Source organism: Psychrobacter sp. PSi21 (assembly GCF_054960615.1).
In genome coordinates this window covers 1-115,343 of the sequence record NZ_JBHNYR010000008.1, presented here as the reverse complement: position 1 = coordinate 115,343, position 115,343 = coordinate 1, and the positions used below count along the sequence as shown (strand labels likewise).

Sequence of the window (115,343 nt, the reverse complement as noted above, 5' to 3'; positions counted from 1 at the left end):
GGCCTTCGCCCAGCGGATAAAGTCCATGACGATTAAAAAATAACCCGGAAAGCCCATCGACAAAATGATGCCCAGCTCATAATCCAAGCGTTCATCATACTTTTGGCGTACCGCAGCCCAGTCTTCACCTCTGGATTCTATAGGGTAAAGTTTGGCCAAGCGATCATCAAGACCGCGCTTGGACTCTGCGCGGAAAAAAGACTCAATGGTCTCGCCCTCAGGGACAGGAAATTCGGGCAGCACGTTGATACCCAGTGTCAGGGTGACGTTACAGCGCGTGGCCAGACGCAGTGTGTTATCAATCACCTGCGGAAGATCTGCAAACAGCTGCGCCATCTCTTCTTGCGTCTTTAGATATTGTTCATCTGAATATGTCTGCGGACGGTTGGGGTCGGCGAGCACATACGAACCAGCAATACAAACGCGGGCTTCGTGGGCATCAAAGTCGTCTTTTTCTAAAAAGCGCACGTCATTATGCGCCACGATCGGTATTTGATGCTTGGCTCCTGCATGGATCGCTGCTTGAATAAAAATGTCTTCGCCTGTGCGGTTGGTACGCTTGATGGCAAAGTAGAGGCGATCGTCAAACTTGTCTTGCCAATCGCGCAGCAAGTTATCGGCTTTTTCAGGCATGGAGCTGACCAGTGCCTGCCCAACGTCAGATTTTTCAGACAGTAGCACCATCACTCCTGCGGCATGATGCAAAATGTGCTCACGCTTAACGATAGGTACGCCGTGATTGGCAGGGTCAGCGCGCCCTTCGGTAAACCCAAGCGACACGATACGAGTGATATTTTGATAGCCTTCATTGTTCATTGCCAGCAAGGTCAAGCGCGAATCTTCATTGTCCATGATGACTTCGCTGCCGATGATGGGCTTGATACCCGCTCCAAGGCAGGCGCGATAAAACTTCACTGTGGCATAAAGGTTGGATAAATCCGTTAATGCCAGCGCCCGCTGCTGGTCGGCGGCTGCCGCTTTAATCAGCGGCTTAATACGCACGATAGAGTCGGTGATCGAATATTCGCTATGAATGCCAAGATGTACAAATGCCATAGGGGACTCTTACTGATGCCAATCGAAAAAGGGGAATAGTATACAGATACTGATGCCGATATGCTCTAAAACAATGAGATATCAATCATTTATAGTGTGGTATGAGCAAAAAAACAAGAGCAAATAGCCTTGTTATATGCGCTCAAAATAAGGGGGTAATCATAGCATTATTTGCCGCTTGCAACCACTGGTTTGGTCGGCAGAAGCGGCGTTGTAGCGAGGGGACAGTTAAGCGATATGCCTGATATTTAAAGCAAATTTAGCAGCCATGTACATTGACGAGCAATTATTGAAGTATCAGTTTAAGCAATAGACCGTGGATACGTTTGTGATGGTGTATCGTGGTTATTTAAAGTTGAGGATAGATCAAAAATCTTATTAATCCCTTTCCCGTTTTATTGGTAATCGCATTGCTTGGATTTAAGAATAAATAAAATAGGAATTGAAGGGTTATTTATTAACCAGTCGATGATTTTTGTCTCAACATGTGAATGGCAAATAGACCAAGCACCGTACCTGATACCCATCTTTGAATAAGCATTAAAGATGGCTTTTTGGCGATGGTATGTTTCATCGAAGCCGCACTTAAGACAATCAGGCCATTCACCGTAACGGCTATGACGATTTGGACCACACCTAACTGTATAAATTGAGCAAAAGTAGAGCCGTGGGATGGATCGATGAACTGTGGAATAAGGGCGGCATACATCAGTGCAATTTTAGGGTTTAGCAAGTTAGTGACAAACCCCATTGAAAACAGGTTGAGCGGTGAATGTGGTTTAAGATTGTCAGCGACGAATACCGATCTGCCCTTTGGCTTAACCATATTCCAAGCCAAGTAGCCCAGATACATGGCACCTGCGATTCTGATAATGTCATACATCATGGGGACGGCTTTGAATAAGGCGGCTAAGCCAACAGCCGAAGCAATCATATAGAATAAAAACCCTACCGCAATGCCTGCTAAAGAAATCAGACCTGCCATACGCCCCTGTGAGGTCGATCTTGACACCAGATACATCATATTGGGTCCAGGTGACAACACAATTCCCAATGCGATCAGCGATACCGCAAATATACTTGCACTCGTCACCATAGTGATTCCTTATTGTTTTAAGATCATGATTTGCCAAAATGCCATGATGTCAAGTATCTCACGTTTCTAGAACGATATCTGATTATGGTACTTTACCTTATCAATGCTTGTCTATGCTAAATATCAACCATGACAAATGATAAAGTACAGTCAACTCGTATGGCCATCTTGTTAAAAGCAACACTGTTAAGCACCAATCAGAAAAATGCAATTTTTAATAATTTTTTTGATAAAGTTGGTGGTAAGTTTTTTTAATGAGCATTATCTTGCATTTTAAGTTTTTAAAAGTCATATTCATACCTTATGTATGTCTCTTTACCTCAGGCCAATAATGACAAAAATAACGGAATCATTAATACAAGCAATAGCCAGTCAAGCACACCCACTTTTAAGAGCAACTTATACGACAACAGAGATATATCAGCACTGTGCCCATGAGCTTCAAGAAGATATAAAAAGACTGGGTAGCGATCACTTGGCATTATTATTCGCCGAATATACCGCCATTGCTGGCATAGACCCAGCAGAATATAAAAGCCGTTTGATAAACGATGACCATGGCAGTGTTGCCTTATGCGGTATTCGCTTTCGTGGTATGGATGTCTCCCAGCCATTTGTCGCGGTAACGGCTATGCTAAAACCACTCAGTATAAATCGTATCACTGTATTGGTAGATAAGATCTCAAAGGCATTTGAGGTCTTTAAACCTCAATATGTTCAATTCTATATCCCAAGCGATTTGGATATTCAACCTGTCAATTTTGTTTCAGCGCATTGGGACAATCGTATACTGGCAAATACCTTGGATACGCTCACTGAAAATGCCACACAGCATATAGCCTGTCTCTTTGATAGTAAATGTGAGCTATTATCCGCACACTCTCTTATGTTTTATAACCAATATGAGAGGGCCTATCACAAGTTGCTTGATGACTGTCCTCAACATGCGCTAATGATGGTATTCAAGCCAATAGCGGATATGAAAACTTGGGTAGCGCAGGGCTTTGTTCATCTGCTATATGTCAATGACGAATTGGCAGGTTTGATCATAGTAGAGCCTGATAATAGCTTAGGAATGACTGGCTTTTATATCATTGAAAACATGATATTTCCTGAGTATAGAGGGCAGGGTTTGGGAAAATGGATGCAGCAGACGATGATAGGTCAACTGGCCACCACTCAAAATAGCCAGTCAACAAAACAGCAAACAGAAATGTTATTTGGAACCATCCATTGTGATAACCTCTCGGCGATTGGCTGCGCGAAAAGCGTCGGACGTGATGATATTGAAGGGTATCTGTGGGTGGCAACGGGCTTGGCAAGGCAATCAGCCGCCGTGTTATCAACACATGATGATAAAGTGACATGAATGATAGCCAAGCAAACGTAATAGTGAATCATAAAATAACATGATTGGTGATTTGGCACTCGATATCAGCTTTATTGATGTATCAAAAATATTATCAATCAATGGGCATTTTATTGCCATGACCGTACTGATGTGATTATTATGACTGGTGCTTTAATGGTTTTTATTAACGGTTGAGCTCATTTTATGGGTGATATCGTTGTTAATATTTGAGAATAAATAAAAAGTTAAAGGTGTATTTATGAGTAATATAAAAAAGTTGCCTGCATTCGGCGATCTATTGAATGCAGGTATACAGACCATTAAGAATTTAAGTACAAGAAATACCATTGGTCGCACAGTTTTTTATCGTGAATTTGAAAAATTGGCAGGCATTGTGGCTGATCATAAGGAAATTAATTTTATGAGTCGTCATGACATTCGTCATGAGTGTCATGAAGGGTCGCCATGCTACGACGAGGTGGTTGATCTGGTGTTGCTCTGCTTGTCTGCGATGGGTTTAGTAAAAGAAAATACTTTCAGTTTGGTGCCCAATTTAAATCAGAATTTTGCCAACTTTATCACCTTTGATGAAAAAGTAACGCCAAAAAATATCATCCGCTTGGATCCATTTGGTAAGGTCTATTTTTGGCTGGCAGGTAGTAATTTTAGTCAGTATATTAATGATGGGGTATTAAATAATGATTATATTGCGAACTTAAAAAGGTTTGATGCTAAAGCATTTTCTGACTTACAAAAGGTAAATTTAGCGGCCTATGGAAAGAATGGCGATGTGCTCATTACTCATTTAATTGATGAGGCGCAGCGGCGTACTTCTATTTTTATGAACAATTATGCAGACGCTACCGTTGGCAGTGATTTTGTCAAAGTGACACCTGATATGATTATGGCGCAAATTGATAGTTTGTCTCCGCTACAGTTCGAATGGTTTTGTTTAAAATTGGTGGAGCGATCTTTAGAAATCGAAAGTCCAGAGAGTAATTTGACGGCGCGTCATACAGGTCGTACTAATGATAATGGTATTGATGGTTTGATTATTCAGGATTTTCCCGATGGAGAGGTGCATAACTACTATATTCAGGCAAAGCTATATAGTACAGGCAATAACATATCAAACGGCGATTTAAGAAACTTTATCGGTGCTTATCCGCCACAAAAAACCAATCATCATGGATTATTTATCACTACCACCAGTTTTACTAAACCTGCGCAAGACTATGCCAACGCGACGGATTCTCATAGCCTGATTTTAATTGACCAAATAAACCTGATAGAACTTATGATGCAGCATAAAGTTGGACTAAAAGAAGTGAATGCACGCCCAAAATTGTTATTAGATAATGACTTTTTTAACAAAATAAAACTGTACTAAATTTTTATAGTTTCTCTATTTTTTTTAGAAAAAAAGCCTATATGCGGCATGATGCAACATCAAATTTTAATAAGCGAACAAGCGCAATAGCTACTTACCCTTGCTCGCCAGTGGTCTCAATATTCAAAATGTGATTAATACCCAACCACTGCCGCGTCAACGATACGCGGGTCAGACGCGCCGTAGATGCCAGTGGGTGTCAGCATGATAGATTGGGTTGAGCCCATGGTGGCCTTGGGGCTGACTTTGTGACCCATTGATTCAAGCTTATTGATGGTGTCGATGTTCAGCGCCTTTTCAATGCGAATCTCATCTGGCAGCCACTGGTCATGAATACGCGGTGCGTGCGTGGCTTCAGCGATGTTCATATCATGGTCGATGACGTTAGAGATGATTTGGGTAACCGTGGTGATGATGCGGCTACCACCGGGGCTGCCTGTGACGATGTAAGGCTTACTGTCTTTAAACACGAGCGTTGGGCTCATTGAGGACAGCGGCCGCTTATTGGCAGCAACGGCATTGGCGTCACCGCCAAGCAGGCCGTAACCATTGGGTACACCGGGTTTGGCAGAAAAATCATCCATTTCATTGTTCAGTAGGATGCCTGTACCCTCAGCGACGAGGCCAGTGCCATACGAGAAGTTGAGGGTATAGGTGTTGGCCACCGCATTGCCTTCTTTATCCACGATAGAAAAATGCGTGGTTTGGTCGCTCTCGTAGGGGATCGGGTTGCCGGCTTTGATACTTGAGGCAGGCGTGGCTTTGCTTGGGTCAATGCGCATTTGCAATGCTTTGGCATAAGGTTTTGCAGTCAAGCCGCTGACAGGCACATCGACAAAATCGGTATCACCCAAATACTCTGCGCGATCGGCATAAGCTAACTGCATGGCCTCCGCCATCAGGTGGATGGTTTGGGCACTGTTTTGGCCATATTTATTTAGTGGGTAGTGCTCTAAGATATTGAGTATCTGAACGATATGAATACCGCCCGAGGAGGGCGGCGGCATCGAGACCACCTCATAACCACGGTAATTGCCTTTGATGGGCTTGCGGTTCACCGCTTCATAGTTGGCCAGATCTTGCAGGCTCATGCTGCCGCCTGCGCCTTTGATCGCGCTGACCAGTTTGCGCGCTGTTTCACCTTTATAAAATCCATCGGCACCTTTGTCAGCGATCAGTTGTAAGGAATGTGCCAGCTCAGGCTGTTTGAGACGTTCGCCTGGGGCGTAGTTGCTGTCGTCAGCCTTATAGAAAACTTTTTTAGTGCTGGGCCATTTTTGCAGCCGCTCGCTGAGGGCGCTGAGCGACTCAGACAGCCCTGGTGTGACCTCAATGCCATCTGCCGCCAGTTTAATGGCAGGTGCCATCACTTGCTGACGGCTCATGCTGCCATGCTCTTCCAAGGCTTTTAGTAGTCCTGCAACTGTACCGGGCACCCCAACGGCCAACCCATGATAACGGGACAAATCACTGACGGCGTTGCCTTGTTCATCCAAGTACATATCATCAAAAGCGGCGTTTGGTGCTTTTTCGCGGTAATCGAGTGCCACCGTTTTGTCCTGCTTGGCATCATAAATCATCATAAAGCCGCCACCGCCAATGTTACCCGCACGCGGCAGGGTTACGGCCAGTGCAAAACCCACTGCCACTGCTGCATCGACTGCATTACCGCCGTCTTTGAGGATCTGTAGACCAATGTCAGAGGCCAGCGCTTCTTGGGTGGCGACCATGCCGTTTTTTGCCCACAGTGGGTGCTCAATGGCATCGCTAGAGTAAATGGCTTGATCGGTGCTTGCCTTTGTGCTGCTGGCAGTGACGCGCTGAGTTTCAGACAACATGATGGGGGCTGGCGCGGCAAGGCTGTTGTCTGTCGTCTCGTCGGCATGGGCAGAGATGGACAACAGCAGAGCACCGCTGAGCATGAACACGGCAGAGCGAGAAGAGGTAGCAGAAAAATCAAGCATCGCAAAATCCTTTTTTACGGATAACGGTCAAGAGTAAGACAGGCAGCAATATCAGACACGTGATGAGGCAGACGTGAGCGTCCGTATCGAGCCAGTACGGACGTATCAAAACGCATCAGCAGTACGCATCAGCAGTTTGCTTGTCAAAAAGCTAAGGTAGCACAGTACAAAATCAAAAAGCGACCGCTTATCGCACTGTCACTACCGAAAATCGCTCACTTTCTCATTCGATCAGAGTAATGACGGTAAGGTAGACATACGATGGGTGCAATGAAGCGGCTTTAAAATCATTAAGATAGCGCCGCTATGGTTAGTTTTCCAAACAAAAGATAGCTTAAGGCTACTCATTTGTAACTTTTTGTGCTATAAGTAGTCTCATTTTATACACTATTGTTTCTATTGCCGCTTGTATTTATGAGGTCTTTTATGTCACTGCCCAGCGCCACTCATCGTCAGACTCAGGATGGGGCGAAGTCTGTCTCAAGCCAATCGGTCTCAACAGACCATAAGCATAAATGGCTATCGATAGCGAGTAGTGCACTGCTACTTAGCGGGGTTGGCTTGACGTTGGCTGGTTGTCAGTCCACACCTATGGCGACAACGTCGGCATCGCCCTCAGGAGCGCTGATTGATTTTAGCGTTGCAGATGTCCAGCAGCGCGCGGCGCAAAGCCAAGCCTTTGATCAGCGTATGCAGGCCGACCAGATGCATTATGCTCAAATTTTTGATCAAGATCGTTATCCCAGCGCAGAAAACAAAGCCAAAACCCAGCTGATAGCGGCGATTCGCCAGCATTTGGCGACCGAGCATGTCGCTGTCTCTAAGGCCAACTATCATACCCAGCCTAATACTGATGCCAGCAGTATTGATGCTGGCTCAAGCGGTTTACTGAGAACCGCGATCGAGACCTATTTGTATCAAGAAGCGCAGCGCGATGATAACGACTACGATAGTGATTATGATAGCGACTATGATGACGAGTACGATGATTATGAGTATGCAGATGATGTGGTTGTGGTAGAAGAACAAATTGAAGAAGCAGATGAAGAAGGGTATACCGCTGAAGATGACTACGACTACGAATATGATGAATACGACGAATACGACGAATATGATGAAGGGACGGGCAGCGACTCACTCCTCTCAAAACTAAAGCCGCGTGATTGGTTTAACAGCTACGAAGACATGCAGGCTGCAAAAGAAGCAGGAGAGTACACCTCACCATTATCTGGTTCTGAAATGGGCTTTATCGGCACACTGCTTGGTTCTATGCACAAAACGCCTGAGCAAGTAAAGGCGCTTAATGCCTATCAATATCAGTACTTATCAGTGAACAGTGTCAGTCATTACCAACCTGTACAAAAGAAATTTGAAAGCGTCTACAGCTATGATTATGTGGCGCCGACCGTTCAGTCGTCGATGCAAATTCCGCTTGGACTTGATTTTCAAAACAGTCAGCTGAGAGTAGACCCTTCTGCCGTCATGCCTATCGTGGCGATGTTTAGCCCTGAAACGACGGCGCTGCCTGACACCATGGCGACGCATACGGTCGATTTTGGCCTACCTGAGAGCATCACCTCACAAATCCCGCCAGATGTGCTCTATGATGCCTTTATGTCTGCGTTACAAGACAGTATGTCGGAGATTGCGCCAGAGCACTTCAGCACGGTTAATGTCAAAGAGGATGTTTTTGCCCAGCAAGTGGGTGCGAGTAAGGCGGTCAAGGTCTATTTTGGTAGTGCCCAAAGCGGCGAGATGGTTGGTAGAATGGTCAAATACATGAGTCAGTATTTGCGGCAGTATGTTGATACACACCCTGAGAAGTACGCTGATGAGACCTTATTGACCGTCGCGATTGATAAATTGCAGCAATACAACAAAGGTTACCAAAGCGCAGATATTGGCGCGATGCTGCAGCTGGTAGAGGCCATCAGCCCGTTCTCCTTTAACCATACCAACTACTATTACCTAGATCGTAACAATCATCTGGTTGCCAAGCAGCAGCGCACGAACATCGGTAGTGACTTTTTGGGTTCTAAAACCAGCGTCGTCAATCAAACCCGCTATGATGCACCAAGCTTCAAACAAAACCGCTTGACCCCGCTGTTGCAGCAAAGTTTTGGCGCAGATGCGCCAGCCGCCATTGATGGTAATCAGTGGCTAAAGGATAGACGTGCCAAACAATCGCTGCTCGATGAGGCGCGTTATGCTCGCTATGATTACGAATATGAATACGATGACAGTGATGCGCTCTATGACAATGATGAATACGACTACGATTACGATGAATACCAATCTGAAGATGATACCGCATTTATTGGTGAAGTCGATGAAGACCAAAAATTTTAGCCAATCATCGCACCAACATTGAATCGATCATCACGTTTTAGGATATTTGAATATGAACCTCTCCAAGCACACATCGTTCGCGATCAAGCCATTAGTTCTGAGTACTTGCGCCCTCAGTATGCTGGTGCTGGTCGGCTGCCAGTCTATGCCTGCCGCTCAGTCGGCAAATACCACATCAATAAGCGCTGTCCAAACCCCTGCCGCTGCCAAAGCCATGATAATAAAAGCGGCACAGCAGCAGCGCCGCACGTCATTTGCTTATCATAGCAATATTGAGATCAACAACCGTCAGAAATTTGTTGGCGTCAAAGCAGATAGCATTGTGGCTGATAGCGATTACGTTGGCAGTTATTGTGAAGACAAGCACGACCAAGACTATGCCGCTCTGATCGGCCAAGCACAAGAACAAGACAAGGACGTGGCTGCTGCTGCCTATTCCCAGCAGCGAGAAGCGATCAAAAACGAATACCTTGCTTGCTCTAAAAACTATCGCGCGTGGGATGATAATCAGTATAGCTACGATAATGAGTATAATGAACCATATGCGATTGATGAGCGCGAAAAAAGCCCGGTATCACCTTATTATCAAAAGCTGTTTGATGAGTATGATGAGCGTACCACCTCAATGGATATCAAAAAAGCGCAACTGCTAGATGCTTATCTGTTCAAGCCGTTATCTATCGATGCGCAAGGGGTCTATCAGCCGCTTGCTGGCAGGTTTACCATATTGCCAAGCGCTCAGTATCACGCACGCAACCACCATACCAGCATCAGCCAGCCCATTTATGTTGATGCCAAATCGGGCAGCATCTATCTGTGGGCTGATAACATTGCCATGATAAATGCAGCATGGATAGACGATGAGCTGGGTACCAAATGGAAGAATAAATGGTTGAAAATCACCATGAATGATGGCAGCTTACCCAAAGGCTTTGGCAAAGCATTGATCAAAAGTCATTTTAAAGCCATGGATGCGACCCTCGCTCAAGCAGACGCGCAAGAATTTGAGTTTATTACTGCAAAAAGCTTGAATATGATGTCGCCTAAGCTACCAGCACACCAGTTACAACCAATGTTACAAAGCAGCCAGATTGTCCGCCGCGTGCAAGACAATGACAGCCGCACGCAAGCTCTGACTCAATACTATAATGCGTTATACGCTTCTATCAGCGCGCAGTATCCTGAATTTATCGAAGAAATTGAGCATTCAGATGGCAATGATGACGACGATGCCAAGCAAAAATGGACCAGCAAAGTCATGGTGCAGCAAGGTTTGGCAATGATAAAAAGAATGATTGATGCAGAAGCGCACAATGACGACGAGACATCAGTCAATGCCATCACGCAGGACTTAAGTGGATTTGATCGTCAAGGTAATCTGTTGTGGCAGCACAACCGCATGCCCTTATCAACAGTGACGGATAAAGAACCGGCAATGGCGAAGCAAGTGATGATTGATACCCTGCAACAATATACCCCAATACGCGCTCAAGACAGTATGTTCCCCAATTTGCCGAGTGACATGCAAGTGCCCACTGCCCAAAACAGTGTCGATGCAAGAGAGTATGGTGAGCTACTGATGCAGCGATACCGTAATGGCGAAGGGGCTGCCATTGGTCAGCAGCTGTTTAATATGCTACCAATGCTGCAAAGCCGCCTAGACATGGTTGCGCCATAAGGGACGTGATCTGTGTTGCTGCCCCCAGTCATAGGCTTTGAACATCATCTGTGCTGAGTCACGATAGGGGTGCTGTTCTTAGTGGTTGACGGTGGCTGCAATACCGTCATCAGCATAATGATTAAAAAAGCGCATGAGCGATGGCTGATGCGCTTTTTGGCTTCTATACCTTAAGAAAAGTTGCATTGATGCAGCCCAATGATGATCTTGCAAGTCAGTTAAGCGGGCGCGATACCATGTAGGTCATCGGACAACGTTGAATAAGAAATGGCACCGCACGTACCAGAATAGCTGAACAGTCGCGGTCAGCGATGCGCGCGCACAATCGCCAAGACAAGGTACAGGATTTAACTTGTGGCCTAGGTGTCTCGCTTTTCTGCTTAAAGCAGTTTGACGTTTTTAAGTAAAGCGACTGCTTCGTCATAATGGGTCATATCAATAATCTGGCTAGGCTCTTTGCGTAAGATGATCCAGTCATCTTCCATACTTCTAGGCCCCAAGTTATATTGCACACTGATGTGTTTTTTATCGCATCTTACACAGCGGTATCGATTGCCTTTGATAGCGGCCGGAATGGCCAGACCGCCACAGCTACAAAGTACGGCGCAGCTTTGTAAAATATTGAGATTATGGCGAAGCTGCATGGGCACATCAGCATCTGTTGTTGACGTTTTGTCAACGTGAAATAGGATATTGATTATTTTAGGTAAGCGCATAAATTATTCCAATAAAGTCGAGAGTTTAAGGAAGTAACAATTTTCATTTTTTCAAGAACTTAATTGTAACGCTATTTACATAAGATAAACAGTCAGAGTGTCCGTTTATCACAAAATAAATGAAGATAATTTAAATAACCGTTAAGAGGATAGCACTAATAGCTATCATAAATCATCTACAAATGATTAAATATTAGTTAGAAGCCAAATTTTTTTAGTTTTAAACAATATTCTCAAGGTGCTGAGTCACAAAAAACAAGGTGTCTTGTTACAACCCTACTAACAATCCTTACAAAATAGTGAGAGGCAAATACTGACAGAATGTATAACTAGTGTAATAATGTTGGGTTTTCTAGGAGAATGGGGTTTGATGAATGAGCGGATTGACGACACTTGTATGGTGGGTATACAAGGAAAGTGTCCATATTGCTATCACGCATAATGAATGATAAAGGTACTGCCGCCAGCATCATTAGATGCATAACTCAGTTGCCAATCCAAGTGCGTCATGATGCGCTGTACAATGCTCAAGCCAAGGCCACTACCATCGATATGCTCTGCCATGCCGCGTTCAAACCGATCAAAGATTTGCGGTAGCATTTGCTTGGGAATGCCGTCGCCAGTATCGGCAATGATGATGTGCTGTGCGGTAATGGTGACGGTTACTTGGCCTATCTCAGTATATTGAAACGCATTTTTAAGCAGATTGCCAACCGCCATTTTGAGCAGTTCAGGCCGTACCATCGCAGAATAACGCTGCTCAGCGATAACGATGCAGTCTACCTTTTTATAGGTAATAAGATAGCGTAAGCGCTCAATCTCTGTACTGACGACAGTATTAATACAGGTGCTGGGTGCATCCAGCTTTTCAGGTGCGCGTGATAGCAGCAATAGGGCGCTGATAATTTTGGAGGTTTCAGTCGCGGTATGATGAATACGCTGAGTAAACTCGCGCTGGCGGCTGTCTTCAGGCAGCTGTGATTCGAGCACTTCTGCTGCACCCATAATGATGGTCAACGGGGTGCGCAGCTCATGACTGACATCGCCAGTAAACAGCTGCTCTCGCTGTAAGTACTTGGCCAGTTTTTGGTTTTTATCATCGATGGCGCGTGCCAGTACCCCAACCTCTGAGGGCAAATGCAACAGGGTGCTTAAGTTATCGCTATCGGTCTCGACCGCATGTTTAAGGCTTGATAGTGGCTTGGTGATTTGATGCGCCGACACGTAAGAAAAAATCGCCGCAATGATAAAGCTGAGCAGCACTGCGACCAGCAAGGTGTTTAAAAAGATATATTCAAAATGCTCAAAAATCGCCAATACGGGATAATCTTCGTCATCAAGCTGACGGTTATCGAGCAGATACGTTAAGACATATTGCTGACCATCTTGGGTATGGGTAAAAAAATGCAGCTCACCCTTTTGACCAGCCGCATCATTGACGTACATCTCCTGCACCTCTGATGTGGCTATACGCTGCAGCCTAGGTGGTGCAACCTCAAAGTGATAGATATCAATATTGGGCTTGGCTGAATAATGGGCCTGTATGCCGTCTTTTTCCATACTCAGTGCCAGCTGCTGGAGCAGGCGGCTTTTGACCAGCACTTGCTCCATATGAATGCCGGCATAAAAAAAGATACTCACAAACGCAAGGCACAAAATGGCGGTAAAAATAAAATAAGACAGCCTGAATTTTTGGGCAATAGAGTTCATAGATATCATGGGCAGCTCATTATGACTTGATAGCGATATTAGGCGGCACTGATTGAAAGCGATACTGAATGGCCGTATTCACTAAAGCCGCTACTTGGCGTGATCTGCTGCAATGAGTTGATAGCCCACACCTGCCACGGTGAGCAGCATAGGCGCTGCAAAGGGTTTGTCTAGTTGCTGGCGCAAAGTGTGCACATGGGTACGCAGGGCATCGCTGTCAGGAATATTGCGGCCCCAAACTTTATCTTCAATTTCGCTTTTACTCACCACACGCGGCGAGGCGGTCATCAATACCTGCAAAATTCTAAAGCCTGTCGGGGTCAGTTTCAGCGGCTGTTCGGCGCGCTTGACCACATGGCAATCGCTGTCTAATGACAACTTGCCGATCTGCAAAACATGCTGGACGTGGTCGTCTTGATGCCGCCGAATCAATGCTTTGATACGTGCGTCAAGCTCAACGAGCGAGAATGGCTTGACCACATAATCATCCGCGCCGCTTTCAAAGCCAATCACCTTGTCAGATACTGTATCACGCGCTGTCAGCATCAGTATGGGTGTCTTGAGATGATGCTCTGAGCGCAGTGTATGACACAGCGCTGTACCGTTCATCCCCGGCAGCATGACATCAAGCAAGATCACATCATAGCGGTTTTCAACGGCCAGCGCCAAACCGCTCATGCCATTATAGGCATTGTCTAACTCGTAGCCTTTTGGCTCAAAAAACGCATAAATATTGGCCACGATATCTGGATTGTCTTCGATGATGAGGATTTTATACATGTGCTGCGCCTGCTATTGTGAGCCTTGTTTATCCCTATAGAGGATAATGTCGATACGCTGATATTGCTACTGGTTTTCGCGATAATCGCGCTGATTACGAATGTGGTCATTATCTCTTATTTGTCAGGAAAAAGTGTGGGTTTATTGGCGATGTCTTGGGTTTGAATACCATAAAAATTCAGTAGCGATGGGGTAATGACATCGTGCGAGACGGGCTGGTTTTTCATTGCTGCTAAGCCAGCAGCGGGTACGCCATTATTGGTTGGCGACCAGACAATCAATGGGACGTGCTTTTGTGCCTCAGGGGCAATCTTGTAAGGCAAGCCGTGTAGATAAAGATTATTTTCACCCAAGCTTTCACCGTGATCACTCATATATACCATCACCACGTCGTAATCGTCTTGGTATTTTTTGAGGGTTTCAATCGTGGTGTTTAAGAAAAAATCGGTATAACGAATCGCGTTATCATAGCCATTGATCAAGCTTGCGGTGTCACACTGCGACAGCTCGTTGCTCATGCAAACCGGTTTAAAAAACTCAAATGCTTTAGGGTAGCGTTTGTAATAGGCAGGGCCGTGGTTGCCCATTTGATGCAGCACCATCAAGGTATCTTGTGCGGGTTTTTGACCATTCTTGTCCTTGGCAAGCAGTGCATCAAAATCGGTCAGCATCCCGACATCGCGGCACTCGGTATCACATACAGGGTTGTGCTCGGGTGTTTTAAAGTCCACATAGGTGACTCTATCAGCGACGCCTTTAGAGCTTGAGTTGTTATCGCGCCATATTACGTTGACCCCAAGGCGGCTTAACGTATCTAGGGCGTTTTCATGATACTTGGCGTCATCGACATTATAATCATCTTGGCCAGCGTAGCTGAACATACAGGGCACTGAATAGGCGGTGGATGTCCCGCATGAGGTGGCAGCAGAAAAACTGTAGAGATTGTCTTGCTTACTCAGTAGCGGCATGGTGTCACGTGGGTAGCCATTTAAGCTGATGTGATCGGCGCGCGCGGTTTCTCCAACCACAAACACCATCAGCTTAGGTTTGCCATCGGCGTGTGCGGCGGCGTTTATTTTGGCATCAGTGGCATGCTTGATGATCGAGGTCGGGCGTGTGGCATCATCATAATACACCTTACCCAGTTTAAAGGCTGAATACACAGGCGTGATGGGATTGGTGTAGTATCTGATCGGTTTGTGCTGGCGAAAAAAGCTGGCGTATTGATCGCCAAACGGCAGCAAACAAAGGGCAATCAACGCCAGCGCCATGATGATGCTCACCGCGCGGTATTGTACCGCCTTTTTCCAAGGCTGCTTGATCACTTTGGCCTTAAAAATCAACAAGGCGGGTAACAGACCAAGGAGCAACACTCGGATAAAAAATGCGCCGCTGATTAAGTCTCCTGCTTCAGCCTGATCGGTTTGCAAGCCATTCATCAGCATATTGCGATCAAATATCGTGCCGTATGTGTCGGTAAAGTAGGCGCACACGGCTGCGATAAGCACCATGACTATCAGTACAACACGGTAGCTGAATTGGTAACACAGCAGCTGCAACACCAACCACAGCAGACCCAACAATAACCCACCCAGCGAGAGTATAAAGCCAATATTGTGCTTGAGGTCATAAATGGCAAGCGTCTGCTGAAAAAAACTGACGTTTGCGGTGATGACCAAAAATAGCGCGGTCAAAAAAACCAGCCAGTTTAAGCCAATCTGATGGGTCGATAGCGAGTGCTTGTGCAGCCATGTATTCATTGTGTGATCGTGTCTGAGTGGGTGAGAGCGATCACAGTAGCAAAGGGGGTGTTAAGATTGCGTTAACATCAATACCAGCAATCAAGCCAGCTTCAACCAGTCATCACCCGCTGGCTCTTCACACGATATTAACAGACCCCTAGGTTATGATGACCGCTATCAGCGCCTGCTTGGGCGACAAGGCAGCAGGGATAATCAAGCTCATGAACCGCACACCATATCAGGATACTTTTCGGGATAATGCTCAGGACACTTTGGATAAGCAGTTAGCGATATTAAGTATGTTGACCATCCTATCGGCGCTCCTCTTTGAGCACAGTCAGATAGATCTGCATATCAGCGCGCTTTTTTATCAGCATGGGCACTGGCTACTAAAAAAAGGCGCGCAGCCTTATGCGTTTATTTTTTATGATTTACCAAAGGCGCTATTGATTGTCTTTGCGCTGTATTTGCTCTCTGTGCTGATGGTGCGTTATGTACGTCAGCGAGCGTTGGATCGACAAGTTGTTGTAAGGCCAGCGGCTATAGTAAAAGGTTGGTCACAAATGGGCTTGGCACATGATAAGCACAGACAGGCCAGCTTGTACCGATCATTGTACCAGTTGTCCAGTCGTGAGCTGAGTTGTTTGCTGCTGACGATTATTTTGGTGCCTGCCATTATCGCGACCTTAAAAAGCATTACCCATGTCAGTTGTCCCAGTCACTTGTCCTTTTTTAATGGCGAGTTGCCGTATTTGACCATGTGGCAAAACATGCTGGCCCACACGCCTGCGAAGTGCTTTCCCGCCGCCCATGCCAGCGCCGGATTTTCGCTCTATGGATTCGCCTATCTGCCCAGTCTGCGCCGCTATCGCTCACGTATACTCATGGGTGTAACGATGCTGGGCTGGATGATGGGTGGGTATAAAATGCTAATCGGCGATCATTTCTTTAGCCATAGCATCGTGTCAATGCTGCTATCATGGAGCATGGCGTGCGCGCTGGCCCTGTTGTTTTTTCACAATAAAACGAAGCAGCGAGTGCCGCCTGCTTATCAATGTGCAAAGCGCCACGCGGCGAGCAATCAACTGTAATGCGTAAATTTAATCGACATTTTTGCGCTATTATGTCCTTAACAGGCGTTATCCCTTATAGTCTAATCCAGATAAAACCGATACGATACTTATAACAAACTAATTTAACAGCATCAACCATGACCTATTCAATAGACTATCGCAAACAGGTACTTTCTAGCATCGCTAATGGCATGACCATTCGCGAGGCTTCTTTATTTTATGGACTTAGCACCAGTACTATTCACAGCTGGCAGCAGAATTTAGTTCCTAAAACAACCAGAAATAAAGCACCGACTAAAATACCTGATGACCTACTGATTGAAGATGTCAAAAGATACCCAGATGATTATAACTACGAAAGAGCTCGACGCTTAAATTGTAGTAAAACGGGTATCTTTCATGCCCTAAAACGCCTTGGGATCAGTCAAAAAAAAGACCTTGGAACATCCAAAAGCGTGTCCGATAAAGAGAGTGATATATCTAAGTAAGCTTGATAGCTTTATGCAGCAAGGCTACCCCATCGTCTATATAGATGAAAGTGGCTTTGAGAGCGAGACCATCAGACCTTACGGTTATGCACCAATAGGTAAGCCTTGTATTGATCGCTACAACTGGCAAGCAAAAAAGCGCACTAACGTTATTGGTGCGCTCTATGAAAAAATACTATTTGCGCTAGATTACTTTGAGCAAAATATCAACAGCAATGTATTTTATGACTGGTGCAAATACACGCTAATCCCCAGTCTTAAAACAAAATGCGTGATCGTGATGGATATGAGCGAGGATAAAGCAAAGCACTGCTTTGCCCGAGCGCAAGACGAAGGCTATGCCTGAGTGACTCGATTCCATAAGAATAAACTTATTCAAAAACTCCTTAACAGGCATGGCCATCGTATTCTTTGGCTGCTACCCTACAGCCCTGATTTAAATTCTATAGAGAGAAAATGGGCGCAAGCAAAGTTTCTACGCCAAGGATGGATGGAGAATAATCTACCTAAACTGTTTCATGATATGGGCTGTATCGATTTTATATTGAACTGACTATATACTGCCTGCAGGCGAATATCGCCATAAAATATAGTCAATACTCAATAAAAAGACACACCACGTCCAGTGCGCTTGATTTAATGGTATTTTTCTTGCTTGCTGTGACTGCGTCTCCAGAGGCTGCGAAAAATACCATTAAATCTCGCTGTGTCTTTTTGATAAAAAATCTACTATAAAAGGACAGTCCGTTATCAATTGGCTGTCTATAAGCGCTTATATAATACGATGATCTTTTGAGGAGGGTTATGCACCATTCTATTCATGATGAGGCGCATCTGAGCAACCGTAATCACTGGCTACGGGCTGCTGTGCTGGGAGCAAATGATGGGCTGATATCGACATCGAGCCTACTGGTCGGTGTTGCGGCTGCTAATACCAGCGCGCAGACACTACTACTGACAGGCGTTGCAGCACTGACCGCAGGAGCGCTGTCGATGGCGGCAGGCGAGTATATCTCAGTATCGTCACAAGCGGATACTGAAAAAGCCGATTTGGACAAAGAGCGGCACGAGCTGACGCACAATGCAGAACGTGAGCTGATGGAGCTGACCAAAATCTATGAGTCACGTGGCCTTGAGCACGAGTTGGCGCATCAAGTGGCAGTGGCGTTAACCGCCCATGACGATCTTGAGGCACATGCCCGTGATGAGATTGGACTGACCGATCTGAGTCAGGCCAAGCCCATCTCTGCTGCGTTGGCATCGGCGCTGGCGTTTGTGACTGGGGCGATTGTGCCGATTGTCGGTATCTTGCTGCTGCCAGTTCAAGGGTTGACGTGGTCGCTGGCAGCGTTGACGTTGGTGGGCTTGATGCTGCTTGGTGTGGTGTCTGCACGCTTGGGTGGCGCACCGATCTTGCCAGCCACAGGGCGCGTGGTGTTTTGGGGGATTTTGGCAATGCTTGCCACATCGCTCATTGGTCGTCTGTTTGGAGTATCAGTATAAATATCATCAAAAAAATGAATCATAACAAGGAGAAAATGATTGTGTGGTTATGCGTTTATCGCCATGATAAAGGCATGCCAACTATGAATAGATGAGTGCTACTCATGGCATATACGATTTAATACCACTTCTATTTACCGCATATAAATGACTACGGCATGGCCGATGAGCGTATCAGCAAAGGATTGTGAGTATGTATCAGATGGATAGGCAGGGACGCCGTATGTTGCCGCGACAAGTCCGCAAAAAATACTACCAAGTAGCGGGTGCGCTATTACTGATGCTGTTTATGCTGCTATTCGGAGCGCTGAGCAGTAGTCAGGCGGCGACCTATCGCCTAAACCCCGACCGCACCAGCGTGCGCTTTACTATTGATCATTTTAACACCTCGACCAATATGGGCGGTTTTTATAATTTTAATGGTCAGTTCGATTACGATCCTGCAGCCAAAACAGGCAATATCGCGCTAGTGATACCAATCAATACCATCAATACAGGCAATCAAGCCTTTGACATCGAACTGGCAGGGCCGGATTTTTTTGATGCCCAGCAATATCCTTTGGCGGCATTTGAGTCGACCAAATGGCACTTTAGTAACGATAGCAACAATCCCAAAGTCACGCGTGTCGATGGCAAGTTGACCTTGCGCGGTGAGACTCATCCTGTGCGTCTCACCGCGACCTCATTTCAATGCAATTTTAGTCATCTTCTCAAACAAGACGTTTGTAGCGGCCGTTTTACTGGCGTGATTGACCGTACTAAATGGCATTTAAACAAATATGTGATCCTTGGTATTGCAAAAAATTTGACGCTCAACATACAGATTGAAGCCATTAAGCAATAGATCCTAAATACCGCTGCATTATTGGCTTTAGGGCACCGCCAGCACCGCACAGTTGCACAAATCGCTGCTCTCAAACGCGGTCATATCACCAGCAGACAGCGTTGGCACAGGGAAAACGCGTACCGTTAGAGGTTTGTTTAAGCGAAAGGCCATGGTGCCTGTATCGCGCATTAAGGCGCACAACTTGTCGGTAGGCGTGTCGCCTGCGATGGGTACGGTATCGAGTCCTATGCCGCAAACTGCACTATTGGTCAACAGCGCGGGTATGTCAAAGTCGCCATCGATGGTGGCTTGTGCCAGTCCGCTATCTTCTGTTACCGCCAGCATCAAGCCTGAAAAGCCAACAATATCCACACCCATCACGTTTTTAAATACGCGTGTCAATAGCGCCGATGTCTCAACCGTCCCCGCCGCGCCAAAATAAGGCACGCCCAGCAGTTTATAAACATCGACCATCGAGGCACAGTCTTTGGACGGGGCAGGCGAGGTATCCATACCCAGATATTGCCAGTCGGTTGATTGGTTCTGCTGCTGGACACAGTCATTGATGCAGTCAATGTGATACTGAAGCGCCTGACTGAGTGCGCCGTATATCAGCTGCTGCCGCTGCTGATAACTGGTGTCTTTAAGTGCCTCACGCGCTTTTAACTCTTGCAAGGTGGCGACCAACAGATCAGGTGTTTCCAAACCGACCACAAAGCCTTGCTCCACGCGCCCGCTGTGATAGCTGGCAGGAAAATAGGGGATAAATTCGTCACAGTTGAAGTTAACAGTAAAGTTAAAATTGCCTTCGCCGCGCGGTGTCCGTGCCGCAATCTCCTGTACAGCTGCCGCGCAGTGCTTGATCAAGGCATTGTCCAAAATGCCCAGCGTATCGGCGCTGATATTGACGCAGGCGTTACACAAGTCGCCATAGGCTGCAATAAGCGCTGGCAGCAGCGCAATCTCATGCGCCGTTTTGGCTTCACCAATGGCAAAACGCACGCGCAAACTGTCCTTACCCGCATTGAGATCGGCCAAGATAGCACTGATGTGGCCGAGACCTGCGCCAGCGGTGCCGACATCGTGGGTATCCAAATACTCACCAAAAGGATTGGTGACGATACGTATGGACTGTACCAGATAGCCTTGCTGCGCGAGGGCCCCTGCGATCAGCTCGCAGTGGCCAATGGCACCGCTCAGCTGCGTCCGCCATGAGTCAGGGTCTGGGCGTAGGGTGATAAACGTGGTCACCGTTCTGACTTTGCAAAGCTGCTTGTCTGTTAAAAGATGCGGCATGCTTGTATCAGAGTTGGTGTTGTCTGTCGATACTGCTGATTGAATGGTCATAACACTCCATAGGTTAGTCGATAGTCGATAGCGCGTAGTGCCATCTGAATTTGGCGCGTGTTCTCATCTTTAACCCATGTAGAGGCTTTGGTTCAGAGTGACGACACGCGCTAATAACATAATAAAAATATCGCCGCCCATCAAGCGCAGCGTACGCTAAAGCGCACATAAGGCACGATCAGGTAATGACTGGTCTCACTACCCAGATAACCTGCGCGCTCATACCACGACAAATCTTGCTGATAAAACAGAGTAGTGGTAAACCCAGTCATGCTAAGCACGTCATTGCCTTTACCGCTCACTGCATAAGTTTTGGCAAAGTTTCTGGAAAACTGAGCGACCTGTTGCCCGCGGGTAGAATAAAAACCCTCCTTAAGGTGTTCTTGCTTCATGCAGCGCACGGTAAACAGTCCTGTAATACTGTGGCGTTGCTCGCTCCAACTGCTGGCGCAAAAGGTTTGGGTGACAAAAGCGCGCCCCTCATCGGTGACCAGTTCAGGCGGGGTAAGTACCATTTCATCAAGACGTAAAAAACGGTGAAACTGTAAGGAGTCAGGCACTGGGACGGTGGGCAGCTCTATACGTTCAGCACGGGCGGGCAAGATGGCGGCCAGTGCTTGGTGGTGGCGCTGATGCTGCTGCAATAGGGTTAAGCACTGTTTGGCGCGGGTCAAGGCCACATATAGCGGTCGATCACTGCCATGGTCGTTTTTGGCGGCGCTGCTTGTTTGCTCATCGATCACATAAACGTGGTCAAATTCCATACCTTTGGCACTGTGATAGGTGATCAAAATCACCTGCGTTTGGTCATCATACAGCACTGATTCGAGCGCTTGTAACACCTGCTCATGGGTGACCTGTGTCATACCGCGTGTGCGACTGATAATCGCAGGCCACGCTTGATCGAGATGATTCAGACCCTGCTCAACCCGCCAGCGCTCTAAAAACTCAGGTACAGGCTCAGTGATAACGGCCAGACGCTCGGTACTTAGATGATCAAACAGTGCCTGTCCAATCAAGCTGTGCATGGGAATCACCTGCTCGTTTTCATTATAGCGCTGACTGCTGATATCGCGCGCCTCAAGATAATGCTGCACCGCATCGAACTGCGCCCATGTGCTCGCCAAGATGGCAACACTTTTACTGGGCGTGTCATCAGTAGCGGACGCGGTTACAAGCTGAGCAATATCCGCTGCGATCCATGCGGCCATATCCACGCCTTGCGTCTGGCGATAATAGCCGTAACGAATGGGCTGATCAGGGTGGGCACTGGTGGCGCAAACTTGATGCGCTGCTTGTTTTAAACGCTGCTCATCGGGCAGGGCGGTACTGATAAAGTCGTTAGCCAGATGAACGATATTGTCGGCGCTGCGGTAATTGTCCAGCAGGTAATATTTTTGCTGGGTATCGACGTGATAGTTGTCCTCAAACTGCTGTAAGTACTTGATACTGGCACCGCGAAACGCATACAGGTTTTGGTCGTCATCACCCACCACCATCAAATAGCCGCGCTGCTCAAAGGGGTCGTCTATACTGTCGGCACGGTCGCTTTCTATAGGTTGCGCTATAGACTGATCCATAGGATGAGCGGTATCTGTGTCTACTATTTGTTCGGTTGTGGTATTCACCGCCTCGTCAGGCGTGTCTTCTTGCAACTGCAAATCCGCCAACAGGCCAATCATCTCGTATTGATACTCATCAATGTCTTGAAACTCATCGACCATGATGTATTGAAAATGCTGAGGCCGCTCATGCAGTTCACGAATCGCTTGTTCGATCATCCACTGATAGCGCGCATTGTCGCGGCGTTTTTGGAAGTCTTTTTCTTGGCTCAAATGGCTGACGCGTTGGGTAATCTCATCAAGCGCCGCATCAGGCGCTTCGCTTTCACTGAGGCCAGTGATTTGCCGTGCCAACCCATGAAAGGTATGAATGGTGACGTTGATGGCATGATAGCCGATCAAGGCCTGTAGTCGCGCGCGCAGCTCAGCCACTGCCAAGCGGTTATAGGCCAAGATCAAAATCTTTTCAGGTTTGATTTCTTGCATCATGAGCAAATAAGCAACCCGATGCACCACCACGGTGGTTTTGCCTGAGCCAGGCCCCGCCAGTACCATCGCCGCGCGGCTGGTTTCGGTGACGATTTGCCGCTGCACTGGACTAAAAAAGCTCGGCAAAATCTCTTTTTCGTAGTCTTTGATATAGGGCTTGGTCACATCAACATCGGCGCTGATATAGCGGCGGACAACCTCAGATAACGGCTGGGTAAAATAATCCTCAATCAAGGCTTGCTGCACCGCTGTATCTGACTGTAGCCAAAAATGCAGCATATGAATGCGCTCGCAGCGATCTTGGTAGTGCGCTTGCAAATATTGATAGGCGCTTTCGTGGTATTTGCTGGTGGGTTTGCGGTGGTTGCCAATAAAGAAAATAGCGTCTTGCGAATCATCCAAACGGCTCAGCTCAATCAGCTCTAGGCGCTGCAATTGCTCAAGCTGCGCCAGTACGGTATCAGGCGTACATTCTGCCTGCTGCGCCAGTACGTCCAGATTGAAGTTTTTGCCATCACCATCTTTTTGATCGGGCAGGGCGGGGAGCAGATGGATTTCAAACAGTGGCGTCAGGGCGGCGATTTTTTGTTTGGCATGACGTATCCAGCTGGGCCAGGTATCAGGCAGGTCATGATCAATTTGCCACATTTTGGTTTGCTCGGAGGAGGAGACAAATACTTGCGCGCTGCTATGCTGGCGAGTTTTTAGAATACCCAGCGCCCGAAACATGGGCAAAATATGCGTTTTGCAGTTTAAGTTGTGACGCTGATGGGCCAGCCATTGGTCTAGGGCTTTGGTGTTCAGCTGGGTACTGCCCTGCGTTTCCAATGCGTCGCTCGCGCCCAGTGTGCCGTAACTGCTCTCAAGGCAGGCCTCAAGTGCACTGATGATGCGGCTTAGACGATTGAACATGCCTTTTAGGTGACGGTGGGTGTATTTGAGGCGCACGCGTACCACCACTTGCCACTGAGCGTGGCCTTGGTTGACCAGCTCACGCAGCTGCTTTAACAAGGTTTTTACGGAGTAGCCCAGTACCATTGCCAGCTCAGGCAGGTGGTAGCGGGTCAACTGACGATCGTTACTGATGGTGCTCAGCGCCACCGCACTTGATGCACTTGCATCGGGTGTGGTCGCATCGCTTTGCAAGGTGCTGGCGGTATCATTGGCGAGCTGCTGCAACTGAGTATAGAGCGTGGCAAGGTTGGTATGCGTACTGGCGGGCGCGCTTTGGTTTAATTTGATACTGATCCAAGCAGGCTGCTGCTCTTTTTCTATCAATAAGCCATAGCGCTCTAACGCCAGCAGTGCCACGCGCACTTGGGTGTTGAGCTGCTCCGCGTTATTATCAGTGTCCAAGATGGCGGCGAGGGTATTACTGGGAAACCATTGATCTTCTATCGGTTTTTTGAGCGTTGGTCGTATCGCTGTCCAGCAGTCTCTTAAGGTGTTGTTATTGGCAATGCGCGATTCACGCTCTTGATGAAACAAAAAGTCAATGTCTTGTTCTGACCAGAGCATATAGGCCTCGCCCGTCTCATAGGACTTTCTGGCGGCGCGGCCAATTTCTTGAATATAAGACTCTAGGTTGTTCGGTGGGCCACTATGAATGACGGTATGGATGCCTTCTTTATCAATCCCCATACCAAAGGCGTTGGTACACACCACCACATCGAGCTCATCGTTTTTAAACTTTTCGAGCACGCTTCTTTTTTTGGCGTCACTGAGCTTGGAATGATAAGCGGCTACAGCAAGATCTTGCTGAGCAAAGTCATTAGCGTATTGATTACAACCTTGGCGGCTACGCAGATAGACTAGGGTCACGCCTTTTTCAGGATGCTGTGGGTATTGGCTTTCATACCATGCTTTGCGCTCACGTATAATGCGATAGATATGCGCTTCGCGAGCGTCTTTGGCCGCTTCAATAAAGTGCGTGCTAATATCCTGCCGCCAGATCTTAAGTTCGCTCAGCGGCGTGCCGTACTGTACCAACTGCTTACCTGTGGTCAGCGTGGTTAGCTTGTCCACCAGCTCGTCTTCTAAATCGTCTTTAACCCGCGCTGAGGCAGTCGCCGTGACCAAGCTGATGGTGGGCGGCACAAAGTCTGCCCCGTTATCCGTCACCGCTGCTGGTGGCTGTGTCTTTTGCGCGTCGTCTTGCGTCATGTCTTGCGTCATGGAAAGCAGATCCAATTGAGGCTCTGACGCGTTCGCCTGATTGACGGCGCGCCCTTCATCCAGCTGGCGCATCCAGCAGTCACGCATCTCATCGCTATAACAGGCCAGCATATGATCGGCAATACGCAAAAAATCAGGACGAAAATCGGTACCCCATTGACTCAGGGTATGCGCCTCATCAAGCACCCAAAACGCAGGCGGGCGGTTTTTGAGCAGCTGGCGGATACTGTGAGTCCGCAGGCGCTCAGGGCTGAGATAGATAATATCAATATCGCCTTGCCATAGACCATCGAGCACTTGCTTTTGCGTGTCAGGCGACTGTCCTGATGTCAGATAAGCGATGCGGCTTTGATAATCGGGCAGCTCGGTATGCAGGTTGACCACCTGATCTTCGATCAAGGCTTTGAGCGGTGAGATCACCACCGTAAGCTTACGCTGATAGCGACTCAAAATCAGCGCAGGCAACTGAAAGGTCAAACTTTTGCCGCCGCCAGTTGGCAGGATACCCAGCGGGATATCTTGGTTGGTCAACACCGCTTTGACGATAGACATCTGCCCTGAGCGCAGCTCATCAAAGCCAAAAAAATGCTGACACTGCTCATTGATCCACGTCTCACTGGGGTCGTGCAAATGCCAAAAGGCGTGCTCCGCCTGCATAAAGCTGCGCCGATGGTGGGGATGTTTGCTGATCCACACAGGCCGCCGTGCCTGTGGTTTGTCAAAATACCTGAGCCAATTAACAAATGAAGCCAATCCCAAATGCTGCCAGCAAACCGCAGATGGCGTGGCGTGCGAGTCGGCCTGCGCATTGCCATAGGTAGACGTATCGGCAGTTGCCATACCGCGTGCCAATACAGTGGCCAGCGCCGCCTGATTGCCCTTTGGTAAACTCTCAAATACGGTATCAATATCAAAAATATTGTCTTTATCAATCGCAAAGTAACTTTGCTGATCATTATCATAGAGTGTTTGCAGGGCAGGCAGTAGCTTATAAAACAAAATCTGTATGTTCGCTGGCAAGCTGTGCCATGCCTGAACACACAGCTCAAACACGCAGCGGCTCTCCAAGCAGTCGAGAATGGGATTGTTATAATCCACATCCGCTTTATAGAGCTTGGCGAGCGCATGGCTGGGCTGATGCGGGATAAACAAACAACTGAGTATCAACGTGTCACAGGCCTTGGCTTGCCACGCGCGGAGGGTAGCTGCGTGATTGAGCTTGTTGACGAGCAAATGATGCTCATGATGGTTTGCTGATAAGGCAGAAATAAGCAACGCACTTAACCGCGGCAAATCAAACTCCAGCACATGATGACCGCCCAGATGCCCCGCTTTATCTAATAGATGATAAATAAATACTGCCTGCGTCTGAAACTGCTTGGCATCAAAGTGCCAATAGCAATCATCGACCACAAACGCGCCGTCAATCAGGGAGTCGTCTTTGGGGTTGATTTCTAAGTCCAGCCACAATGTTTGTGAGGTGTCCAATAAGGCGAGCAGTTTGGAGGGATGATCGACCGCTTGTAAGTGCTCAATCCGCGCGAACACGTGCACCCGCAAAAACTCAGCCAAACTGCGCGGCTCGACTGGCGCGGACTGATGGTCATTTGACGCAGGTTCTGTAGGCGTCTGCTGGTGACGGTTATGAGCAGCTTGAGAGCCGTCATTACTTGGCGAATGGGTCAGGGTATCGGTGGCAGTCTGGATAAAATCAGGTAAATGCGGCATGTGAGACAGTTCTTGGTATCAGGAATCAATGAAGGCGCAGTATATAACAATTTTTACGCAAACCCATATAATAAGCTAACATTAATCGTTTAATATACTATTTAGTGCATGGCTATTACGCGTCATATTTACATATTAGATAAGGTGAATAGTATTTTGGAATCAAATCGCTTTAATATCGTCAAAGCCGCGCAAAAAGACGCCGCAGATATCGCACAGATACACGTTACCAGCTGGCAGGTCACGTATACGGATCTGCTACCCAAAGACGATGTGTCCCAAGACAATAGCCTTGCGCAGAAACAGCAGATGTGGCTCAGCATCATCGGTCATCCAAGCGTTGATGTCTGGCTTGCCAAAAATGCCCAAGGTCTCTCTGTAGGATTTATCAGTATTTGCATTACCAAAACGGGATATGACATCACGACGCTATACGTTTTGCCTGAGTATCAAGGATTAGGTGTCGGGACTTTGCTGATGCAGACAGCGTTGGCGCATATCAAACAAATTGATCGTCAGGCGCCCGTATACTTATGGGTGTTAAAAACCAATATGGCTGCTATTGGTTTTTATCAGACAGTGGGCTTTATCTGTACAGATGAGACAGTCGAGGAGACACACGGCACGGCTCAGATTATAGATATTAAAATGGTTCAAACAGGGTAGATCAGCGCTTAAGGGGACGTATCGTTTGAAGAGTTTTAATAAATAAACAGACAAATACAAGGGTGTCTTGAAAGACTGTTTATCTGCATTGTATCAAAACAGATACCACGCCTGTCTGTGCGTTGACAGTGGTCATCACGCTCACGTATATTTTGGAAGTGTGCTTGTTTTGGCACATATGAGATAATATAACTTATTGAAAATAAAAATGTTAATTCAAAGAATGACTATGAATATAAAAGGATTTTACCCATGAGTACCACAGAATATACCGACATTACCGCCGCCGTCACCCGCGAAAAGGGAGCTGATTTCACCTTGGAGCAAGCCAAAATTCGAGCCCCCCAAGACGACGAAGTATTGGTGAAAATCGTCGCTACGGGCATGTGCCACACCGACATGATCGTCCGTGACCAAGACTACCCAGTACCGCTGCCATTGGTGCTGGGTCACGAAGGCGCAGGCATCGTCGAAAAAGTTGGGCCACTGGTCAAAGATATCGAAGTGGGCGACCATGTGGTGCTCAGTTATGGCTATTGCTCGCAGTGTAGCTCGTGTCACTCAGGGCATGAGTCCTACTGCAAAGAGTTTTATCCGCGCAACTTTGGTGGCAGTGACATGGCGGGTAACAACGCCATCGAAGACGCTGATGGCAACGCGCTCAATGATCACTTTTTTGCTCAGTCCTCGTTTGCCACCTACGCGCTCAGCCTTGAGAGCAATGCCATCAAGGTGTCCAAAGATGCCCCAATCGAATTGCTTGGCCCGTTAGGCTGCGGCATTCAGACAGGGGCGGGCGCGGTAATGAACTCACTAAGAGTACGCCCAGGCACCAGTTTTGTGACCTTTGGCGCAGGTGCAGTGGGTCTGTCTGCGGTACTCGCCGCGCAAGTGGCAGGTGCGACGACCATAATCGCAGTCGATGTGGTGCCCTCGCGCTTGGAGCTTGCCAAGGAGCTGGGCGCAACCCACGTCATCAATAGTAAAGAAGAAGACGTGGTCGAAAAGGTACGTGATATCACGGGCGGCGGTGCGTTATTTGCCCTAGAGTCCACCGGTATTCCAGCGGTTTTGCGTCAAGGCATCGACTCGCTAGGAACGCTAGGTACGATCGGCGTCGTGGGTGCACCAGCGCTGGATACGGATGCCAGTTTTGATGTCAATGACCTACTATTGGGTGGTAAATCGATCCAAGGTATCGTTGAAGGCGATTCGACCACCAAAATCTTTATCCCGCAACTGGTCGAGCTGTATTTGCAAGGGCGCTTTGCCTTTGACAAACTGGTCAAATACTATGATTTTAAAGACATTAACCAAGCGGCCAAAGACAGTGCCGAGGGCGTCACTTTAAAACCAATCATTCGCATCGCGGACAACGCATAAATACATAACCATCTGCTGGTTTAAGAAGATAAGTCTCTTAATTATCTATTGCCGCAGTTTTCATTTAATCCCATATCGAAGAGACCGCTATCACTTGATAGCGGTCTTTTTTTGTCTGTATTCTAAGATAAAAGGATTGTGTGCAGCACAGCTGTCCAAAATAAATAAGAACTATTTTGAGAACGACTGTTTACCTTTTGATAGTTTCGTTATAACATAACGATTTTTTTGAAATGTTATACTATAACGGAAATGGTTATGAAGAAAATTGGCTTGATTTCGATATTGGTGGTGCTAGCAGGGCTGGCATGGTATGTCATTGCGGGCGCGCAGACAGCGGGTAATGACACAGAAAATACAGTAGCAAACGCGGACACTCAGCAGGATTTGATCGTGGTGACGCCTTGGGAGCTGACCTCTATGGACCCCAGCAAGTCGGGATTTATTTTTCAGCGTTTGCAGCTTGCCGAGACGCTGGTCGATGCCAAACAAAGCGCTGAACTACAGCCCATGCTGGCGCAAAGCTGGTCAGCCAATGAGAAAGGGGATGTGTGGACGTTTGTGCTGCGTGATGGCGTGAAATTCCACGACGGCTCGGTTATGAGTGCAGATGATGTGGTAAAAAGCTTGCAAGTCGCCTTGACCAAGCCAACCGCCTTAACATCTGCTGCGATCTCAGAGATCAAAGCCATTGATGACAACACGGTCGAGATCAGCCTAGAGCGGCCACTGATGTCTTTCCCTGCTTATTTGGCGCATGCGACCAGTATCATTTTGGCCAATGCCTCATTTGATGAGAATAACGAGGTCACGCAGCTGATTGGGACAGGGCCGTACCATGCCACCAAGATTGAACCACCACAAAAAATCGAGCAAAAAGCCTTTGCCGATTACTGGGGCGAAAAAGCCAAGATCCAAGACATTACTTATCTTGCCAACAGTCGCAGCGAAACGCGCACCTTGCTGGCGCAAAGTAAGCCCAACTATTTGGTGTTTACCTTAGATTCGGCGAGTCTTGACCGCTTGCAGCAAGACCCAAACATGCAAGTGCAGTCAAAACCGCTGGCGCGTACCATCGAATATAAAGTCAATGCGGACAATCCGTTTTTTGGCGATGTGCGTGTTCGTCAAGCGCTTAGTGATGCCATTGACAGACAAGGCATTGCCCAATCTGTGATGCATACTGATAATGCGGCCGCCGCGCAAATCTTGCCACCGATATTTAAAGACTGGCAAATCAAAACGCAAAGTACGCAGCCGAGCCCTCAAGCTATTAAGCAACGCCTATTAGACGCAGGTTTTACCGAAGATAGTGATGGCATGCTCCAAAAAGACGGCAAGCCCTTTACATTTACTTTACGCACATTCTCAGATCGTCCCGAATTACCCATTATCGCCACCGCCTTACAGGCACAGTGGAAAAAAATCGGCGTCGATGTGGATGTGTCCGTGGGTAATTTTTCAGAGATTCCATCAGGCCATCAAGACGGCACGCTGGAGATGGGGTTATATGCGCGTAACTACGGTATGACGCCTGATCCAATCGGTTCGCTGGTAGAGGATTTTGACCCACAAGGCAGCGATTGGGGCGTGATGAATTGGCAAAATCCAGAGCTGACTAAGCGTTTATTGACGCTTGAGACGACCAAAGGCAATGATGTGGCGACCAAACAGCGCGTCTCGCAAATCATCTTTGATGAGCGTCCTATCGTGCCTGTGGTGTACTACCAACAAAACGCCGCCGCGCATAAGTCATTAAAGGGCTTAGAAATCGATGGTTTGGAGCGAAACTTTTATTTAAACAAGTTGTCTTGGTAGATCGTGTTTACTGTCATTTGCTTAATATAGTCAATCCACTATAAAAGCGTTACAGCGTTAACCTCGCTTGAAGTATGACGTATACATCTGCACTCGGTTGCCTTGTACCACTCTTAAATTGGATCAACTATAACGCCAACTCTTTATAACACTGAAAAATTGTAATGGATAACTATGTTTAAATATATTGCTCATCGAGTGCTGCAGCTGCTCTTGGTTATCTGGTCGGTCGGTACATTGACCTTTGTGCTGACTCGCAGCTTACCCGGTGATATGGCGTACCGTATCGCGGCCAGTCGCTACGGTTATGACCAGACCGATGCCGCCGCCGCCGCACTGGTGCGCTCAGAGCTTGGTCTGGATCAACCGTGGTGGCAAAGCTACTTTGATTGGCTGCTTGATTTGGTTCAGTTCAATCTTGGTCACTCCTTAGTCAGTGGCGAGTCAGTATGGGCTGAGATTGCGCATCAGTTCGGGCATACGCTGTCCTTGGCGCTAGCGGCATTGGTGATATCGATTTTTATCGGGCCACCGCTTGGCCTGCTTGCCGCACAAAAACCCAATGGTCTGTTTGATCGTTTGACCTTTGTGGTGAGTACGGGGCTACGATCAATGCCTATCTTTATCATTGGCATTGCGCTTATTACCCTGCTCGCGGTTCAAATAAAATGGCTACCCGCCGCAGGTTATGGCACGCCGCAGCATTATATTTTGCCTGCCTTGACCTTGGCGATTGGGCTGTCTGCGGTGTCGGTGCGTGTCAGTCGCCATGCGATGGTACAGGTGCAAAAGTCTGAGTATTATGATTTTGCCAAGCTTAAGGGGCTGAGTAAATGGACGGCGTTTTGGCGGCACGGTTTGCGTAACGTCACCATTCCGATCTTGGCTTATCACTCAGTACAGCTGGTCTATTTGGTCGAAGGGGTGGTGATTGTGGAGAGTTTGTTTGCTTGGCCGGGCAGTGGCCACGCGCTAGTACATGCCATCGTCGCGCGTGATGTGCCGATGATACAAGGCACGGCGCTGATTATGGGCGGTATGTTTGTGGTGCTCAATATGGTGGTGGATCTGCTCAGTGGGCTGATTGATCCGCGTATTGATTTGGCACGTTAATCGTGATGACTAAAGCCGTTATCAAAACGATCCTATCGCAAACACAATGCACACAAGCACAGTGAATAAAACACAGCCCACACAAGGATTTCTGATTTTATGCCTATTTTTAGTAGAATAGATAACCTACAGCCAATGCAAAAGTTTGGCGGACTGCTACTTATCTTATTACTGTTTTTTGCCCTTTTGCAGCCGCTGTATTATCCAGTAGATGCCAATGCCCAAAACCTACGCGACATGCTCCAGCCCTCAAGTACGGCTCACTGGTTTGGCACCGATCACTTTGGCCGTGATATGCTGGCACGCGTCGCGTCTGCCATTCGTTTGTCGTTTTTACTAATTGTCTTATCAGTCGGCTTTGCGCTGTTTTTTGGACTACTGATGGGGGTGCTCAGCGGCTATTTTGGCGGCTGGGTGGATAAGGTGTGTACCTTTTTATGTGACATCATCATGGCGCTACCGGGGCTGCTGTTCGTCCTGCTATTTGCCGCGATTGCGCCCAACACCTTTTGGTCACTGTATCTGGGCATCTCCTTGGTGCTCTGGGTTGAGTTCTTTCGCATGGTACGCGCCATGACCCAAACCATTGCCAGTAGCCGCGAGATCGAAGCATCACGCCTGATGGGTATGGACTTTTTCTATTGTTTTAAACGACACTTTTTACCCAAGATTTTGCCTGTGGTCGCCACTCTGAGCGCATTTGCGGCAGGTAATGCGGTATTGGCACTAGCTACGCTAGGTTTTGTCAATGTTGGTTTGCGTCCGCCGACCGCTGAGTTGGGGCTGATGATGACCGAGCTGTTTCCCTATTATTATCAAGCGCCGTTTGTATTTCTTCAGCCCATTATTGCCGTCTTTATTTTGGTACTCAGCCTACAATTACTCTCAGGGAAAATGAAATGATCGCGCATACTGCAAAAGACAATACTGCCAATGCTGATAACGCCGCCACAAATGTATTGGTAAAAACGGACGATTTGGCAGTGTTTACCAGATCAGGGCAGGGCTTGGTTGAGCCAATTAGCGTTACCTTATATAAAGGTCAAAACTTGACCATTTTGGGCGAAACAGGCTCGGGTAAAAGCCTACTGGCACAAGCCATCATGGGCGCGCTACCTAATGAGCTGGTCAGTCGCGGCGATATTTTGATTGAAAACCAAGCGCTCACCAAGCCGCAACTGCGTGCCTACTGGGGACGCCGCATGGCGATGTTGCCGCAAGAGCCCAGCCGTTCTTTAGATCCCACCATGGATGTGCTCAGTCAAGTGTGGGAGAGTCTATACTTTGTCGCCAAGCAAGACAATAAGATTAGTCAGCAATTGGCACAAGAAAAAATAGAAGCACTCGGGCTGGGTAAGTTTGCGGCGTACTATCCGCATGAGCTGTCAGGCGGTATGGCGCAGCGCGCGTCTTTTGCGATTGCCACCTCAGGCGGCGCGTATATCGTCATCGCAGATGAGCCGACCAAAGGCTTAGATGAGAGCAACAAACAAGCGGTGATCAAACTGCTCAAAAACGTCGCCCGCGATGGCGGCACACTACTGACCATCACCCACGATATCGAGGTGGCAAGAGCGCTGAGCTTGGGTTCTGATGATCGCATCATGGTGATGAAAAAAGGCAAACTGCTAGAACAAGGTCATGGCGAACAGGTACTGAGCCAACCCATATCAGACTATGCCAAACAGCTTATCGCCGCCGCCCCTGATAACTGGTCAGCAAAAGACCGTGCCATTATCAAAGAGCAGCCCTTATTAACTGTCAAAGACGTCAGCTTGGCGCGCGGCACACGGGTGCTCTTTGAGGGTTTGAGTTTCAGTCTTAAGCAAGCTGAGGTGCTTGGGGTGATCGGTGGTAGCGGCATTGGCAAAAGCTCATTGGGCGACGCGCTCTGCGGCCTGCTCAAACCTGCCAGCGGCGCGATCACATGGCAGAGCAAACCCAAACGCCATCAAGTGCTCAAGCTGTATCAAGACCCGCCTGCTGCTTTTGCCTCGCATGTACCGTTGCAGACCTTGCTTAATGATGTCATCCGCAAGCACCGTTTGGATGCCAGCCGCGTGCCTGAGTTATTAGAAAAGTTAAAGCTGGATAAACGGATTCTTGAACGTAACGCGCTCAACGTCTCGGGCGGGGAGTTACAACGGGTAGCCATTTTGCGCGCATTGCTCTTTAACCCTGTCTTGCTGTTCGCTGATGAGGTCACCTCTAGACTCGATCCTATTACCCAAAAAGAAACGCTGGATTTGCTGGTGGCGCAGTGCCAAGCGCAGCAGTGTACGCTGGTGATGGTCAGTCACGACCATCACATCATGCGCCATTACTGCCATCAAGTGATTGATTTGGAGGATTTTGCCAAATCGTAACGGCTATTAAAGCTATAAATAGTAAACCATAAAAAAGGTCCAAAAAACTATCGTTTTTTGGACCTTTGACGTTGTTAGTACAGCAAGCGTTGATTATTTAACTGATTTTGACAGCTGGCGTGACTGATAGCGGCTGTAGTAAAAAATCGCCAAACCTGGGATATAAAGCAGGAGTGACAACAGCAGGTTTTCTACCCCTGCGGCATAAATCAGCCACAGACCGTAGATACTCGCGCCCAAACCGATGGCTTTGATGCTCCAGCGCTCTGATTGAGCAAAGGCCACTTTGACCAAGTACGCGCCAACCAAAAAGTAAGGAATCAAAATCATCGAGGTGGAGATAATCACCAAGGTGTTATAGCCTTTGCCTGTCACAAAGATCATCAGCAAGCACAGCTGCACCGTCAAGCTGGTCAGCATCAGCGAGGCCGTTGGCGTGCCTTGCGCGTTTTGCTTGGTAAACACTTGCGGAAACGCATTATACTTGGCAGCGGTAAAGGGCACTTCGGCAGAATAAAGAATCCAGCTCAGATACGAGGCCAATACCGAGACGATAAGGCCAATACTGATGACCCATTTGCCCACGTCACCTGTCATCTGCGCCATGATACCTGCCATCGATGGATTACTCAGCGCCGCTACATCCATGCGGCTCATGACTCCAAGGGAGAGCAAGCTAATGGCAACATAGAGCACCAGCGCGCACAGCACACCGATATACGTGGCGCGGCCGATATCAGCGCGCTTTTTGGCACGCTGCGACAACACAATCGCCCCTTCGATACCCGTAAACACCCATAGAGTAATCAGCATCGTGCCTTTGACCTGCTCCATAAAGGGCACTTCTAACGTCGTGCCTGCACGGTCAGCGTTAAAGGTCTGTAGATCAAAGGCATAATAGGCAAAGATGATAAAGGCAATCAGCGGTAGGCTTTTTGCCAATGTTGCCAGCAGGTTGATAAAGGCGGCTTGTTTGACCCCGCGGATCACCAAATAATGCACCAGCCACAAGATGATAGACTCACCGACCAGCGCCCATAGCGTGTTGCCTTCACCAAATATAATACCGTTTGGCGTATCAATAAAGCTACCGAGCGCGGCAAAGGCCACCACCAAGTAGCCCACCACACCAACGGTCGCGCATAGCCAATAACCCCATGCCGAAAAGAAGCCTGCCAAATCGCCAAAGCCTGTTTTGGCATAGGTATAAATACCGCCATCCAGCTCAGGCTTGAGACGTGACAAATGCAAAAAGCAGCCTGCGAGGAACAAAATGCCCACGCCTGTGATGATCCATGCGGTGATAATGGCGTCCACACCCGCCACTTCGGCCATGTTTTGAGGTAAGCTGAAAATGCCTGCACCAACCATCGAGCTAAACACGATGGCGGTGAGCATGGTTAGACCAATTTTTTGTCCATTTTGCATCGCACTGTCTCTATTTGGTCAACGTACTGGTGAAATGCTGGCTCAATGCTTGAATGTGCTCAGGGCCAATGCCGCAGCAGCCGCCGATCAATGACGCGCCTTGGGTTTGCCATTTTTGTGCCCATGTCAGATACGCAGGCGGCGTGAGGTCTTCACGCATTTCATCAAGGCCATCATTGGCAGTGGCCTCTTTTGTTTGCGGCGGGAAGGCGTTAGCATACGCACCAAGTTGGATCCGCGTGGCGCCTTTGTCTTGTAGTACGCTTTGTGCTACATCAAGCGCTTGGTCGATCACTTCAGGCTGACAGCAGTTAAACAAGATGGCGGCGACATTGAGATCCGCCATTTTGGTCACGGCTTCTTTTACCGTCTCACCTGAGCGCAGGCGCGGCACATCTAGATGCTCGCTGTCCTCCAACGTGAAGGATACCCATAGCGGCTTATTGTCCGTATCTATGGTGTCTAACAGTTCGCGAACCGCAACCGACTCTGCGATCAGGCTTTGGGTCTCTGCCAGCCAAAAATCCACATGGTCATTTAGGCCATTGATAAGTGGGGTAGCGATATCTTCGACGTGATCGGCGTCAAACAAGTCAGCGCGGTAAGAGCCAAATAGCGGTGGGATAGAGCCTGCCACCTTGGCAGTACCGCCTTCCATATCGACCGCAGCACGCGCCATCTCGCCTGCGGACGCGGCCAAATCTTGTGCTTGATTGGCAAAACGCTCATCGCCAATATGAAACGGCACGAGCGCATAGCTGTTGGTGGTGATGACTGATGCGCCGCTTTGGATAAAGGCGCGGTGTACGTCACGGACGATCTCAGGCGCTTCGATCATCGCCAGCGCCGACCACTCAGGCTGACGAAAAGGTGCGCCGCTTTTTTTCAGCTCTCGGCCTAAGCCGCCATCGATGATAGTAACGGTATTTGTTAACATCATATCTTCCTTTTGACGATAAATAGTGGGCTGAATCAGCCACGGTTTGTGTGGGCAAAGTCTTTTAAGGGTGAAAATACTAGGCGTAATGATAAGCAGATGCAACCGAAAGTTTAGTAGTAATGTTAATTGATGGCTTTTGGGCTGTGATTGGCTGATTTTGGTATCGTCATGGCAAGATTTTCTTGATAAGGTCTATACAAATTGTGAGTAAATATGATGGGTTCAGTGGTTATGGGTGGTAGCTAGATATTGATGAATTGATTCTAAATCTACCTAATATATGAATAGATGTATTGGAGGATTTAATCTAGATTTCAGGCGTAATGGTCAATTTCAAGAGTCATATGCCAGATTTGATATTTATCAATATCTGGCTGTGTAAAATAACTCGTAAGTAACAGGTTAATTTTAAAGAATAGAGTCCATAAGCTATAGCTGGCGAGTGGCGTATAATCAAAAATTCAAAGGGAAGAGAAAATGAACGATACCGATCAATATATTTTGAATGCCATCAAGGTTCAGGTTTGGGGCGGGTTTGATACTCCTGAAGATGTTCAAGATTTGATTTCTGATTTACTAGAAGACGGTGCTGATGAGAGCATGCTTCGAGATTCTGTCGATATTGAGTTTAGAGAAAAGTACGAGGCTGAAAAATATTGGCCCAATGTGACTGATTTCGATAAATTGAACCAAGTCTTTCAAGCCCTTAATGCTAACGGTATTCTGTGTTTGCATAATGCAGGGTATACAATGTCTGATGGGCATGAGGATGCACATATTGCATTAAGCAAACATACGAATGGTCAGTTTTTCGGTTATGGTTTTTACCATGGACAAGATCTTGAGCGCGCTGTTATGGGTGAGGGGTTAATACTTGCTTACGATCATATCGCTGGAGACGTACCTGATAAAATCAAAGTTGCTACGAGGATTAAACAAGCGCTAGAGCAAGCAGGATTCTTCATAGAGTGGGATGGGACCGTTGAAAGCAGAATTCTTTTACCAAATTTTGATTGGAAACATCGCTCTGCAATAGAGTCAAGATGATTACCATTGTTGTGATTGTATATGCCTACTTATTTAGAAAAATTATTGATATTAAATAATATATATCATTAGCATAAAAAAGCAGACACCCTAGGTATCTGCTTTTCTATTGTTACAAAGCGGCTTCTAAATGACACTTCAAACAACCATTAGCCCTGAGGTTTAATCAAGTACTTTTCACCAGTCGCTTGTTTGCCATAAGCAGCGATTGATTTTAATTGCAGCGCTTCTTCTAGCGTGACTTCATGTGTATAGCTGCTCGAAAATGTAGTAGTGATTTCTTCTGCCACACGCTTACGCATTGACTTAACCGTTTCACTACCCAGTTTACCAAGTGCATTGAATAATAAGAATCCATTCACGCCCCACGCAAAACCAAAGTTACGGTTTAGCGTGATCGGGCCACGATCTAAGGCACCATAAATATAGGCTTGTTTAAAGGTATCTGAGCCATAGACGCTGTATTCTTCCACATCACGAGTGATGGCTGCTTCCATACAGTTTAGAATATCGCTAGATAGCTTGCCGCCGCCCACAGGGTCGAATGAAATGGTTGCACCCGTTTCGATAATCGCTGCGGTTAAATCCTTGGTAAACGTTTCACTGCTTGAGTTCACCACATATTTTGCGCCCATATCGCGCAGTAGCTTTTCTTGTGACTCTTTGCGTACGATATTGATCAGATCAATCCCATCCGCCATACAGATACGGTTGAGCATTTGCCCGAGGCTAGACGCCGCTGCCGCATGAATAATGGCTTTGTGACCTTCAGCGCGCATGGTTTCGACCATTGCCAGTGAGGTGAGCGGATTGACAAAAGACGATGCCGCCTCGGTCGCTGTGGTGCCGTCTTGCATCTCTATACAGCTTCTCACGTTTACGCAGTGGTACTGACGATACGTCCCGCCGCCGATTACCGCGACCATTTTACCCATCAAGGCTTGCGCGGCTTCTGAGGAGCCTGCGGCGATGACCGTGCCTGCGCCTTCGTTACCGACAGGGGTGTCTTTATTGACGCGTGTTTTTAGCGCGGGCATGAACTTGGCAGGGACGTCAGCGGTAATCACAGGATTGTCATCGGTGCCTGACTGGGTGGCAGTGGACATATCCGCAGCGCTAAACATGACGCCAAAATCAGACGGGTTCAATGGCATGGCTTCCATGCGTACGACCACTTCATCGGCGTTTGGCTCTGGCATGTCGATGTCTTTTAACGAGAGGGTTAAGGTGTTGTCATCACTGATGGTAGATACCAGTTGTTTGTTTTTATCAGTCATTATTTTACTCCTGCCCATGATAGGGGGCGTTATGATTGTTATGGGTTTTGATGGTATGTGGCGAGTTGAAAGTGATTATTTAGGCTGGTTTGCCTGTATTTGCTTTTGGACATGTTGCATAAATTCGGCCATATTGGCTAAGCGATCGGCTTCTATCTGCTGGGCGATGTCAGATGCCTTCATCACCTTGTCCCATTCTTTCATACCCGGTATTTCTGCCAGTACATCCCAGTCAAGCTGCGTGACAGCTGCCGCCTTGATGACGAGGTTGACATAATGCATATAGATATCAGCCATGGTAAATGTCTCGCCTGCGATCCAAGGGGAGAACTGGCACAACTGGTTTAAGGCGTTAATACCGCGAGTGAGCACTTGACGTGCTTCTTCTTTGACCATTTCAGGCGCGTTAGTATTTGAGAACATATAAGGAAGCAAGCGGCGGCTGGGCAATTCAAAATACAGTTCGGCTATCTTCATGATCTGGCGGACAAAGGCGCGCTCTGTTATGGAGGTGGGATAAAGCGGGATATCAGGGTAGCGCTCTTCGATAAAGTCGCAAATGACGCTAGATTCTGCGAATGTCACCCCGTCATCCGTGGTGATCGCTGGTACTTTGCCCATTGGACTGACCGTCAGTAACTTATCGCTACCTGCGAAGATAAGGTTTTCTTCAAAGGGTATTTGTTTATACAACAAGGCATGCTTGATGATGTTGTAGTAGTTGCTTGCTGCAAAGCCGTGCAAAGTAATCATAAATTATTCTTCCGTTATCCATGTGGGTGTTATTTTTAGTGTGATGTTTAAGTCAAACCCATTATTACTGTTTTTAATAGGGTGATATATAGCGCAAATCGTGAATCACTATTGCTTTTAAGACAATAATAACGTCAAAATAGCCAACACGTGATAGCACTAGGACGTGATAGCAAATAGTCATCATCGACGAAAATATAATGGAGATAAAGATTGGATCAACTACGGGCCATACGATATTTCAGTAAAGTTGTTGAGACAGGCAGTTTTACCAAAGCGGCGAAGGTATTTGGTGTGCCGCCATCCTCATTATCCAGACGCGTATCCGATTTAGAAAAGAGTCTGGGTGCAACCTTATTAAAGCGTTCAACGCGCATGGTCAAATTGACAGAAGTGGGGCAGGTCTATTATGACGATGTGCAGCATATACTGAATCAGCTTGAGCAAAGCAAAGAGACGATTCGCAGTTACCAAACCACACCGATGGGGCGTCTGCGCATCAGCTCGATGGTGGGCTTTGGTGAAAAAATACTGCTGCCGTTACTGGATGAGTTTAGTGCGTTGTATCCGCAAATCGTGCTCGATGTCAGTTTGAGTGATGAGCTGTCAACACTGGGGCGTGACGATGTCGATATTGCGATTCGTGGTGGCTACGCGCCAAACGAGCGGGTACTTGCAATAAGGCTCATGGATAATGAATTTATTCCAGTGGCGTCCTTAAGCTACTTGGAAAAATATGGCGTACCTGACCATGTCATGGCATTAAAGGAACATCGGGGGCTTTATTTTAAAGCGCCATCAGGGCGAACCCCTTGGTTATGCTATGTGGATGAGCAATGGCATGATGTCTCAGGGTCCGTGGTCGCGATCTCAAACAACGGGCCGTGGTTGGCACAAAGAGCCTGTGCGGGCGACGGTATTTTAATGTCTACGCGCTGGGCGTTGGCGTCCTACCTTGAGTCAGGAGCGTTACAAGAGCTGACGTTTGAGCATGAGCTGGCAGTCACTCAGCATGCGGACATGGCGATTTATCTGCTGTATCAAAAACAGCGATATTTGGTACCCAAGGTAAAGGCGGCGGTCGATTTTTTGGTAGAAAGGATAAAAGAAAAGTAGCAGGTGTGAATGAGTAGCTTAAATAAAAATATGATAATTGATTTATATATGCTAAATATTTTGCTTGTCTAACCCGGAAGGGTAAGCGCTAAGATGATCTGGTTCTTAAAGAATAGGGTGTTATGACTATAACAGGGACAAGAAATAGTTTGCCCCTGTTATGTAAAGTTATGCGTCAGCGCCGCCTAGAATTTTGTCTAGTTGCATTTCTGTCAAAACACGATCTTGAACAGGTTGTTTCGCCGCGTTAATCTCATCAACACCCCAAACTAAGCCAACAGGTGTGCGTGTTGGGCGTTTACCAGCAGGCATGTCTGCTAGGGCCAAATAAGCATCTACGACCATTTGTGGATCAGGTGCTTGATCGCTCTGCATAAATTTACCGAACTCTTCGAACATAACGGCAGGGATATTTGCCAATTCGCCATAGCTGTCCAGTATGTCTGTACGTGATGGTTGTTGTCCTGATGCGCTTAAACCTGTTGGGAAGGGGCCTGGTTGTACAATGGCAACATCGATGCCAAATGATGCTACTTCGTAGCGCAAACCTTGAAGGTAGCCTTCCAAAGCATGTTTTGTCGCGGCATAAGTTGAGAAGTATGGTGCTGAAATTTGACCAACCATGGATGAGGTATTGATGATCAGGCCGGACTTAGCTTCACGCATAGTAGGCAAAACTGCCAGAATAGTACGCATAGCGCCATAGTAGTTGGTTTCCATCTGCTCGCGAGCTTGATCAATGCTAAAGGCTTCAGTAATGCCAAGGTACATTACGCCAGCATTGTTTAGCAAAACATCAATTTTTCCTGCTTTATCTAGTATGCTTGCAATGGCGGTTTTGACAGAATCGTCATTGGTGACATCCATATCAACAACATGGATGGAATCGCTATACGCTTCTAGTTCTGTTTTAACGATAGCGTTTTTCCCTTCTGGGCCACGCATGGTGGCGAACACCTGATAGCCTTTATCAGCAAAATCTTTTACTGACTTTTGGCCAAAGCCACTGCTGCTACCTGTGACAACTATGCTTTTCTTTGTATCGCTCATTTTTCTTTCCTATTCGGTTTGCTAATTAAATACCAGTCGGTATAATAAGCGTAAAAGAATAGCGTGTCAAATTAAAATACTAGGTGGTATTAAAATGAGTTTAGATCCAATTAAGTCTCCAAGGGGGCGACCAAAGACCCTAGATCGTGATCATGTTCTAGAAGTAGCAATGAATTCCTATTGGAAAGAGGGTATAGGTAATTTGTCTCTTAATGAAATCTGTAGGAGATGTGATATCTCGAAGCCAGGTCTTTATCGTGAGTTTTCAAACGAAGATGGGCTGATGAAAGCTGTCATTCTTAAGTATCACCAAGAGGTGCTAAGCCCTGTTCAACACATGTTAAGCGGTGACGCTCCGTTTCGAGAGACGCTTGGTAATCTAGTATCATTTGCCACTTCAGTAGATGATAGTGAAGGGGCCCCAAAGGGATGTTTGTTGATAAAAATATGTGAAGCGCAGATGCATTTAGGTGAAGCAACACGAGCACAAATTGATTTGATTCAAGATCAAGCACTAGCAGCTTACAAGCAGTGGGTAGAGCATGCAAAGGCCAAAGGTGAGTTTTCTGCAGACATGTCATCTGAATTTGCCGCGACTTATATCGATGCTCAGCTAAGTAATGCTTCATCGCAGCTCGCTCGTGGTATAGATCCTGAAACGGTTAGGAAGCTACTGTTAGTCGCTTTTTCTATGCTGGGATGAATATGCCAGTCAGTTTATTGTTTCTGCACAAATAAGGCGTTTGCTTATTTAGGTAAAAGAGCGCTGTGGTTCTCCGTTATCGATGCCGAATGGCCGGTTTTATATCGAGCATTTTCACAATGGCTAGCGCCAGATAACTTTGATGAGGTCGGCAAGCAGCGAGCCCGACTGAGCGAGTTAATTCAAAAAGCTCTTCGACAACAGCTGTGAAGAGCGGCATCCATATACAGCCAAGACCACCTAACAAATGACTGCAGTGCGAATGCTGCAAATTGAGCTTTTATTTCACGTCATAATTTCTGGTTTTTCAGCATAAACTGACAATCACTCAGAATAATGACATGGCCGTCTATTTACTATATCAAAAACAGCGCTATTTGGTACCCAAGGTAAAGGCAGCGGTGGATTTTTTGGTAGAAAAAATAAAAGAAGCGTAGGGGTATCTGTTTAAATAAATAGCCTAAGCAAAAAATCGCAATCAATTCATATGGAATAACCCTTCTACTAAATAAAAGACACAAACATTTTAGAATTTTGTTGACTTTTTATCTCAAAAATACCTATGCTTCTCCCTTATTAAAAAAGACAAAAACAAGCGCCAACGACAATATTGCAAAAATATTCATCAGCCAAATGAGGTAGAGGTGCTACAAATGCCATCAACATTAAGCCGCTTGAAACATCTGGGTCTTGCGTTATCGGTATTTTATCTACTCTATAACTTGACGACGGTTTATAGCGCATCTTTGTACAGTATTGCGCCCGCAAGCGTGCACAATCTCGCCACGCCATTTGATAGCGTGATACCTTTTGTTGCTGGCATGATCGTGCCCTATAGCTGGTCGTTGATTCTATTTGTGGTGAGTTTTTTTTTGGTACGCACATCCACGCAGTTGTCTTTATTAACCTATCGACTTATTTTGGCGACGATTTTTGCCTGTTTGATTTTTTATTTATATCCTGCTCGGTTTTCATTTGATCGTCTGATACCGAACAATTGGACGCAGTTTGGCTATCGGTTTTTACAGTTGGTCGATAAGCCGTTTAATCAGTTGCCCTCGCTGCATGTCAGTTATGCGATCTTGCTTGGCGTGTCCCTATGGGATGTCGCCGCATCCAAAACACAATGGGCAATTGTGGCCTATCGAATATTGCTTGTTAGTATATGCACCTTGATTGCCCTTTCAACGGTATTGACCTACCAGCATCATGTGCTGGATGTATTCGGCGGTGCGGTATTGGCAGTGGTCGTACTGGTGCTTGCACATAAAGTCAAGAATGGCCTCGTTATCAAGCAGTTGACAGTGGGCGCGACTGGGTTTTTATTGATCGCTATTGCAGGGTTTTATCTTGCGCAAGTTTATACGCCGTCATTTGACTGGGTGGAACCCTTTGCCATTATCATTGCGCTATATTGGCTGGTCAGTTTCACCTTATTGGCCTGTGCCTATCAACAGACTACCACCATGCAGCGTCTATACGGGTTTGATAAAACCAGTAGCGGACGGTTAACCGTAGTCACTTGGATCAAATTTGCACCAATCATCATTATTTATAACGCGATGTCTTTATTGGGTCAGTGGTATTTTAGCGTCAGTAAGCAAGGACAAAAGCGTCTACTCACACCTTATGCTGTCCATAATAGGCTTCACGTCGTGGCATCATCTCGATTGACACGGGTAGGAGTCAAGAGGCAGCTAACGTATTGGTTATCTGGCAGTAATGCATCAGAGGGGGCGCAAGCGTTGGCAAAATATCAGCAATCCGTAAGCTATCGGATTGTGGTTATTGATGTCGCTGCTGAAATATCGAGCCATAGGTATCAGCTTGAGCTGGCGGCAAAAGACCTCACGGATGAGCCCGTTCATTATTTCTATTTGCCCTTATTGGATTTACAGCCATTGGATGCGGTATTGGTCACAGAGTATATTGATTTGTTTGAGCGAGTAAATGCGCTGGTAAGACCCGCCAACCATGAGCGTCAAATAGAGCGTGATCGAGCGGGTCAACTAGAGAGTCGTCCCATCACGCTTATTAATTTCCATTGTGTCATGGGATTGTCACGCAGTATCGGCGTGCAGGTCTTATATTTGCTATATTGTGGTGAGCTGACTGTCGATACTTATCAAAATTGGCTTAAGCAGCATTATCCGCACGCGCATCTCAAAGACACGTATTTGCCATTGTCATTAGCCAAGGCTGTGGCCAATCATAACGCGATAGCATAGGCAGCAGACGCGCCGCAATGTCTTGTTTCAAGACAATGCTGGGTGACAAAATACCGCAAGGTTTGCTACCATGACTGCTTTCAACTGACATCACACTAACATCACCTAGGTATCTTGATTATGGCCAAAAATGCCTTACAGGCTCAATTGTTAAAAGCTGGCTTGGTAGACGATAAAAAAGCCAAGAAAATAAGCAAACAATCGCAGCATGCCAAACGTACTGGTACGGCAGAAGACGCGGAAGTCAAAAAAGCCGTTGCAGAAGCGCAGGCCAAAAAACAAGAAAAAGACCAAAAGCTCAATCAAGAAAGACAGCATGCCCTTGAGCAAAAAATGCTGCATGCCAACATCATTCAAATGATCAAGCAGCATCAACTTACCGAGACTGAAGGTGAGGTTGTTTATCAGTTTGTTGATGGTTCAAAAATCAAAAAACTGGCCATTACCCAAAAGTTATACGATCAAATCGTGGCAGGCCATGTGGTCATTGCGCGCAATGACGCCAGCTATGCCTTGTTGCCGCGTCCGCTGGCTGATCGCATCAATGCCAAGCTTGAAGGATTTATCGTCGTGTCTAACGACAAGGCCACAGATGAAGTGGAAGAAGACGATCCTTACGCTGCTTATGTGATTCCTGATGATTTGATGTGGTAAAAGACTTAGTTAACACGACAGACAGCACCCATCATGGCCTTACGCTATGGTGGGTTTTTTATGGCGTATATTTTTTAATCTGTCATTGACGACTTTTACGCTTGTTACACTGTCCAAAATCAGATCATGATGGATATCAATGACTTATCAAAACGGGGTTAGTCTGGTTACCTTTGCTTAACAACTGTACACGCGGCTATCGTTGACAACCCAACTTTAATCTAGGCATTATATTACGGAGTGACCCTCACTAATGACCAGTCATTAAAGATAACGATCACAATAGATAGAAAGCAACTCAAAAAAACGCTTAAAGGAGCATGATATGAAAGCCGCACGTTTTTATGACAAAGGTGACATCCGTATTGAAGACATTTCAGAGCCTACCGTCGAGCCGGGTACGGTCGGTATCGATGTAGCATGGTGCGGCATTTGCGGCACGGATTTGCACGAGTTTATGGAAGGGCCTATTTTTATTCCGCCTTGTGGTCACCCGCACCCCATCTCAGGAGAGTCAGCGCCTATTACTATGGGACATGAGTTCTCAGGGGTGGTTTATGAAGTGGGCGACGGCGTTGATGATATCGAAGTTGGCCAGCATGTGGTGGTTGAGCCGTATATCATCGCCGATGATGTCTCTACCGCAGAAGGGGAGAACTATCATTTATCAGAAAATATGAACTTTATTGGTCTAGGCGGACGTGGCGGCGGCCTGTCTGAGAAAATCGCGGTCAAACGCCGCTGGGTACACCCGATCTCAAACGACATTCCATTGGATCAGGCGGCGCTTATCGAACCGTTATCGGTCGGTTATCATGCCTTTGTGCGTAGTGGCGCCAAAGAAGGCGATGTGGCATTGGTCGGCGGCGGCGGCCCTATCGGTCTGTTATTATCATCAGTCTTAAAAGCCAAAGGTCTGACGGTTATCCTGACCGAGCTGAGCGCCAAGCGTAAAGAAAAAGCCGAAAATAGCGGTGTGGCTGACTATGTCTTGGATCCGACTGAAGTGGATCTCAAAGAAGAGGTGATGAAAATCACTGACGATCGCGGCGTGGACGTAGCGTTTGAATGTACCAGTGTCAATGCGGTACTGGACTCACTCGTTGAGCTGACTAAGCCTGCTGGCGTGGTGGTGATTGTCTCGATTTGGAGCCATCCTGCAAAAATCAGCGTGCATAGCGTGGTGATGAAAGAGTTGGATATTCGCGGTACTATTGGCTATGTCAACAATCACAAAGACACCATCAAGCTGGTTGAAGACGGACTGGTCAATCTTGAGCCATTTATTACCCAGCGTATCGAGCTCAATGAGCTGATTTCAGAAGGGTTTGAGCGACTGATTCACAACAACGAATCAGCGGTGAAAATCATTGTGAATCCCAACTTGTAATCGCTATATGGGCATACCATGAGCTTGGTAGCCAAGGTCAGTTGGAAAAATAAAAAAGCGCTATCTATACGGATAGCGCTTTTTTATGACTTTTTAAATGGACAGGTGATAAACCTAAAAGGTAATCTGGATTTTATAATTTACCGTTTAAATATTGGATCTCGCCATAACCAAAACTCCAATCGACATCGGTATTGGTCATAAAGGAGATAAACAAATCTTTTGGGTCTAAATCACATTTTGTCTGAAGTCGGTCTGCCATGAGCTTACAGTATTTCTCTTTCATGGTGGTTTCGCGCGGACTGGTAAACACTTGCACGACGATGGCAGCTTCTGTGCGCTCAAAGCCCAAGCCAGTATCCAGCAAAATCATGCGCCCAGGTTTGTGCTCGGTAACAATTTGATAGCGGTCGCGCTCAGGCACTTCAAGCGCATCTACAGCACACTCTTGCGCTGTATCCAATAATGTTTTTAGCTCGTCGTCACTACGGCCTTCTGTCATATCTATGCGTACTAATGGCATGTTCTTATCTTGATATGATTATAATTATGACCAGTCATCGGCGCTAAGTTCTAGGCTTTAAGTGTGCGCGTATATCGATGACGACCATGAATATAATCATCGATAGCACCTATGCCGTCAGTAAGATTATCGTAACTATATGGTACTATTCATGAAAGTGCGCTCAGTCAAATGCCGTAATAAAACGTTTCGGCTTGAGGTATTTGTTAAATAAAAGCGGCTAAAAAAGTTATCGCTGAGACGCATTTTTTGATATCACCATGCCTGCTGCTGGTGCCGCAAAATTTTTGGCAGCCACCACGCAAAATAGCGCGCCCATCGTACTGACAACCATGCCCATGTCTACCGCTTCATGCAGTAACAATGCTGCCAGTATCAGCCCCAAAAACGGCTGTAACAGTTGCAGCTGACCCACAGCCGCAATACCGCCTAAGGCCAGCCCGCGATACCAAAAAACAAACCCGATAAACATGCTAAAAAATGACACATAAAGTAGGCCAAGCCATGCTGCCGTACTCGTGTTCAATATGGTTTTAGGCACGGCAAAATACGCGATAGGTAGCATCAGTGGTAGTGATAGTACCAATGCCCAACTGATGACTTGCCAGCCGCCCAGCGTTCGTGACAGCCGTGCGCCTTCTGCATAACCAATGGCACACATAATGACCGCACCCAGCATCCACAGCGCCCCCAGAACCGACACCTGATCACTGTGTACCGCTGCATAGCCTGCAATACATAATCCGCCAAGCAAAGCAAATAGCCAAAAAAAGACAGATGGACGCTCACCGCCGCGCAGTACCGCAAACATTGCGGTAAATAGCGGCAATACGCCCAAAAATACAATGGCTTGTGCAGAGGTAATATACAGCAATGCTTGTGCACTCAGTAGTGGAAAGCCAACCACCACGCCAAGTGCGACCACGATCAGTGCAGGCAGATTGGCTTTGGTGGGTCGCCGCTGTTTGCACAGCAGCAATATAGCACCGCCAAGCAGGGCGGCAAGCGTGGCTCGTATGGCGGTCAAAAACACAGGGTCAAAGCCCATAACGGCAAGTTTGGTCGCGGGTAGCGAACCTGCAAAAATAGCTACCCCCATAATGCCGCTAATCCAGCCTTGAGTGGTCGTTGCCTGTTTTACTTGCGCTGTTTTTATCATTATTATTCTGCCTTGTCAGTGGGGTGTCAGCTGAGCTTTATGCCGCTTGTCTGTCAGACCATTACAACAAAAGCAGACCATGCCCACCACGTACAGTCCAGTACAATAAATCCGAACTGTTTGGTCAGTTGTACCCATACAGTTTTAGATATTTTTGTCTGATAAACGACTATATAGGTTTGAATCAGCACCGCTTTGATGCGATGATTTGTAAGGCGCATTGCCACGATAATTGAATAGCGCTCATCAATAGAGCGATCAGTATAGACAGAAAGAATAATAAGGATAAACCCCTGATGAGTCATCAAATGACCCGCATTGAGATGGTTATGGCTGATGTCAAAGCCAAAATTGCTACAGTCACTTATGCTTCAGGTAGCCGCTTGCCCTCCGTGCGTGCGGCGGCATCGAGCATGGGATTCTCGCCGTCGACCATCGTGACCGCCTATGAGCGATTAGAAGCTGAGGGCGTGATTTATGCGCGTGCAGGATCAGGGTTTTATGTCGCTGAAGTCTCAAAACCGCACATTTTGGCGACTGTAAGGCCGAACTTGGATCGCGAGGTCGATCCGCTGTGGGTCTCGCGTCAGTCACTTGAGACGCCAAATGATGCCTTAAAACCAGGCTGTGGCTGGCTACCAGCAGATTGGCTTTATGAAGCAGGCATACGCAGAGGGCTACGCCGTGTGGCTCGCGGTGATGTGACGATGATTAGTGATTACGCGACGCCGCTTGGCTTGCCTGCGCTGCGTCAGCTGTTGGTACGGCGAATGGTAGGTTTGGGTATTGATGCCAAACCTGCACAGGTGATGCTGACCGAGTCGGGTACGCAGGCGATTGATTTGATTTGCCGTTTACTGCTCAGCGCAGGTGATACCGTCTTTGTTGATGATCCTTGTTATTTTAACTTTCATGCGCTGTTACGCGCGCATCAGGTAACAGTAGTCGGCGTGCCTTTCAACCAAGATGGCCCTGATACGGCTGTTTTTGAGCAATTGTTACACATACATCAGCCGCGCCTATATATCACCAATGCTGCGATACACAATCCGACAGGTGCCACGCTGACACCCGCTAGCGCCTATCGGGTGCTGCAATTGGCGCAAGCGGCTGGCACGTATATCATTGAAGATGATATTTTTGCAGACTTTGAAATCACGCCTGCACCGAGATTGGCCGCGTTAGATGGTTTGTCGTCGGTATTTTATATCGGTAGCTTTTCAAAAACGCTTTCAGCTTCATTGCGCTGCGGTTATATTGCCGCGCCTCCGGACTATATCGAGCCGTTACTCAATTTAAAAATCGCCACAGGCTTTGGTGGTGGTCAGCTGGCGGCGGCAGTAATGCTGTCTGCGCTGAGTGACAGCGGCTATCACAAGCACATGAACACACTATATCATCGTCTGGCTCTGATGCGCGCGCAGGTGATTCGGCGTTTGGCAGCCGTTGGCATCACGCCGTGGCTGGTGCCGCAAGCAGGGATGTTTCTTTGGTGCCGTCTGCCTGAGGGTCAAAGCGCCTCATTACTGGCCAATCACTGCATGACACGCGGTGTTGTGCTTGCCCCTGGCAGTGTCTTTAGTCAAGCAGACGACGCTGATAACTTTATGCGCTTTAATGTCGCACAGTCGACTGATCCGCGCATCTTTGAGGTATTGGGGCAAGCACTGGCTGTGGAGGGGTTAGGTGGAGAGATTTAATAACAGAATTTTATATAATAGATTTTAGTTATAATCTGCTTTACACTGTTTTAACGGTCTTTGTCTAAATAATCGATTTTTATACATTTGAATGAATTTGGTGACATTATGCCTGAAGAATTACTTGAAGCTTTAGATGGCTATAAAAAAGGTTTGGTGCCATCACCATTCGGTAAGGCGCAATATACCCTTTTAGGGTCTCCAGCCTCCGTACAATCAAAGAAAGTAGTTCGTGATGCTTATCTGAAATCTATTAGAGATCAACTGAAAGATTTAAAGTACTTATTAACTGGTGAGATTTTACTTGACGTAACTTGGCTAGTTTCAGCTAAGCATAGATACGAAACAGACGCGAAATCAGATATTGATAATTGTATAAAACCAATAATAGATGCTTTTACAGGGCCTGAAGGTTTATTCATTGATGACTGTCAATTAAAAGGTTTGTATATTTGTTGGAGACATATTGATTCAGGTGATGAGCGACTTGTTTTTGATTTTGAATTTCAAAGCGACCAATATTCTGCTAAAGAAGAGTTGGGTTTTGTGCAACTAGATGGAGGCCTATGTTCTCCTATAAATTTAGATTGGCCTCTAGGTGCTAGAATCTTTTGGTCTAAAGCCCTTCAGGGTGGGCTTCTAGCTAAAGATGCACTAGAAGCTATGGATGTTCCTTATCTGTCTGTTTCTGGATTCTTGGCTGGTAACCAGCCGTTTCATCGTTCAAGAGTGAATCAGTTCCGAATTTTATCGCTTTCTGAGTTTTCTGATCGAAATATTAAAAGGTTGAAATAATTCTTTTGAGAAAGAAAGTATATAAATCCTATCATGAGGCCAACTTTATTAGGCGATAATTTGTAAACTCAAATTAGAACTCTACCCAAGCAGCGGAAACTGATACAGATAAGCATAAATCAACGTCGCTACAAACACTATGATGACGCCCAGCCATACCAATGAGATTTGCCCTTTTGACCACGACACGCGCCAATTGATTTTACCTCTCGCGGTCAGCCATTCGGTCACGCTAATCGCAATGATAAGCCACAAAGACCCCACCAAAAACCCGCCCAGCACATCACTCAGATAGTGCTCGTTTAGCACGATTCGGCTCAATCCTATGAGCAAGCATAGTAACAGCGCAAGCGACAATAAGCGTACTTGACGAATAAAATGCGTGCTAAAGCGAATCGCCAAATAAGCGAGAAAGCCATAGAGCGCGATGCTAATGGTGGCATGACCACTTGGAAACGAGTAGGTATGCTCATGCAACAAAATATCAATCGGGCGGGCGCGTTGAAACACCATCTTATTGAAAAAGGTAAAGGCCGTGCTACCGATGGTTGAGATCAATAGACCGATGATGACGTAAGGCTGGCGCACCAGCAAACATAAGACAGTAGTTAGTAAGATGATTAAACAAGTGACGGGGGTAGAGCCCAAGCTGGTAATTAAGATAAAAAAATCTATAACGCCAGACTCGCGCAGCACACTCATATGCTGCGATACAAACAAATCAGTGGTCACAATAGAGTCGGCTTCGACCACATCCTCAACCAAGCCTGCAAACACCGCCAAAATATATACATTTAAAAGGGTCAATACGGTGAGTATCAACCCAGAAAAATGCCCACGGGCAAAGCGCTTAGTGATAAATCCAAACGTGGCTGGGTATTTGTTTTGTAGACGTTGCATCACGGACAGGCGGGCGATATGTCCGCGCAGCCATAGCTCACCGCGAGAGACCAAGCTGAGCGTGCGCTTACCATAATGTATCAACACATATTGCAGCACCCACAAAACAATAACGATCAATAATAGCGCCGTCGCTAAGCCAAATAACTGCTGGTTTTCTTGAATAAGTGCGATCATAAACAGAGCATACCTTTCTGTGCGCTATACAAATAGAGAAATATAGGTCGGTTGGCGAAGACCAACGAGGAAACGGCTGTCACTGTAGCAGACCTTACGTCTATCGCTGTCTGATTTTCTTTAAGATGTGTCATTATTTGAGCATTTCGCAGCATTTATGACTGTCTTTATGTAAATATACAAACAATATGTGCGCTACAAGCAGAAAATATATCGTGACAAATGATCACCACGGCCGCGATATTTAAAAACTATTAACAGCCATTCTATTTTTTACCGCAATTTAAAAATAATGAGATGTCCTGGTTTGCTTATATCTAAAGAGGACTTTTTGTAATCATTAGCAGCATAATTAATAACACCAATTTAAACTGTGCTAGGATATTTTGATAAACAATAGCTTGCTTTTTTCTTGATTTAGAATCTTCTAATTTATGATTTCCACAAACAAGTGGCGCATTGTCCAATATAGAAGCAAGCGAGGTGTTTATACAAATAAATAAAAATGCTCAAGACAAATAAAAAAGTAACTAAAGGAATAGTGTCAATATGAATATCAATTTTGATGATCTAGAAAAGCTCATAAAAATAGCAGAAAACGCTGACATACAATCGCTAGAGGTCACCGACGGTGACGCGCGTATCGCTATTGTGTGTCACTCTGCTGAGCAACATACAAGCCAATCGTCTTCCAGCACTACCAGTACTGTCAGCAGCGCACCCAATAAAAAACAGGCCACGCTTGCATCTAGTCATAATAATAAACATGAAAATGATACCAGTGATCGGGCAAATGAGACTGAAGAGACAGTAAACACGGCGCAAAAAAATGACATATCAGCGCCGATGTTGGGCACGTTTTATCGGCGTTCTGAGCCTGACGCTGATGAGTTTGTCAGCATAGGCGATCAGGTCGAAGTCGGGCAGACACTTTGTATCATTGAAGCCATGAAAATGATGCATGAGGTAAAAGCGGAGACGGCGTGCGTGATTAAAGACATTCTGATTGAAGAAGGGGATATCGTCGAATACGGTCAGGCTTTGTTCGTCATTGAACCTGCAAGCTAGTCTAGAAACTAACTAGCAGTGGTTTAATAAATATCTGATTTCTCTTTTTTAGGAAAATATATGTTCTCCAAAATATTAATCGCTAACCGTGGCGAGATTGCGTTACGTATCATTCGGGCTTGCAAACAGTTAGGTATTAGATCAGTCATCGTGTATTCAGAAGCAGATAAAGACTCACTGCCGGTACGTTTGGCGGATGAAAAGATCTGCATCGGCCCTGCCAATGCCGCAAAAAGCTATCTAAACCAAAGAGCGATTGTCTCAGCGGCCAAAATGACACAGGCAGAGGCCATTCACCCCGGCTATGGGTTTTTGTCAGAAAATGCAGATTTTGCGGCATTGGTGGAAGCCTCCGGTATTTGCTTCATTGGCCCAACGGCTGACAACATAAGCACCATGGGCGACAAGGTCGCAGCCAAAGCACAAATGCATGCGGCTGGTGTCCCTTGCGTACCCGGTTCTGAGGGCGCGCTGCCAACCGACTCCGATGCGGTCATACAGATTGCCGCCGATGTTGGCTATCCAGTCATTATCAAAGCCGCAAGCGGTGGCGGTGGTCGCGGGATGCGTGTCGTTGAAAAAGAAGCCGATCTGCTATCTGCCATCTCCTTGACCCAAACCGAAGCCAAAGCCAACTTTGGCAGCGCCGTGGTCTATCTCGAAAAATACCTACAACATCCGCGCCATATTGAAATACAAGTACTGTCTGATACCCATGGTCATGCCATCTATCTGGGTGAGCGTGACTGCTCAATGCAACGCCGCCATCAAAAGGTCATTGAAGAAGCACCTGCACCTGGGATTACCGACGAGCAACGGCAGCAGATAGGCGAGGCGTGTGCCACGGCGTGCCAGCAGATGGGTTATAGAGGGGCGGGGACGTTTGAGTTTTTGTACGAAAATGGCGAATTTTTCTTTATTGAGATGAATACGCGGGTGCAAGTGGAGCATACCATCACTGAGATGGTGACAGGCGTCGACATCGTGCGTGAGCAAATACGCATTGCCGCAGGGTTGCCGCTCGCGTACCAGCAGCAAGACATCACCATCAGTGGTCATGCTTTTGAGTGCCGCATCAATGCGGAAAACCCAAAGACCTTTTTACCCAATGCAGGCCACATCAACTATTGTCATTTGCCTGCAGGTTTTGGTGTCAGAGTAGACAGTCATATCGAGTCCAACTACACCGTACCGCCTACTTATGACAGTTTGATTGCCAAAATATGTGTACAGGATGAGTCGCGCGCGCAAGCAATTACCAAGATGCAAGGGGTATTATCAGAAGCGCAGATCACAGGTATTGATACCAATATTGATCTGCATCAGCGTCTGTTTGCCGATAAAGGGTTCTGTGAGGGTCAAATGAGTATCCATTACTTAGAAAAATGGATCAAAGAAAATATATAAAACAGCTGTCCATAGCACGTTATCAAGATGATGATAACGAGTACATCGTATAAAAATAACGGAGCGTACAAGGATGACCCTACAATGGCAAATCGGCAGTGAAACCAACCTTGTGTTGTTTTTCCCCAAGCCTATCAGCTTAGACAAACAGAAAAAGTGCTGGGCGCTGGCGGATATTATTGAAACCATGCCTGAGGTGTTAGAAGTCATTATCGGTATGAATACGCTTAGCGTGTTTAGTCACCCGCTAGCATGGGATGAGTTTAAAGCGCTACAAAACAAGCTGACCGCCCTGCTTGAGGAGATACCTGAAAAAACCATCGATGGTAAGCATATCGAGATACCCGTACATTATGGCGGCAAATATGGCCCTGATTTAGCAGCGATGGCAGCGTCGCTTGAGATGTCTATTGACGCTGTGGTCGATCTGCACACCAGTGCCATTTATACCGTTTATTTTATTGGTTTTCAGCCCGGCTTTCCTTATCTTGGTGGTCTCTCTCAGTCTCTGCATTTTCCAAGGCATACTACCCCAAGGACACAAGTCCCTGCAGGGTCGGTCGGTATTGGTGGCGAGCAAACAGGCATTTATCCTTTTGCCTCTCCAGGCGGCTGGCAATTATTGGGTCAGACAGACACCGATTTATTTGACTTGACCAAAGATTCGCCAACGTTGCTGAGTGCAGGTGATACCTTGTGCTTTACCGCAATAGATATCCATGAATAAAACAAGACCCTGTAAAAAATGAGTCAATAGGTGGCAGCAATGAAGATTTTAACGACCAATGGTATGGCCAGTATTCAGGATCTAGGACGTTTTGGTTATCGCAGTATGGGCGTGGGTAGAAGTGGCGCAATGGATCACTGGGCGCTGCAAGCAGGTAATGCTTTGCTAAAAAATGCGCGTGCCGAGCCGGCAATTGAGCTGGCGATGGGGGAGTTGACCATACAGTTTGAAGAAGACGTCAGCTTTTGTCTCACAGGCGCGCTTTATGAGGCATATTTGGATAACAAGCGTATACCCAGTTATTGGCGCATCAATGCAAAAGCGGGGCAAACCCTCAAGCTACTACGTCCGATAGAAGGCATGTATGCCTATTTTTGCGTGCATGGTGGATTTGATATTGAGTCTATATTGCAATCGGGTAGTACCAATTTAAAAGCTGGTTTTGGCGGCTTTAACGGTAGGTACTTACAAGTGGAGGACAGGTTAAAGGTAAAAGCACCGTCAAGCTTGTCCATCATCGGTGTGGCTCCTCTTGCACCAACCAATACTATTCGTGTGATTAAAAGTAGCGAGTATGACTGCTTTACACCAGCTGCGCAGACGGCTTTTGTCTCCCAGCCGTGGCAGCTACAGACCAGCAGTAACCGTATGGGTTATCGCTTGGCAGGTGAGTTATCGCTTGAGTTAACAGAGCCCAAAGAGATGAGTTCGCACGGTGTCGATATGGGTATGATTCAAGTGCCGCCGCAAGGGCAGCCGATTGTACTGATGGCAGACGGGCAAACTACCGGTGGTTATCCTAAAATTGCTACCGTTATCGATGCCGATATCGGATTAATGGCACAAATAAGATTTGGCAAAACTTGTCAATTTACCCTCGTAGATCGCAGGCAGGCGCACCGCGCGCGCCACAACCGACAACATTATATCGATCAGATACAGGAGTATGGTTATGAATATTGATTTGAATGCAGACGTTGCCGAAGGCTGCGGGCAAGACGATAAACTGCTTACCATTGTCAGCTCTGCCAATGTCTGCTGCGGGCTGCACGCAGGCTCTTATGCGGAGATGATCGCGACCTTGCAATTGGCCAAAAAAAACAACGTCAGAGTCGGGGCACACCCAGGACTTGACGATAGAGAAAACTTTGGTCGCACCAATCAGTCTTTGGACGAGGAAGGCTATCGGGCATTGATGGCTTATCAGCTTGGTGCAACCAAAGCGCTGTGTGATTTGGTCGGTGTGTCATTAGATTATGTCAAACCGCATGGTGCTTTATACAACCAAGCGGCTGTTGATGAGTCGCTCGCTGATATTTTGGTCAGTGAGATCAAGCGCTTTGATCCCAATTTAAAAGTCATGGGGCTGTCAGGCGGTCATCTGGTTGCTGCCGCCAAACGTCAGGGGATGGTGTCGATATCTGAGGTATTCGCGGACAGAAACTACGAAAAAGACGGCTCATTGGTCTCGCGCAGTAAAGATAACGCGCTGATCACCGATACCCAAGCGGCCATTGACCATGTGTTGCAGATGATTACCCAAGGGACGGTGACCAGTGTCTGCGGTGAGGTAGTGCCTGTTGAGGCAGAGAGTATCTGTTTACATGGCGATGGCGCGCATGCCATTTTGTTCGCGCGGGAGATCAAAACACAACTAGAGCAAAAAGGAATCACAATATCGGCCTAATTTATGGGACTGATTAATCCTCTGTCCCATCACTCTGTGGCAGATGGCTTTTGAATATTAATGGCCCACGTTTATTATCTTGTCTCACACAAGGATGTTTATGAGTACCTTAAAAAAGCACAATACCGCCATTTTGGGCGCGGCATTTTTGATGGCCACTTCAGCGGTTGGGCCGGGTTTTTTAACCCAAACCGCTACTTTTACCGAAAGTTTGATGGCCAGCTTTGGCTTTGTTATTTTAATATCAATCATTATGGATATTGGCGTCCAGCTCAATGTCTGGCGTGTGGTAGCCGTATCCAAAAAACGCGCACAGGAAATCGCCAATTTGGTGTTTCCTGGGGTCGGTTATCTACTCGCCTTTTTGATCATTGCAGGTGGCCTTGCCTTTAATATTGGCAACATTGGCGGCGCAGGTCTTGGCATGCAGTCGATGTTTAATATCTCGCCCATCACGGGCGCATTAATCAGTGGTGTGATTGCCGTTGGGATATTTTTAGGCCGAGAGACAGGGCCTTTAATGGATAAGTTTGCTCAGCTCATGGGCTTTATCTTAATTGTCTTAATCATCTATGTGGTGTTCAAATCAGACCCACCTTTGGCAGAAGCAGCTACCAAAACCATCATGCCCGACAAAATTGATGCGGTGGCTATCGTGACCTTGGTCGGTGGTACGGTCGGTGGATATATCACTTTCTCCGGCGCGCACCGCTTACTAGAGGCGGGCGTGACGGGTGAGGAAAATCTGAGCTCTGTGACCAAAAGCTCAGTCACGGGCATTTTAGTCGCCTCAGTGATTCGGGTGTTTTTGTTCCTTGCTGTACTGGGCGTGGTGTCACAAGGCTTGACGCTGGATCCGTCAAACCCTGCGATGTCGCCTTTTGAGCATATCTTAGGTAACGTAGGAAAAGTGATCTTTGGTATCGTCATTTGGGCGGCATCTGTGACCTCGGTCATTGGTGCGGCGTACACCTCAGTGTCGTTTATGACCAATTTTCATCCCTTTATCGAAACCTATAAGCGCTATTTTATTATTGGCTTTATCGTCATCTCAACGCTTGTTTTTGCCACCATTGGTAAGCCTGCTCAGGTGCTGGTATTGGTCGGTACATTGAATGGCTTGGTATTACCTATTGCAATGATCATCGTACTGATTGCCGCTTATCGAAAAAATATCGTCGGGGATTATAAACATCCTGTCTGGATTGCGGCCTTTGGTTGGCTAATCGCTATTGCAATGAGTGTGCTAAGCGTCATGACGATTGCCAAATACCTCGGGCTAAGTTAAATATTAGCGCCAAAACAAGTCGTAAATAAAAAATATAATATAAGGAGGGTATGATGGATATCGAACAAGTCGAGCGCGTGGTGCAGCTCATTGAGCATAGCCAATTGCATGAGGTGACGATCGTAGACGGTGGTCAGTCAATCAAAGTGGTCAATGCTACCAACAATTCGCAGCGTGCCCACGTGACAAACCATGCGTTACCTACCCAATATAAGGGTGAAAAGACCGCTAAAGATACTAATAGCGAACTTGCACAGGTGCGCGCCACGCATGTCGGTATCGTGCATCTAAGCGCAGACGCTGTGACGGATAATCTTGTTAAAAAAGGCGATCATATCGAACAAGGCCAAACCGTTTGCTTTATCGAAGAGCTAACGCGCCTGCTTCCTGTGGTTAGTGAGCATGATGGTATTATTAGCGATATAGTGGTTGAGGATGGCATGGGTGTGGAGTATGGGCAGGCTATATTGCACTTAGAATAAATAGCGTGGTAATAAGAAAGGCAGGTATCATTAATATGTATATTATATAAAAGCTTGCTATTGTGTTTTATCAACTCACTATGCTCAGAGTTTCTCCAAAATACATATGAAAGTTTTTAGAGATTCTTTGAGCATGGCCTGCCACTATTTTAGATAGAGACTTTTATGCTTGAGCTTAGACCCAATTGTGAATACTGCGATACCGACTTACCACCTGACGCTACTGATGCTATGATTTGTAGTTTTGAGTGTACGTTTTGCATGGCTTGTGCGGAAAATACGTTCAACCATCACTGTCCTAATTGCGGCGGTAACTTAACCCGCCGTCCTATTCGTCCGACTTCCTTGCTTGAGAAGTATCCTGCCTCGCTCAAGCGTGTTCTTAACAAAGGCAGTTGAGCGATGATATGTATTAAGAAAACTTCAACGTATTGCTTTTTTAAACGTATTCGTGATGATCATAATACCGAAAATAACCCATAGCCGATACCAGCCAGCGCAGCAAAAAAACCAAAGCTAAATCAACGCTGCTGATCCAAAAAATTACAAAGATACCAGCGATTGTTAGGGCGTGTCTTCAATTCATTTTACAATGAACGATAGTACACGCCAGATAAAGCATTGACTTAAAATTGCGAGCTAACTTTTGTCATAGTCATCGGTACGGCATCACGAGATGAGAGTGTACAGTGGTTAAAGCATTTAGGCGCAGATCATGTGATCAATCATCGTCACCCATTGTTTGAGGAGCTACAGAAGACAGGTATCACTGAGGTAGATTACGCCATCAATCTCAATAACACCGATGAGCATTATGAATAAATCATCAAATGCTTGAAGCCGCAAGGTAAATTAGGGCTCATCGATGATCCTGAATCATTAGACGTCAAGGCGCTTAAAACCAAATGTCTGAGCCTACATTGGGAATTTATGTTTACGAGATCTATGTTTCATACGCCAGATATGATTGAATAGCATCGTTTATTGACAGATGTTGCCAACATGATTGATGCAGGTGAGATCAAAACCACCGTTGCCTATCATCTTGGCACTATCACGGCTGAACATGTACGCAGTGCACACCAAATGCTAGAAAACCAGCAAGCACATGGCAAGATAGTGTTAGAGGGTTGGTATGCGTAGGGTCGCTATCTTGGTAGGCTCGATATGTAGCTTACCAAGATAAATCACGATGCAAAATCAACACATACTATCCGATAGAGTGCGTCACTTTATAGCTTTTCCAGCTCCGTTTCTTGAGTCTGATTTTCTACTTGTTGGCGTGCCTCTGCATCATATCAACTACTGGTAAAAGCTTCTTATTCGTTAAACTATGCTCCTTAACACCTTCTAAAATAGTTTCGTAACCATTATAAAAATGAACATCACCGCCTTTATTGAGCATCAACTGTAACAAATCAAGTGCCTCTGGCTGTCCGTTGATGTAAGCTAAAGGAATAATATTTTTTAGATTCGCCGCATTTGGTTTGGCACCAGCTTCAAGCAAAGCCATAGCAGCACCTACATTTTCCTTGCGCATTGCATAATGTAAAGGAGTCATGCAATAGCAGTCCTGAGCATTGACATCAACATCTTTATCAATAAGGTATTCAATACTTTCACGTGGCGGCATTTCTTTATTGAAATCCATTAAAGCAGTATGTAGCCAATTCCAACCCTCTACTGGAGTTACTCTACTAAAGCTACATACGCCAGAGTCGACCAGATTCTCAATACATTCAAAATTAGCTTCATAAATTCCTGTTAAGAATTGAAGCTCCAACTTTGTGTTTCTATCTATGCCCATGGTTCAGTGCTCACTTAGATTTTAATTCTGAGGACAAGGTAGCATTAGAATGCAATAACTTTATCAGTAAAAACGGTTATGAAGTCTTAGACTTGCAAATACGACAATGATAACGGTGGTTATTTCTTATAAAAACCATATTAAACCATCACTGCCATATCTCACCCAGCACCCCAAACCAATTTTTTGACGTGATCTTTTCAATCAGCGCATCAGAGAAGTGACGTTGTTGCATCCACTCAATCAGCTTAGAGATTTGACTGATATCAGACAATTCATCAGGCAATAAGCACCCATCGAAATCAGAGCCAAAGCCAACGTGATCTTCACCCAGATGGTCTATCAGATAAGCAAGATGATCGACAATCACATCAAGCGAGGTCTGCGTATCTCGCTGCCCATCCGTACGCAAAAAAGCCACATCGAAGTTCACCCCAACCAGACCACCGTTTTGTTTAATGGCAGCCAGTTGTCGATCAGTCAGGTTTCTTGCTTGCGGACATAAGGTGTGCGCATTGGAGTGGGTTGCAACAATGGGCTGATCCGCAATCTCTAGCGTATCCCAAAACGCGCGCTCATTCATATGGGACACGTCAATCAGCATATGCTTATCACGGCACGCCAAAACAAGGTCTTTGCCTTCGCGAGTCAGACCAGAGCCTGTATCTGGCGAGTGTGGAAAAGACGCATTTAAGCCATCACCGAACAGGCTTTTCCTATTCCACAGTGGGCCAATACTTCTAAGCCCCGCTTCATAGAATACATCTAGCAGATCAGGCTGGATAGCCAAAAACTCAGCGCCTTCAAGATGCAGCACGATAGCCAGTTGCCGGTTCTGCTGACAGGCTTGAATTTGATTTAGAGACGTACAGATCTGAATCTGACCGTCTGATCGCGCCTGCAATTGCTGGGCAAGTTCTAATTGCGCGCAGCAAATATCAACGATTTCTTGCGGAGTGAAGTCCGAGTTTGACGGGCTCGCTAACTTATCAGGATGATTGTTTTTTACATAAGCGTAGGGCGGTAAAAAAATAGAAAACAAACCGCCCAGCCATCCTGCTTGTTGACAACGAGCTAGATCCAAATGACCCGGTAGTGTGCCATAAATAAAATCATGCACAGGATCATCAGCCGAGCTTAGCCATAGGCGGGTTAGTAGATCATTATGACCATCAAAAATTATGGGCTGGTTATTCATCATTAATCCGTGACCGTACGCGTGGGAATCAGTTGCTCTTGGCTCATACTTAATCGTTTAGAATTTTTAGGGTTCCTAAAGCGCAGCTCTTCAAACGGAGTTGGCGTCTCGCTATTGATACGTGCTTCTTCGATCAGGTAATGATAAAGCGATTTGCCGCACACAGGATCGGCGTTTTTGGCATCGCCCGTCAGCATAAACGCTTGGCAACGGCAGCCGCCATAATCGCGCTCTTTATCGGGGCAGCTTTGGCACATGTCAGGCATCCATTCATCACCGCGGAAGTGATTGAAGCTGTCTGAGTCATACCAGATATCTTTTAGTGGCGTCTGCCTGACATTGGGAAACTCTAGGGGCAGCTGTCTGGCAGCATGACAAGGTAGGGCAGTGCCGTCAGGCGCCACGGTCAAGAAAATCTTACCCCAGCCATCCATACACGGTTTTGGTCGCTCTTCGTAGTAATCAGGCACCACAAAGATGAGCTTGCATTTGATACCACGTGCTTCGATTTTTTGGCGATATTCATTGGTAATGCGTTCGGCTCTGACCACTTGTTCTTTGGTCGGTAGTAGGCCTTCGATATTTTCAAATGCCCAACCATAAAACTGGCAGATAGCCAATTCAACTGTATCGGCCTCTAACTCTAAGCAGAGATCAATAATCTGGTCGATTTGATCGATGTTTTGCCGATGAATCACAAAGTTAAGTACCATCGGATAGTCGTACTGTTTGACCAGACGTGACATCTCATACTTCTGCTCAAAAGCATGTTTTGAACCTGCTAGGGCATTGTTCACCGATGGATCACTGGCTTGGAAGCTGATCTGAATATGCTGTAAGCCTGCTTCTTTTAGACTGGCGATGCGTGCTCCAGTGAGTCCCATACCTGAAGTGATAAGGTTGGTATAAAAACCTTTCTGATGCGCATAAGCGACCATTTCTTCCAAGTCTTGACGCACCAGTGGCTCACCACCAGAAAAGCCCAGCTGTACCGCGCCCATTTGCCGCGCTTGATCAAACACATTAAACCACTCTTGTGTCGTCAGCTCCTGCTTATACTGAGCATAATCAATCGGGTTGGAGCAATACGGGCATTGTAAGGGGCAGCGATAGGTCAACTCAGCGAGTAACCATAGCGGCAGTCCGACTGGCACACTCATACTAAGTCAATCCAATGTTCACTCTGGGCGACCAGCATATACTCAATAATATCTTGCTCGATTTCAGGAACATCGCCAAACATCGCTTTCACCTTTTTGATAATATCAGCAACCGATGCTGTGCCATCAATATGCTGTCCAATGATACTGGCACTGTCGTTAAGGGTGATCATCCCTTCAGGGTAGAGCAAGACATACGCGTCTTGCGCTGGCTCAAACTGGAAGCGATAGCCATGACGCCATGTGGGAACCAGCGATTGATCCAGCTCAGGTAAACTAGCGGGTATACTCATTTGAACAATCCTTTATGCCAGACATTATCTGTGGTGACGCTTTGATAAGGGGCTTGGTCATGCACATAGGCCAGACTCAAGGCATCCAAGATCGTCCACAAAATATCGAGTTTAAATTGCAATATTTCAAGCATGCGTTCTTGTTCTTCGGCCGTCTTGAAGGAGTCAAGGGTAATGGTCAGACCATGCTCAACATCGCGGCGAGCTTGGCTGAGGCGCGAGCGAAAATAGGTATAGCCTTCTTTTTTGATCCAAGGATAGTGCTTGGGCCAAGACTCTAGACGCGATTGGTGAATCTGCGGCGCAAACAGCTCGGTCAATGAGCTGCTCGCCGCCTCACGCCATGACGTACGGCGGGCAAAGTTCACATAAGCATCAACAGCAAAACGCACACCGGGCAAAACCAACTCTTCAGAAATTACCTGCTCACGTGTCAGTCCAACCGCTTCTGCCAGACCGAGCCACGCTTCGCGCCCGCCACTATCAGGATAAACACCATCTTGATCAATCATGCGCTGGATCCACTCTTGACGCACGCGCTGATCAGGGCAGTTCGCCATAATCGCCGCGTCTTTTAGCGGGATATTGATTTGGTAATAAAACCGATTGGCGACCCACGCTTGGATTTGCTGCTGCGTCGCGCGCCCTTCATGCATCATGATATGAAAAGGATGGTGGATATGATAATACTGACCCTTGGCCATAATCGCTTGTTCAAACGCTTCTGGGCTGAGTGCTGCGGTTTGTTCTTGCATTATTTTTACCTTGCGATTGCTGTCTTTGTCTTACCGTTTGTCTTAAAGCTCTATCTGCATACCATCAAAGGCCACTTCAACACCATGCTGTTTTAATGTCGCTGCTTGTTCAGATTGCTCATTTAATATCGGGTTGGTATTGTTGATATGAATGAGTATCTTACGAGCATTGTCGAGCTGATCTAAATAATGCAGAGAGCCATCGTCACCACTGATATGCAAATGCCCCATGTCTTGGCCGGTTTTAGTGCCAACGCCGCGTTCTTGCATCTCGTTGTCTGTCCATAGCGTACCGTCAATCATCACGCAATCAGACGCCTTCATGATTTGCATCACGTCATCATCAATTTTGCCCAAGCCTGGCGCATAGAACAGCTGCTTTTGTGTTTTTAAATCTTTCACAATCAGTGCGATATTATCGCCATCATGAGGGTCGTTGCGATGCGGCGAGTATGGCGGTGCTGAGCTTCTAATGACCAAAGGCGTTAGTTCTAAATTGCTGTAACCGTCAATTCGAAAGCTTTGTTTCGGGTCGATTTGATTGTATTGTAGACCGCCATTCCAATGCTTTAACATGTTAAACAGCGGAAACCCTGTGCTGAGGTCTTCATGCACCATATCCGTACACCAAACAGAAATGGGGCAGCCTTCACGTAGGGTCAACAGCCCTGTGGTATGGTCAAGCTGACTGTCCATCAATACCACATCGGTGATGCCTGTGTCGCGTAATTGACGGGCTGGCTGAGCGGCTTTAAAATCAAATAGCTGCTGGCGAATGTCAGGGGATGCGTTAAATAAAATCCAATCGGTACCATTTTCTGAGATGGCGATCGAAGACTGGGTACGGGTCTGTGCGTCGATGGTGCCTTGGCGTACACCGTGGCAGTTTTCGCAGTTACAGTTCCACTGCGGAAAGCCGCCGCCCGCTGCTGAGCCTAAAACGTGAATATACATAGATCAATATTTCCAAATTGCTAAAAAAGTAAAAGCCCTAATCATCTAGGGCTTTTAATGTATTCAGGTTTATGAGTTTTTAGCGTGCTTCAAAATACATAGTGATTTCGAAACCGATACGGATGTCTTGAAAAGCTGGTTTAGTCCACTGCATGAGGTTACTCCGAAACGATCTTACGTATGATAGGTAAGATTAATAAAGTGAGTTTTCAATGGTAGTATAAGCCTACCCTTGCTGTCAATTTGTTAGATGTTAACTTAAGGTAGGCGAGTCATACTGTACGGTAACCGTGTCAAAGCGTCTTGGTCAGATGGTTGGTGATGTAGTTTGAAAACTAAGCGACGATAGTCGATTAAATAGTCGCGGCACCAAACATATAGTAGAACCTAAATAAAATTGATACAGCATAGCAAACACGCTCGATCAAACGTTATTTTTCTTGCTTGCTGTGACTGCGTCTCCAGAGGCTACGAAAAATAACGTTTGATCTTGCTCTACTATTTTTATAGTGATCTCACTATACAACAACGCTGCCAAAATTGGTCTTTATCACTGACACTGTACTGTCTCTCCTTTATATAAGATTGGCTATAGCGCTTGAAGCCGAGTTTTGAGTCTTGGTGATATAAATGCTAAAAATATTTTCATTTTTTGTGGTAAATATTGCCGAGTTTTATGTAGCAGATGAACAGGAATGGGGTCAGGTTCAAAGGCCCTTAGCATGACTTGCAAATCGCCTTTATCTATTGCCTCTTTGACTTGGTAATGCAGTTGCTGCGTTACGCCTATACCTTTTATGGCGGCCTCGACCGCACAGTGACTGCCATTGACCGTCAGTCTTGGTGCGATATCGATATGGGTGTTGCCGCGGGTATCAGGCAGCCGATAGCGCCAAGATGGCAGGGTGATCGCGGCATCTAAGGAGATACAAGAAAGCGCAGTTAAATCAAATGGGGAGAGTATTTCCTTTTGCGCCGCCAAAAAAGCTGGGCTGGCGCACGTCACCATGCGCATATGACCCACTTGGGTGGCGATCATGCTGCTGTCTGGCAATGTGCCGATTCGAATCGCCATGTCTACTTCATCTTCAAAGAGATTAACATTTTTATCTGATAATACGAGCTGTACGTTAATATTCTCATACAGCGCCAAAAACTCAATAATGATGGGCAGCACGTATAATCTGCCAAACATCACGGGCGCGGTGACTACCAAATCGCCCCTTGATGCCAAATACTCGCCTTTTGCCTTACTTTCTGCTTCTTCGACCTGTTCTAGTATTTGCTTACAGCTGTCAAAATAGTCATATCCAGAATCGGTTAATGACAACGTTCGGGTGGTTCTGTGCAACAGACGAACGCCCAGCTGATTCTCAAGCTCTGCTATTTTTCGGCTCAAAGTGGGTAGGGGCACGCTAAGCGCTTTACTTGCGCCAGAGAAGCTGCCGACCTCCACAACTTTGATAAACATCGACATTGCTTGTAATCGATCCATGATTGTCTCATTTATTGAAATTGTTTTTATCAACATTGGTATATTATCTTTTAATCAATAAAATGCCATACTGATGATGCCAAAATCAAGATAGGATATGTCTTATGAGCAGCTCAGTTGAGATCAATCCGCAGGCTGCGCTTGCCTATGATCATGTTGGTATCAGAGTCAGCAACAGACAAGCCGCCATTCAGTTTTATGAGCGTTTGGGTTTTAAAGAGACTCACCGCATCCCTAAAGCAGAAGCAAACGAGATGGTCACTGCGGCTGGCGTGCGCATCAATCTGATTTTTAATGGCGCAAAAAACCAAGCGCAAAAGAACTTACTGCTTGATGAGGTAATCAAACGGCCAGGGGTGACCCATCCTGCATTTATTATTGAGGACATCGACGCGTTTCAAAACTGGCTGACAAAGGAAGGAATCACCGTTACGGAAGGGCCGAAAAATATTGGCCCAAGACGAATTGCGCTATTCATTCGTGATCCAGACGGCAATGTACTTGAGTTCAATCAACTGCTATCTAAGGAGACACCATGAAATTATATGATTTAGACCTATCGGGTAACTGCTATAAAGTCAGGCTGTTTGCCGCGCTGATCGAGGTGCCGTTAACCATCGTGCCTGTTGATTTTTTGCAAGGGGAACACAAAGAAGAGCCGCTGTTGAGCCTCAATCCTTGGGGCGAGATTCCCATTTTGGAAGACGGCGATGTGGTACTCAGAGACGCACAAGCCATATTGGTCTATTTAGCGAATAAGTATGGCGGCGAGGCGTGGTGGCCGAGTGAGGCGCATTTGCAGGGCGAGGTGATGCAGTGGCTATCTACCGCCGCAAATGAGATACATCATGGGCCAAATATGGCGCGTCTGATCAAAAAATTCGGCGTGGAGAGTGACAAGGCATTGGCGCTCTCGCGCTCCGAGCGTATATTAACCTTGATTGATGAGCATCTAAGCACGCATGATTGGTTAGCGGCCAAGCGTCCGACTATTGCTGATTGTGCGATTTATCCTTATATTTCAGTAGCGTACGAAGGCGATGTGGTTATTGATGGCTATGACAATATTCAAGCATGGATGACACGTATACAGCAATTAACAGGCTATATCTCGATGCCGGGGAACTGAGCGAATTGATATAGGTTGGATATATATTGGTAAATGGTAGGTAAAAACAAGCCATGGGCTGGGCAGGAATATAAGATATTCCTGCCTTATTCCTCTCTAGGGCGTGCCTCTATTTGAAAATAGTGGTAAACGTTTAATTGATGTAGTGGGCTACGTGATGACACGCCCGAAATATCCAAAGCATTCATTCAATACTCATCAAGATCATTGGTAAGCACCCCTTTGCCATCATAACGCGCTGACACTTTGTTATAAGCGGTTTCGATAGGCGCGCCATAATGCAGGACGTGGATCTATACCAATAAATCAGACTTCGTCTGATTGGTAGCCTTCGCATCCATTATGAATCACCGCGACACCTGAGCCTGCGCGCATGGCATTGGGCACTGGTGTACCCGTGATCCTTTATAAGCCGTGATGCGATTAAGCCTTACACGCGGCGCTGGCCGCTTGTGCTTTTTCATATACCGCTTGTGGGTCGAGGCCGAGCGCTGCCACATCGTTTAGATATTTTTGCGTACCTGCCTCCAGTGGCCCTTTCCATTGTGGATCGTTGAGAGGATCAGGAATGTCGATCATGGTATCGCCTTTGGCTTTGGCTTCCGCCATATATTTGGCATCTTGGGCATCAAAAATTTTACCGGCGCTTGCGGCCATGGCTTTACCTGAGTTATCGTCGATAACTTTTTTAAGGTCATCAGGCAGGCTTTCGTACTTGTCTTTATTCATCGTGACCATGATGGCCGAGCTATAAAATGGGATATTGGTATGGGTGTTGGTCAGCTCGATCAAGCGAAAAGAACCAGTGGCATCCCATGGTAGGCTTACCCCGTCTAACACGCCGCGCTGCAGCGAAGTATAGATATCGGTAGCAGGCAAGCCGACTGGTGTGCCGCCCGCAGACTCAATGATATCCCCTGCGATCGCTGATGGCCTGCGCATACGTAAGCCCTGTAAGTCATCTGGCGTACGGATGGCTTGATCAACGGTGTGCATCCCGCCGGGGCCTGTCCCCATCATAAACAGCAAATGGGTGTCTTCGTATTCATCTGATATCACGCCATCATCATAGAGCGTCTGCAGGATGCAGTTCATTTGTGTGGCGGAGTTAGATAGACCGGGTAGCTCGGCGACTTGAGTCAAGGGAAAGCGACCGTTGGTGTAACCTTGCAACTGAGAGCCGATATCGACCGTGCCTTTGGCGGTGGCATCGTAGGTGGCGTCGGGTTTACTTAGGGTGGCAGAGGGATATATCTCAACCTTGAGGCGACCATCAGACTCAGCTTCGACTTTACGCGCCCAAGGCTCAAAAATCTCGGTATGCGTCGCTGCTGTGGCAGGCCAAAAGTGCGAAAAGCGCAGGGTAGTGACCGCATCGTTGCTCGCGTCAGCGGACTCGTTTGATTGTGAGCACCCTGTTAAGGCCAGTACAGCCGCCAATGCGATGCTCAGAGGGGTTAGGCCCAAAGGCAGTATCTTTCTCATCATAAAATCCCTTTCTTGATGCTGTAGTCTAAAATATTTATTCTAAATAAGAACTCTTGTTCGTATAGTGAATAAAAATATCTGGTTTTGAGGTTGCTGTCAATCTTCTTTACTGTCTGTCAGGTTACTCTGGACGCTCTGACATTATTTTTTCAATGGCTTGTAATATTGTGTCGCATTGCCTTTGCGCCGCGCCGCAATAGCTAAGTGGTGACAAAATCGCTTGTAACTCGTCACTATCATACAAACTGCCTAATTGCTCTACCAGTAAAGCCTGAAACGTGGCAGCAAACCCTTGGTGTTGGCTATGTGCTTCCTCACTCGCTTGATCTATTAGGGGATAGATGACGTCGTTATTATCTGCAAAATAGGCTTTCAAGTTTTTGCTCAAGTACGCATCGCTATTGAGATCAAGGTTGACTGCCATACGCTCAGGGTGCACCTGTAGCCCTTGTAATAAGGTTTTTAAGTACGATACGCCGCTTGCTACCAACGCCATGCCTTCTGTTAAAGGCACCCAGCTGGCGTGCCATTGTCCCAGTGCGCGCTCAAAGGGCTGGGCGGTGGTATTGCTAATCACGCTTAAGTGCCCGTGCATTCTAAGCGCAGCAGTTTTGATCAACGCGCACAGCACAGGGTTGCGTTTGTGCGGCATGGATGAAGAGCCGCCCATACCCTCAATAGCAGGTTCAGCCACTTCGCCCAGCTCCGATTGCGACATCAAGGCAATATCATCGACAATGTTTTCTATCGCGCCTGCGCAAGCGTCTAAGTTAGAGGCGATGGCATGGATCGGCTGTCTATTGGTGTGCCAAGGGAGAAGGGGTACTGATAACCCAAGCGACGCTGCTACTTGCTTTGGTAACTCATGGGATTCATTGACCTCATTACTGACCCCGACAGGGCCGCCCCATTGCAGATAAAATCCTGACTGCACCAACTGCGACAAGTCAGGCATGATGGCGATCAGCGGGGCTACCCACTGCGAGACCTTGGTGCCAAAAGTAATCGGTAGCGCTTGCTGCATCAAGGTTCTGCCTGCCATGGGCGATGCGCGGTGCGCGTCGATCAGTACCGAGCAAGCGGTAAGTACCTTTTCCAAATCTTGGGTGATCTGCGTAAGTGCGGGCTTTAGCATCATCATCATGGCAGTATCCACGACATCTTGACTGGTCAGCGTCTGATGAAAAAAAGGCCTGACGTCTGAGGGTAGTAGGGATTTTGCTTGTGCCACAAAAGGAATAGCGGCATTACCACCCAGATACGTCTGGTCAACAATGGCATCAATATCAAACAATTCGATGTCTAGTGCGTGTTTCGATTGTTGAAACGTGTTTTTTGGGATAAGCTGATTCTGCTCTCTATGTTCTAATACGGCTAACTCAAAATCGATCATGGCTTGAATGAACGCCCGATCAGAAAGCGCCTCGGCAACGCCAAGGTGTACAAAAGGCTGATTGATTAATCGATTGATTTTCATTTAGAATCCCTAACTTTGGTAAGTGTAAAAAATATTTCTATGACACAAGATAAAAAAATATCCTTTGATAGTCCAGATTTTGTCACGTCTCTTGCCGGCGGTTTGAGCGTTCTGCGGGCGTTCGATGACAATCATTCGACCATGACGTTGAGTGAGGTCGCCGAGTGTACGGATATGGACAGAGCAAAGGCGCGGCGCTATCTGCTGACGCTACATGCGTTAGGCTATGTTCATAAAGATAAGCGTCAATTCAAACTCTCTCCCAAGACCCTTAGCATTGGATCCAGCTATTTGAGCAGTGCGCATCACCACGATATCGTACAGTTCTATCTTGAACGGGTGACTGAAAAAACGGGTGAATCTTGTTCATTTGCGGTATTGGACGATAATGAAGTGGTCTATATCGCACGCTCCGCCGCCAAACATCGCTTGTTGTCTATTGCCTTGTCTATCGGTACTCGGCTGCCTGTTGCTTACACCTCTATGGGCCGTGCGATCTTGGCCAATCTGCCCGAAGATGAGCGCGACGACTATGTCAATAACATCGAGCTAAACGCGTATACACCCTTTAGTATCACGGATCGTGAGCAGTTTAAGCAGATGCTCAGCGATGCTCATGACGCGCAATACGTGGTGGTCGATCAAGAGCTGGATACTGGTCTGCGCTCCCTTGCACTACCCATTTATAAATCCAACAACGAGCTGATCGGTGCCATCAACATCAGCACCAACGCCATGCGCGTATCAAAAGAGATGCTTATCGAAGAGTTTTTGCCCATCTTGCGTGATTGTGCTGAAAAAATTCAAACCTATTATATTTGACGGTATATTGTTTACCGCTAAAAAAACTGATCATAATAAATATCAAATCTGCCAGCGCGCTATCGTGTTGGCAGATTTTTTATTCGCTTATATGATATCAATGGGTATTTATTTTTAAATTTTATGGTGATTGGCAGAGATGCTTCTATTAATAAGATAAATCATTGACAGAGAAATAAAAAAAGTATAATTTAATTCACTATACGAACATTAATTCTATTATAGAACAAATGCAATCGTATCGATAGATAATATGGTAATAAAAATACGGATATTAGCGATTCTTTACTTTAGATTATTGGGTTGATAAGGCGCTGCTTTTTAAGCGCATCGTATATCTACTGTATATGAACCATCAAAAAAGGACTTTACGATGAAAAAAATACTGCCTCTGAGCCTCACATTAGCGGCTTTAATGGGTTTGACAGGATGCTCGCAGTCAAATGAGACCGCGACAGGTACAGGTGCCGAGGCGAGTAATGAGGAGGTCACCACCTTACGTCTGTCACACTTATGGCCTGCGACGGCTGCCGCGCATACAGAAGTGATAGAGCCGTGGGCCAAAAAAATCGAGGCAGACTCGAACGGTCGCCTAAAAATCGAAATATACCCATCTGCCACCCTAAGCAAGCCTGATGCCACTTATGAGGCGACTGCCAAAGGGACGATCGATATTGGCACCCAGTTGCAAGGCTATACCAATGGGCGCTTTCCGCTAACCCAAGTCGCCGAGCTGCCAGGTCTGTCCAGCTCAGCCACGCAGATGAACTGTATGCTGCAAACCTTGTACGATGACGGGGTAATATCGAGCGAATATGATGACACCCATTTGTTATTTATGATGGGTACGGGTCCTGGTGGGATGCATACCGTTGACCAAGCCATCCGTACGCCAGATGACTTACAAGGCCTGCGGATGCGCCGACCATCAGCGATTGCAGGGGATATCATTGAGTCAGCAGGCGGTACGCCTGTGGGTCTACCTGCGACGGATTTGTATACCTCGCTGCAGCGCGGCGTGCTAGATGGAGTAAGCCTGACGTGGGATGCCATGGGGCCGTTTAGGTTGATTGAGCTGACCAACGCGCATACCAATATTCCGTTTTACAGCTCTGCCATGATGGTCACCATGAACAAAGACAAGTATGAAAGCCTGCCTGATGACCTTAAAAAAGTCATCGATGACAATTCAGGCAAAGCCATGGCGGCGAGCGCTGGTAAGGTCTTTGATGCCCAAGATGCCAAATATATGGCGGAAGCCAAAGCCAAAGGTGATACCATGATCGACATTCCTGATCCCTTAAATGACCCGCAGTGGAAAGAGCCACTTGAGGCGGGTACACAAAAGTATCTAAACGATGTCACCGCTTTGGGCTTAGATGCGCGAATGGTATATGAAAAAGCGCAAGCAGCCAGTGCGGCTTGTAAAGTGTAGCCTATCAATATTCTTGACGACGCTTTTAACGCAGCATGATAAAAAAGACCCATATAGGGTCTTTTTTTTGGTTATAGGTGAGTTATAGTGGACGCTTTATAAAAAACATACAGCGAGATTTAACGGTATTTTTCGTAGCCTCTGGAGACGAAGTCACAGCAAGCAAGAAAAATATCGTTAAATCGAGCGCATTTGTCATGACGTCTCTGTTTTATTGATAGTTGACTATGCTATAAAAATAACACTGCAATATTCAAAGCTATTTCTTCTTTTACAAACAACCGCGTTATAGAAAATAAAAAATGTTTTAATTAAATAAATTTATAATTAGCGTTATTTCTATTTATAGTTACGCGCAATTTAAAAACCATTCTTTATAAAATGGTTTTTATTGAAAAGTAAAATATTTATTATTAGCAATAAACTGGCTTTGTGTTTTTTAAATGCTTTGTATTTTTTAAACCCTGTGTTTTTTATTAAATATCCAGTACCAGCTGAGCGCTTTTTGCCCGTGAACAACATGGGGTAAACTGGTCGTTTTTGGCCTGCTCTTCTTCGGTAAGAAACACGTCCTTATGGTCTGGTACGCCGTCTAGCACCCGCGTCAAACAGGTGCCGCACATGCCTGATTCGCAAGAGAACGGGATTTCGATATCGAACGCCTCTAAGGCTTCAATGACGGTTTTGTCCGCGGGCACGTTGATGATTTGTCCTGTGCTACTGATCTGTACATCAAAGCTGTCATCATCAGCCGTGCTGATCGGTGCGGCGGAAAAATACTCGCGGTGTAATTGTGCGGCTGGCCAGCCCTGCGTCTGTGCCGTCTCAAGTACATGCTCCATAAAGCCATTAGGGCCACACACATATAGATGCGTGTCAGATTGCGGCGCGGCAAGGACGCTTGCGGCGTCCAGCTTTTGCGCGGCATCCCCATCATCAAAATGAAAATGCACCCGATCAGCAAATGCTGAGGCTTGGATACGCTGCATAAAGGCGGTTTTGTCTGGGCTGCGCGTGCAGTAATGCAGCTCAAATTCCGCGCCAGTATGAGACAGTCGCTCCGCCATACAAAGGATCGGTGTGATACCGATACCCCCTGCAAAGAGCAGGGTGCGCTTGGCATCATGAGCCAGCGGAAACAGGTTCTTGGGTTCGCTGATCGCTATGCGATCGCCAATATTGATTTGCTGGTGCATCGCAACCGACCCGCCACGTGAGGCGGGGTCTTTGAGTACCGCTATTTGGTAGCGATGGTTTTCGCTGGGATGATTGCACAGCGAGTATTGGCGCGTGATGCCATTGGGCATTGTGACGTCAACATGAGCCCCTGCGCTAAACGGGGGCAGCGCGTCATCATTGGCGCTTGCCAGCTCAAAAAGACAAATATCATCAGCGATCACGTCTTTTGACTTTACCAAAACTTCCATCATGATAGGTATCCTTAACAGACCAAACATTACGTCAGCGTGTTTAGCCTGTTATTTATTAAATTGTCATTGGATCAGGGTATGACCCTCAGCATTTATAGTTCGGCGTCTATAGGTTGACGCTCTCTATCAATTGGTTTTCTTCTTTGATGAGCGTGTCCAACATACGCCGTGACTTGACGCCACCCGTATCAATGTTCAATTTCAATAGTTTGCGTTCAGGATAAGTCAATAGGTTGCGTTGCTGCCGCTCTAGCATTTCCAAATCCTCGCTAAAGATCTGATGCTGGCCTTGACGAATCTGCTCTGTCAGCTCATCGTCCTCAGGTTTGAAGTTGCGCGCCATACCCCAGAAATACCAGATAGAGGTCTCCGTCTCAGGGGTGATAAAATCGACAACGATGCTGCCAGCTTTGTGTTCAGGATCAGCATCGTGACCGCCTTTGCCAGCATGAGCCACCCCAACTTCAATCATCACGTGACTGGGCGGGCTAAACTTACATATCTGCCATCTGTCTACGGGTACATCATCTGCCAACTTATTAGCGCGCAGAGCCGCCTGCCAAAAAGGTGGGGCGATGATGTTTTCCATAAAGCGGCTGGTGATAACCATGTCATCTTCGGAGGTGGTATGGACAGGGGTTTCGTCGATTTCTTCTTGTCCGATACTGCTGGCATGGACGTAGGTCTCATGGGTGAGGTCCATCAGATTGTCGATCATCAGGCGATAATCGCAGTTGATGTGGAACAGACCGCCGGCATACGCCCATTCAGGATTGTTGGCCCATTCTAGTTCTGGAATTTTTGATTCGTCGGCAAGCTCGCTATCACCTGTCCAGACCCACACAAAGCCGTGACGCTCGACCACAGGGTAGTTGCGGTTGCACGGGAAACCTCTGACGCGTTGGCCTGGCATGGCGGCGACTTTACCGTCGCTACCCATTTTTAAGCCGTGATAGCCGCACACCAGCAGACCATCTTCTACATAACCAAGTGATAAGGGTGCGCCCCGATGCGGGCAAAAGTCTTCGACAGCGGCGACGCCTGTGTCGCTTTGATAAAAGACGATGTTCTCGCCGCATATGGTGCGACCGAGAGGTTTTTCTTGATATTCATCTGATGTACAGGCGACGTACCAGCAATTTTTTGGAAACATGACAAGCTCCTTTTGAGTATAAAATTCCGTTTAATTGGATCCAATCTACCATAAAAATAATGATTGTCTACTGAAATTTGGATAAATTGGATCCAATAAATCAATATTATCTATTTCTTTGTGCAAATTTTATACAGATCAACAATAATGTATTTATTCTTATTGCTAAGTATTACTTTGTATCCGTCATTCTTATCGAAAGTATGCCTGAGCAGACACAACCAATAAAAAACTGGATGGTTGGTCTATGATTGGCGCGCACTGTTTATGCTGCTAGCGTGCTATGCTGATGCTGAGCTAAATGATGTCGATTTTGATGTTGGTTTTGATGGCAGGCTCGTTTGGTCTTTTAACAATGTGAATGGATGGTGAGGTTTGAATGAGTGAAGCGGGACAACGCGTGATCAGCGCATTACGGCAAATGATTCTCTCTGGTGAATTGGTAGCTGGAGAGCGTATTGCTGAAATACCGACAGCTGAACGTCTGGGCGTGTCTCGTACACCGATACGTATCGCGTTTGGTGCGCTTGCACAAGAAGGGCTATTGATTAAAATCAAAAATCGCGGCTATCGCGTGCGCGAAGTGACGCCCGAAGAAATCAATGGCGCGGTTGAAGTCAGAGGCGTGTTAGAAGGCTTGGCTGCACGGCAGGCCGCGGAAAGAGGACTGACAGCAGAACACCGCCAAGGCATGGTGACATGTCTGGTAAGAGGGGATGCATTGTTTGCCAAGGGATATGTGACCGAAGAAGATCTTGAAATCTATCATGAGGTGAACCAACATTTTCATGCGTTAATTATTGCAGCCAGTCACAACCCCGCCATCGATATTGCAAAGACACGCAGCGAGCACCTGCCATTTGCCTCCGTCAGCTCGTTGGCTATTGATCGTAATAACTTGGCAGGCGAGTATCGGCGGTTTAATTTTGCCCATATGCAGCATCACGCGGTATTTGATGCAATCAGTCATGGTCAAGGAGCCAGAGCTGAAGGGATTATGAGAGAGCATGCCAATGCTACCTTGCGTTATGCACAGATATTCAGCTCCGAATTAAAAGATCCCGATACGATACGGGTCATCAGTGGCGATGCAAATGATGAGTAGAGGATAATGTGATGACTAAAAAGCAGCTGATGCCAGCAGACCATGATGATTACTGGATCCATTGGCAGCCATTCACACCCCGTATACATGAGCAAGCTATATAGGATCAAAAAAGATAGGACTAAAAAAGACCCAATCGGGTCTTTTTTTTGGGTAAATCATTCGTCATGTCTCTAAAGTTTACCGCGATAAAGGCCATGCTAGATACGACATTCAACTGAAGAGAATACGGCATAACTCGATTGACAAGCGAAAAAAAAGGGTGTAATTTAATTCATTATACGAACAATAATTCTTATATAGAACAATATTGGCAATCACCAATACTGGCTTGTAAGGATACAACGTACTCACATAGCGTACTCATATCGTCTCTAAGGAGAGAGCAGCATGGCCGCAGTCTATATTTGTCATCCAAAACGTTCAGCAGTAGGTCGCTACGGCGGCGCTCTGGCCGATATTCGTCCTGATGATTTGTTAGCGCAAGTCATCAAGGCGGTAATCGATGATGCGCCTGACTTTGATCACAGCGCGATTGAAGATGCCTTGATGGGCTGTGCCAACCAAAGCGGCGAAGACAACCGCAACGTGGCGCGTATGAGTGTGCTGCTATCAGGTCTACCAGAGACCGTCCCTGCCAATACCATCAATCGGTTGTGCGGCTCAGGTCTGGATGCGGTCGGCACCGCGTTTCGCGCCATTGCCAGCGGCGAGATGGATCTGGTGCTGGCAGGCGGTGTTGAGTCCATGACGCGTGCGCCCTTTGTTATGGGTAAGCCCGAAAAATCCTACGGCCGCAGCCAAACCTTGCAAGACACGACCATGGGCTGGCGCTTTATCAACAAAAAGCTAGATGCGCTCTATGGTACAGAAGCCATGCCGCAAACCGCGGAAAATCTCGCCAAACAATACGATATCTCACGCGCCGATCAAGACAGTTTCGCGCTATGGTCGCAGCAAAAAGCGGCGGCTGCACAAGACAATGGACAACTGGCGGCTGAGATCACGCCTATCACCATCGAGAGACGCAAAAAGGACGCACTCATCGTTGATAAAGATGAGCATCCACGTCCCGACACCACCATAGAAGCCTTAGAAAAATTGCGTCCCATCTATAAGGATGGCACGGTGACGGCTGGTAATGCTTCAGGTATCAATGATGGTGCAGCGGCCATGCTGATCGCCAGCGAAGCGGCCGTTGAAAAGTACGGTCTGACCCCAGTGGCAAAAATCGAAGGGATGGCAACGGCAGGTGTGTTGCCAGAGATTATGGGTATCGGCCCCGTACCAGCGACCCAAAAGCTGTTAAAGAAACTCGATTTGACGCTGGATGACATGGATATTATTGAGCTAAATGAAGCGTTTGCGGCACAAGCATTGGCTTGCTCACGCGCCCTTGGGCTGGATGACCGTGATCCACGGATCAATCCCAGAGGCGGCTCAATCGCCTTGGGTCATCCGCTAGGCGCGTCTGGGGCGCGTATCTTGATTTCAGCGGTTCACGAATTACAACGTACCGATGCACAGCGTGCGCTATGCACCATGTGTATTGGTGTGGGGCAAGGCATCGCGCTCATCGTTTCACGAGTAGGAGAAGAATAATGGCATTTTTAAAAACAGACGCGCATCTGATCGCTTACCAAGACAGCGGCGAGACGTACTTGCCAGCGCTTTTTATGGCGCATCCGCTCGGTATGAGCCGTGATGTGTGGGACACCGTATGTGATGGGCTGCATGGACATTATCGCTGTGTGCGCTGGGATTTCCCTGGTCACGGGAGTAGCGGCGCGGCTGCAAAAGGGCTGAGTGCCGAGCAGCTAGCATTGGATGTTATGGCGCTTGCCGATCACCTGCAGATTGAGACTTTTAACTTTATTGGTACGTCAATCGGCGGCGTGATTGGTCAGTCATTATGTCAAATCGCCGCTGAGCGTTTAGAGCAGGTATGGCTGACCAACACTGGTGCGGTCATTGGCACTGCGGCGGCGTGGGCGGAACGTGCGGCTAACGTGCGTCAGTTGGGCTTGGGCGAGATGGCAGCCACCATCGTACCGCGCTGGTTTGCACCCGCTTATATCGAGCAAAACCCTGAAGTCTCACAAGGCTGGCAAGTACAGCTGTCTCGTAATGATGACGAAAGCTACGCTAAGCTGTGTGAGGTATTGGCGCAAGTCGATAACCGTGGAAAGCTTGCAGATTATCCCAGTCAGGTATCGCTTATCGCAGGTGCAGAGGATGTCTCTACACCAATTACCGCACTAGAATCCCTACAAGCTGAATTTGCTGATGCAAGCCTAAGCGTCTTTGAAAGCGTTGGCCATGTGCCTTCTATCGAAGCGCCCTATAATTTGGTGGCGCATCTTCAGAATGATGCTGGCCGCGCCACCGTTGGTGAGACAGGCATCAGCTACGAGCAAGGTCTGACACAGCGCAAGCGTATTTTGGGTGATGCCCATGTCGAGCGCGCGTCCAAAAACGCCACAACATTAGACAGCCCGTTCCAGCAATTTATTACTCGTAACGCATGGGGCGAGCTATGGGGTGACCCTAGTCTCACCGTGCAACAGCGCAGCATGATTACCACGGGTATATTGGCCGCGCTTGGTCGTGATGGCGAGTTGGGGCTGCATTTGCGTACCGCCAAACGCTTGGGTATCTCTGAAGATCAGTTGCGCCAAGTATTGATGCATGTGGCGATTTATGCAGGTGTGCCTGCTTCTAATCACGCCTTTGCTTTGGCCAAAGACAATGGTTGGGGGAGTGCCTTGTTATGATAGCGCCTTATCATAGCTGGGATAGTGCCTTGTTATAAAGGTGGCACAGTCAGCCAGACGCCAGACATCAAATTTGTATTATCAGCATGGAGAGCAACGCAATGAGTCAACAGTATCCTCGTTTTTTGGCCCGCGATCGAGCATGGCAGCCTGCACAATACACCCCAAATTATAAAACATCAGTGAATCGCTCACCGCGCCAAGCGCTGATCAGCATTCAAAATGCCAGTCCATCTGAGCGTAGTGGTCCTATTTTTGATGGGCTTGAGATCGGTCAATATGATAATGATTTGCTGATGAACTTTCGCACCGAAGGCGCGATAGCAGGTCAGCCGATTGGTGAACGTATCATCATGCATGGCCGCGTCATTGATCAGTTTGGCAAGCCTGTGCCCAATACCTTGGTTGAGATGTGGCAAGCCAATGCGGGCGGTAAATACCGTCACAAAAAAGATGGCTATTTGGCACCACTAGATCCTAATTTTGGGGGCGTTGGCCGCTGTATCACCGATGCTGATGGGCGTTATCGCTTTCGTACCGTGCGCCCAGGCCCATATCCTTGGCCAAATGATATCAACTCATGGCGTCCCGCCCATATTCACGTCTCAGTGATGGGGCCGTCAATCTCAACGCGTCTGATCACTCAGATGTATTTTGAAGGGGATCCGCTGATTCCATTGTGTCCGATTGTCGATGTGCTCAAAGACCCAGATGCGGTCGAAACCATGATTGGTCGTTTAGATATGAGCATGAGTAAGCCGCTAGACTGCTTGGCCTATCGTTTTGATATCGTGGTGCGCGGTGCATTACAAACCTATTTTGAGGAGTAGATCATGTATAGCCAATACAAATTACAAAATGACATGGGTTTATTGCGCGAAACAGCGTCGCAGACAGCAGGGCCTTTTGTGCATATCGGTTTGGCATTAGAGATTGCCGGTTTTGAGTCGCGCTCAGATGAAATCTGGCAGGATCTGGCCAAAGAAGGCGCTGAAGGTGAGCATATCGAATTGGTCGGTCATGTATACGATGGCAACGGTGATTTGGTTCGTGATGCTCTGATTGAGATTTGGCAAGCTGATAGCCACGGCAACTATATTGCCAACTTTGATAATAAACAGCCTTTTAGCGGTTTTGGTCGCAGTGCTTGTGCGCTTGATGGCGACTTTCATTTTCATACGGTCAAACCCGGCTGCGTCGATTTTGACGGCAAGCTGATGGCACCGCACGTTAATCTTGCCATTTTTGCTCGCGGTATCAATATTCATCTGCAAACCCGTGCGTACTTTGATGATGAGCAAGCGGCCAATGATAACTGCCCTATATTGTCCAGCATTCCATCGGAGGCGCGCCGCCAGACTCTGATCGCCGTCAAAGAAGAAAGCGAGGGCAAGCCGCGTTATCGTTTTGACATTCATCTGCAAGGTGAGGGTGAGACGGTTTTCTTTGATTTTTAGAACCATGCTGATTTGTACAGGCTTGGCTTGGTTTTACAGGCTTGGTCATACAGAGTGGTTTTTGAACCGTTGCTAGTTTTTAGACAGATTTTGAGTCAAGGCTTTTGGGCAAAGTGGAATTTGCCACCTAATATATGAGAGGGATTTCATGACACACAAAACACAAGTGGCCATCATTGGTGCAGGCCCTTCAGGATTACTGCTTGGTCAGTTGCTGTCCAAAGCGGGCATTGATAACGTCATTTTGGAGCGCAAAACGGGCGAGTATGTCTTAAGCCGCATTCGCGCAGGCGTTTTGGAGCAGGGCACGGTCAACCTGATTCGCGAGTCGGGGGCAGGCGAGCGTATGGATAAAGAAGGGTTGGTTCATACGGGCACCGATTTTAGTTTTCAAGGCGAGCATTACCATATCGATATAGAAAAATATAGCGGCGGTAAGCACGTCATCGTTTATGGTCAGACTGAGGTGACGCGCGACTTAATGGAAGCACGCGAAAAAGTCGGCGGTACGACGGTTTATGAAGCCGAAAATGTCGAGCTCCATGATATTGAATCAGACAACCCTTATGTGACCTATCAGCACAACGGCGAGTCGTTCCGCTTGGACTGCGATTATATCGCTGGCTGTGACGGCTTTCATGGGGTCTCACGCAAATCTATCCCCGCCAATAAGCTAGAAGAATACGAAAAGGTCTATCCGTTTGGCTGGCTTGGGCTTATGAGTGACACCCCGCCTGTCAATGACGAGTTGGTTTACTGCGCTCATGAGCGCGGCTTTGCGCTGTGCTCGATGCGCTCGCCAACCCGCAGCCGCTACTATATCCAAGTGCCAGACACCGACAAGATCGAAAACTGGAACGAAGAAAAATTTTGGGCGGAGCTCAAACGCCGTATCCCGCCCGAGATGGCAGAACGCTTGGTGACTGGCCCTGCGCTAGAGATGAGCATCGCGCCCCTGCGCTCGTATGTCTGCGAGACCATGCAATACGGCAAAGTGTTCCTATTAGGAGATGCCGCGCACATCGTCCCGCCGACGGGTGCTAAGGGTCTAAACCTCGCGGCAAGTGACGTGGAAACGGCTTTTCGTTTATTTGTCAAAATTTATGAAGAACAGCGCACGGATTTGATCCCGCGTTATCAAGAAATTTGCTTGGCACGCACTTGGAAAGCGGTGCGTTTTTCATGGTGGATGACCATGCTATTGCACCGTTTTCAGAGTGCAGGCCGTTTTGATTTTCGCGTACAGCAGGCTGAGTTTGATTACTTTATCCATTCAGAAGCGGGCAAAGCCACCATTGCTGAGAACTACGTCGGCTTGCCGTTTGAGGCATTAGAGTAGGCCATTTGGCTTTGGCGACTTTATCGTCGCTATCCAACCTTTTTATATAGGATGATTCCATGTTAAATAAAGTGACAGAATCTGCCATTGAGGCCATGAGCCATATCAATGATGGGGCGACCATCTTGATAGGTGGTTTTGGTTTGGCAGGTCAGCCAACAGAACTGATCGATGCGCTCATTGAGCGTAATGCAAAAGACTTAACCATCGTCAGTAATAATGCGGGCAATGGTGAGACAGGACTGGCGCTATTATTAAAGTCAGGCTGCGTGCGCAAAATTATTTGCTCATTTCCGCGTCAGCATGACTCGTATATCTTTGATGATCTCTACCGCGCAGGAAAAATTGAGTTAGAAGTGGTACCGCAAGGCACACTGGCGGCGCGTATGCAAGCAGGTGGTAGCGGTCTTGGTGCCATTTATACCCCAACGGCTTATGGCACACTGCTTGCCGAAGGCAAAGAAACGCGCACGATTAACGGCAAAAACTACGTATTGGAATATCCCATTAAGGCCGATTTTGCCTTAATCAAAGCCTTTAAAGGCGATCGCTGGGGCAATCTGACGTATCGCAAAGCGGCGCGCAATTTTGGTCCCATCATGGCGGCGGCCTCGCACCATACCATTGCTCAAGTCAGCGAAGTGGTTGAGCTGGGCGCGATCGACCCAGAGCACATCGTTACCCCAGGTATTTTTGTCCACGAAGTCGTCTGTATTGAAGGAGAGGCATCATGAGTGAGTACACCCCACGTTCAGTCGATGAGATTGCCAAGCGCGTTGCCCAAGATATCGAAGAGGGCATGTACGTCAATCTGGGCATCGGACAGCCGACCCGAGTCGCTGACTTTTTGCCAACAGACAAAGACATTTTTTTGCACAGTGAGAACGGTGTGCTAGGTATGGGGCCTGCGCCTGAAGAAGCGGATAGAGATGGCGATTTGATCAATGCGGGCAAACAATACATCACGTTACTCGAAGGCGGCAGCTACTTCCATCATGGCGACTCGTTTGCCATGATTCGCGGCGGTCACATTGACTTATGTGTGCTTGGCGCTTTTGAGGTTGCCAAAAATGGCGATATCGCCAATTGGTTTTTGGGTCGTCCAAAGGACATTCCTGCCGTTGGTGGTGCCATGGATCTGGCTGTTGGTGCCAAAAAGGTATACGTCATCATGGATCATGTGAGCAAAAACGGCGATCCAAAAATCGTTGAAAACCTAAAGCTGCCCATCACTGGTGAAAAGTGTGTCAACCGTATCTATACCGATTTGGCAGTGATTGATATCACTGAGCAAGGGCTACAGGTTCGTGACATGGTTGATGGCTTAACCTTTGAGGAGCTGCAGTCAAAAACAGGTGCCAAACTACTAGAGCCATAGAGATCATCCATCAACATTGACAATGGCAGATACTCTACTATCAGCACAATATTTAACCATCAAGAAAGGATTTCATGATGACAAACAATCTATCTTTGGTAGCAGGACAGTCGATTAGACGCATCATACCTATTGGTTTTAATGCGGCGATATCAGCTGTTAGTGGCAGGGTAGGTGCGCTATGACTCAGCTTATGAAGATCAGCAGCCTCATCTCCAAACTGTGTCAACTTATTGGCGGGCTCAGTCTGGTCATCATGGTGCTCACCACCATGTTAGACGTCGTCGCCCGCTACCTCTTTAAACTTAGCGGTGGCGAGTTTGGCTTTACCGTCAAAGGCTCCGTCGAAATCGTCTCCTACCTCATGCTCTTTGCCATGCTCGCCGCCTTTGCCGCCTATGTCGAACGCTCGCAAATCATCGTCGACGTCTTCACCCAAAAGATGCCCCAATCTATCAAAGGCTACATGATGGGCGTCTTTATGATCGGCTTCTTTGCCATCGGCCTCATCTTTGCATGGGGACTCTATGAGAGCGCATTGGACGCCATCGAATACGGCAAAGTCACCCAAGACTTGCGTATCTCCATGATGCCCATCTACGCCTTTAGCGCACTGCTTAGCCTACTACTGGCCATACGTTCGCTTATCGAATCCATCAACATCTTTAAAACAGGCGAATTCTTTGACGCCGAGGAGACAGGCGCATGAGTCCAGAAATTATCGGCGCCATCGGCCTTGTCGCCATGATCGCCCTTGTCATCCTGCGCGTGCCCGTCGCCCTTGCAATGCTTGGCGTGGGACTGGTCGGCTTTGGCGCGGTCACCGCACCAAGCGGCGCACTACAAATGCTCAAAGACATCCCAATCGACGTCTTGGCCAAATATGACTTTAGTGCCATTCCCTTATTTATCTTAATGGGCGTCTTTGCCACCCACTCAGGCATGGCAGGTAAACTCTTTGACGCCACCCGTACCATCTTTGGCGGGGTCAGAGGCAGCCTTGGTATTGCGGGTATCGGCTCCTCCGGTATCTTTGCTTCCATCTCAGGGTCTTCTCTTGCGACCGCCTCTACCATGACCAAAGTGGCCTTACCGCAAATGGAGAAGTACGGCTACCAGCCAGGCTTTGCCTGCGGTATCTTAGCCGCGGGTGGTACGCTTGGTATCATGATTCCACCCAGTATTGCCTTACTGGTCTACGCCATCTTAACCCAGCAGTCGGTCGGTGATATGTTTATCGCAGGCTTTCTGCCGGGGATGCTGGGTATGCTCATGTACTCCATCACGGTCATGATCATGGTGCGCTGGAAACCGCATTTAGCGCGCCGCGGGGAGAAAACCTCATGGAAAGCCAAGCTGTTATCGCTCACAGGTCTGATCCCTTTTAGCTTTATCTTTATTGTGATCATTGCTGGTATCTTCTTTGGGATATTCACGCCTACAGAGGGCGCAGCCGTGGGCGCGTTTGTCTCTTGGGCCTATGCAGCGGTCAAAGGTATGCGCTTGCAAGGACTCAAGCAGTCACTGACAGAAACCTTGGCACTGTCGGCAGTAGTGTTCTTTATGCTATTGGGGGCAGAAGCGCTTGGCTACTTTATTTCTGTGTCGCAGATGTCCAATACGCTGGCGGCTTGGATTGGCGGTTTGGATGTGAGTCCCATGGTCATTTTGATTTGTATCTTGATCATGTATTTCTTACTGGGTCTGTTTATGGACGCCTTAGCGATGCTGGTGATTACCATTCCTGTGGTGTATCCAATCATTTTAGCGTTAGGGTTTGATCCTGTATGGTTTGGTATCGTAGCAGTATTGACGGTGGAGCTGGGTCTGATCACGCCGCCGATGGGGATGAATATCTTTGTGATTAAGGCGATGGCGCCGCATATTAAGCTTGGTGATATGTTCCGAGGAGTAGCGCCGTTTATTGTGTCGGATGTGATTCGGTTGGCGCTATTGGTGGCGTTCCCGGCAATCTCGCTGGTGCTGTTGAGTTAAGCCTGACTAAATAGGACAAAACAGGTAGTGGCGACATGGTGTGTCTATGTGTCCCTTATCCCCTCTATAGTGATAGCCATGTCGTCTTAATGACGGCGTGGCTTTTTTTGGTTTGGCGCGCTCGTTGCTGCGTTTGTTGCTATGAGTCGCCATGCTCGTTACTTTTTACCAAAAAGCATAAATTTATCAATCAATTTTATCAACTAAATTTATTAAATAGTGATTGATGATGTTTGCCTTTTTGGCTGTCCGATGTCGTATTTTTGCTTGATTGCTGTAGAATCCTTATAAAAAACTGAATTTAGCGTTAATACGAGACGTTTTATAGCCTTTTTTAGTGCTTTAATAGAAAGTAAACGGTTTAAACTAAGGTTTTAGATTAGAAATTGCTTTACATGTTATCAACTTTATTGATAATATTAAGTCAAGATCAGCAGTGCAGTAGCATTTGTTTTCTAAGCGATCTTATTCTGCCTGCTTTCGTTGGTTGTCTCAGTTATCTGTCTGGGCGCTAATGTTGATTTTTTATATAAGGCTTATTTTTATATCACTAGGAAAGTAATCACCCACATCATGGAGCAACACTATGTCAGATTATAAAAACCGCTGGACCACCGTCAAAGTAGAAGTGACCGAAAACATCGCTTGGGTGACTTTCAATCGTCCAGATCAGCGCAACTGCATGAGCCCAACGCTCAACCGAGAAATGATCGACATATTAGAAACGCTAGAGCAAGACCCAGAAGCAGGGGTGGTGGTGATCACGGGTGAGGGCAGTGCATGGACTGCTGGGATGGATCTAAAAGAATATTTCCGCGAGACAGATGGTCAGCCTGAGATTGTGCAAGAAAAAACGCGTAGAGACGCTTGCCGCTGGCAGTGGCAACTGCTGCGTATGTACAGCAAACCGACCATCGCTATGGTCAATGGCTGGTGTTTTGGTGGCGCGTTCTCACCGCTGGTGGCCTGCGATCTGGCTTATTGTGCGGATGAAGCCACCTTTGGTCTATCGGAGGTGAACTGGGGCATTCCACCGGGTAATCTGGTGAGTAAAGCTATGGCGGATACGGTGGGCCACCGCGAATCGCTGTATTACATCATGACGGGCGAACCGTTTAACGGTCAAAAAGCGGCAGAAATGGGTCTGGTCAATAAAAGTGTCCCGCTGGATGATCTAAAGGCCGAAGTTGATAAAGTGGCAAAAGTGCTGCTCGCAAAAAATCCAGTGGTGCTGCGCTATGCCAAAAATGGCTTTAAACGCTGCCGTGAGCTGACATGGGATCAAAACGAAGACTATCTCTATGCCAAGATTGACCAGTGCTCTATGCGTGATCCAGAGAATGGCCGCGCTGAAGGTATGCGTCAGTTCCTTGATGAAAAAAGCATCAAGCCCGGCTTGCAAACATATAAGCGATAAGGGATTTGTAACTGCACGCCAATAAAAACGTATCGAAATAACATTCGCCACTTGTGCCAAAAATCCTTTTATACAAAGGAATTTTTGGCGTTATCACTATCCTTTAACAAATGCACGCGCACAATATAACAACCATATTATCCGATAAAAGACTAGGGCGTGTTGAGTATTTACAAGTTGACGATCATGCTTATGTCCTAGCAACGAATTTTTAAATAAGCGTAAACCACTGTAGTACCACTTTGGCAAAGGAATGCCACCATGACTGACCGCTATAGGCATTGAATGATAGGCACTTAATTATAGTCACTTAATTATAGTCGTTCACTCTGGCGTAATAACGCAACTGCCATGATTACAACCGGCCTCTGGTCACCATTGTCACCATTCCCCGCCATTTTAGCCAGCATCATAAGTAGGCTATCAGTTTGCCACACATACCCAAAATAGCACCCAAATCACTTAGTGAACCTTTATGTATTGTGAGGGTATGGTTTGCCAAGCGGCGCAATATAAGTAGTATGGATGTTAGAGACACAAGGAAGACAACAATTAAAATCAATGGAGTAGATCATGACCCAATTTACCTATCACAGCTACCCAGAACGTGCCGTTGCTGTTGGTAGTAACGATGCCATCGTCCACCAAAAGCCTGATGCAGAAGGCGATATTTACTACATAAACGCTGCCACCCCGCTGGAGGACTATCCTGATTTTTTATTTGATAAGCTGTACGAATACGCCGAAAAGTATCCTGACAGAGTACTGATTGCGCAGCGGGCACTGGATGACGCCACAGGTAAGCGTGGCGACTGGATCAAGCTGACCTATAGCGAGGTACTAAAAAAAGCGCGTAGCATTGCTCAGGCACTACTCAAGTATGATTTATCAGAAGAGCGCCCGCTGATGATCTTGTCTGAGAACTCACTAGAGATGTTTTTACTCATGTGCGGCGCGATGCTGGCAAATGTACCTTACGCCTTGATCGTACCCGCTTATTCGCTGGTCGCCAAAAAGCCTGACAAATTACAGTATGTGATCGACAAGCTCACGCCAGCCCTATTTTATGCGGGTGACGGTAACGGGTTTTCACGTCAGCTTACGGCCTGTGGTCAGATGGACAAACCGATCATCACCTCGACCGGTCATATTGACGGCGAGCCGTGTCTGCATTTAAATGATTTGTTAGCGACCAAAGCCACAGACGCAGTTGAGCTGACCCATGAGCACATGAGCGCAGACAGTATCGTCAAATTCCTCTTTACCTCAGGCTCTACAGGCAGTCCAAAAGTTGTGCCCACGACCCACCGTATGCTGTGTAGCAATCAGCAAATGCTCAAGCAAGGACTTTGCTTGAGTGAAGATGAGCCGCTGGTATTGGTCGATTGGCTCAGTTGGCATCATACCTTTGGTGGCAGTCACAACCTTGGCATTGCACTATACAATGGCGGCACGTTTTATATTGATGACGGTCGCCCTGTGGCGGGTAAGTTTGATGAGACCATTCGCAACCTTAAAGAAATCTCCCCCAGTAAGTACTTCAATGTCCCCGTGGGCTGGTCAATGCTTGCCAACGCCTTAGAAGAAGATGAGGCACTGCGTGATAACTTTTTTAAAAAGGTCGATTTATACTTTTTTGGCGGTGCCAGTTTATCCGCCGAGCTGTGGCAGCAACTGGGCGATATCAGTTATCAACACTGCGGTGAGAGAATCCGCATCATGTCGGGTATCGGGATGACAGAGACCTCACCGTCTTGCACCTTTACCACAGGCCCCTCCAACGACACGGCGAGCTTTGTGGGCGTGCCTGCAGCAGGGGTTGAAATCAAACTGGTGCCGATGAAGGACAAGACAGAGCTGCGTATCAAAGGCCCTCATGTCATGCCAGGATATTGGCGGCATGATACGGCCACATCCAAGGCAGCAGACAGTTTTGATGACGAAGGGTTTTATTGTACTGGTGACGGCGTATTGCCTTACAACCCTGACAATATCTCAGAGGGCTTGGTCTATGATGGCCGTATCGCCGAAGATTTTAAATTGACCACAGGGACGTTTGTCAATGTGGGCGAGCTGCGCAACCGCATGGTGTTAAAAGGTATGGCGCTGATTGATGATGTGGTGCTGACGGGTGAGGGTAAAGCAGAGATCGGGGCGTTTGTCTTTGTCAAAGAAAAAATGGCGCGCAAGCTAACAGCGCTGCATGAGGCCACACTCAAGCAAGTGTTAGAGCATGAGCGGCTGCAAGCATGGTTTAGCGACTTTATGGATAGCATTAATGATGGCTATGACGCCAGCTCAAAAAAGATTACCCGTATTTATCTGATGGAAAATCCGCCCAATGTGGTTGAGGGCGAAAAAACTGACAAAGGCAACCTCAATCAGCGCAAACTGCGTAATAATAGAGCGCAAGAAACGGCTCAACTATACACAGATAACGCAGATAAATTGAGGTTTTTGGCCAAATAGCTTAACATGAAGCCCAAGATGGCCTCACAAGTGCTCGCAAGGAAAATTCATTGAACCACATATCATCAAGCAAGCCTATGGGCAATGCGCCAACCGTCAGCTATAGTGTTGGTAAGCTCGACAAACTCATCAATCAGCAGCTTAGCGAAGCGCTGTCAGAGATGGAGGTCAGCTTGCCGCAATTTACCATGCTATCAAACCTACATCTGCATGGTGAGATGGCCAATGCCAAGCTGGCGTCGCGTTCTTTTATCAGTCCACAAGCCTCCAACCAAATCATCAAAACCATGGAAGAAAAGGGCTGGATCAGTAAAAGTGACGATCCCAATCACGGGCGCATTTTATTGATTGGTCTGACGCCTGCTGGGCAAGCCGTCTATGAGCGCTGCAATGTCAAAGCGATGGCGTTTGAAGACAAAATGCTCGCGGGGCTACCTGCTGAGAATGTTATGATGCTGAAAGCCACCATACAGCGACTGATCGCAAACTTAAAACAAGACACCTAGAGTGTCTTCTTAATTCAAAATTAGAAGCATAAGCAAAACTATAAATAAAACCGATACGGTGTTATAAACGTATCGGTTTTATTTTAGGTAAGTTTTGTTTTGGACGTATGCTCAATACGATATCAAGGAAGCACGACTGCTTAGAATTTATATTTGGCCATCACCTCAACTTCTTGACCTTTTAAGCGCCATGGTAGGGTGGTATCACTACGATCACGCCACTCAACACCAACATCGAGATCGGGTAAGTAGGCATAGATCAGGTTGGCACTTTTTATATCGATCGATGTGTCATTATCATCGTCCACATTGACCTCGCCATAGCGCATATTGCCGCGTAGCTTTGGTGTAAATTGATGGCGATAACCCACACTAAAGCCCGTCTGCGAGACCAGCTCACCATTTTCGGCATCACAGTTGACGCTGACTGGCGTGAGCGCGCCTGTGGTACAGACGCCTGAATAAACGCCCATTCCTTCACCTGTATAGACACTACCATGTAGCGACCCAGCACCTATCTGGTACTTAGCGGCTAGTGACGCACCGATACCGAAGTCTGAATCTGAATCATCGGTAATACTAGTACTCGCTTCACGGCCCGTCACGGCAGCGGTGTAGCCAAAATCAGCGATATTGTCGCTATAGCTGACCACCATATCAGGTATATTGGCATCGTCATAGACAGGATCTTGCGCGGTCACCCGTAGGCCTTTATTGACATAATGAAAGGTCAGGTCGGGCCGCACATACAGCCCACTACCCGCGACAGTACCAAAGCCTGTACCATAAAAGTCAAGCTGTTCGGTGAGACGCGGAGCAACGGCAAAAAACTGACCGTTCCAGGTCTTACCTACCGTAAACTTGTCATATTGCATAAAAGCATGGCGTAGCCTCAATTCTGGTGTACCACTATCATAGCCTGCAAAATCGCCATAGAAGTCACCTTCAATAAAACCAGTTAGGGTTTTATCATCCACAAGTGTGGTGGCTTTGAGATTGATCCTTGATTCTCTAACGTTGCCTTCAAACTCAGAATCTTGGTCATCAGGTGAAATAAACATTCCTTCAGCTTTGATATAACCCCCAATACTTAACGTGGTGTCCCCATCGGTGATGACATCTATTGCTTGCACGTGGGTGCATAGGGTTAAGGTGGATACCGCAAACAGCACCGTCTTTAGATTACGCATATATTTCACACTCCGTGTTTGTTTTAAAGCCAAAGGCACCCGTGTCAAAAATCACACGCGCTATTCGTCACTGCTGGGTGCTGATAGCGACTTTGGCTCATAAAAACCGATAAAAATAGTGCAGATACTGTCATCTGACACCAACCAATTCCTTTTGTTTTTTACCTTTACGTGCTAACCACAACGCTTGAACGCTCGCTCTATATTGTTTGTTTTCTCAAGAATAACGCCCGCTCATAGGGCATCACGCCATGGCATAGAACCTTATCGCTTGCTGTATGCTGCTAGCGGCGTATGACACCAAGATGAGACAGACATTTAAATACGTATGACACGTACTGTTAAGCGCGCAATAAAACCCTTATGACTGATAAAAACAATACAGATGTTTACAAATCAATGAAGTTGTGTTAACTCGAATTACAAGATAGCAACTTATTGAAATTATTGTCAAGCTACTTTATAAAATTGTTTGACATATTTATACTTTTGACCGTAATATATACAAAATACAGGTAATTTCCCCGTTATTAGCTAAATTTATATATTTCTATTGTAAAGAAGGTTTATAATAAAATGAGACAAATCATCGCAAGTAACGTTTTAAATAAATGTCTGTATTTGAGTCATTTGCTTTGAATCACCTGCTTGGCAAAACAGCAATAACGATGTATTACCCTCAATCTATCAATCAAAAGGATTTGATTATGTCTAGCGAGCACACGTGCGCCAAAAATACCAGCGCTACGGTCAGTACCAACAACCGCTTCAACTTACGCCAAGGCATCTCGATGTTGGCATTATCGCTTATGCTACCGCTCAGTTTGACAGCGTGCAGCAGCGGCTCAGAAGCAAAAGAGGGCGGCGCTGATGACGTGGTGGTATTGCGGATGTCGCATTTTATGCCGGCACCATCGGCCATGAATGTAGAGATATTTGAACCTTGGGCCAAAAAAATCGAAGAAGAATCCAATGGCCGTATCCAAATCGAAAACTTCCCTGGATCGACGCTGACCAAGCCGGCGGATACCTATGAGGCGGTGGTAAACGGTAGAGTAGATATCGGCATACAGCTGCAAGGGTATACCAGTGGCCGTTTTCCATTATCACAAATCGCTGAGTTACCGGGTCTGTCCAACTCAGCCGCCCAGATGAGCTGCCTGATGCAGACCTTGTATGACAACGGCACCATCGCAGGCGAGTATGAAGACTCGCATGTTATATCGCTTTATGGCCTTGGTCCTGGCGCCCTGCATAGTGCCGAACTGATCAAAAAACCCGAGGATATGCAAGGTCTGCGTATACGCCGCCCCTCTGCGGTGGCAGGTGACATGATTGAGAGCATGGGCGCCGCGCCCGTTGGCCTGCCTGCGACCGATATCTATACCTCCTTGCAGCGCGGGGTCATCGATGGGTTGAGCTTGCCTTGGGATGGCGTGCCCATCTTTCGGGTGAATGAGCTGGTCGATAATCACACCAATATCCCGCTGTATTCCTCGAGCGTGGTCATCAATATGAATAAAGACAAATACGATGCTCTGCCGCCTGATTTGCAAAAAATTATTGATGATAATTCAGGCATGGTATTTGCCAAAAAAGTGGGAGACATGCTGACCGAAGACGATAAGGAGGCGCTGCAAGCTGCCAAAGACGCTGGCGACACCATCATCGATATTCCTGACCCACTCAATGCTCCAGCATGGGCGGGCCCGTTGAAAAAAGGCACGCAAAAATATCTGGATTCGGTCAATCAAAATGGCGTCGACGCTAATGCCATCTATGAAAAAGTACAAGCAGCGAGTAAAGCTTGTCAGGTTTAAATAGGCTTGAATGGCTCATGACACCCATTGGTTGATGTTCGATTTTATCAGAAGGAAGTTTTATGCATATTTATCACGCCCCGCTGGCAGACATGCGTTTTTTGTTGACGGATGTTTTTGATGCACCCTCATTTTGGCAGGCCAATGAGAGCCTACACCACATCGATATGGAGACGGTAGATAGCGTGCTAGATGCCTTATCGAGCTTTACCCAAAAGGCACTGCTCCCATTAAACCAAAGCGGCGATGAAGAGGGCGTGCGTCTTTCACATGATGCTGAAGGCTATGGTGCGGTCAATACGCCAACGGGATTTAAGCAGGCGTATGAGCAGTACAAAGCAGATGGCTGGGTGGGACTGGGGGCAACGCCAGAGTATGGCGGGCAAGGGTTTCCCAAAATGGTATCGATGTTTCAAGAAGAGATGATGTTTAGCAGCAACCAAGCGTTTGCCCTGTATCCCAATTTGGCCTTGGGTGCTGGCCTGTGCCTATTAAAATCGGCCTCCAAAGCACAAAAAGACAGGTATCTGGGAAAAATATATACGGGCGAATGGGCAGGGACGATGTGCTTGACAGAAGCACACGCAGGAACCGATCTAGGACTGATTAAAACTAAAGCGGTTCCTAACGACGATGGCAGCTATGACATCACGGGCAGCAAGATTTTTGTGACGGGCGGCGATCATGATTTGACAGAAAATATCATCCATTTGGTATTGGCAAAAACCCCCAACGCGCCTGCAGGCTCCAAGGGCATCTCTTTATTTATCGTCCCCAAATACTTGATTGAAAAAGACGCGCAAGGTCATGATTGTATCGGGGCTCGTAATGCCGCTTCGGTGGGCTCGGTCGAGCATAAAATGGGGGTTAAAGGCTCAGCAACGTGCGTGCTCAATTTTGATAAGGCCAAAGGCTGGATGGTCGGTGAGGAATGTACAGGGCTGGCCTCGATGTTTTTGGTGATGAACTATGAGCGTTTGGCGATTGGGATGCAAGGCATCGCCGTCACTGAGCTGGCGTATCAAAACGCCGCTGGCTACGCCAACGACCGATTGCAATCCCGTAGCGACTCAGGCATCAAAAACCCTGATAAAGCCGCAGATGCCTTGATTCATCACGCCGATATACGCCGTATGCTCCTTAACGCCAAGTCTCATGCCGAAGTGTCGCGCTGCTTTGCGATGTATGTCGCCAAACAGCTGGATATTGCCAAATATAGTGACGATAAGCAACTGATAGATACTGCCAATGCGCGCGTTGCCTTGTTAACGCCGATTGCCAAGGCTTTTTTAAGCGACAAAGCATTTGAGGCAACCGTTGATTGCCAACAAGTCTTTGGTGGGCATGGCTATATCTGCGACTGGGGCATGGAGCAAATCGTACGTGATGCGCGTATCGCCCAAATCTATGAAGGCGCTAATGGCATTCAGGGGTTAGACCTCTTGGGGCGCAAAGTTGCCAAAGATGGCGGCGCTATGCTGTTTGATTTTTTAGCTGAAATCCGCCGTTTTATTGGCGATATGTCAGGCGCGCATGGTATCAAGCAAGCCACATTGAGGGCGGCTGATGATCTTGAGCGCTTGACCCATACTTTATTGGCTCATATGAATGAGCGCCGTGATGATGTGAATGGCTGTGCGGTCAGCTACTTACACGCCACAGGCTATCTGTGCTTTGCTTATATGTACGCCATGATGGTGGCAGCCAGCCAGTATAAAGAAGGGGCGTTTTATGCCAATAAGCTGAAATTGGCAGATTACTTTATCGATCATGTGCTGCCACGGATGCAGACACATATAGACATGGCTCAATCAGGCAGCCAGTCTATGATGGCCTTTGATCTGGCTTATTTTGAACCTGCGTAAACCCATGAGGGATATCAATCGATTACCAATAACCCCATGAGACCATACACATTTGTCGTGTAGAAAATATCATTAATCTAGCCCTGCTGCTAGACTTAGACAAAACGTAGACCTCGTCTTACGTTGATTATTAACTGGCAGTTTTTATCATTATAAATAAGGAAGTTTTTATGTCGAACTATAACGATCTTAACCTCAACTACATCGCTGGCGAATGGCGCGATGGCACCTCAAGCCATGACATCGTGACCAGCAACCCCTTTACAGGAGATAAGATTGCGACCTTTAAAGCCGCCAGTTTGGATGATCTCAATGACGCGTATGTCGCCTTAGAGCAGGCGCAGCAAGACTGGATCACAACCAACCCTTACGCCATGAGTCACATTATCGAGCAAGCAGCGCAGGTCATTGTTAATCGCCGTGACGAGCTAATCGATATGTTAGTACGGGAGGCGGGTTCTACGGTCATCAAGTCCAGTATCGAAGTCGATGCCTGTGTTGGGGCGATAAAAGTAGCGGCAGAATATCCGTTTTTGCTTGAAACAACGGTCACGCGCTCTGCCATCCCTGACAAAATGAATCACATCATCCGCAAACCAGTTGGCGTGGTCACAGTGATTGGGCCGTTTAATTTTCCGCTGTTTTTGGCGATGCGTTCGGTCGTTACCGCGCTGGCAAGTGGCAACGCCGTATTGCTAAAACCCGCCTCCAACACACCCATTACAGGCGGGGTTTTACTGGCCAAAATATTCGAAGAAGCAGGGTTGCCTGCAGGCGTACTGTCCGTTGTCGTACCCAAAACCTCTGAAATCGGTGACGAGCTCTACACCCATCCTATCCCGCGTGTCATCTCCTTTACAGGCTCCACCGAAGTGGGACAGCGCATCGGTGAAAAAGCAGGTCGGGGCATCAAGCGATCTATCTTGGAGCTGGGCGGTAACAATGCGTTTGTCGTGCTGGAGGATGCTGATGTTGACTATGCGGCGCGCTCGGCAGTCTTTGGTCGCTTCTTACACAGCGGTCAGATTTGCATGTCAGCCAACCGTATCATCGTGCACGAGTCTATCTTTGATGACTTTGCAGCGAAGTTTGTCAAATACACCAAAGCGCTCAATGTCGGCGATCCAGCACGACCTGAAGTGCTGGTCGGGCCATTGATCGATGAAAAAGAAGCCATCCGTGTGGAGGAGGCCGTCAAACGTGCGGTAGAAGAGGGCGCTGAGATGTTACTGGAAGGCAAACGTGACGGCGCGCTTGTCTATCCTTATGTCTTAAAGAGCACTAATGATGGCTACTCTGCCTGTACCGAAATGTTTGGTCCCGTCGCAACGCTGATCTCCCATAGCGGTGATGAGGACGCCTTGCGAATGGCGAATGATACCGACGCTGGACTCAGCGGCGCTGTACACTCAGCCGATATCGCACGGGCGCAAAAATTTGCCGCTGGCTGGAGAACGGGTATGGTGCATATCAATGATCAGAGTGTTAACGATGAGCCGCGCATTGCCTTTGGCGGTGAGAAAGCATCCGGTATCGGTCGTTTCGGTCGTCATATCACCTTTGATGAGTTCACTACCTATCAGTGGGTATCGGTACAGACCGAGCAGCGCCACTATCCAATTTAAAGAAAAGCGCTTTAGCCAACCGCGCAGTTTTGTATCTACAAACCATGATGACCTTTTACGGTTGTCATGGTTTTGTTTTGGGTGAGTGTAGATTGAGGGATTTTGAGGTTAATTTTGATAGTTATATTTGACAAATGTAGGTAAGCTAATAGGGTTGTGAGTGCTAAAACTTCAATCTGCTGTCAACACGGAGTTCAAATGTCAGCGTATTTTGCCAAAATCAACTGGGTGAGAGACAGCCAAGAAAGCTATATTGATAATAAATATAGCCGAGGACACGAATGGATATTTGATGGTGGTGTCGTCGTCCAAGCTTCATCTTCTCCTTCTCCTCATGTGGTGCCTTTACCGTACTCTGTTGAGGCCAATGTAGATCCTGAAGAAGCGTTTGTGGCCTCTCTGTCAAGCTGTCACATGCTGTTCTTTTTATCTATCGCTGCAAAAAGAAAATATGTGATTGATTCATATACAGACAATGCAGTGTTAACTCATGAAAATCGGGGGCTAACTCCATGTAGAAGTCATTATATTTAACTGATTTTTGAATATGACATATAAAAAGGAGTGTATACGGGCTTGTATGATCAAGAAATAAGACATAAACTAAAACTTAAATTTAGTACTGTGCCGAACGATCCAAACGATACTCAATTAGAGTTAATAAAGCTTGATATTACAGCTTTAGTTGCGAAAGGTTCTACACCTACTTGGAATGATTGGGCTAAAATTGTAAAAAGGTATTGCCCAAGTGCTGGTACTTATATTTACAAAGGCGTGGGTACGTCAGATTTAATAAGACTTTTACAATTAGCAACTAAAAATTAGGATTGTTTATGAGTTTAGATAACTTTAAGAAAAAGCTTGAAGTAGATTTATTGATTACTGAATGGTCACCTTCAACGGCCGAACTAAGAGAAATTGCTAGACGCCTTGCAGAATTCAATGGTGATCCTAGCAAGTCAAATATCAGCAGAGTCGTATTAGACGTGGTTGGTTCATATGAAGCAATGTCTTTCGAGGGAGCAGATAACTCAGATTTAACGACACTACTTTTGCTTGCAACTAAAACGACTGCAAGTGATGACTAATGAGCAATCAGTTCTAGCTGCTGAAGCTGAAATAGAAAAACTTAAAAAAAATTATACGGATTATCTGAATCCTATTGTTTTACGGATTCGTAATGATGAAATAGAACCAACTCTTCAAGAGCTACTTACTTGTCAGCAACTTGGCACAAGATACTTCAATTTTATTGAAAATTTTGTTGGTAACAGTGATTTGCTTGGTGCTCATACTAATGGCAAATGGGTTACAGGGTTTGCTGAAACATGCCAAAGCGTTTTAAATGCTCTCATCTTACATTTTAATTTTCTTAGAAGTTACTCAAGTACACTCAAAGGTGCTCTAGAGCAACCTAACACCGGGGCATATGCAAATATGCAAAGGATGACCAAAGAATATCTTCCTAAAGATCAGTGGCAGGATTTAGAGAGTTTATTTACAGAAGCCTCTTTACCAATATCGGGGTTTAAATTTCCAGGGGCAAATGATTTGAGAGAAACACCTAAGTGGCAACTCATAACAGGGTTAGTTATTGGTATTTTATTTGCCTTAATAATATTGATCGCTGTAGTTTTCATTCCAAATCCAACGCCAACTCAGTTCTTTATTTTTAGAGGTGTTTTTGCAATTTCTTTAGCAGCAATAGCAGCAATTATTCCCGGTTTGCTAAACGTTGAAAGTCGGTTTCAAAAGTTTTCAATAAAAGCAACGGGAGCAATCGCTGTTTTTGTTATTGTATGGTTGTTAAACCCTCCCGCACTAATTGGGATTTAACAAGTTGTTCAAACGGAAAAGAAATTAGTTTTTACTTTTTTGTACTGCTTCTATCCAACTATTTTCAGCCTAATGTTTTGAGTTAGTTAGTAGAGCGTTAAATTTAAATAAAATAATAAATATGGAGAGTGATTTTGTTCAATTTATTGATTTCCCATAACCCAGAAAGCTGGAGTTTATCTCCATATGAGTACGACAAAAGCCGTGCTGTTGTGGAATATACCGCTAATGAGATAAGCGAGCGTTATAAGTTCTTTGATAAAAATGCTATCGAAGAATTAAAATCATTCCCAACCTTGTTTGTCACAGAAAATGAAGCTACAGAATCAAGAATTGGCTATATTACAAATATAAGGGTAAGAGCTAGAACTGTAGTATTAGACTATGAATTTGATCCGATATTGCCCGCCCTGCCAATTGGTGCAATTGATACAATACGTGTAGATATTGATTTAGGTGACTGGGAGTTATCTAGAACGCATTGGGCAGTAAAGGATGAACCTATATTCGACATATTAATTCAGCATGGATATATAACACAGCAGCAAGTGGAAGAGACACAACAAACAAGATCGCCAGAGCCTCCTGTCATTCCTCCTATTCAAGGAATGGGCGAAGGTTTTAATAACTCACAAGTCTTCATTGTTCATGGGCATGATGAGATTGCAAAGCTTGATGTAGAGAAATTTATAAGTAGTTTAGGTTTACAACCAATAATCTTATACAAACAAGCTAGCTCCGGAATGACAATTATCGAGAAAATTGAATACTACTCAAATGTTGGCTTTGGAGTTGTTCTATACACACCCTGTGATGTGGGGTCAAAAGCTGGCGCTTTATCTATGAAGTATAGAGCTCGTCAAAATGTGGTATTTGAACATGGGTACTTAATTGGAAAGCTAGGCCGTCCTAGAGTTACAGCTATCGTTAAGGGTGATGTTGAAACACCTAATGATATTAGCGGTGTTGTATACGTTGATATGGACACAGCCGGCAGTTGGCAAGACCAATTAAAAGTCGAAATGAGGAACGCTGGTTATCAAGTATAAATATAACACATATGTGCTTAAACTATTTTCAATAGGGATTCGTGTCCTTTTTGGCGATTTTCATACAGTTACGGTCAACTTCAAACCAATAAATAAATTTGTTTAGTTCATATGTCGATTAGCTATTACCAACGTCCACTCCTCGAACTGAGCTAAAACTCAACACTTACATAGTATAAACCCTTACTTCTCTTTCAATTATTCAAAACAACCTAACCTAGCATTTTAACTATTTCTAAGCTGAAAAATGCTCTTTAAAAATTCTATTTACAACAACAAAGCTCAATCGGTCATAACCGATTGAGTCAGTATGATCCATACCCTTACTCTATCGGAGAGGGCTTGCCATGCGGACTTGAGCGCATATATTGTTTAGGCGCTTTTACTGTTGCGCCAAGCTCTGCTGCCGCGTGCCACGGCCAGTGCGGGTCGTAAAGTATGCCGCGTGCTAGAGCAACCGCATCTGCTTGCTGCTCAGTGATGATGCTTTGCGCTTGCTCGGCTTCGGTGATTAAGCCCACTGCGATGACAGGTATGTCTACCGCTTCTTTTATCGCGGCGGAAAAAGGTACTTGATAGCTCGCCTCTACAGGGATTTGCTGCTGTGGGCTAAGTCCTGCAGTGCTCACATGGATATAATCACAGCCTAATGCTTCTAAGGCTTTAGCCAGCTCAATCGTTTGTGCAAGATCCCAGCCGCCCTCGACCCAATCGGTTGCAGACACCCGCACACCCACGGGCTTGTGGCTCGAAAATTCAGCCCGAACCGCGGTAAATACGTCAAGTAACAAGCGTATTCTGTTCTCAAGACTGCCGCCGTATTGATCATCACGCTCGTTAGATAGCGGTGATAAAAACTGATGCAGTAGATAGCCGTGCGCCCCATGCAGCTCAATCAAGTCAAGCCCCAGCGCATCGGCGCGTTTTGCTGCATGGACAAAATCGCTGATAAGTGCATCAATAGCAGGTTGATCCATCGCGGTGGGTGCCGTGTAGCTTTGGTCATAGGCAAGCGCCGATGGTGCGAGGGTTTGCCAACCATTTACTGCATCAGGGGCGATCTGACCGCCGCCATCCCATGGCCTTTTGCTGGAGGCTTTACGCCCCGCATGTGCCAGTTGGATACCTATCGGCATCGGACTATACTGTCTGACGGGAGTGAGCACTTCATCCAGTGCCGCTTGCGTCCTGTCATCCCATAATCCCAAATCCGCATAGCTGATGCGACCCTCAGGGTTGACCGCCGTTGCCTCTAAAATTAGTAGTCCTGCACCGCTCAAACTCATTTGGCCGACATGAATGGTATGCCAATCGCTTGCCGCGCCATCGTTGGCGGAGTACTGGCACATGGGGGCGATGATGATACGGTTGTCTAGGGTGAGTTGACCAAGTGGCAAAGGCGAAAAAAGTTGGCTCATAGTGACTCCTTAAAAAACGCGCCTACAGGCACGGAAGATAAAATACAAAAGCAATAGCGTTCCTCTTTCTCAATCCGCATCAGACACTACATCGGATCAGCCTTGGGCTACAGCGATGACCATGGTATCTAATGGTTATTTTTGCAGGGGGTGCTAAGAATACAAAACGCGTTGGAGTGTAAACCACGATCAACGTGAGATTGATCGTGGTGTTATGTTTTATGCTTTATGTTTGATATCAGGCTTTTTTAAGTGTCTGTGCAGGGTCTTCGACGTAGTCATCAACATTCTTATTGACGACGTTAACGCCTGTCAAATGATTGCTTTGAAACTCAAGGAATTTGACGCCCAACTTGTGGCGTACTTCAAGAGCATTGCGTTTACGAAAATCCACGAGGCATTGGCGTTCTTCCTCACCCATGTGATCGCTGTTTGCTACCTCGCAGTCTGCGACCGCTGAGAACCACTCAGGTGACCCTACATCGTAATTTTGTACCTTTTCACCAGTATCTCGAATATCATTGTGATCACCGATAGCGTCGCGTGTCTCATCTTCTGCATTATCGGCGTCGGCTGCACCAGTACCTGTTTTCAATAAGTCAGGATAGAAAAAACGTTCTTCGGCTTCGGCATGTGCATCCAGTAGATCTTTTAAACGTCCCCACACGGCTTTAAGGGCTTCGGTTTCGCTTGGGTCTATCTCGCTAATCGCGGCAAACAGACGACGCTGTTCGCTATGATCATCCAAAATCAGTTGTGTAATGTCCATAGTCGTTCCTTATGTTTGTTATGGTGCTTTGAGGTGAAGAGCTGATCGGCTCTTCACCAGCTTGGTTCATTGTTTTAAATGCTTTGAGCCCATTTTTTTTGCTCAAAAGCAGAGGTAAATAAGCTGTATTTCTGATACCTATACGCTTTGAAATACCACTCAGATGGCTTGGGCGCATTCACATCACTCGTAAAACCTGTAGAGCCAACTCTTGTATCTTGGCGTTTACTCTATAAAGCCGACAATAAATAACTTACCCTAGTCACTTCAACAAATCCACATAAGATTCAATATTCTCGGCCTTTACTGATGTAAAGCGATAGCTACCCTCGCCATCAAAGTGCTTTGTTTAGCATGTTTTGTCTTTGGATTTAATCCTTTTGGTGTTGATAGTCAGGTTGGTAGATGTGGTTCTGAATAAGAGCGCTGAGGTCTTCGGGTTCATCGATACCAGCAAGTCCGCGGTCAAATATGTCTCGGGCGATAGCAATGGCGATCCGCGTTTCAGTGCTCAGCATTTCTCTTTGCGGTGGGAAGAGCGTCCCTCTTTCTCGGTCCGCATCAGACACCGCATCGGAGCATCCTCGCGCCGCAGCGATGAACATTTTACTGTCGATTGTTTTCGCTTTAGTCGCGTAAACAGCAAGACCAAGCACAGGGAAAACGTAGAAGTTATTGGCCTGTCCGGGATGGAATTCTTTGCCATTCACCTCGACATCTGGGAACTGTACACCGCAGGCTACCAGTGCTTTGCCATCGGTCCATGTGTAGGCTTGCTTGGGGGTACATTCGGCCTTGTCTGTCGGGTTGGATAACGGAAAAATGATAGGTCTGTCACAGTGTTCGGCCATCTCCTTGACCACCTCTTCGGTGAATAGGCCGCCTGCAGTACTGACGCTGATCAGGATCGTAGGCTTAATGGCTGTAACAACTGCTTTTAAATCTTTTTTATTTGCCATGTTCTTTGCAAAGGGCTTTTGGTAGGGGTTCAGATCCTCTCTCTTGATCGTCAGCAAACCATTGATGTCAAATAAGGCAATCTTATCGTAAGCCTCTTTTTTGCTTAACCCCTCATGTTGCATCGCCTCGGCGATCATTGAGGAGATACCGATGCCAGCAGATCCTGCGCCAGCAAAAAGAATGCGCTGATCTTTAAGCGATTCTCCCTTAATTTGAAGTGCCGTGGTGAGACCTGCAATGGTCACGCTTGCGGTGCACCAGGTATACCGCGCTTGCCAAAGATTTTTTGCCACTCTTTTGAGGTGCGTAGCAAGAAGGCGTCTTTCATCTTCGCAGCGATATGATCGGCCCAATACTTAAGCATTGGATAAACGCCAAGTGAGGTATCGGACGTCCACTGGCTAGAAGGTAGGTAAGTGTCTTCTTCTTCTGTCAGCCCTTCTGCGACCAACTCATCGTACAGTCCGAGCACTTCTAAGCAGCGCTTGGCATGATGTTTATGGCTTGGACAAACCACGTAAAACATACGTCCATCTTTACACATATAACTACGATAGAAAGGATCTAGCAGCTCCTGCAATTCTTCGTAGTTCATATTCATTGGAATGCCTTCAACGCGGCGACGGTCGATTTCAACTTCGCGCTGCGTCAAATAACGCTCAGGCATGTTTTCAACTTTTATTGAGTTGTAGCAAAGCCCTTCTATAACAGCGGCAGCAAGTGGTACCTCAATCGCATCACCAACCCCCGTTTTTTCACGTGCTTGTAGGGCGATGACTACCGAAGAGCCTGCCAGCATGGCGCCATAAGCAGAAGGTAGTGGTAGGGGGGAGAAAGAGGGGTTGATACCCATAAGGACACGGTTTAACCCCATGTCAGTAAATACGCCTGAGCTTGCTGAGACGATGCTTTCATAAGCACGCAGCTCACGGCGCTGTTCATCATTTGAGGCAAATCCAGGAATAGATAGTGTGATCAACTGCGGGCGCTCTGCGCGTAGCTCGACCAAGTCCAGCCCCATTTCTGCCATTTTGCCAGGGCGGAAGCCTTCGATAACGATGTCACTTTCCAAAATCAGTTGTCTGGCCTGTGCCAACCCTTCATCTGTCTTAAGATCGATTGTAAGCATCAATTTATTGCGATTTAATATGGCATTGGCAGGGCTTTGCCATTTTGGGCCTGATGGTGGGTCGATATGAACCACGGTTGCGCCCAGGTCGCCAAGCATCATTGACCAAAATCGATTACTTTAACACCGATGATCGGCAATTCGCGAGTTGCTTGCATAGTCATCCATCCTTAGAATTTTATCATTCTACTACTATCAAAAATCAGAATTTAGTGAGGCGCGCCAGTACAGATACAAGTTGCTACCACACTATATAGCTAGAGTGCTTGCTTTCTCTCCGCCCTCTAGGTAGATAAGAAGCAAGCACCAATTGTTTACATACAAACTACTGCGTTTGGGAGCACTCATAGCATAGCGCTCCCAAAGGATCATGTCATTAAGTTGGCATCGAGAACTGTTTCTCGTCTCTCACTGCCGCACTTGGCCAGCGCTGAGTGACGGTTTTACGACGAGTGAAGAAACGCACACCGTCTGGTCCGTACATGGCCAAATCACCAAACAATGAGCGCTTCCAGCCACCAAAGCTTTGTGACGCGACAGGTACTGGTAGGGGAATATTGACACCAACCATGCCGACTTCGATATTGTCAATAAAGTGACGAGCCGCTTCACCATCACGGGTATAGATGCACGTACCGTTACCGTATTCGTGGTCATTGATGAGCTGTACGGCTTCTGCCATAGTTTGTACACGCATGACTTGTAGCACTGGGCCAAAAATCTCGGCTTTGTAGCTGTCCATGTCTTTAGTGACATGGTCGATCAGTGTTGGACCAACAAAGAATCCGTCTGCATAACCTTTTGGTTGAACATCAGAGCCGTCTGCGACCAATGTTGCACCTTGATCAGCCGCGCTCTTGATGTGTTCGACAACTTTAGATTGATGTGCTTTGGTAATGACAGGGCCAAAGTCGTTACTCTTCTCTGAATGCACACCATACTTGAGCGCTTCAATAGCAGGTTTTAGCGCGGCAATCATCTTATCAGCCGTGTCGTCACCGACAGCGACGGCAACAGACAATGCCATGCAGCGCTCGCCTGATGAACCAAATGCTGCGCCTAGCAGTGAGGTGACCACGTTATCCAAATCTGCATCTGGCATCACGATTGCATGGTTTTTTGCACCACCTAATGCTTGGCAACGTTTACCTTGTGCTGCTGCGGTTGTGTAGATGTATTCAGCGATAGGGGTTGAGCTAACGAAGCTGACCGCTTTGACATCTGGGTGATGCAAGATGGCATCAACAGCATCTTTGCCGCCATTGACGACGTTAATAACGCCTTCTGGAAGACCGGCTTCTTGCAACAGCTGTGCAATAAATAGCGTAGAGCTTGGATCACGCTCAGAGGGCTTTAAGATAAAAGTGTTACCGCAAACGATAGCCATTGGGAACATTCACAGTGGTACCATGGCAGGGAAGTTGAAGGGAGTAATACCAGCGACAACACCTAGTGGATGAAATTCGCTCCAAGAATCGATCTTTGAGCTGACATTGCGGCTGTGCTCGCCTTTTAGCAGCTCAGGTGCGGCGCATGCGTACTCAACGTTTTCAATACCGCGCTGTAGCTCACCTGCGGCATCGTGAACAATTTTTCCATGCTCTTCACCGATTAGGCGGCAAATCTCATCTGCATTTTGCTCAAGCAATTCTTTGAACTTGAACATCACACGTGCGCGTTTTAGAGGCGGGGTTTTGCTCCACGCTGGAAACGCAGCTTTAGCAGCAGCAACCGCTTCGCCAATCGTTTTTTCGCCGCCCAAAGCTACTTTTTTACTAACTTCGCCAGTTGATGGGTTGTAAACGTCTTGGGTTTTGCTGTCATTGTTGACTAAGCTACCGTTAATGAAGTGTCCGATAGTTTGCATAGTTTATGTCCTTTAAACGTGTGTATTATTAGTTGGTTGATATCTGATGAAGGCGATTTTAGTGCTATGAGTTTTCTGTACCACTCTCATCCCATAACATGGTGTACAGCTGAATCATCTCTTCAAGGCTGGGTATACGAGGGTTATTATTGGGTGATCCTGAGGCAAATGCTTGCTCACACATGGTGTTGACGAGTTGGTCAAAATCTGCTCGTTGTACACCAAATTCCGCAAGTGTCGGCACGTGCAACTCTTTGTTTAAGTTTTTCAGAAAATCAACCAAACGGTTGTTGGCCTCATCATCTGTATCACTAGAGTCGGCAACGCCTAATGCACGTGCGCAGTCAGCGTAACGATCAGGTGCGCTTGAGATACCAAACTCGGTAATGGTTGGTAGCAGCATGGCATTTGATAAACCGTGCGGTACGTGGAAAAAGGCACCGATTGGGCGACTCATGCCATGTACAAGGGCGACTGAAGAGTTACAAAAAGCAATACCTGCCAAGGTAGAGCCAAGCATCATCGCTTCGCGTGCAGGTTCATCTTTACCGTCGTGATAGGCTTTTTGGAGGTTGGGTCCAATGAGACGTAGGGCTGCGAGCGCTTGTTGGTCGCTATAGGCATTACGTTTAGGGCTGATATACGCTTCAATAGCATGCGTCATTGCGTCAATACCCGTATCTGCAGTGGTACGCGGGGGTACGCTAAGCGTCAGGGTATAGTCGATAACGGCGGCCACAGGCATGAATCCCATACCAACGCACAATAATTTTTCGTTATTAAGGTCGTCTGTAATGATAGTGAAGCGGGTGGCTTCTGAGCCTGTACCAGCCGTGGTTGGTATGGCAATGATAGGGAGACCTGTTTCATCGACTTGACGCGGGAACTTATAATCACGCATGTCACCGCCAAATCTACCTAAGATTGAAATGGCCTTGGCACTATCGATGGGGCTGCCGCCGCCTAGGGCGATAAGACCATCATAATCTTGCGCTTTGACTTGAGACACGCCCGCGCTGATAGACATTTCAGTAGGTTCTGGTACGGTATCTGAAAACACGTCAGCATTGATTTGCGCTTCTTTTAAAATGGCTTGGATATTATTGACATAGCCAAGTTTAACCATCATGTCATCAGTGATGATCAGTGGTTTTTTGACATCCAAATTCTTTAATATCTGCGGTAGCTTTTGGCAAGCATCGCGTCCAATCTCCATCGTTCTTGGCAGGAGGATACTGTGCGACATAATTACTTATCCTTGTATTAATAACGTCCATTATCAGCTTGTTGGGCCGATTATTTGTCTTATAGACCGTTGACAACACAGTCAGTGCTCAACAATAAAATTCACATAACGATAATTATTTTCTCGTTATGTAAAAGTAACATTATATGTTTATAATGACAAGACGTAAAAGCATAAATTTTACCGTTATAATGAATAAAATCATTTGCTGAGCATCAGTTCGCGTTTTGGAGTAGATAATGAGTAATGCTAAAAAGAAGAAGGGCTCAAGTGTTGAGCGCGTGCTACAGATTGTAGAGGTGCTGGCCAACTCGCAACGACCAATGAGTGTCAGTGACTTGGCAGAAACACTCGAGGTGCCTGTGCCCAGCATGTATCGACTATTAGATCAGCTGCAAAACCTTGAATTTGTTCAGTTGGATCTACCGGGGAAGGTCACATGCGGCAAACGCACGTATAAGTTTGCCATGAATTTACTGCAAAACAGTGATTTTAAAAATGACAGACTTGCCATACTCAATGAGCTGTCTGCAAAAATAGGCGAGACAGTCGGTATTGCAATTTTACAAGATTTGGATGTGGTTTATATCGATCGTGTGATGTCAGATTGGCCGCTGCAAATCTTTTTACCATCAGGCTCTCACGTACCTGTATGGGCCAGTGCCAGTGGTAAGCTGTTATTGGCGCAGTTGCCGAATGACAAATGCGAGCGCATTATCAACAAAATGTCGATACATGCACTGACGACAAAGACCCAAACTGACAAAAACCAGCTGATGGAAACGATTGCAACGGCACGTGAAACAGGCATTGGGATGGATAATGAAGAGTTTATTCCAGGTATGGTCGCCTTTTCTGTGATGATCCCGAATGGCGATCAACAAGCATTCGCCTCACTGTTTACCCATGGCCCAACGGTGAGAAAGAGTATGGATAAGTTACTCAGCTACTTGCCGCTGATGCAAGAGGCGGCCAATGAGTTATCGGTTATTTTTGACCAGAGTTATGAGTAGAGATATGGTGATGTTTGGGTATCGGCCGAGGTTATGGACTAAAAACGAGGACATGCGCCAAGCTAAGAAAGTGATGTCCAAAAAATGATGTCCAATACGCAAGGGTAACGGCAATCGGCTGGATAAGTCATCATAGTTTACGATGACATCACTGCCATCCAGCTCGACTTTATAGGTGGTGAATACAATACTTTTGTCATCCAAGCGTTGACTTGTGACACGATTAAAGTGCTGCTTATAAACTTATAAATAGGTGAGGCGACATATAGCACATTTCATCAGAGCTGTTCTCACCCGTCACAGTAGTGCCGCCAACTCTTTAGAAGCTTTAAGATAGAATGGGTGCTAAAGGGTGGCTATGAAAATTTTGCCGAAGCGCCAAGTGCTATTAGCGATTCTATCTGGGGCTACTACCAAAACGTAAGACCGCACAGCGTCAATAATTATTTACCACTGGCTGCAAAAAAAGACGTTACTGTGATCAAAATCTCTGATTAGATGTCCTAAATTAGTTGGCCACTACGCAACGACTAACTTATCTGAAGCTTTTGTTGCTAAGGTTGTTAGGCGTTTATTTTTAAATAACTCATGTAAATTCTCTTATACCCATTCGAATCTTGATACCATATTTATTTTTACTCTTTTAAATTCCAGTTTATAGTAAGTCAAGGTACTAGGTTCTTTAAATCAAATACCTGATTCACAAGTAATGCTTTTTTCTTCAGTATTGAACTTTAGAGAGGTGTAAGCACCACTTACATGCTCATATCCTAAATTATTATTTTCGACAAGTTCTGAATATTCATCTGCCTCTGGAGGTTCAAACTGCGCCCGCAAATTAATAAAATCACTATCTTTAAAAAATAACGTTATGCTGTGCCACTCATACCCTTCTAGATATTCGATGCTGGTAATAGGGTATCCAAATGCTGTGGCATTATTTAGTTTATAGGTGGTAATGAAACTATTTTCTTTAAGCGTAGGGTCTCCACTTCTATAAATTGAGTCAATAGACTGTTTATATGTTGATGGTATTGTTTGAAATAACGTGGATGCCCTGCAGCCTGACATCAAGGGCTTTAGAAATGATGTCCAGTTAATTGTAGCATCTAATGGTAAAACAGCTTGCTCAAGGGGTAACTCAACCTCTATTTTTTTACTTCTCTTCATCTTATCAACCATTTCAGTATCTGTAATGCTTGTATGCAATGCAGGTTTATGAAATACATCCTTAGTACAACCACTCAAAAGTAGAACTATACTAATACCTAGAACAGCTAAAGTCTTATCTATACTCATCTGGAATATCCTTTTTAATTGTGGCCATTCGATTATACAAACCATAGAGTCTGATTTAAATAAAAGCAGTGCTCATTACTTAGTATTTTTTTGAATCAAAAATAACGAGTTGAGAAATTAAAATATCACACCTCGAAATACCAACTCTCCATCACTCTGCTCAAAATATAGTGGCAACTTTTTATTTTGGCCCATAGTAGCTGCACACCCCACCACGTAATTATTTGAAGGTAACCCCTCTAATTGAGGCATATACTCTCTGATTGCATCTAACGAGCAGCCCTTGAAGGTATCAGCATCAATACTTTGTACGGCATCCATCTCATCTTTACTGTATTGGGAAAGCCCTATACCTGAACACTGTGAAAGGTTATTACTAATACAGCTTTGTATCTGCTGAACTTTATAGGAAGCTTTTGTATAAAACTCATCATCAGCCTGCAACCATAGCTTACCAATTGTAAATCTCTCAACATTTATAACATGTGACGGCGTGCAAGCACCAGAAGTGATATATTGAACATCTGCAATCAGGTATTTTGAGCGCAGTAAATCTGGATCCAATTCAGAAATCGGTATTTCAAAAGAACTTATGAAAGCCGGTGGTGACGGGTTAGTTTTGTTATCCATTGTGTCCAAGGTATAGTTAACATCAGACTTAGACTCTATTTGTGTCAAAAAGCTACCTTGTTCGTAACTACACGAACCACCATCCATGCCAAAACAGCCAACAAGCCCTAAGCTAAGAGTAATGGAAATGGTTATCAATCCTGCTAAATTGAGGTGCATGCTGTCACCTAATTTTTTAGTTTTTTAAAATACAATAAATATTATTTAACTGTAAATCTTTTTAATGACTATTGCAAAGAGTTATTAAAGTGAATTTATACTTGCGATATTCATTTTTTTAAGTGAATATAATATTGACATGAGAATATATTAGAATAAGGATATTCAACATGAGCGGATTAAGGTGGCTTTTAAGATCCAGTATTATCACATTATCAACTCTAACGATTGTCTACCAAGCTAGTGCCTCGGAAACCTCTTATACTTGTGCGCCAACACCAGATCTTCAGAGAACTGAAGATCTTTATTTTTTTGAAAGTTTGGTTGAAGTTGAGAGAGATGGTAAATATGGTTTTGTAAACAAGAAAGGTCAGAGCGTCATCCCTATCGAATATGACTCAATATCTTCTAAGTTTTCAGAAGGTGTATTAGGTGTTGAAAAAGACGGTAAATATGGTTTCGTGGATAGGAAAGGTAAAGAAGTTATACCTATCATATATGATGACGTTAGTGGTTTTTCAGAAGGGGTGGCTGCTGTACAGAGAAATGATAAATATGGTTACATCAATTCACAGGGAAAAATGATTATTTCTTTTCAGTTCGATTTTGCCCAGCAGTTCTCAGAAGGCTTGGCTCAAGTGATAACGAATGGACAAACACATTATATCAATAAAAAAGGAGATGAGATTATCTCATTGGATGATTCATACAATATTGCTATAAATGAAGATTATGCAGAGGAGTATGGATTTGCAAACGGTCATTTAACAAATGGGGTGTTGATAGTAGAGAAAGAAGGAAAATATGGCTTGCTTAACAAACGAGGAGAGTTAGTCGTTCCACTAGCATATGATGATATCGTTCAACTTATTGATACTGAAAAGATGATTGAGCGAGAAGGGAGTATAGTCAAAGTCAAAAAAGACGATAAATATGGTCTTATTAATAGCTCAGGAGAGATCGTACGGCCTTTGGAGTATGAAGATATTAGATCGTTTTCAAACAGGTTATTAGTCGTTGAAAACAATGGTAAGTATGGATTAGTTGATGAAAAAGGTAGAGTGATCGTAGAGCCAAAATATGATGAGCTAAGTGCTATCAATTCCGACATGGCGATTGCTGTAGAAAATGAGCAATACAAATTTATTAACCGATGTGGTATGGAAGAACCCAAGCTAGGGCTCTATGAGTATGCAGGTTCTTTTATAGCTGGATTGGCATTAGTAAAAAGAGACGATAAATATGGTTTTATCAATAATAAAGGTCAAGAAGTCATACCATTAATTTATGACTATGCTAGTGAATTTGATGGCGGCAGTGCTCTAGTTGAACGAAATGGTAAAAGAGAATATATTAATAAGCGAGGTGAAAAGATGGCAGATTATTAGTCCCATTAATATGTTTGATAATTGAATTTATAATTATGACGCAACTTCTTTTATATATTATCTTTTGGATAACTGAGTTAGTAAAAATTGATCATAAGGAGGTTTAGTATGATTATGAATCAGGTTCAGAAAAAGAGTGTGGTAGCGCTCCTTGTGCTTGCTAGTGTTCCTTACGCCTTTGCCTCAGAGGTTTCAGAACATTGCGAAAGAGCGCAGGGGTATCTATCAGCTTATGGCACTGTATTGTGTGAAACCTATTCCGAGGGTTTAGTAGTAGTTGAGCAAAAAGGTAAATACGGGTTTATGAATAGCCAAGGTAAGCTTGTTATACCTGTTGAATATGACAACGTGGGCACGTTTTCAGAAGGGCTAGCTAGTGTTGAGAAAAATAATAAATCTGGGTTTATAAATACCCAAAGAGAGGTAGTCATTCCATTTGAATACGATCGACCGAGCAGGTTCTCAGATGGTTTAGCAAGAGTCAGAAAAGATGGGCGATATATATTTATTGATAATAAAGGAACTGAAGTTTTAGACGTAGATCGCTACTACAATTTGAATCCCTTTTCTTACTCAGAAGTGTTTATGGATGGGTTGGCTTTAGTTGAGAAAGAATCCAAGCAAGGGTTAATTAATAAGCAAGGTGAGTTAGTTGTTCCAGTTGAATACGATCTTATCGATCTACCGTTTGTAGAAGGTTTAGTAGTGGTCAAAAAAAATCATAAATATGGCTTTTTTAATCAACAAGGTCAAGAAGTTATACCGCTAAATTATGATAATGCACTAGGTTTTTCAGAGGGGCTGGCACGTGTTGGCTTTGAAGGCAGATACGGTTTTATCAATCAGCAAGGAGAAGTTATGATACCGATAGTGTTTGAAGAAGCTTCTTCTTTTTCGGACGGTATTGCAAAAGTAAAAAAAGATAATATCTGGATTACTATTAATCAGCAGGGGGAACATATATGAAACTTACAATGTTTGTTTTAGCAGTTACTGCTTTTTTTGTGTTCACAAGTTGCAGTAGCTCAAGTCCAAGGCTCTATGTATCAAAATAATGTGCGTGGACTGCCTATGAACTGTACTGAACCGTCCTGATTTTGTTGGATTGTGATTTACTTGAGTTTGATAACCATGCCTGACAGAGTTAAATCATGATAGTACTGCTTTTCAAACACCATAGGTGCACATAACTAATTGCGTTATGTAATCATGTTTTATTGAACCTGCCTAAAAATCTAAAGCTTGCTGGTTCGATATCGTTAATCTCTTGCCATTGCTTCTTTAGATTTTCAAGGACTTCAGAATTATACAGCCCATTGACCGGCACGCTAGAGTCAGTCATCTTATCAGTGTAGCGAATGGGTAAGTACTGAACCCCGTGATCACTGTGATGAATCACCTTCTCAGGGTTGTTCCTATCCGTTATCGTTTGCTTTAGCGCTGCTATTACCATGTCCGTGTTAATACGATTAGATACCCTCCAGCTGACAATGGCACGGGCAAATACATCAGTAATAAAAGCGGTATAAACCCAGCCACTCATCGTCTTGATATATGTAAAATCTGCGACCCATACTGCTTCATTAATCGCTTTATCGTAAAAAGAGCAACCTTTACGCTCTCAGTTTTCATCTGTTGCCAGACTTTACAAGTACAGTAGCGACATTTGCTATCCTGCCAGATATGCCTAATTTCGCTACTGTATCATTGGCTTGCTTGAGATCTTTATTCTCACGCTCAAGCTCTTTGATATGCTGCTCTTAGCTTTGAGTCTGCACTGACGCAGGTCTGGTTTGATCTATGTACTTCTTATGCCATGATCGCAAATTTTCAGGCGTGCAACCAATCTTTGACGCTATGGCTTGAATGGCTGACCATGTAGAGGTGTAGTCGCCTACCAATTCAATCAGCGTGCGAACGGCGCGTTCTTTAATCTCAGGAGTGTAGGCCTGTCTTTTCATTATTGTATTCTCTTAGAATGTTGAGTTTTCGACAATATCGGGGAGATTCACTTTAGCCACAAAAAAATCCAATAGCCTTCCTTCTAATTTTTCACTTAGTTTACAACGGTTTATCTTCATGGTGAGTAGTCTAGTATAGTGCTCATCTACTAGAGCACCTTTATTTAACACTGGCTATATAAATTTAAAGATATTATCCATAATTACTAAATAAATGTGTATTATTATAATATAGGCTAAAGGTTCTATCCTAAGGGTTAAGCTAAAAAAGTCTATTACGCGGTAGCTATTCCAAAGGTAGCTATCTTTTTGAATATTGACTTGATATCTCAATGGAGAATGCCATGAAAATACTTAGAGTATTTATAGCTACATTAGCTCTGTTTACAATCGCGACGTCTACTTCGGCTATGACTACAGCAGAACAAATATCTGATATGGATAGCATGTTGAAGGATAGAGGGTACTATCCGACAGATAACGACGATTTATACGATGTGTTAGATGATTCTTCATCTACAAAAGGCACAATGTATTTTTTCTCTGATAAAACTTATGCAATTACCGGAGTTTGTGATGTAGATTGTAGCGATATAGATATATTTGTATATGATAAATACGGAGAGCTAGTAGCCGGAGATGATGATACAAGCGCTCTAGCATTTACAACTTTCAAAGCAAGCTATACTGGTGGGTATACTATTAAAGTAAGCATGTATGATTGCAGTACTGAAGACTGCTATTATCGAGTAAAGAGCTATGTCAAAAAATAATCAAACTTTAATATTCTTAAATGCTGTTAAGTCACACCACAAAGTACTTAGCAGCATTTTTCGTACTAGGGAGGGTATATCATCAGTTAGCAAAGATGTTTTAGAATGAGCGATACTCAGATCGTATTTATGAATGTGAGATTGGGCACTATGACAAGACGACATGTCCTGCGTGATAAACAATGGGAGAGAGTTAAAGACTTTCTACCTGGTAAACCAAGCGATATTGGTATTGCCGCAAAAGATAATCGCTCATTTGTAGAACCTGTCCTGTATCGTTATAAGACAGGCATTCCATGGCGCGACCTAACTGAACGTTTTGGCAATTTTAGAGTAGACCATACGCACTGTAGCCGTTGGTCAAAAAGGGTATGTGGGAGCAGGTATTGAATCAGTTGTTTGAGCTATCCGATGATGAATATGCCATGTGAGGTGCTACCATTATAAAAGCTCACCAGCACAGTGCTAGAAAAAAAGAGACCAAGCCATAGGGCGAAGCCGGGATGGACTGACGACTAAAATACATACACGTAAAGATGCTTTAAGCAATCCTACAGGCTGTTTGTCTAACAGGTGGCGCTGCTCATGACCTGTGTGCCTCAGGTGAACTGCTTGATATCCGTATTAGTCAGATTTAGCTTGCCGATACGCCTACGATGCTGATGCCCGCGTTATTGAACCGATTAAAGCATTGTAAAGCCATACCGTATAAGCGCCATCGACTACTACCAAGCGACTTCGATAAAGAACTTTATAAAGCACGGTATCTCATCGAGAATTTCTTTGCCAAGGTTAAGCAACACCGTGCGATCGCTACTTGTTATGACAAGTGAGCCTGTCATTTCTTGAGTGTCATTCATCTGGTTTCTTGCGCGCCCTAATTGATGACACAGCCTACATTTATTTTGAGAGATCAATGCCTTGTGGGTCTTCTTTAATGGTATAAAGCGTGAACAATGAAATTAACGAGACGATCGTGATATACAAACCAATCATCCATGACTGTTCATAAGTTGACATAATCCATTGTGCAATCGTCGGCGCGAAGGCACCACCAAAAATAGACCCCAATGCATAGCTGATGGACACCCCTGAAAAACGTACTTTTGCAGGGAATATCTCAGCAAATAGGGCGGATAATGGACCATAAGTGAAGCCCAAAGGAATCGCCCAAATCACTAATGCCAGCATAAATAAAACAGGCGATTGGGTATCAATCAAAAACCACATTGGAATCGACCATAACGCTAACAAAGTATAGCCCAGTTTAAAAATTCTTAGACGACCGATCTGATCCCCTAATATACCGCCCCACAGCGTGGATACTAACCAAGAAACAGCCGCCGCCACGATGATGAGCATGGTTAACGTAGGGCTGAGTCCCAAGGATTTTTGACCGTAACCCACCATAAAGGCGATGAGAATATAACCACCTGCATTGA

At 46.3% G+C, this 115,343-nt stretch carries 99 protein-coding genes and 4 pseudogenes (1 of these 103 running past the window's edge); 62 read left to right on the top strand and 41 right to left on the bottom strand.

Annotated elements, in window-relative coordinates:
• Together dnaE and ACFI32_RS07515 are read right to left on the bottom strand one after the other, a co-directional pair.
• A protein-coding gene (gene dnaE, locus ACFI32_RS07520; RefSeq protein WP_462625902.1) for a DNA polymerase III subunit alpha crosses the window boundary here: on the bottom strand, nucleotides 1-1,056 show its beginning. It extends 2,610 nt beyond the left edge of the window; 1,056 of the gene's 3,666 nt are visible here — the first part of the coding sequence; its start codon is at nucleotides 1,054-1,056; the stop codon falls past the left edge of the window.
• Nucleotides 1,057-1,513: 457 nt separating this feature from the next.
• A complete protein-coding gene (locus ACFI32_RS07515; protein WP_462625900.1) occupies nucleotides 1,514-2,152 on the bottom strand; it encodes a LysE family translocator in 639 nt (212 codons plus the stop codon).
• 307 nt (nucleotides 2,153-2,459) lie between these two features.
• On the opposite strand from ACFI32_RS07515, the gene ACFI32_RS07510 reads away from it, so the two are divergent.
• Together ACFI32_RS07510 and ACFI32_RS07505 are read left to right on the top strand one after the other, a co-directional pair.
• Complete coding sequence (locus ACFI32_RS07510) at nucleotides 2,460-3,521, top strand: hypothetical protein (RefSeq protein ID WP_462625899.1); 1,062 nt, start codon at nucleotides 2,460-2,462, stop codon at nucleotides 3,519-3,521.
• Nucleotides 3,522-3,762: 241 nt separating this feature from the next.
• Nucleotides 3,763-4,893, top strand: coding sequence for a restriction endonuclease (locus ACFI32_RS07505; protein WP_462625898.1), 1,131 nt, complete (start codon nucleotides 3,763-3,765; stop codon nucleotides 4,891-4,893).
• Between the two features lie 134 nt (nucleotides 4,894-5,027).
• On the opposite strand, the gene ggt is transcribed toward ACFI32_RS07505, so the two are convergent.
• Nucleotides 5,028-6,857 carry a gamma-glutamyltransferase gene (gene ggt / locus ACFI32_RS07500; RefSeq protein ID WP_462625897.1) on the bottom strand — a complete coding sequence of 610 codons (1,830 nt, stop codon included), beginning with the start codon at nucleotides 6,855-6,857 and terminating at the stop codon, nucleotides 5,028-5,030.
• Between the two features lie 426 nt (nucleotides 6,858-7,283).
• Between ggt and ACFI32_RS07495 the strand changes: the two genes are divergently transcribed.
• Together ACFI32_RS07495 and ACFI32_RS07490 are read left to right on the top strand one after the other, a co-directional pair.
• Nucleotides 7,284-9,206, top strand: a complete 1,923-nt coding sequence (locus ACFI32_RS07495; RefSeq protein WP_462625896.1) for a hypothetical protein — start codon at nucleotides 7,284-7,286, stop codon at nucleotides 9,204-9,206.
• Nucleotides 9,207-9,258: 52 nt separating this feature from the next.
• Complete coding sequence (locus ACFI32_RS07490; protein ID WP_462625895.1) at nucleotides 9,259-10,884, top strand: hypothetical protein; 1,626 nt, start codon at nucleotides 9,259-9,261, stop codon at nucleotides 10,882-10,884.
• Between the two features lie 380 nt (nucleotides 10,885-11,264).
• Here the strand turns inward: ACFI32_RS07490 and ACFI32_RS07485 are convergent, their stop codons facing one another.
• The 4 genes from ACFI32_RS07485 to ACFI32_RS07470 all read right to left on the bottom strand — a co-directional run bounded on the left by ACFI32_RS07485 (nucleotide 11,265) and on the right by ACFI32_RS07470 (nucleotide 15,850).
• Nucleotides 11,265-11,600 carry a hypothetical protein gene (locus ACFI32_RS07485; RefSeq protein WP_462625894.1) on the bottom strand — a complete coding sequence of 112 codons (336 nt, stop codon included), beginning with the start codon at nucleotides 11,598-11,600 and terminating at the stop codon, nucleotides 11,265-11,267.
• A 432-nt stretch (nucleotides 11,601-12,032) separates the two neighbouring features.
• Nucleotides 12,033-13,319 carry a sensor histidine kinase gene (locus ACFI32_RS07480; protein ID WP_462625893.1) on the bottom strand — a complete coding sequence of 429 codons (1,287 nt, stop codon included), beginning with the start codon at nucleotides 13,317-13,319 and terminating at the stop codon, nucleotides 12,033-12,035.
• A gap of 81 nt (nucleotides 13,320-13,400) precedes the next feature.
• Nucleotides 13,401-14,090 (bottom strand): response regulator transcription factor, encoded by a 690-nt coding sequence (locus ACFI32_RS07475; RefSeq protein ID WP_462625892.1) that lies wholly within the window; start codon nucleotides 14,088-14,090, stop codon nucleotides 13,401-13,403.
• Nucleotides 14,091-14,206: 116 nt separating this feature from the next.
• Complete coding sequence (locus ACFI32_RS07470; protein WP_462625891.1) at nucleotides 14,207-15,850, bottom strand: phosphoethanolamine transferase; 1,644 nt, start codon at nucleotides 15,848-15,850, stop codon at nucleotides 14,207-14,209.
• A gap of 146 nt (nucleotides 15,851-15,996) precedes the next feature.
• On the opposite strand from ACFI32_RS07470, the gene ACFI32_RS07465 reads away from it, so the two are divergent.
• The 5 genes and pseudogenes from ACFI32_RS07465 (at nucleotide 15,997) to ACFI32_RS07445 (ending at nucleotide 19,740) form a co-directional block, all read left to right on the top strand.
• Nucleotides 15,997-16,923: a PAP2 family lipid A phosphatase gene (locus tag ACFI32_RS07465; protein WP_462625890.1), complete on the top strand. Its 927-nt coding sequence runs from the start codon at nucleotides 15,997-15,999 to the stop codon at nucleotides 16,921-16,923.
• Nucleotides 16,924-17,042: 119 nt separating this feature from the next.
• Nucleotides 17,043-17,393 carry an IS630 transposase-related protein gene (locus ACFI32_RS07460; RefSeq protein WP_462625889.1) on the top strand — a complete coding sequence of 117 codons (351 nt, stop codon included), beginning with the start codon at nucleotides 17,043-17,045 and terminating at the stop codon, nucleotides 17,391-17,393.
• Nucleotides 17,394-17,406: 13 nt separating this feature from the next.
• A pseudogene (locus ACFI32_RS07455) lies at nucleotides 17,407-17,946 on the top strand (IS630 family transposase).
• 251 nt (nucleotides 17,947-18,197) lie between these two features.
• Nucleotides 18,198-18,896 carry a VIT1/CCC1 transporter family protein gene (locus tag ACFI32_RS07450; RefSeq protein WP_462625888.1) on the top strand — a complete coding sequence of 233 codons (699 nt, stop codon included), beginning with the start codon at nucleotides 18,198-18,200 and terminating at the stop codon, nucleotides 18,894-18,896.
• A gap of 193 nt (nucleotides 18,897-19,089) precedes the next feature.
• Complete coding sequence (locus tag ACFI32_RS07445) at nucleotides 19,090-19,740, top strand: YceI family protein (protein ID WP_462625887.1); 651 nt, start codon at nucleotides 19,090-19,092, stop codon at nucleotides 19,738-19,740.
• Nucleotides 19,741-19,767: 27 nt separating this feature from the next.
• On the opposite strand, the gene ACFI32_RS07440 is transcribed toward ACFI32_RS07445, so the two are convergent.
• Both ACFI32_RS07440 and ACFI32_RS07435 read right to left on the bottom strand, forming a co-directional pair.
• Nucleotides 19,768-21,069 (bottom strand): DUF711 family protein, encoded by a 1,302-nt coding sequence (locus tag ACFI32_RS07440; RefSeq protein WP_462625886.1) that lies wholly within the window; start codon nucleotides 21,067-21,069, stop codon nucleotides 19,768-19,770.
• Nucleotides 21,070-21,209: 140 nt separating this feature from the next.
• Nucleotides 21,210-27,023, bottom strand: coding sequence for a UvrD-helicase domain-containing protein (locus ACFI32_RS07435; protein WP_462625885.1), 5,814 nt, complete (start codon nucleotides 27,021-27,023; stop codon nucleotides 21,210-21,212).
• Between the two features lie 156 nt (nucleotides 27,024-27,179).
• Here ACFI32_RS07435 and ACFI32_RS07430 point away from each other — a divergent pair, with 156 nt between their 5' ends.
• The 6 genes from ACFI32_RS07430 (at nucleotide 27,180) to ACFI32_RS07405 (ending at nucleotide 34,369) form a co-directional block, all read left to right on the top strand.
• Nucleotides 27,180-27,689, top strand: a complete 510-nt coding sequence (locus ACFI32_RS07430; RefSeq protein ID WP_462625884.1) for an N-acetyltransferase family protein — start codon at nucleotides 27,180-27,182, stop codon at nucleotides 27,687-27,689.
• A 252-nt stretch (nucleotides 27,690-27,941) separates the two neighbouring features.
• Nucleotides 27,942-29,072 (top strand): NAD(P)-dependent alcohol dehydrogenase, encoded by a 1,131-nt coding sequence (locus tag ACFI32_RS07425; protein WP_462625883.1) that lies wholly within the window; start codon nucleotides 27,942-27,944, stop codon nucleotides 29,070-29,072.
• Between the two features lie 258 nt (nucleotides 29,073-29,330).
• The gene (locus tag ACFI32_RS07420) at nucleotides 29,331-30,890 is read left to right on the top strand and encodes an ABC transporter substrate-binding protein (protein ID WP_462625882.1); all 1,560 of its coding nucleotides are present in this window, start codon (nucleotides 29,331-29,333) and stop codon (nucleotides 30,888-30,890) included.
• Nucleotides 30,891-31,064: 174 nt separating this feature from the next.
• Nucleotides 31,065-32,003, top strand: a complete 939-nt coding sequence (locus tag ACFI32_RS07415; protein WP_462625881.1) for an ABC transporter permease — start codon at nucleotides 31,065-31,067, stop codon at nucleotides 32,001-32,003.
• A 99-nt stretch (nucleotides 32,004-32,102) separates the two neighbouring features.
• Complete coding sequence (locus tag ACFI32_RS07410) at nucleotides 32,103-32,906, top strand: ABC transporter permease (protein WP_462625880.1); 804 nt, start codon at nucleotides 32,103-32,105, stop codon at nucleotides 32,904-32,906.
• Nucleotides 32,903-34,369: an ABC transporter ATP-binding protein gene (locus tag ACFI32_RS07405; protein ID WP_462625879.1), complete on the top strand. Its 1,467-nt coding sequence runs from the start codon at nucleotides 32,903-32,905 to the stop codon at nucleotides 34,367-34,369. The genes ACFI32_RS07410 and ACFI32_RS07405 overlap by 4 nt, the downstream gene beginning before the upstream one ends.
• A 93-nt stretch (nucleotides 34,370-34,462) precedes the next feature.
• Here ACFI32_RS07405 and ACFI32_RS07400 read toward each other — a convergent pair whose 3' ends face one another.
• Together ACFI32_RS07400 and ACFI32_RS07395 are read right to left on the bottom strand one after the other, a co-directional pair.
• Nucleotides 34,463-35,797: a basic amino acid/polyamine antiporter gene (locus ACFI32_RS07400; protein ID WP_462625878.1), complete on the bottom strand. Its 1,335-nt coding sequence runs from the start codon at nucleotides 35,795-35,797 to the stop codon at nucleotides 34,463-34,465.
• A gap of 10 nt (nucleotides 35,798-35,807) precedes the next feature.
• Complete coding sequence (locus ACFI32_RS07395; RefSeq protein WP_462625931.1) at nucleotides 35,808-36,734, bottom strand: homocysteine S-methyltransferase family protein; 927 nt, start codon at nucleotides 36,732-36,734, stop codon at nucleotides 35,808-35,810.
• A 480-nt stretch (nucleotides 36,735-37,214) separates the two neighbouring features.
• On the opposite strand from ACFI32_RS07395, the gene ACFI32_RS07390 reads away from it, so the two are divergent.
• A complete protein-coding gene (locus ACFI32_RS07390) occupies nucleotides 37,215-37,784 on the top strand; it encodes a DUF6891 domain-containing protein (RefSeq protein WP_462625877.1) in 570 nt (189 codons plus the stop codon).
• Nucleotides 37,785-37,933: 149 nt separating this feature from the next.
• On the opposite strand, the gene ACFI32_RS07385 is transcribed toward ACFI32_RS07390, so the two are convergent.
• Together ACFI32_RS07385 and ACFI32_RS07380 are read right to left on the bottom strand one after the other, a co-directional pair.
• Nucleotides 37,934-39,061 carry a zinc-binding dehydrogenase gene (locus tag ACFI32_RS07385; RefSeq protein ID WP_462625876.1) on the bottom strand — a complete coding sequence of 376 codons (1,128 nt, stop codon included), beginning with the start codon at nucleotides 39,059-39,061 and terminating at the stop codon, nucleotides 37,934-37,936.
• Between the two features lie 75 nt (nucleotides 39,062-39,136).
• A complete protein-coding gene (locus tag ACFI32_RS07380; RefSeq protein WP_462625875.1) occupies nucleotides 39,137-39,814 on the bottom strand; it encodes a glutathione S-transferase family protein in 678 nt (225 codons plus the stop codon).
• Nucleotides 39,815-40,027: 213 nt separating this feature from the next.
• On the opposite strand from ACFI32_RS07380, the gene ACFI32_RS07375 reads away from it, so the two are divergent.
• Entirely contained in the window at nucleotides 40,028-40,930 is a 903-nt protein-coding gene (locus ACFI32_RS07375) for a LysR family transcriptional regulator (protein ID WP_462625874.1), read from the top strand.
• 168 nt (nucleotides 40,931-41,098) lie between these two features.
• On the opposite strand, the gene ACFI32_RS07370 is transcribed toward ACFI32_RS07375, so the two are convergent.
• Nucleotides 41,099-41,980: an SDR family oxidoreductase gene (locus tag ACFI32_RS07370; protein ID WP_462625873.1), complete on the bottom strand. Its 882-nt coding sequence runs from the start codon at nucleotides 41,978-41,980 to the stop codon at nucleotides 41,099-41,101.
• Between the two features lie 94 nt (nucleotides 41,981-42,074).
• Here ACFI32_RS07370 and ACFI32_RS07365 point away from each other — a divergent pair, with 94 nt between their 5' ends.
• The 4 genes from ACFI32_RS07365 (at nucleotide 42,075) to ACFI32_RS07350 (ending at nucleotide 46,955) form a co-directional block, all read left to right on the top strand.
• Nucleotides 42,075-42,683, top strand: coding sequence for a TetR/AcrR family transcriptional regulator (locus ACFI32_RS07365; RefSeq protein ID WP_462625871.1), 609 nt, complete (start codon nucleotides 42,075-42,077; stop codon nucleotides 42,681-42,683).
• Between the two features lie 653 nt (nucleotides 42,684-43,336).
• Nucleotides 43,337-44,911, top strand: coding sequence for a phosphatase PAP2 family protein (locus tag ACFI32_RS07360; RefSeq protein ID WP_462625870.1), 1,575 nt, complete (start codon nucleotides 43,337-43,339; stop codon nucleotides 44,909-44,911).
• 120 nt (nucleotides 44,912-45,031) lie between these two features.
• A complete protein-coding gene (locus tag ACFI32_RS07355; RefSeq protein ID WP_462625869.1) occupies nucleotides 45,032-45,565 on the top strand; it encodes a DUF2058 domain-containing protein in 534 nt (177 codons plus the stop codon).
• A gap of 325 nt (nucleotides 45,566-45,890) precedes the next feature.
• Nucleotides 45,891-46,955 carry a 2,3-butanediol dehydrogenase gene (locus tag ACFI32_RS07350; RefSeq protein ID WP_462625868.1) on the top strand — a complete coding sequence of 355 codons (1,065 nt, stop codon included), beginning with the start codon at nucleotides 45,891-45,893 and terminating at the stop codon, nucleotides 46,953-46,955.
• A 133-nt stretch (nucleotides 46,956-47,088) separates the two neighbouring features.
• Here ACFI32_RS07350 and ACFI32_RS07345 read toward each other — a convergent pair whose 3' ends face one another.
• From ACFI32_RS07345 to ACFI32_RS07335, 3 genes are all read right to left on the bottom strand, one after another.
• Nucleotides 47,089-47,478 carry a tautomerase family protein gene (locus tag ACFI32_RS07345; protein ID WP_462625867.1) on the bottom strand — a complete coding sequence of 130 codons (390 nt, stop codon included), beginning with the start codon at nucleotides 47,476-47,478 and terminating at the stop codon, nucleotides 47,089-47,091.
• 229 nt (nucleotides 47,479-47,707) lie between these two features.
• On the bottom strand, nucleotides 47,708-48,637 hold the full coding sequence (locus ACFI32_RS07340) for a DMT family transporter (RefSeq protein ID WP_462625866.1): 930 nt from the start codon (nucleotides 48,635-48,637) through the stop codon (nucleotides 47,708-47,710).
• 53 nt (nucleotides 48,638-48,690) lie between these two features.
• Nucleotides 48,691-48,945 (bottom strand): hypothetical protein, encoded by a 255-nt coding sequence (locus ACFI32_RS07335; protein WP_462625865.1) that lies wholly within the window; start codon nucleotides 48,943-48,945, stop codon nucleotides 48,691-48,693.
• Here ACFI32_RS07335 and ACFI32_RS07330 point away from each other — a divergent pair.
• Together ACFI32_RS07330 and ACFI32_RS07325 are read left to right on the top strand one after the other, a co-directional pair.
• Nucleotides 48,934-50,337 carry an aminotransferase-like domain-containing protein gene (locus ACFI32_RS07330; protein WP_462625864.1) on the top strand — a complete coding sequence of 468 codons (1,404 nt, stop codon included), beginning with the start codon at nucleotides 48,934-48,936 and terminating at the stop codon, nucleotides 50,335-50,337. The genes ACFI32_RS07335 and ACFI32_RS07330 overlap by 12 nt on opposite strands.
• Before the next feature lie 108 nt (nucleotides 50,338-50,445).
• A complete protein-coding gene (locus tag ACFI32_RS07325; protein WP_462625863.1) occupies nucleotides 50,446-51,132 on the top strand; it encodes a RusA family crossover junction endodeoxyribonuclease in 687 nt (228 codons plus the stop codon).
• Between the two features lie 81 nt (nucleotides 51,133-51,213).
• Here the strand turns inward: ACFI32_RS07325 and ACFI32_RS07320 are convergent, their stop codons facing one another.
• Nucleotides 51,214-52,209 carry a phosphatase PAP2 family protein gene (locus tag ACFI32_RS07320; protein WP_462625862.1) on the bottom strand — a complete coding sequence of 332 codons (996 nt, stop codon included), beginning with the start codon at nucleotides 52,207-52,209 and terminating at the stop codon, nucleotides 51,214-51,216.
• 549 nt (nucleotides 52,210-52,758) lie between these two features.
• Here ACFI32_RS07320 and accB point away from each other — a divergent pair.
• The 9 genes from accB to ACFI32_RS07275 all read left to right on the top strand — a co-directional run bounded on the left by accB (nucleotide 52,759) and on the right by ACFI32_RS07275 (nucleotide 60,011).
• Nucleotides 52,759-53,277 carry an acetyl-CoA carboxylase biotin carboxyl carrier protein gene (gene accB / locus ACFI32_RS07315; RefSeq protein ID WP_462625861.1) on the top strand — a complete coding sequence of 173 codons (519 nt, stop codon included), beginning with the start codon at nucleotides 52,759-52,761 and terminating at the stop codon, nucleotides 53,275-53,277.
• A gap of 60 nt (nucleotides 53,278-53,337) precedes the next feature.
• Nucleotides 53,338-54,684 carry an acetyl-CoA carboxylase biotin carboxylase subunit gene (accC, locus tag ACFI32_RS07310; protein WP_462625860.1) on the top strand — a complete coding sequence of 449 codons (1,347 nt, stop codon included), beginning with the start codon at nucleotides 53,338-53,340 and terminating at the stop codon, nucleotides 54,682-54,684.
• 73 nt (nucleotides 54,685-54,757) lie between these two features.
• Nucleotides 54,758-55,411: a 5-oxoprolinase subunit PxpB gene (gene pxpB, locus ACFI32_RS07305; protein ID WP_462625859.1), complete on the top strand. Its 654-nt coding sequence runs from the start codon at nucleotides 54,758-54,760 to the stop codon at nucleotides 55,409-55,411.
• A 39-nt stretch (nucleotides 55,412-55,450) separates the two neighbouring features.
• Nucleotides 55,451-56,374 (top strand): 5-oxoprolinase subunit C family protein, encoded by a 924-nt coding sequence (locus tag ACFI32_RS07300; RefSeq protein ID WP_462625858.1) that lies wholly within the window; start codon nucleotides 55,451-55,453, stop codon nucleotides 56,372-56,374.
• Nucleotides 56,364-57,098, top strand: coding sequence for a 5-oxoprolinase subunit PxpA (gene pxpA, locus ACFI32_RS07295; protein ID WP_462625857.1), 735 nt, complete (start codon nucleotides 56,364-56,366; stop codon nucleotides 57,096-57,098). The genes ACFI32_RS07300 and pxpA overlap by 11 nt, the downstream gene beginning before the upstream one ends.
• A 100-nt stretch (nucleotides 57,099-57,198) precedes the next feature.
• Nucleotides 57,199-58,386 carry an NRAMP family divalent metal transporter gene (locus ACFI32_RS07290; RefSeq protein WP_462625856.1) on the top strand — a complete coding sequence of 396 codons (1,188 nt, stop codon included), beginning with the start codon at nucleotides 57,199-57,201 and terminating at the stop codon, nucleotides 58,384-58,386.
• Nucleotides 58,387-58,436: 50 nt separating this feature from the next.
• Nucleotides 58,437-58,868: an acetyl-CoA carboxylase biotin carboxyl carrier protein gene (locus ACFI32_RS07285; RefSeq protein ID WP_462625855.1), complete on the top strand. Its 432-nt coding sequence runs from the start codon at nucleotides 58,437-58,439 to the stop codon at nucleotides 58,866-58,868.
• A 165-nt stretch (nucleotides 58,869-59,033) separates the two neighbouring features.
• Nucleotides 59,034-59,267, top strand: coding sequence for a DUF1272 domain-containing protein (locus tag ACFI32_RS07280; protein ID WP_462625854.1), 234 nt, complete (start codon nucleotides 59,034-59,036; stop codon nucleotides 59,265-59,267).
• A 585-nt stretch (nucleotides 59,268-59,852) separates the two neighbouring features.
• Nucleotides 59,853-60,011 (top strand): zinc-binding dehydrogenase, encoded by a 159-nt coding sequence (locus ACFI32_RS07275; RefSeq protein WP_462625853.1) that lies wholly within the window; start codon nucleotides 59,853-59,855, stop codon nucleotides 60,009-60,011.
• Between the two features lie 127 nt (nucleotides 60,012-60,138).
• Here the strand turns inward: ACFI32_RS07275 and ACFI32_RS07270 are convergent, their stop codons facing one another.
• The 8 genes from ACFI32_RS07270 to ACFI32_RS07235 all read right to left on the bottom strand — a co-directional run bounded on the left by ACFI32_RS07270 (nucleotide 60,139) and on the right by ACFI32_RS07235 (nucleotide 66,530).
• On the bottom strand, nucleotides 60,139-60,675 hold the full coding sequence (locus ACFI32_RS07270; RefSeq protein ID WP_462625852.1) for an ankyrin repeat domain-containing protein: 537 nt from the start codon (nucleotides 60,673-60,675) through the stop codon (nucleotides 60,139-60,141).
• A gap of 148 nt (nucleotides 60,676-60,823) precedes the next feature.
• Entirely contained in the window at nucleotides 60,824-61,873 is a 1,050-nt protein-coding gene (locus tag ACFI32_RS07265) for a dipeptidase (RefSeq protein ID WP_462625850.1), read from the bottom strand.
• 2 nt (nucleotides 61,874-61,875) lie between these two features.
• Nucleotides 61,876-63,033 (bottom strand): pyrroloquinoline quinone biosynthesis protein PqqE, encoded by a 1,158-nt coding sequence (pqqE, locus tag ACFI32_RS07260; protein WP_462625849.1) that lies wholly within the window; start codon nucleotides 63,031-63,033, stop codon nucleotides 61,876-61,878.
• Complete coding sequence (pqqD, locus tag ACFI32_RS07255; RefSeq protein WP_462625848.1) at nucleotides 63,030-63,326, bottom strand: pyrroloquinoline quinone biosynthesis peptide chaperone PqqD; 297 nt, start codon at nucleotides 63,324-63,326, stop codon at nucleotides 63,030-63,032. The genes pqqE and pqqD overlap by 4 nt, the downstream gene beginning before the upstream one ends.
• A complete protein-coding gene (pqqC, locus tag ACFI32_RS07250; protein WP_462625847.1) occupies nucleotides 63,323-64,081 on the bottom strand; it encodes a pyrroloquinoline-quinone synthase PqqC in 759 nt (252 codons plus the stop codon). The genes pqqD and pqqC overlap by 4 nt, the downstream gene beginning before the upstream one ends.
• 42 nt (nucleotides 64,082-64,123) lie before the next feature.
• Nucleotides 64,124-65,035 carry a pyrroloquinoline quinone biosynthesis protein PqqB gene (pqqB, locus tag ACFI32_RS07245; protein WP_462625846.1) on the bottom strand — a complete coding sequence of 304 codons (912 nt, stop codon included), beginning with the start codon at nucleotides 65,033-65,035 and terminating at the stop codon, nucleotides 64,124-64,126.
• Nucleotides 65,036-65,114: 79 nt separating this feature from the next.
• Nucleotides 65,115-65,189 (bottom strand): pyrroloquinoline quinone precursor peptide PqqA, encoded by a 75-nt coding sequence (pqqA, locus tag ACFI32_RS07240; protein ID WP_075107140.1) that lies wholly within the window; start codon nucleotides 65,187-65,189, stop codon nucleotides 65,115-65,117.
• A 435-nt stretch (nucleotides 65,190-65,624) separates the two neighbouring features.
• Nucleotides 65,625-66,530: a LysR family transcriptional regulator gene (locus ACFI32_RS07235; protein ID WP_462625845.1), complete on the bottom strand. Its 906-nt coding sequence runs from the start codon at nucleotides 66,528-66,530 to the stop codon at nucleotides 65,625-65,627.
• 104 nt (nucleotides 66,531-66,634) lie between these two features.
• Here ACFI32_RS07235 and ACFI32_RS07230 point away from each other — a divergent pair, with 104 nt between their 5' ends.
• Together ACFI32_RS07230 and ACFI32_RS07225 are read left to right on the top strand one after the other, a co-directional pair.
• Nucleotides 66,635-67,069 (top strand): VOC family protein, encoded by a 435-nt coding sequence (locus ACFI32_RS07230; RefSeq protein ID WP_462625844.1) that lies wholly within the window; start codon nucleotides 66,635-66,637, stop codon nucleotides 67,067-67,069.
• Nucleotides 67,066-67,659 (top strand): glutathione S-transferase family protein, encoded by a 594-nt coding sequence (locus ACFI32_RS07225; protein ID WP_462625843.1) that lies wholly within the window; start codon nucleotides 67,066-67,068, stop codon nucleotides 67,657-67,659. Before ACFI32_RS07230 ends, ACFI32_RS07225 begins: the two co-directional genes overlap by 4 nt.
• Nucleotides 67,660-68,082: 423 nt before the next feature.
• On the opposite strand, the gene ACFI32_RS07220 is transcribed toward ACFI32_RS07225, so the two are convergent.
• Nucleotides 68,083-69,144 carry a TRAP transporter substrate-binding protein gene (locus ACFI32_RS07220; RefSeq protein ID WP_462625930.1) on the bottom strand — a complete coding sequence of 354 codons (1,062 nt, stop codon included), beginning with the start codon at nucleotides 69,142-69,144 and terminating at the stop codon, nucleotides 68,083-68,085.
• 124 nt (nucleotides 69,145-69,268) lie between these two features.
• Nucleotides 69,269-70,624: a lyase family protein gene (locus ACFI32_RS07215; RefSeq protein ID WP_462625842.1), complete on the bottom strand. Its 1,356-nt coding sequence runs from the start codon at nucleotides 70,622-70,624 to the stop codon at nucleotides 69,269-69,271.
• Nucleotides 70,625-70,663: 39 nt separating this feature from the next.
• Between ACFI32_RS07215 and ACFI32_RS07210 the strand changes: the two genes are divergently transcribed.
• The gene (locus tag ACFI32_RS07210) at nucleotides 70,664-71,446 is read left to right on the top strand and encodes an IclR family transcriptional regulator domain-containing protein (RefSeq protein ID WP_462625841.1); all 783 of its coding nucleotides are present in this window, start codon (nucleotides 70,664-70,666) and stop codon (nucleotides 71,444-71,446) included.
• A 373-nt stretch (nucleotides 71,447-71,819) separates the two neighbouring features.
• Nucleotides 71,820-72,881: a TRAP transporter substrate-binding protein gene (locus ACFI32_RS07205; RefSeq protein WP_462625840.1), complete on the top strand. Its 1,062-nt coding sequence runs from the start codon at nucleotides 71,820-71,822 to the stop codon at nucleotides 72,879-72,881.
• A 476-nt stretch (nucleotides 72,882-73,357) separates the two neighbouring features.
• Here ACFI32_RS07205 and ACFI32_RS07200 read toward each other — a convergent pair whose 3' ends face one another.
• Together ACFI32_RS07200 and ACFI32_RS07195 are read right to left on the bottom strand one after the other, a co-directional pair.
• Nucleotides 73,358-74,311: a PDR/VanB family oxidoreductase gene (locus tag ACFI32_RS07200; protein ID WP_462625839.1), complete on the bottom strand. Its 954-nt coding sequence runs from the start codon at nucleotides 74,309-74,311 to the stop codon at nucleotides 73,358-73,360.
• Between the two features lie 106 nt (nucleotides 74,312-74,417).
• Nucleotides 74,418-75,464 carry an aromatic ring-hydroxylating dioxygenase subunit alpha gene (locus tag ACFI32_RS07195; RefSeq protein ID WP_462625838.1) on the bottom strand — a complete coding sequence of 349 codons (1,047 nt, stop codon included), beginning with the start codon at nucleotides 75,462-75,464 and terminating at the stop codon, nucleotides 74,418-74,420.
• 379 nt (nucleotides 75,465-75,843) lie between these two features.
• Here ACFI32_RS07195 and ACFI32_RS07190 point away from each other — a divergent pair, with 379 nt between their 5' ends.
• From ACFI32_RS07190 to ACFI32_RS07130, 13 genes are all read left to right on the top strand, one after another.
• Nucleotides 75,844-76,569, top strand: a complete 726-nt coding sequence (locus ACFI32_RS07190) for a GntR family transcriptional regulator (protein WP_462625837.1) — start codon at nucleotides 75,844-75,846, stop codon at nucleotides 76,567-76,569.
• A 390-nt stretch (nucleotides 76,570-76,959) separates the two neighbouring features.
• On the top strand, nucleotides 76,960-78,171 hold the full coding sequence (pcaF, locus tag ACFI32_RS07185) for a 3-oxoadipyl-CoA thiolase (RefSeq protein WP_462625836.1): 1,212 nt from the start codon (nucleotides 76,960-76,962) through the stop codon (nucleotides 78,169-78,171).
• Nucleotides 78,171-79,343: an alpha/beta fold hydrolase gene (locus ACFI32_RS07180; protein ID WP_462625835.1), complete on the top strand. Its 1,173-nt coding sequence runs from the start codon at nucleotides 78,171-78,173 to the stop codon at nucleotides 79,341-79,343. The genes pcaF and ACFI32_RS07180 overlap by 1 nt, the downstream gene beginning before the upstream one ends.
• A gap of 101 nt (nucleotides 79,344-79,444) precedes the next feature.
• Entirely contained in the window at nucleotides 79,445-80,173 is a 729-nt protein-coding gene (gene pcaH, locus ACFI32_RS07175) for a protocatechuate 3,4-dioxygenase subunit beta (RefSeq protein ID WP_462625834.1), read from the top strand.
• A gap of 3 nt (nucleotides 80,174-80,176) precedes the next feature.
• Nucleotides 80,177-80,800 (top strand): protocatechuate 3,4-dioxygenase subunit alpha, encoded by a 624-nt coding sequence (gene pcaG, locus ACFI32_RS07170; protein ID WP_462625833.1) that lies wholly within the window; start codon nucleotides 80,177-80,179, stop codon nucleotides 80,798-80,800.
• Nucleotides 80,801-80,948: 148 nt separating this feature from the next.
• Nucleotides 80,949-82,139 (top strand): 4-hydroxybenzoate 3-monooxygenase, encoded by a 1,191-nt coding sequence (gene pobA / locus ACFI32_RS07165; protein WP_462625832.1) that lies wholly within the window; start codon nucleotides 80,949-80,951, stop codon nucleotides 82,137-82,139.
• A gap of 59 nt (nucleotides 82,140-82,198) precedes the next feature.
• Entirely contained in the window at nucleotides 82,199-82,873 is a 675-nt protein-coding gene (locus ACFI32_RS07160) for a 3-oxoacid CoA-transferase subunit A (RefSeq protein WP_462625831.1), read from the top strand.
• Nucleotides 82,870-83,517, top strand: coding sequence for a 3-oxoacid CoA-transferase subunit B (locus ACFI32_RS07155; protein WP_462625830.1), 648 nt, complete (start codon nucleotides 82,870-82,872; stop codon nucleotides 83,515-83,517). Before ACFI32_RS07160 ends, ACFI32_RS07155 begins: the two co-directional genes overlap by 4 nt.
• Nucleotides 83,518-83,698: 181 nt before the next feature.
• The gene (locus tag ACFI32_RS07150; RefSeq protein ID WP_462625829.1) at nucleotides 83,699-84,226 is read left to right on the top strand and encodes a TRAP transporter small permease; all 528 of its coding nucleotides are present in this window, start codon (nucleotides 83,699-83,701) and stop codon (nucleotides 84,224-84,226) included.
• A complete protein-coding gene (locus ACFI32_RS07145; protein ID WP_462625828.1) occupies nucleotides 84,223-85,512 on the top strand; it encodes a TRAP transporter large permease in 1,290 nt (429 codons plus the stop codon). The genes ACFI32_RS07150 and ACFI32_RS07145 overlap by 4 nt, the downstream gene beginning before the upstream one ends.
• A 586-nt stretch (nucleotides 85,513-86,098) precedes the next feature.
• A complete protein-coding gene (locus ACFI32_RS07140) occupies nucleotides 86,099-86,929 on the top strand; it encodes a p-hydroxycinnamoyl CoA hydratase/lyase (RefSeq protein ID WP_462625827.1) in 831 nt (276 codons plus the stop codon).
• Nucleotides 86,930-87,502: 573 nt separating this feature from the next.
• Nucleotides 87,503-89,398 (top strand): feruloyl-CoA synthase, encoded by a 1,896-nt coding sequence (locus tag ACFI32_RS07135; protein ID WP_462625826.1) that lies wholly within the window; start codon nucleotides 87,503-87,505, stop codon nucleotides 89,396-89,398.
• Nucleotides 89,399-89,448: 50 nt separating this feature from the next.
• Complete coding sequence (locus tag ACFI32_RS07130; protein ID WP_462625825.1) at nucleotides 89,449-89,904, top strand: MarR family winged helix-turn-helix transcriptional regulator; 456 nt, start codon at nucleotides 89,449-89,451, stop codon at nucleotides 89,902-89,904.
• 140 nt (nucleotides 89,905-90,044) lie between these two features.
• Here ACFI32_RS07130 and ACFI32_RS07125 read toward each other — a convergent pair whose 3' ends face one another.
• Entirely contained in the window at nucleotides 90,045-91,094 is a 1,050-nt protein-coding gene (locus tag ACFI32_RS07125) for a hypothetical protein (RefSeq protein WP_462625824.1), read from the bottom strand.
• A 791-nt stretch (nucleotides 91,095-91,885) separates the two neighbouring features.
• Here ACFI32_RS07125 and ACFI32_RS07120 point away from each other — a divergent pair.
• The 8 genes from ACFI32_RS07120 to ACFI32_RS07085 all read left to right on the top strand — a co-directional run bounded on the left by ACFI32_RS07120 (nucleotide 91,886) and on the right by ACFI32_RS07085 (nucleotide 99,289).
• The gene (locus ACFI32_RS07120) at nucleotides 91,886-92,914 is read left to right on the top strand and encodes a TRAP transporter substrate-binding protein (RefSeq protein WP_462625929.1); all 1,029 of its coding nucleotides are present in this window, start codon (nucleotides 91,886-91,888) and stop codon (nucleotides 92,912-92,914) included.
• A gap of 62 nt (nucleotides 92,915-92,976) precedes the next feature.
• Nucleotides 92,977-94,779, top strand: a complete 1,803-nt coding sequence (locus ACFI32_RS07115; protein ID WP_462625823.1) for an acyl-CoA dehydrogenase C-terminal domain-containing protein — start codon at nucleotides 92,977-92,979, stop codon at nucleotides 94,777-94,779.
• A 170-nt stretch (nucleotides 94,780-94,949) separates the two neighbouring features.
• On the top strand, nucleotides 94,950-96,404 hold the full coding sequence (locus tag ACFI32_RS07110; RefSeq protein ID WP_462625822.1) for an aldehyde dehydrogenase family protein: 1,455 nt from the start codon (nucleotides 94,950-94,952) through the stop codon (nucleotides 96,402-96,404).
• A gap of 198 nt (nucleotides 96,405-96,602) precedes the next feature.
• Nucleotides 96,603-96,938, top strand: a complete 336-nt coding sequence (locus tag ACFI32_RS07105) for an OsmC family protein (protein ID WP_462625821.1) — start codon at nucleotides 96,603-96,605, stop codon at nucleotides 96,936-96,938.
• A gap of 42 nt (nucleotides 96,939-96,980) precedes the next feature.
• The gene (locus ACFI32_RS07100) at nucleotides 96,981-97,229 is read left to right on the top strand and encodes a hypothetical protein (RefSeq protein ID WP_462625820.1); all 249 of its coding nucleotides are present in this window, start codon (nucleotides 96,981-96,983) and stop codon (nucleotides 97,227-97,229) included.
• An 8-nt stretch (nucleotides 97,230-97,237) separates the two neighbouring features.
• Nucleotides 97,238-97,492: a hypothetical protein gene (locus tag ACFI32_RS07095; protein WP_462625819.1), complete on the top strand. Its 255-nt coding sequence runs from the start codon at nucleotides 97,238-97,240 to the stop codon at nucleotides 97,490-97,492.
• Nucleotides 97,485-98,240, top strand: a complete 756-nt coding sequence (locus ACFI32_RS07090) for a hypothetical protein (RefSeq protein WP_462625818.1) — start codon at nucleotides 97,485-97,487, stop codon at nucleotides 98,238-98,240. Before ACFI32_RS07095 ends, ACFI32_RS07090 begins: the two co-directional genes overlap by 8 nt.
• Nucleotides 98,241-98,374: 134 nt before the next feature.
• Nucleotides 98,375-99,289, top strand: coding sequence for a TIR domain-containing protein (locus ACFI32_RS07085; RefSeq protein WP_462625817.1), 915 nt, complete (start codon nucleotides 98,375-98,377; stop codon nucleotides 99,287-99,289).
• A 323-nt stretch (nucleotides 99,290-99,612) separates the two neighbouring features.
• Here the strand turns inward: ACFI32_RS07085 and ACFI32_RS07080 are convergent, their stop codons facing one another.
• The 6 genes and pseudogenes from ACFI32_RS07080 to ACFI32_RS07055 form a co-directional block, all read right to left on the bottom strand.
• Entirely contained in the window at nucleotides 99,613-100,707 is a 1,095-nt protein-coding gene (locus tag ACFI32_RS07080) for an NADH:flavin oxidoreductase/NADH oxidase (RefSeq protein ID WP_462625816.1), read from the bottom strand.
• Nucleotides 100,708-100,945: 238 nt separating this feature from the next.
• Complete coding sequence (locus ACFI32_RS07075) at nucleotides 100,946-101,476, bottom strand: hemerythrin domain-containing protein (protein WP_462625815.1); 531 nt, start codon at nucleotides 101,474-101,476, stop codon at nucleotides 100,946-100,948.
• Nucleotides 101,477-101,847: 371 nt separating this feature from the next.
• A complete protein-coding gene (locus ACFI32_RS07070) occupies nucleotides 101,848-102,681 on the bottom strand; it encodes a malic enzyme-like NAD(P)-binding protein (protein ID WP_462625814.1) in 834 nt (277 codons plus the stop codon).
• Nucleotides 102,678-103,667 carry a CoA transferase gene (locus ACFI32_RS07065; protein WP_462625813.1) on the bottom strand — a complete coding sequence of 330 codons (990 nt, stop codon included), beginning with the start codon at nucleotides 103,665-103,667 and terminating at the stop codon, nucleotides 102,678-102,680. The genes ACFI32_RS07070 and ACFI32_RS07065 overlap by 4 nt, the downstream gene beginning before the upstream one ends.
• 274 nt (nucleotides 103,668-103,941) lie before the next feature.
• Nucleotides 103,942-105,432: pseudogene (locus tag ACFI32_RS07060) on the bottom strand (CoA-acylating methylmalonate-semialdehyde dehydrogenase).
• 64 nt (nucleotides 105,433-105,496) lie between these two features.
• Nucleotides 105,497-106,678: an iron-containing alcohol dehydrogenase gene (locus ACFI32_RS07055; RefSeq protein WP_462625812.1), complete on the bottom strand. Its 1,182-nt coding sequence runs from the start codon at nucleotides 106,676-106,678 to the stop codon at nucleotides 105,497-105,499.
• A 239-nt stretch (nucleotides 106,679-106,917) separates the two neighbouring features.
• On the opposite strand from ACFI32_RS07055, the gene ACFI32_RS07050 reads away from it, so the two are divergent.
• Complete coding sequence (locus ACFI32_RS07050; protein WP_462625811.1) at nucleotides 106,918-107,691, top strand: IclR family transcriptional regulator; 774 nt, start codon at nucleotides 106,918-106,920, stop codon at nucleotides 107,689-107,691.
• A 687-nt stretch (nucleotides 107,692-108,378) separates the two neighbouring features.
• On the opposite strand, the gene ACFI32_RS07045 is transcribed toward ACFI32_RS07050, so the two are convergent.
• Together ACFI32_RS07045 and ACFI32_RS07040 are read right to left on the bottom strand one after the other, a co-directional pair.
• Nucleotides 108,379-108,990 carry a hypothetical protein gene (locus ACFI32_RS07045; RefSeq protein ID WP_462625810.1) on the bottom strand — a complete coding sequence of 204 codons (612 nt, stop codon included), beginning with the start codon at nucleotides 108,988-108,990 and terminating at the stop codon, nucleotides 108,379-108,381.
• Between the two features lie 117 nt (nucleotides 108,991-109,107).
• Nucleotides 109,108-109,779 carry a hypothetical protein gene (locus ACFI32_RS07040; protein ID WP_462625809.1) on the bottom strand — a complete coding sequence of 224 codons (672 nt, stop codon included), beginning with the start codon at nucleotides 109,777-109,779 and terminating at the stop codon, nucleotides 109,108-109,110.
• A gap of 170 nt (nucleotides 109,780-109,949) precedes the next feature.
• Here ACFI32_RS07040 and ACFI32_RS07035 point away from each other — a divergent pair, with 170 nt between their 5' ends.
• Both ACFI32_RS07035 and ACFI32_RS07030 read left to right on the top strand, forming a co-directional pair.
• The gene (locus ACFI32_RS07035; protein ID WP_462625808.1) at nucleotides 109,950-111,167 is read left to right on the top strand and encodes a WG repeat-containing protein; all 1,218 of its coding nucleotides are present in this window, start codon (nucleotides 109,950-109,952) and stop codon (nucleotides 111,165-111,167) included.
• Nucleotides 111,168-111,275: 108 nt separating this feature from the next.
• Complete coding sequence (locus tag ACFI32_RS07030; protein WP_462625807.1) at nucleotides 111,276-112,133, top strand: WG repeat-containing protein; 858 nt, start codon at nucleotides 111,276-111,278, stop codon at nucleotides 112,131-112,133.
• A gap of 146 nt (nucleotides 112,134-112,279) precedes the next feature.
• Here ACFI32_RS07030 and ACFI32_RS07025 read toward each other — a convergent pair.
• Nucleotides 112,280-113,128, bottom strand: a pseudogene (locus ACFI32_RS07025) (transposase).
• A 344-nt stretch (nucleotides 113,129-113,472) separates the two neighbouring features.
• Between ACFI32_RS07025 and ACFI32_RS07020 the strand changes: the two are divergent.
• Complete coding sequence (locus ACFI32_RS07020; protein ID WP_462625805.1) at nucleotides 113,473-113,901, top strand: hypothetical protein; 429 nt, start codon at nucleotides 113,473-113,475, stop codon at nucleotides 113,899-113,901.
• 150 nt (nucleotides 113,902-114,051) lie between these two features.
• Nucleotides 114,052-114,734 (top strand): annotated as a pseudogene (locus ACFI32_RS07015) (IS5 family transposase).
• Nucleotides 114,735-114,801: 67 nt separating this feature from the next.
• Here the strand turns inward: ACFI32_RS07015 and ACFI32_RS07010 are convergent.
• The coding region (locus tag ACFI32_RS07010) for an MFS transporter (RefSeq protein WP_462625804.1) at nucleotides 114,802-115,343 on the bottom strand (542 nt) is incomplete at its 5' end.

Excerpts from the sequence above, each read along its gene's own strand:
- ACFI32_RS07515 (WP_462625900.1), bottom strand. The coding sequence starts at position 2,152 with ATGGTGACGAGTGCAAGTATATTTGCGGTATCGCTGATCGCATTGGGA.
- ACFI32_RS07510 (WP_462625899.1), top strand. The coding sequence starts at position 2,460 with ATGTCTCTTTACCTCAGGCCAATAATGACAAAAATAACGGAATCATTA.
- ACFI32_RS07505 (WP_462625898.1), top strand. The coding sequence starts at position 3,763 with ATGAGTAATATAAAAAAGTTGCCTGCATTCGGCGATCTATTGAATGCA.
- ggt (WP_462625897.1), bottom strand. The coding sequence starts at position 6,857 with ATGCTTGATTTTTCTGCTACCTCTTCTCGCTCTGCCGTGTTCATGCTC.
- ACFI32_RS07495 (WP_462625896.1), top strand. The coding sequence starts at position 7,284 with ATGTCACTGCCCAGCGCCACTCATCGTCAGACTCAGGATGGGGCGAAG.
- ACFI32_RS07490 (WP_462625895.1), top strand. The coding sequence starts at position 9,259 with ATGAACCTCTCCAAGCACACATCGTTCGCGATCAAGCCATTAGTTCTG.
- ACFI32_RS07485 (WP_462625894.1), bottom strand. The coding sequence starts at position 11,600 with ATGCGCTTACCTAAAATAATCAATATCCTATTTCACGTTGACAAAACG.
- ACFI32_RS07480 (WP_462625893.1), bottom strand. The coding sequence starts at position 13,319 with ATGATATCTATGAACTCTATTGCCCAAAAATTCAGGCTGTCTTATTTT.
- ACFI32_RS07475 (WP_462625892.1), bottom strand. The coding sequence starts at position 14,090 with ATGTATAAAATCCTCATCATCGAAGACAATCCAGATATCGTGGCCAAT.
- ACFI32_RS07470 (WP_462625891.1), bottom strand. The coding sequence starts at position 15,850 with ATGAATACATGGCTGCACAAGCACTCGCTATCGACCCATCAGATTGGC.
- ACFI32_RS07465 (WP_462625890.1), top strand. The coding sequence starts at position 15,997 with ATGATGACCGCTATCAGCGCCTGCTTGGGCGACAAGGCAGCAGGGATA.
- ACFI32_RS07460 (WP_462625889.1), top strand. The coding sequence starts at position 17,043 with ATGACCTATTCAATAGACTATCGCAAACAGGTACTTTCTAGCATCGCT.
- ACFI32_RS07450 (WP_462625888.1), top strand. The coding sequence starts at position 18,198 with ATGCACCATTCTATTCATGATGAGGCGCATCTGAGCAACCGTAATCAC.
- ACFI32_RS07445 (WP_462625887.1), top strand. The coding sequence starts at position 19,090 with ATGTATCAGATGGATAGGCAGGGACGCCGTATGTTGCCGCGACAAGTC.
- ACFI32_RS07440 (WP_462625886.1), bottom strand. The coding sequence starts at position 21,069 with ATGACCATTCAATCAGCAGTATCGACAGACAACACCAACTCTGATACA.
- ACFI32_RS07435 (WP_462625885.1), bottom strand. The coding sequence starts at position 27,023 with ATGCCGCATTTACCTGATTTTATCCAGACTGCCACCGATACCCTGACC.
- ACFI32_RS07425 (WP_462625883.1), top strand. The coding sequence starts at position 27,942 with ATGAGTACCACAGAATATACCGACATTACCGCCGCCGTCACCCGCGAA.
- ACFI32_RS07420 (WP_462625882.1), top strand. The coding sequence starts at position 29,331 with ATGAAGAAAATTGGCTTGATTTCGATATTGGTGGTGCTAGCAGGGCTG.
- ACFI32_RS07415 (WP_462625881.1), top strand. The coding sequence starts at position 31,065 with ATGTTTAAATATATTGCTCATCGAGTGCTGCAGCTGCTCTTGGTTATC.
- ACFI32_RS07410 (WP_462625880.1), top strand. The coding sequence starts at position 32,103 with ATGCCTATTTTTAGTAGAATAGATAACCTACAGCCAATGCAAAAGTTT.
- ACFI32_RS07405 (WP_462625879.1), top strand. The coding sequence starts at position 32,903 with ATGATCGCGCATACTGCAAAAGACAATACTGCCAATGCTGATAACGCC.
- ACFI32_RS07400 (WP_462625878.1), bottom strand. The coding sequence starts at position 35,797 with ATGCAAAATGGACAAAAAATTGGTCTAACCATGCTCACCGCCATCGTG.
- ACFI32_RS07395 (WP_462625931.1), bottom strand. The coding sequence starts at position 36,734 with ATGTTAACAAATACCGTTACTATCATCGATGGCGGCTTAGGCCGAGAG.
- ACFI32_RS07390 (WP_462625877.1), top strand. The coding sequence starts at position 37,215 with ATGAACGATACCGATCAATATATTTTGAATGCCATCAAGGTTCAGGTT.
- ACFI32_RS07385 (WP_462625876.1), bottom strand. The coding sequence starts at position 39,061 with ATGACTGATAAAAACAAACAACTGGTATCTACCATCAGTGATGACAAC.
- ACFI32_RS07380 (WP_462625875.1), bottom strand. The coding sequence starts at position 39,814 with ATGATTACTTTGCACGGCTTTGCAGCAAGCAACTACTACAACATCATC.
- ACFI32_RS07370 (WP_462625873.1), bottom strand. The coding sequence starts at position 41,980 with ATGAGCGATACAAAGAAAAGCATAGTTGTCACAGGTAGCAGCAGTGGC.
- ACFI32_RS07365 (WP_462625871.1), top strand. The coding sequence starts at position 42,075 with ATGAGTTTAGATCCAATTAAGTCTCCAAGGGGGCGACCAAAGACCCTA.
- ACFI32_RS07360 (WP_462625870.1), top strand. The coding sequence starts at position 43,337 with ATGCCATCAACATTAAGCCGCTTGAAACATCTGGGTCTTGCGTTATCG.
- ACFI32_RS07355 (WP_462625869.1), top strand. The coding sequence starts at position 45,032 with ATGGCCAAAAATGCCTTACAGGCTCAATTGTTAAAAGCTGGCTTGGTA.
- ACFI32_RS07350 (WP_462625868.1), top strand. The coding sequence starts at position 45,891 with ATGAAAGCCGCACGTTTTTATGACAAAGGTGACATCCGTATTGAAGAC.
- ACFI32_RS07345 (WP_462625867.1), bottom strand. The coding sequence starts at position 47,478 with ATGCCATTAGTACGCATAGATATGACAGAAGGCCGTAGTGACGACGAG.
- ACFI32_RS07340 (WP_462625866.1), bottom strand. The coding sequence starts at position 48,637 with ATGATAAAAACAGCGCAAGTAAAACAGGCAACGACCACTCAAGGCTGG.
- ACFI32_RS07330 (WP_462625864.1), top strand. The coding sequence starts at position 48,934 with ATGAGTCATCAAATGACCCGCATTGAGATGGTTATGGCTGATGTCAAA.
- ACFI32_RS07325 (WP_462625863.1), top strand. The coding sequence starts at position 50,446 with ATGCCTGAAGAATTACTTGAAGCTTTAGATGGCTATAAAAAAGGTTTG.
- ACFI32_RS07320 (WP_462625862.1), bottom strand. The coding sequence starts at position 52,209 with ATGATCGCACTTATTCAAGAAAACCAGCAGTTATTTGGCTTAGCGACG.
- accB (WP_462625861.1), top strand. The coding sequence starts at position 52,759 with ATGAATATCAATTTTGATGATCTAGAAAAGCTCATAAAAATAGCAGAA.
- accC (WP_462625860.1), top strand. The coding sequence starts at position 53,338 with ATGTTCTCCAAAATATTAATCGCTAACCGTGGCGAGATTGCGTTACGT.
- pxpB (WP_462625859.1), top strand. The coding sequence starts at position 54,758 with ATGACCCTACAATGGCAAATCGGCAGTGAAACCAACCTTGTGTTGTTT.
- ACFI32_RS07300 (WP_462625858.1), top strand. The coding sequence starts at position 55,451 with ATGAAGATTTTAACGACCAATGGTATGGCCAGTATTCAGGATCTAGGA.
- pxpA (WP_462625857.1), top strand. The coding sequence starts at position 56,364 with ATGAATATTGATTTGAATGCAGACGTTGCCGAAGGCTGCGGGCAAGAC.
- ACFI32_RS07290 (WP_462625856.1), top strand. The coding sequence starts at position 57,199 with ATGAGTACCTTAAAAAAGCACAATACCGCCATTTTGGGCGCGGCATTT.
- ACFI32_RS07285 (WP_462625855.1), top strand. The coding sequence starts at position 58,437 with ATGATGGATATCGAACAAGTCGAGCGCGTGGTGCAGCTCATTGAGCAT.
- ACFI32_RS07280 (WP_462625854.1), top strand. The coding sequence starts at position 59,034 with ATGCTTGAGCTTAGACCCAATTGTGAATACTGCGATACCGACTTACCA.
- ACFI32_RS07270 (WP_462625852.1), bottom strand. The coding sequence starts at position 60,675 with ATGGGCATAGATAGAAACACAAAGTTGGAGCTTCAATTCTTAACAGGA.
- ACFI32_RS07265 (WP_462625850.1), bottom strand. The coding sequence starts at position 61,873 with ATGAATAACCAGCCCATAATTTTTGATGGTCATAATGATCTACTAACC.
- pqqE (WP_462625849.1), bottom strand. The coding sequence starts at position 63,033 with ATGAGTGTGCCAGTCGGACTGCCGCTATGGTTACTCGCTGAGTTGACC.
- pqqD (WP_462625848.1), bottom strand. The coding sequence starts at position 63,326 with ATGAGTATACCCGCTAGTTTACCTGAGCTGGATCAATCGCTGGTTCCC.
- pqqC (WP_462625847.1), bottom strand. The coding sequence starts at position 64,081 with ATGCAAGAACAAACCGCAGCACTCAGCCCAGAAGCGTTTGAACAAGCG.
- pqqB (WP_462625846.1), bottom strand. The coding sequence starts at position 65,035 with ATGTATATTCACGTTTTAGGCTCAGCAGCGGGCGGCGGCTTTCCGCAG.
- ACFI32_RS07235 (WP_462625845.1), bottom strand. The coding sequence starts at position 66,530 with ATGGATCGATTACAAGCAATGTCGATGTTTATCAAAGTTGTGGAGGTC.
- ACFI32_RS07230 (WP_462625844.1), top strand. The coding sequence starts at position 66,635 with ATGAGCAGCTCAGTTGAGATCAATCCGCAGGCTGCGCTTGCCTATGAT.
- ACFI32_RS07225 (WP_462625843.1), top strand. The coding sequence starts at position 67,066 with ATGAAATTATATGATTTAGACCTATCGGGTAACTGCTATAAAGTCAGG.
- ACFI32_RS07220 (WP_462625930.1), bottom strand. The coding sequence starts at position 69,144 with ATGAGAAAGATACTGCCTTTGGGCCTAACCCCTCTGAGCATCGCATTG.
- ACFI32_RS07215 (WP_462625842.1), bottom strand. The coding sequence starts at position 70,624 with ATGAAAATCAATCGATTAATCAATCAGCCTTTTGTACACCTTGGCGTT.
- ACFI32_RS07210 (WP_462625841.1), top strand. The coding sequence starts at position 70,664 with ATGACACAAGATAAAAAAATATCCTTTGATAGTCCAGATTTTGTCACG.
- ACFI32_RS07205 (WP_462625840.1), top strand. The coding sequence starts at position 71,820 with ATGAAAAAAATACTGCCTCTGAGCCTCACATTAGCGGCTTTAATGGGT.
- ACFI32_RS07200 (WP_462625839.1), bottom strand. The coding sequence starts at position 74,311 with ATGATGGAAGTTTTGGTAAAGTCAAAAGACGTGATCGCTGATGATATT.
- ACFI32_RS07195 (WP_462625838.1), bottom strand. The coding sequence starts at position 75,464 with ATGTTTCCAAAAAATTGCTGGTACGTCGCCTGTACATCAGATGAATAT.
- ACFI32_RS07190 (WP_462625837.1), top strand. The coding sequence starts at position 75,844 with ATGAGTGAAGCGGGACAACGCGTGATCAGCGCATTACGGCAAATGATT.
- pcaF (WP_462625836.1), top strand. The coding sequence starts at position 76,960 with ATGGCCGCAGTCTATATTTGTCATCCAAAACGTTCAGCAGTAGGTCGC.
- ACFI32_RS07180 (WP_462625835.1), top strand. The coding sequence starts at position 78,171 with ATGGCATTTTTAAAAACAGACGCGCATCTGATCGCTTACCAAGACAGC.
- pcaH (WP_462625834.1), top strand. The coding sequence starts at position 79,445 with ATGAGTCAACAGTATCCTCGTTTTTTGGCCCGCGATCGAGCATGGCAG.
- pcaG (WP_462625833.1), top strand. The coding sequence starts at position 80,177 with ATGTATAGCCAATACAAATTACAAAATGACATGGGTTTATTGCGCGAA.
- pobA (WP_462625832.1), top strand. The coding sequence starts at position 80,949 with ATGACACACAAAACACAAGTGGCCATCATTGGTGCAGGCCCTTCAGGA.
- ACFI32_RS07160 (WP_462625831.1), top strand. The coding sequence starts at position 82,199 with ATGTTAAATAAAGTGACAGAATCTGCCATTGAGGCCATGAGCCATATC.
- ACFI32_RS07155 (WP_462625830.1), top strand. The coding sequence starts at position 82,870 with ATGAGTGAGTACACCCCACGTTCAGTCGATGAGATTGCCAAGCGCGTT.
- ACFI32_RS07150 (WP_462625829.1), top strand. The coding sequence starts at position 83,699 with ATGACTCAGCTTATGAAGATCAGCAGCCTCATCTCCAAACTGTGTCAA.
- ACFI32_RS07145 (WP_462625828.1), top strand. The coding sequence starts at position 84,223 with ATGAGTCCAGAAATTATCGGCGCCATCGGCCTTGTCGCCATGATCGCC.
- ACFI32_RS07140 (WP_462625827.1), top strand. The coding sequence starts at position 86,099 with ATGTCAGATTATAAAAACCGCTGGACCACCGTCAAAGTAGAAGTGACC.
- ACFI32_RS07135 (WP_462625826.1), top strand. The coding sequence starts at position 87,503 with ATGACCCAATTTACCTATCACAGCTACCCAGAACGTGCCGTTGCTGTT.
- ACFI32_RS07125 (WP_462625824.1), bottom strand. The coding sequence starts at position 91,094 with ATGCGTAATCTAAAGACGGTGCTGTTTGCGGTATCCACCTTAACCCTA.
- ACFI32_RS07120 (WP_462625929.1), top strand. The coding sequence starts at position 91,886 with ATGTTGGCATTATCGCTTATGCTACCGCTCAGTTTGACAGCGTGCAGC.
- ACFI32_RS07115 (WP_462625823.1), top strand. The coding sequence starts at position 92,977 with ATGCATATTTATCACGCCCCGCTGGCAGACATGCGTTTTTTGTTGACG.
- ACFI32_RS07110 (WP_462625822.1), top strand. The coding sequence starts at position 94,950 with ATGTCGAACTATAACGATCTTAACCTCAACTACATCGCTGGCGAATGG.
- ACFI32_RS07105 (WP_462625821.1), top strand. The coding sequence starts at position 96,603 with ATGTCAGCGTATTTTGCCAAAATCAACTGGGTGAGAGACAGCCAAGAA.
- ACFI32_RS07095 (WP_462625819.1), top strand. The coding sequence starts at position 97,238 with ATGAGTTTAGATAACTTTAAGAAAAAGCTTGAAGTAGATTTATTGATT.
- ACFI32_RS07090 (WP_462625818.1), top strand. The coding sequence starts at position 97,485 with ATGACTAATGAGCAATCAGTTCTAGCTGCTGAAGCTGAAATAGAAAAA.
- ACFI32_RS07080 (WP_462625816.1), bottom strand. The coding sequence starts at position 100,707 with ATGAGCCAACTTTTTTCGCCTTTGCCACTTGGTCAACTCACCCTAGAC.
- ACFI32_RS07075 (WP_462625815.1), bottom strand. The coding sequence starts at position 101,476 with ATGGACATTACACAACTGATTTTGGATGATCATAGCGAACAGCGTCGT.
- ACFI32_RS07065 (WP_462625813.1), bottom strand. The coding sequence starts at position 103,667 with ATGATGCTTGGCGACCTGGGCGCAACCGTGGTTCATATCGACCCACCA.
- ACFI32_RS07055 (WP_462625812.1), bottom strand. The coding sequence starts at position 106,678 with ATGTCGCACAGTATCCTCCTGCCAAGAACGATGGAGATTGGACGCGAT.
- ACFI32_RS07050 (WP_462625811.1), top strand. The coding sequence starts at position 106,918 with ATGAGTAATGCTAAAAAGAAGAAGGGCTCAAGTGTTGAGCGCGTGCTA.
- ACFI32_RS07045 (WP_462625810.1), bottom strand. The coding sequence starts at position 108,990 with ATGAGTATAGATAAGACTTTAGCTGTTCTAGGTATTAGTATAGTTCTA.
- ACFI32_RS07040 (WP_462625809.1), bottom strand. The coding sequence starts at position 109,779 with ATGCACCTCAATTTAGCAGGATTGATAACCATTTCCATTACTCTTAGC.
- ACFI32_RS07035 (WP_462625808.1), top strand. The coding sequence starts at position 109,950 with ATGAGCGGATTAAGGTGGCTTTTAAGATCCAGTATTATCACATTATCA.
- ACFI32_RS07030 (WP_462625807.1), top strand. The coding sequence starts at position 111,276 with ATGATTATGAATCAGGTTCAGAAAAAGAGTGTGGTAGCGCTCCTTGTG.
- ACFI32_RS07020 (WP_462625805.1), top strand. The coding sequence starts at position 113,473 with ATGAAAATACTTAGAGTATTTATAGCTACATTAGCTCTGTTTACAATC.